The sequence below is a fragment of the Streptomyces sp. NPDC031121 genome (assembly GCF_055570615.1).
Genome location: NZ_JBVIGV010000005.1, coordinates 198,131 through 310,318, shown reverse-complemented (window position 1 = coordinate 310,318; position 112,188 = coordinate 198,131). Strand labels below are relative to the sequence as shown.

General features: G+C 73.1%; 101 protein-coding genes and 3 tRNA genes (2 of these 104 only partly in view). 44 read left to right on the top strand and 60 right to left on the bottom strand.

The window, feature by feature from the left end; translation table 11 throughout:
- Positions 1-518, bottom strand: the beginning of a protein-coding gene (gene aroA, locus ACZ462_RS11590) for a 3-phosphoshikimate 1-carboxyvinyltransferase (protein ID WP_467805880.1). 748 nt of this gene lie to the left of the window's left edge; only the first 518 of its 1,266 coding nucleotides appear in the window; it begins with the start codon at positions 516-518; its stop codon lies off the left edge, out of view.
- 233 nt (positions 519-751) lie between these two features.
- Entirely contained in the window at positions 752-1,453 is a 702-nt protein-coding gene (locus tag ACZ462_RS11585) for an SDR family oxidoreductase (RefSeq protein WP_467805881.1), read from the bottom strand.
- Between the two features lie 221 nt (positions 1,454-1,674).
- Here ACZ462_RS11585 and ACZ462_RS11580 point away from each other — a divergent pair, with 221 nt between their 5' ends.
- Positions 1,675-2,181 (top strand): AtaL-like protein, encoded by a 507-nt coding sequence (locus tag ACZ462_RS11580; protein ID WP_467805882.1) that lies wholly within the window; start codon positions 1,675-1,677, stop codon positions 2,179-2,181.
- 34 nt (positions 2,182-2,215) lie between these two features.
- Here the strand turns inward: ACZ462_RS11580 and ACZ462_RS11575 are convergent, their stop codons facing one another.
- The 5 genes from ACZ462_RS11575 to ACZ462_RS11555 form a co-directional block, all read right to left on the bottom strand.
- Positions 2,216-2,578: a hypothetical protein gene (locus ACZ462_RS11575; protein WP_467805883.1), complete on the bottom strand. Its 363-nt coding sequence runs from the start codon at positions 2,576-2,578 to the stop codon at positions 2,216-2,218.
- The gene (locus ACZ462_RS11570; RefSeq protein ID WP_467805884.1) at positions 2,575-4,458 is read right to left on the bottom strand and encodes an anthranilate synthase family protein; all 1,884 of its coding nucleotides are present in this window, start codon (positions 4,456-4,458) and stop codon (positions 2,575-2,577) included. Before ACZ462_RS11570 ends, ACZ462_RS11575 begins: the two co-directional genes overlap by 4 nt.
- Positions 4,455-5,129, bottom strand: a complete 675-nt coding sequence (locus ACZ462_RS11565; protein ID WP_467805885.1) for an isochorismatase family protein — start codon at positions 5,127-5,129, stop codon at positions 4,455-4,457. The genes ACZ462_RS11570 and ACZ462_RS11565 overlap by 4 nt, the downstream gene beginning before the upstream one ends.
- 127 nt (positions 5,130-5,256) lie before the next feature.
- On the bottom strand, positions 5,257-6,030 hold the full coding sequence (locus tag ACZ462_RS11560; protein ID WP_467805886.1) for a 2,3-dihydro-2,3-dihydroxybenzoate dehydrogenase: 774 nt from the start codon (positions 6,028-6,030) through the stop codon (positions 5,257-5,259).
- Positions 6,031-6,058: 28 nt separating this feature from the next.
- On the bottom strand, positions 6,059-7,228 hold the full coding sequence (locus tag ACZ462_RS11555) for a 3-deoxy-7-phosphoheptulonate synthase (RefSeq protein ID WP_467805887.1): 1,170 nt from the start codon (positions 7,226-7,228) through the stop codon (positions 6,059-6,061).
- 391 nt (positions 7,229-7,619) lie between these two features.
- Here ACZ462_RS11555 and ACZ462_RS11550 point away from each other — a divergent pair, with 391 nt between their 5' ends.
- On the top strand, positions 7,620-8,579 hold the full coding sequence (locus ACZ462_RS11550) for a transaldolase family protein (RefSeq protein WP_467805971.1): 960 nt from the start codon (positions 7,620-7,622) through the stop codon (positions 8,577-8,579).
- Here the strand turns inward: ACZ462_RS11550 and pabB are convergent.
- Positions 8,506-10,665, bottom strand: coding sequence for an aminodeoxychorismate synthase component I (pabB, locus tag ACZ462_RS11545; RefSeq protein ID WP_467805889.1), 2,160 nt, complete (start codon positions 10,663-10,665; stop codon positions 8,506-8,508). The two genes, ACZ462_RS11550 and pabB, sit on opposite strands and share 74 nt — an antisense overlap.
- A gap of 24 nt (positions 10,666-10,689) precedes the next feature.
- Positions 10,690-11,430, bottom strand: a complete 741-nt coding sequence (locus tag ACZ462_RS11540; protein WP_467805890.1) for a 50S ribosomal protein L11 methyltransferase — start codon at positions 11,428-11,430, stop codon at positions 10,690-10,692.
- A gap of 311 nt (positions 11,431-11,741) precedes the next feature.
- Here ACZ462_RS11540 and ACZ462_RS11535 point away from each other — a divergent pair, with 311 nt between their 5' ends.
- Positions 11,742-13,649, top strand: coding sequence for a helix-turn-helix domain-containing protein (locus tag ACZ462_RS11535; RefSeq protein ID WP_467805891.1), 1,908 nt, complete (start codon positions 11,742-11,744; stop codon positions 13,647-13,649).
- Between the two features lie 158 nt (positions 13,650-13,807).
- Here ACZ462_RS11535 and ACZ462_RS11530 read toward each other — a convergent pair whose 3' ends face one another.
- Positions 13,808-14,962 (bottom strand): IS701 family transposase, encoded by a 1,155-nt coding sequence (locus tag ACZ462_RS11530; protein ID WP_467805892.1) that lies wholly within the window; start codon positions 14,960-14,962, stop codon positions 13,808-13,810.
- Between the two features lie 368 nt (positions 14,963-15,330).
- Here ACZ462_RS11530 and ACZ462_RS11525 point away from each other — a divergent pair, with 368 nt between their 5' ends.
- The gene (locus ACZ462_RS11525; protein WP_467805894.1) at positions 15,331-16,176 is read left to right on the top strand and encodes a shikimate dehydrogenase; all 846 of its coding nucleotides are present in this window, start codon (positions 15,331-15,333) and stop codon (positions 16,174-16,176) included.
- Positions 16,177-16,184: 8 nt separating this feature from the next.
- On the opposite strand, the gene ACZ462_RS11520 is transcribed toward ACZ462_RS11525, so the two are convergent.
- The gene (locus ACZ462_RS11520) at positions 16,185-16,370 is read right to left on the bottom strand and encodes a DUF397 domain-containing protein (protein ID WP_467805895.1); all 186 of its coding nucleotides are present in this window, start codon (positions 16,368-16,370) and stop codon (positions 16,185-16,187) included.
- Positions 16,367-17,245, bottom strand: coding sequence for a helix-turn-helix domain-containing protein (locus ACZ462_RS11515; protein WP_467805972.1), 879 nt, complete (start codon positions 17,243-17,245; stop codon positions 16,367-16,369). Before ACZ462_RS11515 ends, ACZ462_RS11520 begins: the two co-directional genes overlap by 4 nt.
- 210 nt (positions 17,246-17,455) lie before the next feature.
- Here ACZ462_RS11515 and ACZ462_RS11510 point away from each other — a divergent pair, with 210 nt between their 5' ends.
- Both ACZ462_RS11510 and ACZ462_RS11505 read left to right on the top strand, forming a co-directional pair.
- Entirely contained in the window at positions 17,456-17,860 is a 405-nt protein-coding gene (locus ACZ462_RS11510) for an ATP-binding protein (protein WP_467805897.1), read from the top strand.
- Between the two features lie 10 nt (positions 17,861-17,870).
- Positions 17,871-19,091 (top strand): DUF1266 domain-containing protein, encoded by a 1,221-nt coding sequence (locus ACZ462_RS11505; protein WP_467805898.1) that lies wholly within the window; start codon positions 17,871-17,873, stop codon positions 19,089-19,091.
- 639 nt (positions 19,092-19,730) lie between these two features.
- Here ACZ462_RS11505 and ACZ462_RS11500 read toward each other — a convergent pair.
- From ACZ462_RS11500 to pdhA (ACZ462_RS11485), 4 genes are all read right to left on the bottom strand, one after another.
- Positions 19,731-20,513 (bottom strand): hypothetical protein, encoded by a 783-nt coding sequence (locus ACZ462_RS11500; protein WP_467805901.1) that lies wholly within the window; start codon positions 20,511-20,513, stop codon positions 19,731-19,733.
- Between the two features lie 108 nt (positions 20,514-20,621).
- Complete coding sequence (locus ACZ462_RS11495; RefSeq protein ID WP_467805974.1) at positions 20,622-22,049, bottom strand: dihydrolipoamide acetyltransferase family protein; 1,428 nt, start codon at positions 22,047-22,049, stop codon at positions 20,622-20,624.
- 32 nt (positions 22,050-22,081) lie between these two features.
- Complete coding sequence (locus ACZ462_RS11490; protein ID WP_467805902.1) at positions 22,082-23,062, bottom strand: alpha-ketoacid dehydrogenase subunit beta; 981 nt, start codon at positions 23,060-23,062, stop codon at positions 22,082-22,084.
- Positions 23,062-24,276 (bottom strand): pyruvate dehydrogenase (acetyl-transferring) E1 component subunit alpha, encoded by a 1,215-nt coding sequence (pdhA, locus tag ACZ462_RS11485; RefSeq protein ID WP_467805903.1) that lies wholly within the window; start codon positions 24,274-24,276, stop codon positions 23,062-23,064. The genes ACZ462_RS11490 and pdhA (ACZ462_RS11485) overlap by 1 nt, the downstream gene beginning before the upstream one ends.
- Before the next feature lie 325 nt (positions 24,277-24,601).
- Between pdhA (ACZ462_RS11485) and ACZ462_RS11480 the strand changes: the two genes are divergently transcribed.
- Positions 24,602-25,264: a response regulator gene (locus ACZ462_RS11480; protein ID WP_467805904.1), complete on the top strand. Its 663-nt coding sequence runs from the start codon at positions 24,602-24,604 to the stop codon at positions 25,262-25,264.
- A gap of 118 nt (positions 25,265-25,382) precedes the next feature.
- Here the strand turns inward: ACZ462_RS11480 and ACZ462_RS11475 are convergent, their stop codons facing one another.
- On the bottom strand, positions 25,383-26,990 hold the full coding sequence (locus tag ACZ462_RS11475) for a protein kinase domain-containing protein (RefSeq protein ID WP_467805905.1): 1,608 nt from the start codon (positions 26,988-26,990) through the stop codon (positions 25,383-25,385).
- 232 nt (positions 26,991-27,222) lie between these two features.
- Between ACZ462_RS11475 and ACZ462_RS11470 the strand changes: the two genes are divergently transcribed.
- The 10 genes from ACZ462_RS11470 (at position 27,223) to ACZ462_RS11425 (ending at position 39,593) form a co-directional block, all read left to right on the top strand.
- A complete protein-coding gene (locus ACZ462_RS11470) occupies positions 27,223-28,896 on the top strand; it encodes a protein kinase domain-containing protein (protein ID WP_467805907.1) in 1,674 nt (557 codons plus the stop codon).
- A 180-nt stretch (positions 28,897-29,076) separates the two neighbouring features.
- On the top strand, positions 29,077-30,000 hold the full coding sequence (locus tag ACZ462_RS11465; protein ID WP_467805908.1) for a hypothetical protein: 924 nt from the start codon (positions 29,077-29,079) through the stop codon (positions 29,998-30,000).
- Between the two features lie 96 nt (positions 30,001-30,096).
- Positions 30,097-30,732: a PadR family transcriptional regulator gene (locus tag ACZ462_RS11460; protein ID WP_467805909.1), complete on the top strand. Its 636-nt coding sequence runs from the start codon at positions 30,097-30,099 to the stop codon at positions 30,730-30,732.
- A gap of 25 nt (positions 30,733-30,757) precedes the next feature.
- On the top strand, positions 30,758-31,507 hold the full coding sequence (locus ACZ462_RS11455) for an ABC transporter ATP-binding protein (protein WP_467805911.1): 750 nt from the start codon (positions 30,758-30,760) through the stop codon (positions 31,505-31,507).
- A gap of 86 nt (positions 31,508-31,593) precedes the next feature.
- Positions 31,594-34,320, top strand: coding sequence for an FtsX-like permease family protein (locus ACZ462_RS11450; protein WP_467805975.1), 2,727 nt, complete (start codon positions 31,594-31,596; stop codon positions 34,318-34,320).
- 105 nt (positions 34,321-34,425) lie between these two features.
- Positions 34,426-34,965 carry a bacterial proteasome activator family protein gene (locus ACZ462_RS11445; protein ID WP_467805912.1) on the top strand — a complete coding sequence of 180 codons (540 nt, stop codon included), beginning with the start codon at positions 34,426-34,428 and terminating at the stop codon, positions 34,963-34,965.
- A gap of 307 nt (positions 34,966-35,272) precedes the next feature.
- Positions 35,273-36,148, top strand: coding sequence for an NTP transferase domain-containing protein (locus ACZ462_RS11440; protein ID WP_467805913.1), 876 nt, complete (start codon positions 35,273-35,275; stop codon positions 36,146-36,148).
- A complete protein-coding gene (locus tag ACZ462_RS11435) occupies positions 36,145-37,476 on the top strand; it encodes a molybdopterin molybdotransferase MoeA (protein WP_467805914.1) in 1,332 nt (443 codons plus the stop codon). Before ACZ462_RS11440 ends, ACZ462_RS11435 begins: the two co-directional genes overlap by 4 nt.
- Positions 37,464-38,564, top strand: a complete 1,101-nt coding sequence (locus tag ACZ462_RS11430; RefSeq protein WP_467805915.1) for a potassium channel family protein — start codon at positions 37,464-37,466, stop codon at positions 38,562-38,564. The genes ACZ462_RS11435 and ACZ462_RS11430 overlap by 13 nt, the downstream gene beginning before the upstream one ends.
- Before the next feature lie 51 nt (positions 38,565-38,615).
- On the top strand, positions 38,616-39,593 hold the full coding sequence (locus ACZ462_RS11425) for an NAD(P)H-quinone oxidoreductase (protein WP_467805916.1): 978 nt from the start codon (positions 38,616-38,618) through the stop codon (positions 39,591-39,593).
- A 103-nt stretch (positions 39,594-39,696) separates the two neighbouring features.
- Here ACZ462_RS11425 and ACZ462_RS11420 read toward each other — a convergent pair whose 3' ends face one another.
- From ACZ462_RS11420 to pdhA (ACZ462_RS11410), 3 genes are read right to left on the bottom strand one after another with little or no spacing between them, the layout of a single operon-like run.
- Complete coding sequence (locus ACZ462_RS11420; RefSeq protein WP_467805918.1) at positions 39,697-41,028, bottom strand: dihydrolipoamide acetyltransferase family protein; 1,332 nt, start codon at positions 41,026-41,028, stop codon at positions 39,697-39,699.
- Positions 41,028-42,026, bottom strand: a complete 999-nt coding sequence (locus ACZ462_RS11415) for an alpha-ketoacid dehydrogenase subunit beta (RefSeq protein WP_467805919.1) — start codon at positions 42,024-42,026, stop codon at positions 41,028-41,030. The genes ACZ462_RS11420 and ACZ462_RS11415 overlap by 1 nt, the downstream gene beginning before the upstream one ends.
- On the bottom strand, positions 42,023-43,159 hold the full coding sequence (gene pdhA / locus ACZ462_RS11410; protein WP_467805920.1) for a pyruvate dehydrogenase (acetyl-transferring) E1 component subunit alpha: 1,137 nt from the start codon (positions 43,157-43,159) through the stop codon (positions 42,023-42,025). The genes ACZ462_RS11415 and pdhA (ACZ462_RS11410) overlap by 4 nt, the downstream gene beginning before the upstream one ends.
- A 208-nt stretch (positions 43,160-43,367) precedes the next feature.
- Between pdhA (ACZ462_RS11410) and ACZ462_RS11405 the strand changes: the two genes are divergently transcribed.
- Positions 43,368-43,937, top strand: a complete 570-nt coding sequence (locus tag ACZ462_RS11405; RefSeq protein WP_467805921.1) for an Lrp/AsnC family transcriptional regulator — start codon at positions 43,368-43,370, stop codon at positions 43,935-43,937.
- 94 nt (positions 43,938-44,031) lie between these two features.
- Here the strand turns inward: ACZ462_RS11405 and ACZ462_RS11400 are convergent, their stop codons facing one another.
- The 3 genes from ACZ462_RS11400 to ACZ462_RS11390 all read right to left on the bottom strand — a co-directional run bounded on the left by ACZ462_RS11400 (position 44,032) and on the right by ACZ462_RS11390 (position 48,003).
- Complete coding sequence (locus tag ACZ462_RS11400; protein ID WP_467805922.1) at positions 44,032-45,747, bottom strand: PKD domain-containing protein; 1,716 nt, start codon at positions 45,745-45,747, stop codon at positions 44,032-44,034.
- A gap of 127 nt (positions 45,748-45,874) precedes the next feature.
- Entirely contained in the window at positions 45,875-46,465 is a 591-nt protein-coding gene (locus ACZ462_RS11395; protein ID WP_402381784.1) for a TetR/AcrR family transcriptional regulator, read from the bottom strand.
- Positions 46,462-48,003, bottom strand: coding sequence for a 3-hydroxyacyl-CoA dehydrogenase (locus tag ACZ462_RS11390; RefSeq protein ID WP_467805923.1), 1,542 nt, complete (start codon positions 48,001-48,003; stop codon positions 46,462-46,464). Before ACZ462_RS11390 ends, ACZ462_RS11395 begins: the two co-directional genes overlap by 4 nt.
- A 167-nt stretch (positions 48,004-48,170) precedes the next feature.
- Between ACZ462_RS11390 and paaN the strand changes: the two genes are divergently transcribed.
- A complete protein-coding gene (gene paaN / locus ACZ462_RS11385) occupies positions 48,171-49,871 on the top strand; it encodes a phenylacetic acid degradation protein PaaN (protein ID WP_467805925.1) in 1,701 nt (566 codons plus the stop codon).
- Positions 49,872-49,927: 56 nt separating this feature from the next.
- Here the strand turns inward: paaN and ACZ462_RS11380 are convergent, their stop codons facing one another.
- Genes ACZ462_RS11380 through ACZ462_RS11370 form a run of 3 tightly spaced genes read right to left on the bottom strand, consistent with a single transcriptional unit; the run spans position 49,928 to position 52,625 of the window.
- Entirely contained in the window at positions 49,928-50,671 is a 744-nt protein-coding gene (locus ACZ462_RS11380) for a TrmH family RNA methyltransferase (RefSeq protein ID WP_467805926.1), read from the bottom strand.
- 23 nt (positions 50,672-50,694) lie between these two features.
- Positions 50,695-51,957, bottom strand: coding sequence for an HTTM domain-containing protein (locus ACZ462_RS11375; RefSeq protein WP_467805928.1), 1,263 nt, complete (start codon positions 51,955-51,957; stop codon positions 50,695-50,697).
- Entirely contained in the window at positions 51,945-52,625 is a 681-nt protein-coding gene (locus ACZ462_RS11370; protein ID WP_467805929.1) for a DUF5819 family protein, read from the bottom strand. The genes ACZ462_RS11375 and ACZ462_RS11370 overlap by 13 nt, the downstream gene beginning before the upstream one ends.
- A gap of 136 nt (positions 52,626-52,761) precedes the next feature.
- Here ACZ462_RS11370 and paaA point away from each other — a divergent pair, with 136 nt between their 5' ends.
- The 6 genes from paaA (at position 52,762) to ACZ462_RS11340 (ending at position 57,702) form a co-directional block, all read left to right on the top strand.
- On the top strand, positions 52,762-53,775 hold the full coding sequence (gene paaA, locus ACZ462_RS11365; RefSeq protein WP_467805931.1) for a 1,2-phenylacetyl-CoA epoxidase subunit PaaA: 1,014 nt from the start codon (positions 52,762-52,764) through the stop codon (positions 53,773-53,775).
- A complete protein-coding gene (gene paaB, locus ACZ462_RS11360; RefSeq protein WP_467805932.1) occupies positions 53,772-54,056 on the top strand; it encodes a 1,2-phenylacetyl-CoA epoxidase subunit PaaB in 285 nt (94 codons plus the stop codon). The genes paaA and paaB overlap by 4 nt, the downstream gene beginning before the upstream one ends.
- A complete protein-coding gene (gene paaC / locus ACZ462_RS11355) occupies positions 54,053-54,796 on the top strand; it encodes a 1,2-phenylacetyl-CoA epoxidase subunit PaaC (RefSeq protein WP_467805934.1) in 744 nt (247 codons plus the stop codon). Before paaB ends, paaC begins: the two co-directional genes overlap by 4 nt.
- On the top strand, positions 54,793-55,317 hold the full coding sequence (gene paaD, locus ACZ462_RS11350; protein ID WP_467805936.1) for a 1,2-phenylacetyl-CoA epoxidase subunit PaaD: 525 nt from the start codon (positions 54,793-54,795) through the stop codon (positions 55,315-55,317). The genes paaC and paaD overlap by 4 nt, the downstream gene beginning before the upstream one ends.
- Positions 55,318-56,457, top strand: coding sequence for a 2Fe-2S iron-sulfur cluster-binding protein (locus ACZ462_RS11345; RefSeq protein ID WP_467805938.1), 1,140 nt, complete (start codon positions 55,318-55,320; stop codon positions 56,455-56,457).
- Between the two features lie 102 nt (positions 56,458-56,559).
- On the top strand, positions 56,560-57,702 hold the full coding sequence (locus tag ACZ462_RS11340) for an acyl-CoA dehydrogenase family protein (RefSeq protein ID WP_467805939.1): 1,143 nt from the start codon (positions 56,560-56,562) through the stop codon (positions 57,700-57,702).
- A gap of 10 nt (positions 57,703-57,712) precedes the next feature.
- Here ACZ462_RS11340 and ACZ462_RS11335 read toward each other — a convergent pair whose 3' ends face one another.
- From ACZ462_RS11335 to ACZ462_RS11310, 6 genes are all read right to left on the bottom strand, one after another.
- Entirely contained in the window at positions 57,713-58,057 is a 345-nt protein-coding gene (locus ACZ462_RS11335) for a rhodanese-like domain-containing protein (RefSeq protein WP_125540917.1), read from the bottom strand.
- 240 nt (positions 58,058-58,297) lie between these two features.
- Entirely contained in the window at positions 58,298-59,152 is an 855-nt protein-coding gene (locus ACZ462_RS11330; RefSeq protein WP_467805941.1) for a J domain-containing protein, read from the bottom strand.
- 107 nt (positions 59,153-59,259) lie between these two features.
- Positions 59,260-60,711 (bottom strand): DUF2252 domain-containing protein, encoded by a 1,452-nt coding sequence (locus tag ACZ462_RS11325; RefSeq protein WP_467805942.1) that lies wholly within the window; start codon positions 60,709-60,711, stop codon positions 59,260-59,262.
- A gap of 66 nt (positions 60,712-60,777) precedes the next feature.
- Positions 60,778-61,437, bottom strand: a complete 660-nt coding sequence (locus tag ACZ462_RS11320) for a response regulator (protein WP_114053285.1) — start codon at positions 61,435-61,437, stop codon at positions 60,778-60,780.
- 8 nt (positions 61,438-61,445) lie between these two features.
- Entirely contained in the window at positions 61,446-63,119 is a 1,674-nt protein-coding gene (locus ACZ462_RS11315; protein ID WP_467805943.1) for a sensor histidine kinase, read from the bottom strand.
- A 145-nt stretch (positions 63,120-63,264) separates the two neighbouring features.
- A tRNA-Leu gene (locus tag ACZ462_RS11310) sits at positions 63,265-63,347 on the bottom strand.
- 293 nt (positions 63,348-63,640) lie between these two features.
- On the opposite strand from ACZ462_RS11310, the gene ACZ462_RS11305 reads away from it, so the two are divergent.
- The 6 genes from ACZ462_RS11305 (at position 63,641) to pknB (ending at position 71,741) form a co-directional block, all read left to right on the top strand.
- A complete protein-coding gene (locus ACZ462_RS11305; protein WP_467805944.1) occupies positions 63,641-64,444 on the top strand; it encodes an FhaA domain-containing protein in 804 nt (267 codons plus the stop codon).
- A gap of 10 nt (positions 64,445-64,454) precedes the next feature.
- A complete protein-coding gene (locus tag ACZ462_RS11300; RefSeq protein ID WP_189807722.1) occupies positions 64,455-64,955 on the top strand; it encodes an FHA domain-containing protein FhaB/FipA in 501 nt (166 codons plus the stop codon).
- A 144-nt stretch (positions 64,956-65,099) separates the two neighbouring features.
- Entirely contained in the window at positions 65,100-66,560 is a 1,461-nt protein-coding gene (locus ACZ462_RS11295) for a PP2C family protein-serine/threonine phosphatase (RefSeq protein WP_467805946.1), read from the top strand.
- 31 nt (positions 66,561-66,591) lie between these two features.
- The gene (locus ACZ462_RS11290; protein ID WP_467805947.1) at positions 66,592-68,016 is read left to right on the top strand and encodes an FtsW/RodA/SpoVE family cell cycle protein; all 1,425 of its coding nucleotides are present in this window, start codon (positions 66,592-66,594) and stop codon (positions 68,014-68,016) included.
- Positions 68,013-69,479, top strand: a complete 1,467-nt coding sequence (locus ACZ462_RS11285) for a peptidoglycan D,D-transpeptidase FtsI family protein (protein WP_467805948.1) — start codon at positions 68,013-68,015, stop codon at positions 69,477-69,479. Before ACZ462_RS11290 ends, ACZ462_RS11285 begins: the two co-directional genes overlap by 4 nt.
- Before the next feature lie 237 nt (positions 69,480-69,716).
- Positions 69,717-71,741: a Stk1 family PASTA domain-containing Ser/Thr kinase gene (pknB, locus tag ACZ462_RS11280; protein ID WP_467805949.1), complete on the top strand. Its 2,025-nt coding sequence runs from the start codon at positions 69,717-69,719 to the stop codon at positions 71,739-71,741.
- A gap of 108 nt (positions 71,742-71,849) precedes the next feature.
- On the opposite strand, the gene ACZ462_RS11275 is transcribed toward pknB, so the two are convergent.
- From ACZ462_RS11275 to ACZ462_RS11255, 5 genes are all read right to left on the bottom strand, one after another.
- Positions 71,850-72,563 (bottom strand): class E sortase, encoded by a 714-nt coding sequence (locus tag ACZ462_RS11275; RefSeq protein WP_467805950.1) that lies wholly within the window; start codon positions 72,561-72,563, stop codon positions 71,850-71,852.
- Positions 72,564-72,600: 37 nt separating this feature from the next.
- A complete protein-coding gene (locus ACZ462_RS11270; protein ID WP_467805951.1) occupies positions 72,601-73,413 on the bottom strand; it encodes a class E sortase in 813 nt (270 codons plus the stop codon).
- Positions 73,410-74,048, bottom strand: coding sequence for an aminodeoxychorismate/anthranilate synthase component II (locus ACZ462_RS11265; protein ID WP_114053277.1), 639 nt, complete (start codon positions 74,046-74,048; stop codon positions 73,410-73,412). Before ACZ462_RS11265 ends, ACZ462_RS11270 begins: the two co-directional genes overlap by 4 nt.
- Complete coding sequence (locus ACZ462_RS11260; protein ID WP_185902496.1) at positions 74,045-74,221, bottom strand: hypothetical protein; 177 nt, start codon at positions 74,219-74,221, stop codon at positions 74,045-74,047. The genes ACZ462_RS11265 and ACZ462_RS11260 overlap by 4 nt, the downstream gene beginning before the upstream one ends.
- 127 nt (positions 74,222-74,348) lie before the next feature.
- Complete coding sequence (locus tag ACZ462_RS11255; RefSeq protein ID WP_467805952.1) at positions 74,349-75,137, bottom strand: DUF881 domain-containing protein; 789 nt, start codon at positions 75,135-75,137, stop codon at positions 74,349-74,351.
- A gap of 90 nt (positions 75,138-75,227) precedes the next feature.
- Here ACZ462_RS11255 and crgA point away from each other — a divergent pair, with 90 nt between their 5' ends.
- On the top strand, positions 75,228-75,479 hold the full coding sequence (crgA, locus tag ACZ462_RS11250) for a cell division protein CrgA (protein WP_467805953.1): 252 nt from the start codon (positions 75,228-75,230) through the stop codon (positions 75,477-75,479).
- 143 nt (positions 75,480-75,622) lie between these two features.
- Here crgA and ACZ462_RS11245 read toward each other — a convergent pair whose 3' ends face one another.
- Entirely contained in the window at positions 75,623-76,498 is an 876-nt protein-coding gene (locus ACZ462_RS11245; RefSeq protein ID WP_467805955.1) for a rhomboid family intramembrane serine protease, read from the bottom strand.
- Between the two features lie 94 nt (positions 76,499-76,592).
- Entirely contained in the window at positions 76,593-77,120 is a 528-nt protein-coding gene (locus ACZ462_RS11240) for a peptidylprolyl isomerase (protein WP_467805956.1), read from the bottom strand.
- 174 nt (positions 77,121-77,294) lie between these two features.
- Here ACZ462_RS11240 and ACZ462_RS11235 point away from each other — a divergent pair, with 174 nt between their 5' ends.
- Entirely contained in the window at positions 77,295-77,972 is a 678-nt protein-coding gene (locus ACZ462_RS11235) for a DUF5324 family protein (protein ID WP_467805957.1), read from the top strand.
- An 86-nt stretch (positions 77,973-78,058) separates the two neighbouring features.
- Here ACZ462_RS11235 and ACZ462_RS11230 read toward each other — a convergent pair whose 3' ends face one another.
- The 3 genes from ACZ462_RS11230 to ACZ462_RS11220 all read right to left on the bottom strand — a co-directional run bounded on the left by ACZ462_RS11230 (position 78,059) and on the right by ACZ462_RS11220 (position 79,568).
- A complete protein-coding gene (locus ACZ462_RS11230; protein WP_468251794.1) occupies positions 78,059-78,532 on the bottom strand; it encodes a LysM peptidoglycan-binding domain-containing protein in 474 nt (157 codons plus the stop codon).
- A gap of 122 nt (positions 78,533-78,654) precedes the next feature.
- Positions 78,655-79,377 carry a hypothetical protein gene (locus tag ACZ462_RS11225; protein WP_467805961.1) on the bottom strand — a complete coding sequence of 241 codons (723 nt, stop codon included), beginning with the start codon at positions 79,375-79,377 and terminating at the stop codon, positions 78,655-78,657.
- 118 nt (positions 79,378-79,495) lie between these two features.
- Positions 79,496-79,568 (bottom strand) — tRNA-Ala (locus tag ACZ462_RS11220).
- Positions 79,569-79,730: 162 nt separating this feature from the next.
- Here ACZ462_RS11220 and ACZ462_RS11215 point away from each other — a divergent pair.
- Entirely contained in the window at positions 79,731-80,279 is a 549-nt protein-coding gene (locus ACZ462_RS11215; protein WP_125540936.1) for a helix-turn-helix domain-containing protein, read from the top strand.
- Between the two features lie 42 nt (positions 80,280-80,321).
- Complete coding sequence (locus tag ACZ462_RS11210) at positions 80,322-81,650, top strand: serine/threonine-protein kinase (protein ID WP_467805963.1); 1,329 nt, start codon at positions 80,322-80,324, stop codon at positions 81,648-81,650.
- A 34-nt stretch (positions 81,651-81,684) separates the two neighbouring features.
- Here ACZ462_RS11210 and ACZ462_RS11205 read toward each other — a convergent pair whose 3' ends face one another.
- The 11 genes from ACZ462_RS11205 to dnaA form a co-directional block, all read right to left on the bottom strand.
- Positions 81,685-83,016 carry a hypothetical protein gene (locus tag ACZ462_RS11205; protein ID WP_467805964.1) on the bottom strand — a complete coding sequence of 444 codons (1,332 nt, stop codon included), beginning with the start codon at positions 83,014-83,016 and terminating at the stop codon, positions 81,685-81,687.
- Positions 83,017-83,115: 99 nt separating this feature from the next.
- On the bottom strand, positions 83,116-83,250 hold the full coding sequence (locus tag ACZ462_RS11200) for a DLW-39 family protein (protein WP_208809277.1): 135 nt from the start codon (positions 83,248-83,250) through the stop codon (positions 83,116-83,118).
- Between the two features lie 147 nt (positions 83,251-83,397).
- Positions 83,398-83,471 (bottom strand) — tRNA-Ile (locus tag ACZ462_RS11195).
- 70 nt (positions 83,472-83,541) lie between these two features.
- The gene (locus ACZ462_RS11190) at positions 83,542-84,234 is read right to left on the bottom strand and encodes a DUF3566 domain-containing protein (RefSeq protein ID WP_467805965.1); all 693 of its coding nucleotides are present in this window, start codon (positions 84,232-84,234) and stop codon (positions 83,542-83,544) included.
- Between the two features lie 3 nt (positions 84,235-84,237).
- A complete protein-coding gene (gyrA, locus tag ACZ462_RS11185) occupies positions 84,238-86,832 on the bottom strand; it encodes a DNA gyrase subunit A (RefSeq protein WP_467805966.1) in 2,595 nt (864 codons plus the stop codon).
- Positions 86,833-86,874: 42 nt separating this feature from the next.
- Positions 86,875-88,932, bottom strand: coding sequence for a DNA topoisomerase (ATP-hydrolyzing) subunit B (gene gyrB / locus ACZ462_RS11180; RefSeq protein ID WP_468251790.1), 2,058 nt, complete (start codon positions 88,930-88,932; stop codon positions 86,875-86,877).
- A 452-nt stretch (positions 88,933-89,384) separates the two neighbouring features.
- Positions 89,385-89,885, bottom strand: coding sequence for a DciA family protein (locus tag ACZ462_RS11175; RefSeq protein ID WP_467807434.1), 501 nt, complete (start codon positions 89,883-89,885; stop codon positions 89,385-89,387).
- Between the two features lie 65 nt (positions 89,886-89,950).
- Positions 89,951-91,087, bottom strand: a complete 1,137-nt coding sequence (gene recF, locus ACZ462_RS11170) for a DNA replication/repair protein RecF (RefSeq protein ID WP_467807435.1) — start codon at positions 91,085-91,087, stop codon at positions 89,951-89,953.
- Positions 91,088-91,155: 68 nt separating this feature from the next.
- The gene (gnd, locus tag ACZ462_RS11165) at positions 91,156-92,031 is read right to left on the bottom strand and encodes a phosphogluconate dehydrogenase (NAD(+)-dependent, decarboxylating) (RefSeq protein WP_467807436.1); all 876 of its coding nucleotides are present in this window, start codon (positions 92,029-92,031) and stop codon (positions 91,156-91,158) included.
- Positions 92,032-92,243: 212 nt separating this feature from the next.
- Positions 92,244-93,374 (bottom strand): DNA polymerase III subunit beta, encoded by a 1,131-nt coding sequence (gene dnaN / locus ACZ462_RS11160; protein ID WP_125542065.1) that lies wholly within the window; start codon positions 93,372-93,374, stop codon positions 92,244-92,246.
- Positions 93,375-94,339: 965 nt separating this feature from the next.
- Entirely contained in the window at positions 94,340-96,127 is a 1,788-nt protein-coding gene (dnaA, locus tag ACZ462_RS11155; RefSeq protein ID WP_467807437.1) for a chromosomal replication initiator protein DnaA, read from the bottom strand.
- 356 nt (positions 96,128-96,483) lie between these two features.
- Between dnaA and rpmH the strand changes: the two genes are divergently transcribed.
- From rpmH to ACZ462_RS11110, 9 genes are all read left to right on the top strand, one after another.
- Positions 96,484-96,621 (top strand): 50S ribosomal protein L34, encoded by a 138-nt coding sequence (rpmH, locus tag ACZ462_RS11150; RefSeq protein ID WP_007265229.1) that lies wholly within the window; start codon positions 96,484-96,486, stop codon positions 96,619-96,621.
- 21 nt (positions 96,622-96,642) lie between these two features.
- Positions 96,643-97,017, top strand: coding sequence for a ribonuclease P protein component (gene rnpA, locus ACZ462_RS11145; RefSeq protein WP_125542062.1), 375 nt, complete (start codon positions 96,643-96,645; stop codon positions 97,015-97,017).
- Positions 97,014-97,295 carry a membrane protein insertion efficiency factor YidD gene (yidD, locus tag ACZ462_RS11140; RefSeq protein WP_114058348.1) on the top strand — a complete coding sequence of 94 codons (282 nt, stop codon included), beginning with the start codon at positions 97,014-97,016 and terminating at the stop codon, positions 97,293-97,295. Before rnpA ends, yidD begins: the two co-directional genes overlap by 4 nt.
- A 3-nt stretch (positions 97,296-97,298) precedes the next feature.
- A complete protein-coding gene (yidC, locus tag ACZ462_RS11135; RefSeq protein WP_467807439.1) occupies positions 97,299-98,402 on the top strand; it encodes a membrane protein insertase YidC in 1,104 nt (367 codons plus the stop codon).
- 15 nt (positions 98,403-98,417) lie between these two features.
- Positions 98,418-98,930: a Jag family protein gene (locus ACZ462_RS11130; RefSeq protein WP_467807441.1), complete on the top strand. Its 513-nt coding sequence runs from the start codon at positions 98,418-98,420 to the stop codon at positions 98,928-98,930.
- Positions 98,931-99,072: 142 nt separating this feature from the next.
- Positions 99,073-99,789 carry a 16S rRNA (guanine(527)-N(7))-methyltransferase RsmG gene (gene rsmG / locus ACZ462_RS11125; RefSeq protein ID WP_467807443.1) on the top strand — a complete coding sequence of 239 codons (717 nt, stop codon included), beginning with the start codon at positions 99,073-99,075 and terminating at the stop codon, positions 99,787-99,789.
- 267 nt (positions 99,790-100,056) lie between these two features.
- Entirely contained in the window at positions 100,057-101,142 is a 1,086-nt protein-coding gene (locus ACZ462_RS11120; protein WP_467807444.1) for a ParA family protein, read from the top strand.
- Positions 101,139-102,224, top strand: coding sequence for a ParB/RepB/Spo0J family partition protein (locus ACZ462_RS11115; protein WP_467807445.1), 1,086 nt, complete (start codon positions 101,139-101,141; stop codon positions 102,222-102,224). Before ACZ462_RS11120 ends, ACZ462_RS11115 begins: the two co-directional genes overlap by 4 nt.
- Before the next feature lie 104 nt (positions 102,225-102,328).
- A complete protein-coding gene (locus ACZ462_RS11110; RefSeq protein WP_467807446.1) occupies positions 102,329-102,946 on the top strand; it encodes a GNAT family N-acetyltransferase in 618 nt (205 codons plus the stop codon).
- A 94-nt stretch (positions 102,947-103,040) separates the two neighbouring features.
- Here ACZ462_RS11110 and trxA read toward each other — a convergent pair whose 3' ends face one another.
- The 7 genes from trxA to ACZ462_RS11075 form a co-directional block, all read right to left on the bottom strand.
- Positions 103,041-103,382, bottom strand: coding sequence for a thioredoxin (gene trxA, locus ACZ462_RS11105; RefSeq protein ID WP_467807447.1), 342 nt, complete (start codon positions 103,380-103,382; stop codon positions 103,041-103,043).
- Positions 103,383-103,431: 49 nt separating this feature from the next.
- Positions 103,432-104,391, bottom strand: coding sequence for a thioredoxin-disulfide reductase (gene trxB / locus ACZ462_RS11100; RefSeq protein ID WP_467807448.1), 960 nt, complete (start codon positions 104,389-104,391; stop codon positions 103,432-103,434).
- A gap of 124 nt (positions 104,392-104,515) precedes the next feature.
- Positions 104,516-105,469: an anti-sigma factor family protein gene (locus ACZ462_RS11095; RefSeq protein WP_467807450.1), complete on the bottom strand. Its 954-nt coding sequence runs from the start codon at positions 105,467-105,469 to the stop codon at positions 104,516-104,518.
- Complete coding sequence (sigM, locus tag ACZ462_RS11090; RefSeq protein WP_467807451.1) at positions 105,466-106,167, bottom strand: RNA polymerase sigma factor SigM; 702 nt, start codon at positions 106,165-106,167, stop codon at positions 105,466-105,468. The genes ACZ462_RS11095 and sigM overlap by 4 nt, the downstream gene beginning before the upstream one ends.
- Positions 106,168-106,324: 157 nt before the next feature.
- Positions 106,325-108,046 (bottom strand): protein kinase family protein, encoded by a 1,722-nt coding sequence (locus ACZ462_RS11085; protein WP_467807453.1) that lies wholly within the window; start codon positions 108,044-108,046, stop codon positions 106,325-106,327.
- A 117-nt stretch (positions 108,047-108,163) separates the two neighbouring features.
- On the bottom strand, positions 108,164-110,338 hold the full coding sequence (murJ, locus tag ACZ462_RS11080) for a murein biosynthesis integral membrane protein MurJ (protein ID WP_467807454.1): 2,175 nt from the start codon (positions 110,336-110,338) through the stop codon (positions 108,164-108,166).
- Between the two features lie 46 nt (positions 110,339-110,384).
- A protein-coding gene (locus tag ACZ462_RS11075; RefSeq protein WP_467807455.1) for a DUF6049 family protein crosses the window boundary here: on the bottom strand, positions 110,385-112,188 show its 3' portion. It continues 518 nt past the right edge of the window; only the last 1,804 of its 2,322 coding nucleotides appear in the window; its start codon lies beyond the right edge, outside the window — the gene reads right to left on this strand; the stop codon is at positions 110,385-110,387.

Genomic DNA, 112,188 nt, shown 5'->3' with positions numbered 1-112,188 from the left:
ATCAGCGGGCCCGCCATCAGCAGGCCCGTCAGGTACTGGCTGCTCAGCGAGGCGTCGACGGCCAGGTCGCCGCCGGGCAGCCCGCCGGCGCGGACGGTCATCGGCAGCCCGCCGACCGGCTCCGACACCTCGGCGGGCGCGCCGAGCCGGCGGAGCGCCTCGGCGAGGGGGCGCAGCGGGCGGGCCCGCAGCTGGCCGGTGCCGTCGAAGGTGAAAGTGCCGCGGCCGGCGGCCGCGAAGGGCGGCAGGAAGCGGGCGGCGGTGCCGGCGTCCTCGCACCACACGGAGCCGCCGGCGGCGGGGGCGCCGCCGGTTCCGGCGACCTTCCAGGCCGCGTCGCCGCCCTCGGCCTCGATGTGCACGCCGAGCCCGGCGAGCGCCTCGCGGAAGGCGAGGGTGTCGTCGCTGACGAGCGGGGCGCGCAGCAGCGAGACCCCGTCGGCGGCGGCCGCGAGGAGCAGCGCGCGGTTGGTGATGCTCTTGGAGCCCGGAATGCGGGCGGTCAGTACGGGGTTCACTGGTGCTCCCGGTGTCGGTGTCCGGCGCCGCGGCCGGCGCGGAACGGGGTCCGGCCCCCGCGGCGGGACCAGCCCGGGTCGCCCGCCCGGCGGTGCGCGGGGTGCGGTCCGGGGGAGCCGCCGCCGGGGGCCGCGGGGGTGGTCGGGGTGGGTCGGGGTCGGGGGCTGCTCACCGCTTCCTCAGGGCTCCTCTGCTCGGCCGGGGCGGGGGTGTGCGGGTCCGGCCGGTCGCTTCACTCGCCGGTCTTGCGGTCGAGCACCAGGTCGTGCCCGACGATGTACGCGGCGGCGTCGGAGCAGAGCCAGACGACGGTGTCGGCGATCTCCTCGACGCTGGCTCCCCGGCCGAGCGGGCAGGGGCTGATGGCGTTGATGCGGACGCCGCGGGAGGCGTACTCGCGGGCTGCGGTCCGGGTGACGGCGCTGACGGCGGCGGTGGAGGCCGCGTACGCGCCGAGCCCGGGCAGCATGCCCTGGGCGCCGATGTTGCTGGCGGTGTTGACGATGACGCCGCCGCCGGCGGTCTCCATGTGGGCGATCTCGTGCTTCATCGACAGCCACACGCCGGTCAGGTTCGCGGTCAGGTTCTGCGCCCAGGCGGCCTCGTCGATGTCGGCGACCGGCTGGGCGGGGCCCAGTTCGGTGGTGTTGTTGAAGGCGACGTGCAGCCCGCCGTGGCGGCGGACCGTTTCGGCGACGGCGTGGGCCGCGCCCGCCCCGAACCCGGCGGTGGCGTCGGAGACGTCGGCGACGACGCAGTCGGCGCGGCCTCCGGCGTCGCGGATCAGCTTGACCGTTCCCTCCAGGGTCTCGGGGTGGCGGCCGGCCACCACCACGAGTCCGCCGAGCCGGGCGAAGGCGAGCGCCGCGGCACGGCCGATTCCCTCGCCCCCGCCGGTGACGAGGACGACCTTGCCGTCGAAGCGTTCAGACATCAGCGTGCTCCTGATTCTCCGCGTCGGATTCTCGGGAAGGCGCTCGGGCGAACGCCGCCGACCGACCGCCACCCTGCAAGGAACCGGGGTGTCATGGGCAGTCCGGCCGGTTCACTCCGTCAGGTTCTCGGGGCAGGTGACGTAATCCCCGGACCGTCTTTGACACCTTCGGCCGGGCGGTCGATGCTGCACGCCGGCCCACCGGCGGAAAAGGGAGACCAATGCTGACGCTTTCATGGACTCGACCGGTAGTCTGCGCAGGTCAGAGCGGGTCTCCCGGCCCCACGAGGGACAGCCTCTGGCAGGCTCTGCTGCACAAGGCGGAGTTTCCCACGGGATATGTTCCCGCCATTACGCAATGCCGGATCAACGAGCGCTACCCCGATGGATTCCTGCGGGAAATCCGGCGCGGTAACTCGACGTTCCTCCAGCGGGTCACCCCCCAGGAGAGCGCCGGCCGCATTACCTACCGGCACCTGGACGACACCGACATCGCGGAGATACGCAACGAGATCGGCGAGGACGCGGACGGCCGCCTCACCCTCACGCTGAGCATCACCCTGACCGAGCGGCCGGCGGCGGCGGTGCTCGCCCAGAACACCTACCTGCGGGACCTCGACGCCGACTTCCACGCCACGCTGGACGCCATGACGGAGGGCCTGAACCGGGCCATGATGCACGCCGACCCGGACGCGGAGGCGGCCCCCCACGGCCCGGACGGGTCGTGAGGGGCCGCCTCCGCGTGCGCCCTCCCGCGGCGGCTCAGCCCCGGCCCGCCGGAGCGGCCGCCTCCGCGGCCTGCCGGAGCAGTCCGGGGCCGGGCAGCGCGGGCAGGGTGTGCACGCCCTCGACCACCGCCTCCACGTCGAAGACGGTGTACTGCACCGGGGTGCGCCCGATCAGCTCGGCGGCCCGCGGGGCCAGCGGCCGGGCCGCCGCCTCCGCCGACTCCCAGAGCATCACGGCGCCCCAGCGCTCCGTCTCCGGGTCGGCGATCCAGAACTTCAGCCGCAGCCCCTCGACCCCGGCGAACCGGTCGACCGCCTCGTCGCGGAGGTACTCCCGCAGCGAGGCGATGCTGTGCCCGGACCCGGCCAGCTCCCACCAGGCGACGGTCGCCCTCATACGAGCTGCTCGCTGAGCAGTCCGGACAGGGCGTCGGCGACGATGCGGACGCCGTCCTCGGTGAGCACCGACTCGGCGTGGAACTGCATCGAGCGGAAGCCGGGCCCGCGCAGCGCGTGCACCTCGCCGGTCTCCTCCTCCCGGCACACCTCGACCGTGCCGATGCCGGGCACCTCGACGGTGCCGGAGGCGCTCTGCGCGGCGAAGGTGTTGTAGAAGCCGACGCGTTCGCGCCGCCCGAACAGCTCGATCTCCCGCTGCACGCCCTGGTTGGGCTGCTCGCGGCGGCGCAGCGGGAAGCCGAGGCGGGTGCTGAGCACCTGGTGGCTCAGGCAGACCGCGAGGAACGGCCGGTGCTCCGCGAGGAGCGTGTCGACCGCCGCCCGCAGGTGCGCGATCTTCGGGTGGTGCACGTCCCGCGGGTCGCCGGGCCCGGGGCCCATCACGACGAGGTCGTACGGGGCGAAGCTGTACGGCTCGTCGAAGCGGGTGACCGTGACGTCGGCCTCCATGGCGCGCAGCTGGTGCTCGATCATCGCGGTGAAGGTGTCCTCCGCGTCGACCACGAGGACCTTGCGGCCCACCAGCAGCGGCACCGGCCGGGCCCGGGCGGAGTCGTCGTCGAGCCAGAAGCCGGCGATCGTCGCGTTGCGCCGGCTCAGGGCCTCCCGGACCTCGGGGTGGTCGCCGAAGCGGCGCGGCCCCGGCTGCTCGAACATGGCGAGCAGCCCGGACGCCTTGGCGCGGGTCTCGGCGACCTCGGACAGGGGGTCCGAGTGCCGTACGAGCGTCGCGCCGACGCCGATGCCCATCCGGCCCGCCGCGTCGATGTCGGCGGTGCGGATGAGGATCGCCGAGTCCAGGGTGCGCTCGCTCCGCTCGTCCTGCCCGATGAGGGCGAGGACGCCGCTGTAGTAGCCGCGGCCCTGCGGCTCGTACCGCTTGATGACGCGGCCCGCGCTCTCCAGCGGGGAGCCGGTGACGGTCGGGGCGAACAGGGTCTCGTGCAGGATCTCGCGCGGGTCGCGGGAGGTGCGGCCCTCGATGAAGTACTCGGTGTGCGCGAGGCGGGCCATCTCCTTGAGGTAGGGGCCGACGACCCGGCCGCCGGACTCGCAGATCCGGGCCATCATCTTCAGTTCCTCGTCGACGACCATGTACAGCTCGTCGGCCTCCTTGCGGTCGGCGAGGAAGTCCATGACGCCGGGCAGCTCCGGGCCGGATGCGGGGAACCGGTAGGTGCCGCTGATGGGGTTCATCACCGCGCGGCCGCCGCTGACGCTGACGTGGCGCTCGGGGGAGGCCCCGATGAGCGTGCGGTCGCCGGTGTGGACGATGAACGTCCAGTACGCGCCGGTCTCGCGCTCCAGCAGCCGGCGGAAGATCCGCAGGGCCGCGGGGACGGAGTAGTCGCCGATGTCGGCGACGAAGGAGCGCTTCATCACGAAGTTGGCGCCCTCGCCGGTGCCGATCTCGTCCCTGATGACGCGGCGAACCGTTTCTGCGTAGGTGTCGTCGTCGATGTCGAAGTCGCCGCCCGGCACCAGCTGCACCGGGGCGTCCGGGATGCGGTCCAGGACGTCGGCGAGCGGCACCTGCGCCTGCTCGGCGACCGCCATGGCGAGCAGCGGGGTGCCGTCGTCGGGCGCCTCGAAGCCGCGCTCGGCGAGCTGGCGGTAGGGGACAAGGGCGAGGACGTCCTGGCGGGCGCCGGCGCCCTCGGCGACGTCCCCGAGGGGGATGTCCGCGAGGGCGGCGGCCTCGGTGAACTCGCCCGTGAACAGGTCGAGGGTGTCGCCGACGGTGGTCTCGGGGCGGTGGATCAGCGCGAAGGCCGGCGGCCGGGGCACCAGGATCCGGTCCAGCAGGTCCTCGGTCATGCGGTTTCCCTTCCGGCGTACGCGGCCACCCGGTCGGGGAGGGCCGTCAGGAGCTCCTTGGTGGTGGTGAGGCGGGCGCAGCGGCCGGCGGCGTACTCCAGGGCCATCCGGTGCTCCTCCCAGGAGAAGTCGGCGACGGCGTCGGCGACGAGGAAGGGCTGGATGTCGTTGGTGAACGCGTCGACCGCGGTCATCAGCACGCCGACGTGGGCGTACACACCGCAGATGATCAGCTGGTCGCGGCCGGACGCGCGCATCCGCTCCAGCAGGTCGGTCTTGAAGAAGGCGCTGTAGCGCCACTTGGTGAGCATCCAGTCGCCCGGGGCGGGCGCGACCGGGTCGACGACCCGGCGGTGCTCCTCGCTCGGCCGCATGCCCGGACCCCAGAAGTCCTTCAGCAGGCCGCGCTCCTCGGGCGTCATGCCGCCCGGCTGGGCGGTGTACGCGACGGGGATGCCGAGGTCGGCGGCGCGGGCGCGCAGCTCCCCGGCGTTCGCGGCCAGGTCCACGACGGGCTGCTCGCCCTGCGGGAACGCGGCCAGGAAGTACTTCTGGAGGTCGTGCACCAGCAGCACGGCGCGGTCGGGGTCGACCTCCCAGTCGACGGCGGAGGCCGGCAGGTCGGCCGCCGCCGGCATCGGATAGGGGCTGATCGCAGGTATCCCTGCCATGCGGGTTTCCCTCTCGTTCACGGATGGCCGGCCGGTCGCCCCGGTCGCGGGCGCCGACCTCGTCGCACTCGGTTCACTCGTCGCGCTCGGTTCGCTCGTCGGACCGGGCTCGGTCGGCCCGCCGGTCTCAGACACCGAGCGCCGCACCGCCGTCCACGGTGAGGTCGTGCATGGTGATGTGGGACGCCTTGTCGGAGAGCAGGAAGACGACCGCCTCGGCGACGTCCTCGGGGCGCGCCAGCTTCCCCAGCGGGATGCCGACGCGGTACGCGTCCGGGACCCCGTCGATGGAGGCCCGCGCGCTGCTCTCTTCCTGCCACATCGAGTTGAGCATCGGCGTGTCCGTGGAGCCGGGGGCCACGAGGTTCGCGCGGATGCCGAACTTGGCGACCTCCAGGCCCAGGCACTTGGTGAACATGGTCGCGGCCGCCTTGGAGGCGGCGTAGGCGGACATCTCGGTACGGGCGGTCCCCGCGGCGTTGGAGGCGATGGTGACGATGGCGCCCCGGCGGCGCGGCACCATCCGGTTGACGACGGCCCGGGAGACGAAGAAGACCCCCGTGGTGTTCACCGCGAACGTCGTGCTCCACTCCTGGTCGGTCAGCTTGCGCGCCTCGGCGAGCCGGAGCACGCCCGCGGCGTTGACGAGGAAGTCGAGCGGTCCCACCAGGGTCTCGACGTCGTCGACGAGGGCCTCGACGTCGGCACTGGCGGTGACGTCCGCGGGGAACGGCTCGACGCGGCCGCCGGTGTCCCCCTCTACGGCCTTCGCCACCTTGCGCAGCCGGTCGGCGTCCCGGTCGACCGCCACCACCCGCACACCCCGGGAGGCCAGGGCGCGGACGATGGCCTCGCCTATGCCGCCGGCCGCGCCGGTGACGAGAGCGATCTTTCCTTCCATGATGGAGAAACCCCCTTTTTCGTCGGCCTCAGCCGCGCCAGGCCGAGACGACCTCGACGGCCTGGTCGGAATTGAGGCGCGGGTCGCAGAACGAGGTGTACTTCTCTCCCAGCTCGTCCACGTGGTATTCGTCACTGACGCATTCGTGCACCTGGTCGGGGGTCGTCTCCAGATGGAGTCCGGCCGCCACTCCGCCGTTTTCCACCACGGCCTTCTGGAATTCCTCGACCTCGCGCACCACGGTTTCGACGAAACGGGTCTTGACACCGCCGGGCGCGCTGACGGTGTTGCCGTGCATCGGGTCGCACATCCACAGCACGGGGTGGCCCGCGGCGCGGACGGCGCGCACCAGCGCAGGCAGCCTCTCGGCGGCCTTGCCCTGGCCCATCCGGGAGATCAGCGTGAGCCGGCCCGGCTCTCGCCCCGGGTCGAGCCTCCCGCAGAGCTCCACCAGCGCCCCGGGCTCCATGCCGGGTCCGACCTTCGTCGCGACCGGGTTGGAGAGGGACGCGAAGAACGCGACGTGCGCGCCGTCCAGCTCGCGGGTCCGCTCGCCCATCCACGGCCAGTGGGTGGAGGTCAGCAGCTGCGAGCCGTCGTCCTGGGTGCGGACCATCGGGCCCTCGTAGTCGAGCAGCAGGGCCTCGTGGCTGGTCCACACCGGGGCCTCGGCCGCGGACGGGCGGCCCCCGCCGTGCCAGCCGAGGACGGCCATGGCGCCGGCCGCCGCCCGGTAGCCCGCGACCAGCCGCCGCGGGTCGGGCCGGCGCAGGTCCGGGTCGGGCTCCGGGCTGTTGACCATGTGCCCGCGGTACACCGGCAGCTCGACGCCGGCGACGGTCTCGGTGGGGTTCGAGCGGGGCTTGCCGAACTGGCCGGCGAGCCGGCCGACGCGGATGACGGGCTTGAGGGAGCGGGCCTTCATCACACCGGCCAGCACGTCCAGGAGCGCCGCCTTGCGGGCCACGTAGCCGGGGGTGCACTCGGCCGGGTCCTCGGCGCAGTCACCGCCCTGCACGATCTGCAGCTCGCCCCTGGCCGCCGCGGCGAGCAGGGCGCGCAGCGCGTCGACGTCCTCACGGCGCACCAGCGCGGGCGAGCCCGCGAGCTCGGCCCTGGCGCTCTCCAGGGCCTCTTCGTCCGGCCATACGGGCTGCTGGCCCGCGGGCAATGATTTCCAGCGTGCAACACCGTGCATGCGGCACCTCCCAGTGCTGTACCTGCCGTGACATCAGATGCAGCGAGAAGTCTCTGGAACCGTGAATCCGGTGAACCACCAGACATTCCGCACTCCGTCAAGTGGACTTGATTTCGGTCAGGTCGAAAGAGGTAATCCGAAATAAACCTGACGCATTGGCGGAGGGAATAACGCAGGGCGTCCGGAAACCACTTAAAGTCCGCGCCCGTCCTTCGCCGCGGTCCCCGAAAAAGGCCGGAAAACGACGGGAATGGAGGGGCACTTGACACACCATCACCGGATGGTTTCCGGCGGGCCGGAGCCGCGCCCTAAGGTGCTGTGCGTGGTTAGTCAAGGAGCTGGGGCACTGCTGAGGCAACTGGTGTCCGAGGGCGTCTCGCCGTGGTTGAGCGTGCAGGACCCCGCGGAGTTCGAGGCCGCCAACCGGCATCCGGTACTGGGCGGCCACTTCCACAACGCCTGCGCACCCGCGGGCACGTCGCCCGCGCAGGCCGCGCGCGCCTGTGACGCCCTGCTGCCGGTGTTCGAGGGCAGCGGCGGCACCGCCGGCCTCGTCTCCCTGCCCGTGCCGGACCGCCGGGCCGGCGGTGCGACCGCACTCGTCGGGGCCGCCCGCGCGGCGCACACGTCGGTCGGCCGCCGCAACGCGGTGGTCCGCCTGCCCGCGACCCCGCACGGGATCGCGGCGCTGGCCGACTGCCTCGCGGAGGGCATCGGCGTGCACGCCTCGCTGGTGTTCTCCGGCCGGCGGTGCGCGGAGGTGCTCGACGCCTACGTGGCCGGCCTGGAGCGGGCCCTGGCCGCGGGCCGGCCGCTCGGCGCCGCGCCGCTGGTGGTCTCGTTCCCCGTCGGCCGCTTCGACCGCGAGGTGGAGGCCCGGCTGGACGCCCTGGGCGTGCCGGCCGACTCCGAGGTGCGCGGCGCCGCCGGCCTCGCGGTCGCGCGCCGCATGTACCGGATGCGCGAGGAGCGGCTGTCGGGCGACTGGTGGCGCGTGCTGCGCGCCAACGGGGCCCTCCAGCCGCGGCTGCTGTGGGGGCCCGGAGCGGACGGCGGCGTGGGCGCGCTCGTCGGGTGGAACACGGCGCTCGCGCTGTCCGTGGAGACGCTGGAGGCCGCCGCGCTGGCGCCGGCGCTCTCCGGGGACACCCTGCTGAACGCGGACGCCGAGGCCTCGTGCGCCCTGCGCGCCCTGGAGCGGCTGGGGGTGAGCGCCCCCGAGGTGGCGGCCGTGCTGGAGGCGGCGGAGCAGCACCGCCTCCGGCACGGCCGGCCGGTCAGGAGGGGATCCGTGCCGGCCGCCTCTCCGGGAAGCGGGTCTTCGTCAGCGCCAGCAGCGGAGCAGCCTTGACCGCGGTCTCCTCGTACTCGGCGTCCGGGTCGGACAGGGCGACGACCGCGCCCCCGACCCCGTAGGACACCTTGTCGGCGGTGACGGTGGCGGTGCGGATGACGATGCTGAGGTCCGCGGCGCCGGTGAGCGAGAAGTAGCCGATGGCCCCGGAGTACACCCCGCGCGGGCCGGCCTCCAGCCGGTCGATGATCTGCATGGTGCGGATCTTCGGGGCGCCGGTCATCGACCCGCCGGGGAAGGCGGCGCGCACGCAGTCCACGGCGGTCAGCCCGGGGCGCAGCCGCGCCCGTACGGTGCTCACCAGCTGGTGGACGGTGGCGTAGCTCTCGACGCGGAACAGCTCCTCGGCCTCGACGGTGCCCGGGACGGCGCAGCGGCCCAGGTCGTTGCGGACCAGGTCGACGATCATGAGGTTCTCGGAGCGGTCCTTCTCGTCGCCCAGGAGGTCGGCGATCAGGGCGGCCTCCTCCTGCGCAGTGGTGCCGCGCGGGCGGGTGCCCTTGATCGGCGAGGACTCGATCAGGCCGTCGGGGCCGACCCGCAGGAAGCGCTCCGGCGAGGTGCTGAGGACGGACAGCCCGCCGAACTGCAGGAGCGCGGCGAAAGGCGCCGGGCTGGTGCGGCGCAGGGTGCGGTACGCCGTCCAGGGGTCGAGGGAGGTGTCCGCCTCGGCCATGTTGGTGAGGCACACCTCGTAGCTCTCGCCGGCCGCGATCTCGTCCAGGCAGCGGTCGATCAGGTGCAGGTAGGAGCCGCGGTCGTGGCGCAGCCGGATCTCGCCGCCGCCCTCCTGCGGGCGGGGCGCCGGCAGCCTGTGGCCGGCGAGCCGGGCGAGGCGCGCGGCGGTGCCGGCCAGCCAGTCGTCGGCCGCGGCGGCGGACCCGGGAACGCCGTCCTCGGCGAGGGCGAGCAGGTACGTGGTGCGCTCGGCGTGGTCGAAGACGACTGCGCGGTCGGCGAAGACCATGGTGGCGTCGGCGACGGGCGAGCGGTGCACCAGGTCGCCGCCGCACTCGGCCTTCAGCTCGTAGCCGAGGTAGCCGACCCAGCCGAGGGCGAAGTCGAAGGGCAGCTCGGGCACCTCGGTGTGCAGGGAGCGCAGGTCGCTGTCGATCCACTCCAGGAAGGGCGCGGCGACGAGCCGGCTGCCGCCGCCGGCGGAGCCGACGGTGACGGTCCTGCTCCACACGTCGGCCGAGGCGGTGCGGGCGAGCGGGCCGGTGGCGTCGCCCATGGCCGAGAACCGGCCGCGGTCGCCCCCGGGCAGGCTGCTGTCCAGCCAGTAGGCGTGGTCGTTGCCGCGGAAGAGCTGGTCGTAGACGGTCTCGGGGTCCCAGCGGGTGGGCAGGCGGCGGGCGGTGATCCGCAGCCGGCGCACCGGGGCCGGGGGGACGGCCGGAGCGGCCGGAGCGGCCGGGGCTGCCGGAGCGGCCGAGGCGGCCGGAGCTGCCGTGCCGCGGGCGGGGCGGCGGGCCGGGGAGCGGCGGGCGGGGCCCCCTGCGGCCTGGTGGGCGCGGGTCAGGTCCGCGAAGTTTGCAAGCAGCTGCATCCCGTACTGACTGCAAATCGACTCGGGGTGGAACTGCACGCCCCACTGCGGTCGGCCGCGGTGCCGCAGGCCCATCAGGATGCCGTCGGGCGTCCAGGCGGTGGCCTCCAGGACATCCGGCAGCCCGGTCACCGTGAGCGAGTGGTAGCGGACCACCTCCAGCGGGGAGGGCAGTCCGGCGAACAGGCCCGTGCCGTCGTGGAGGACGGGCGAGGTGCGGCCGTGGCGGGGCTCCGGCGCCCGGTCGACCGTCGCGCCGTGGACGTGGCCGATGCCCTGGTGGCCGAGGCAGATGCCGAGGAGCGGCAGGTGGGAGCGCTGCACCAGCTCGGTGCAGATGCCGAAGTCGGAGGCGCGGCGGGGCGTTCCGGGACCGGGTGACACGACGACGTTGTCGAACGCGTCCAGTTGTGCGATCTTCCAGTCCGGGTCGTCATTTCGGACTACTTCCGGCTCTCGGCCATTCACCTCGGCCAGATAGTGGAAGAGGTTATACGTAAACGAGTCGTAATTGTCGACAAGAAGCGTACGCACGGCGAAAAATCCCCCCAGTTCAAATCAAGCCGCGACTGGCCTGATTTCGATCAGCATGTGCTCGACCATGTCTTCTCCGTACTCCCCCTCGCGGACCCGGCGGCCGGCCACCGTGACGAGTTCCCGGCCGCAGTCGTCGGCGATGTCGTACAGCGCCGGCAGGTCCCCCCGGTCGCTGAAGTGCAGCAGCACCCGCCCCCCGGGGGCCGTCCAGTGCACCGCCTGCTCCACGAACCGGCGGTGGGCCTGGTAACCGGTGTCGACGTACGCCCGCTCGTGGACCGACTTGTACTCGTAACTCGTGGGCCCCAGAACGTAGTTGGAGCTCCAGAAGATCGTGTCGAACCGTTCCTGCTCGCGCAGACCGGAGAACAGGTCGCTGTGCACGGCACGGACCCGGCGGGTCACCCCGTGCCGGTCGGCGTTCACGGCGGCGTTCTCCACCGCCGCGGGGCTGATGTCCGCCGCGACGACCCGCTCGCAGCCGGCCAGCGCGGCCGTGACGGCTATCACCCCGGTGCCGCAGCCGATCTCCAGGAACGAGCCCGAACGGCGGCCCGTGTCAAGGTCGTTGAGGCCGAGCAGCTCCAGCGCCACACTCGTGGACGGCGAGTAGACGGGCGCGAAGACCTCGTCGAAGAGGTCCCACTCGCGGCCGCCCAGGGAGAACACCCGCGGCCGGTCCGCCCTGGTCAGGGACAGCCTGCTGCGGAGCAGCGACCGCTCGTAGCTCTGGAGTTGGGAAACCTGTACCGCCTGGGACATGCGTACTCCTCAAGGAAGCTGCGTGGCTGGCGGCCGTAGCGGTGGGGGCGCCACCGGCTCGACCGGTGATCAGCCTGCCCTCGAGTGGTCCTCGACCAGAAGGTGTCCAGATGACAGCATCACTCCGGGGGTGTGGTGGCCCGATCACCCTCCGCACCGCTGACCTGGACCGCGGCTCGAGCGATTCTTGACCGGTTCTTGCCACAAGGGATACTTTCAGGCTGGCCATGGATTGCGTTACCGCGTTGGTGCGATCCTCAACGGCTTTATGGGGGGTCGGGGGAAGCGTCGTGGTTGACCACGCTTACGAAATGCTGGAACTGCTGAACAGAGAGGCGCCCGCCGCTGCCTTCGACGACGTGGTCAGGAAAGCCCGGGAAGCCGGTCTGGCCGGGGACGCCCTCGCCCAGCTGACCAGGGCCCGGGACCAGAGCCTCGGCATCCGCGCGCTCTTCGTGCGCCGCCAGCAGCGCGAGGCCGGCCTCGCCGCCCTCGTCGACACCGCCCGCGACCTCACCCTCCCCTACGACCTCGACGAGCTGCTCAAGGTCATCACCCGTCGGGCCCGCCTGCTGCTGGGGCTCGACATGGCGTGGGTGAGCTTCGACGACCCGGAGGAGGGGGTCTCCCGGGTCCGCTCCGCCGACGGGCACGCCTCCGCCCTCACGATCGGCTTCGCGATCCCCATGAGCGAGGGCGGCGTCGGCCGCCGCGCCGCCGAGGGGTCCGCGCCGTTCTGGTCGGCCGACTACATGAACGACACCAGCTTCACGCACAGCCCCGTCATCGACGAGGTGGTCCAGGCGGAGGGGCTGCACGCCGTCATGGCCGTCCCGCTGCGGCACGCCGGAGCGAGCCTCGGCGCGCTGTACGTCGCCGACCGCCACGTCCGGCACTTCACGCCGGACGAGGTCTCCCTGATGAGTTCGCTCGCCGACCTCGCAACCGTTGCGATCGAAAAGGCGCGGCTGCTGGAGCAGACCCGGTACGAGGTCGTCGAGCTGGAGCAGGACACCTCCCGCGCCCTCGACTCCTCCTCCACCGCCCGCCAGCTCCGCGAGACCCACGGCCGGCTCCTCGACCTCGTCCTCCAGGGCGCGGGCCTGTCCACCCTGGCCGCCGAGGCCGTCAAGGGACTCGACGGCACCCTCCTCGTCCGCGACGCCGCCGGCCGCACCCTGGCCTGCCCGGTCGGCGCGGTCCCCGAACTGGACGAGGCGGAGATCCGCACCGCCCTCCTCGACGCCCACACCGACCGCCAGCCCCGCAGCACCGCCGGCGGCGTCTGGGTCGCCTCCATCGCCGCGGGCGACGAGATGCTGGGCACGCTGATCCTCGTCTCCGACGAGCCGGCCACCTACCTCCAGGTGCAGCTCCTCGCCCTCACCGCCCAGGTGACCGCCGTCGTCCTGCTGATGGAGCAGGGCATGGCCGCCGCGGAGGGCCACATGCGGGACGAGTTCTTCCAGGACCTGCTGCGCGGCACCTCCCTCTCCCCGGTGCAGATCGCCGAGCAGAGCCGGCGCCTGGCCCTCGACCTCGACGAGCCGCACGTCGTCGTCATCGCCCGGCCCGAGGGCGGCGTGCAGGGGCGCGTCGCCGCCTGGGCGGCCTCGTACGCCAACCGCCACCAGGGGCTGAAGAGCGTCGACGGCGACACGGTCGTCCTGCTCCTGCCCGGCACCGAGGCCGGCGCCATCGCCCGGACCGCCTCGAAGGAGCTCTCCGAGGTGCTCGGCAGACCCGTCACCGCCGGCTCGGCGGGCCCCGTCGAGAACCCGGCGGCCATCGTCCACGTCCACCAGGAGGCGCGGCGCTGCCTCGACGCCGTCGCCGCACTCACCGGCGCCGGCAGCACCGCCTCGCCCGACGAGCTGGGCTTCCTCGGCGTCCTCCTCTCCGAGAAGCCGAACATCGACCGGTTCATCGCCGACACCATCGGCCCCGTCCTCGACTACGACGACCAGCAGTACACCGAGCTGATCCGCACCATGGAGGCCTACTTCGCCTCCGCCAACAGCCCCTCCCGGGCCGCCGAGTCGCTGCACGTCCACCCCAACACCGTCTCCCGCCGGCTGGAGCGGATCACCGAGATCCTCGGCGAGGACTGGCAGAAGCCGACCCACGCCCTCCAGGTCCAGCTCGCCCTCCAGCTCCAGCGCACCCGCCAGGCACTCCGCCAGAACCGGCGCAGCGCACCCCGGCACACCATCGGCTGACCCGCCGGGCGGGGGAGGGGCCGGGGCGGCCGGGGAGGGCAGTCCCGGAAGTCGCCGTCGTGGGAGAGGGCCGCGAAATGACCGGGACCGGGGGACAGGAGCGCCGTCCGGACGCCGTACGCCTCGCGGAGGCCCGGGGCGGGCAGGCCGGCCCTCCCCTATCGCTCGCCGCCCCGCTCCGTCAGGACGCGGACCGCGTGCGCGGCGGACGCCAGCGTGGTGTGCCGGTGCCAGCCGCCGAAGGAGCGGCCGCCGAAGTCGGTGATGCCGACCTTCTGCGAGACCGTCGCGAAGTCGTGCTCGACGTTCTGCGCCCGCTTCGCCAGCCGCAGCAGGGCCCCGGCGGGGGCCTGCGTCATGTCGCTGACCCAGCAGCGCTCGGGCCAGCCGCGCGGGTCGGTCCACTCGCCGAACAGCACCAGCGGCTCCGCCACCTGCGGCAGCTCCACCCGCACCCCCACCACGAGCGAGGTCCGCGGCCGGAGCGTCACCGGGTCCAGCCAGGTCACCGGCCGGCGCAGGGTCCGCGCCATCAGCAGCAGCTGGTGCGCGGCGAGTTCCCGGTTGCCGCTGCCGGGGAGGACCGGGTCGGTGCACCGCACCCGCATCGAGCCGCGGGCCGTCGCCGTGAAGTGCAGCCCGGCCGGCCCGAAACGGCGGGCCACCGCGGCCGGGTCGACGTCGGGCAGGTCGAAGACGACGGGGCGGTGCGGCTGCCCGACCCAGTCGCGCAGCTCCTCGACCGCCCCGGTGGCGCACTCCAGCGGGCTCGTCGCCAGCTCCGAGCGGTGCACGTTCGGCGACAGCGGGCCGACGCTCTCGCGCCACCGCTCGGTCAGCGCCAGCCGCCAGTTCACGGGGCTGCTCTGCTCCTCCCCCACGGCCCACACGCCGAACGCGACCTGGCTGTTGACCATCTGGCCGCGCTCCGGCACGAAGCGGCGGGCCACCCCGACCGACTCCGTGCCCGCCTTGGAGATGACCACCGGCTGCACGACCCAGGCGCGCGGCCGCAGCGCACGCTCCAGGTACCGGGCGAGCGCGGCCCGGACCGGGCCCCAGTCCCAGGTGGAGGACACGACGAAGTGGTGGAGGCTCTGCTCGGCGGCCCGGTCGCCGACGTGCGCGGCGATGTTCCTTATCGACTTGCGGCCCTCGGCCTTGAGCAGGCCGCGCAGGTACACCTCGCCCTTGCGGCGCTGGTCGCTGCGCGGCAGCGAGGCGAACAACTCGGCGCAGAGCTCGTCCACGACCAGATCCGGCACGAACCGGCTGCTCAGGGTCTCCAGTCGTTCGAGACTCGGTGCGCTCATGATGGATCCATCCCTTCCCCCGGCTTCTCCTCCAGCGCTTCAACCCTGCGCTCGGGGGCGGTTCGGGAACCAGGTGGAGCCGTCACACACATTGGCCCCTCGGTGCACGGCCGGTCATCAGGCCGCGGTGGACCAGGCGCCCGAGCCGGTCGGGTGCCGGAACGCCCGCCGGCCCCCTGGCCTGCTCGGGGACCGCTCGCAGGCGCGTCGAGGCCCGCCGGACCGGCGGTGGACCACCCGCCCCGCCCGTCCCACCCACCCCCTGACGGCACGAAACGGTGGCCGCACCACCCTCGCGGAAGCCGCGGATGGTGGTGCGGCCACCATCGGACGCCTCTTGCGCAGCTCAAGAGGAAGGAGACCCTCCTGTGTCCGCGCTCCGCCCCGCGGACTGCTCGGCCGCGGTACTCGGCTCACCCCTCGCCCGCTCCCTCGCCCCCCTCCTGCACCGGGCCGCGTACCGGGAACTCGGCCTGGCGGACTGGACGTACGGCAGCGTCGACGTGGACGAGGCCGCCCTGCCGGCCTTCCCGGAGACGGCCGCGGGCAGCGCCTGGGAGGGCATGTCCCTGACCATGCCGCTGACGCGGGCGGCGGTCCCGCTGCTGGACGGGGTCGCACCGGCCGCGGCGGCCGTCGGGGCCGTGGACACGGTCGTCTTGGACGCGGACGGCCGCCGCGGCGGCGACAACACCGCCGTGCCCGGCCTCGTCGCGGCCCTGGCCGAGCGGGGCGTGCACCGGGCCGCCTCCGCGGCCGTCCTCGGCGCGGGCACCGCCGCCGCCGCGGCCCTCGCCTCCCTGGCCCGGCTCGGCGTCCGGGAGACGACGGTCTACACCCGCACCCCGTCCCGGGCCGCCGAGGCGCACCGCTGCGCGGAACGCCTGGGCGCGGTGGTCCGCACCGCGGCCTGGGACCGCGCGGCGGAATCCCTCACCGCTCCCCCGGTCATATCGACCACCCCGCCCGGCGCGACGGACCCCCTGGCCCCACAGGTCCCACCCGCCCCGGGCGTCCTGTGCGACGTCCTCCCCACCCCGCGGCCCACCCGCCTGGCCGCGGCCTGGCACTCCCGCGCGGCCCCGGTCCTGAGCGGCGAGGACCTCCTGATCCACCAGACGGCCCACCAGGTCGCCCTCATCGCACGCCGCACCGACCCCGCGGAACTGACCCGCACCGCCGCCGCGATGAGCACGGCCCTCACCCGCCGCTGACCGCCTCCCTATCGCCCGCCGAGGCCGCCGCCGCCGAGGAACACGGCCCAGGCGGCCTCCCCCACCACGACGACGGGCCCACCGTCCCGCTTGCTGTCCCGCACGGCCACCGAGCCGGGCACGTTCAACGCCACCTCGACGCACTCGCCACTGGAGGTGCTGAACGTGGATTTCGCGAATTCGAACCGGGTCATGTTCGGAGCCCTTTCCGGATGCGGTCGATCAGCTGGACGGAATCACGTGGAGCCAGGCTCATTCGCGCCGTGCGGTCGAAGCAGCGGCTGTACACGGCGCTCTGCTCCCGGCTCTCCACCCAGACAGTAGAACCCATGCCGTCGGCATGGACCACGTCGATCGCCTCGGCCTCGGCAAACGAGACCACGTTGAAGGGGCCGCTCATGGAAGGGTGGCCGCCCGCACGGAACGGCAGCACCTGTACGTGCACATTGGGTAGTTCGGCAACCTCCAGCAAGTGGCCGAGCTGGGCACACATCACCTCGGCTCCGCCCACCTCCTGCCGCAGCGCGGCTTCCCAGATCACCGCGTGCACCTGGAGTGGCGCCTCGCTGCGCAGCCGGTGCTGCCGCTTCATCCGGACGGCGACGACACGCTCGATGTCGTCCGGGTCCTCCCAGTGCTCGTCGCTCACGGCCAGGGCCCGCGTATAGTCCGCCGTTTGCAGAAGGCCGGGCACAAGCGACAGCTGCCACGTGCGCACCCTTTCCGCGGCGTCCTCCATCGCGATGTACTCCGCCATCGACCCTGCGACGGGGGAGTGGAGCCACCAGCCCTTGGCCTTGCGGCGCTCGCGGTCCAGCCGAGCCAAATCCAGCAGGCTCCCGACGAACTGTTCGTCGGTCATGTCGTAGAAATCGCACAGCACACGGATATCTGGGTCCCTCATCGGCACCCAACCGCTCTCCATCTTCACGATCTTCGTCGAAGTGGCGCTGATCGCCCGGGCCGCCTGCGCCTGTGTCCTGCCCGCCCCGGTGCGGAGCTTGTACAGCTCGCCGCCCAGTCTCCGCCCCAGCACCGTCGACACACGGTTGCCCTGGCCCTCTCGCATCCCACGGTTCACCGGGACAGTTTCGCGCCCTGGACCGCCGCCAGTCGACATCCTCACTCATCTGGGGAAGATGTTCCCCGAACCACTTGCTCCCGGAGCAGCCCGCCTTTACGTTCGGCGACGAACTCCTCACTGACAGATTCCAGTTGGCGGAAGTGCACCGTGCTGCCCGCACGGCAGAGCCACCGCCCTCACCGGAGGTGCGTGCAGATGGACGAGCCGATGCGGCGCGATGTGCGGGACTACCCGCCCCGGCAGGACTCCGTTCCGGAGGCCCGGCGGCGAGCCGCCTGGCTCGCGGTGGCCTGGGGGCGGCCCGACGCGGCGGCCGACCTCGCACTGGTCGCCAGCGAACTGACCACCAACGCCCTCCTGCACGGCTCCGTGCAGGGCCGGTTCCTGCGCGTCGAGGTCCGGCTCACCGGTCCGGTGCTCCGCATCGAGGTCACCGACCCCAGGGGCGAGCGGCGGCCGCTCGTGCGCGCGGCCGGAGCCGAGGAGCAGACCGGGCGCGGCCTCGGGATCGTCGGTGCCGTGGCCGACCGGTGGGGGTGCACCGAGCGGGTGGTCGGCAAGACCGTATGGGCCGAGTTCGGGAGTGCGGGGCGCCGTTAGGGTTCGATGCATGGGCAACTGGATCGCGCCGAGCGCCATAGAACGAGAGCTGTACGGGGCCAAGGCGGCGGGGGACTGGGGCGGCTACTTCGACGCCCTCGCCCGGGCCGAGCTGTTCGTCCCGCAGGACCGGCGCTTCCAGGACGCCAACCCCCGCGCCGTCTGGATGCAGCCGGTCTGGTTCCCGCAGGCGCGTGCCCAGTGCTTCGTCGCCTACACCGCCGGCATGCTGCCCCCGCCCACCCCCGACCAGGTGTTCTCCCGGCACAGCCTCAGCTGGTTCGCGCACCGCATCGACCCCGGCGACCCCCCGTACCTCGCCGTGAACCCCGGCACGCCCTGCGAGGCCTTCCTGCCGGCCTCGCCCGCCGACCGCGAGGTGTGGAAGGGCCACTGGGAGCGTGCCGACCGGTACGGCCTGGAGCAGGACGCGGTGCACGCCCTGCACGTCGGAGGGCCGCTGCACGGGCCCGTCGCGTTCGGGCTGGCCTGCGGGGCACATCTGTCGGTACACAACGGGCAGTTCTGGAACGCGCTCGGCTACCACGGCGCCGGCTACCTGAAGGAGCGGGAGAAGCTGCGCGAGTGGTGGGGGGTCACCACCCGCGAGGAGTGGCTGTCCACGGTGGAGCAGCTGCTGGCGGCCGACATGGTCAGCTCGGTGTGGGAGTTCGCGCTGCGCGTCCGCTCCGCGCTCGCCCGCGAGTTCGCCGGGCCCGTCGACATCGAGCACTGGCGGCACGCCACCGAGGCCACCCTGCGGGCCAACGCCGAGCGCGCCGCCGAGCCGCGCCTCACCCCGGACGGGGTGACCGTCTCCCGGCCCCGCGCCACCGCGGAGATCGAGGGCGAGATCGCGGGCGTGCAGCGGGTCATCGGCCGGATCGCCCGGTACGAGCAGCGCTTCCGCGCCGACGGGATCCTCGCCGAGGGCCGCTGGGTCCGCTCCGTCGAGGCCTGGGACTATGGGCGGGCCTCCCAGATGGCCCGCTGGGGCGTCGGCGCCCGCTTCGGCACCGTCGAGGAGGCCGAGGGGTTCGTCGTCCGGGCCGGGCGGGCGTGCCGGCTGGCGTACCGCTCGTGGGAGGACCTCTCCGCCGGCTTCGTCCTCGGCCGCTGCCTCCAGTTCGACGAGGAGGAGTACGGGCACTGGTACACCGGCATGGCAGCCACCCACCGGGCGCTCACCACCGACCCGGGCAGCCCCTGGCGGAACATCCCCTGGAGCTGAGGCGTCAGCGCCGCGAAGGAGGGGGACATGGCGGCGTCCGACCGGCTGCGGACCGTCGAGCGGTCGCCGTCCCGGCCGTGTCCGCCCTCGCCGGGTCAGCCGCCCGCCGCGGTGCAGGAGTCCACCGCCGTGTCGGAGACCGCGCCGGCCTCCTTCGTGCGGCCCGCCGCCGCCGACACCCACACGTCCGGAGCGTGCCGTCCTGCTCCCAGCAGATGTCGTACGTGTGCCGGGGCCCCTCGGCGGCGGTGAAGCCGTTCCAGGTGAACTCCCACAGCGCGGCCGGCAGGCCGTCGTGCGTGGTCGGGGTGACCGCATAGTCCCGGTGGCCCGGGTTGGCGGCCGGGCCGCGCGCGTCGGCGGCGCGCATCGAGCCGAGCGCCCCGCCGGCGGGGACGGGCCCGGTCCGGACGCCGACGCGGACGGCCCCGTCCGCCGTGGTGTGGAAGACCCGTTCGCCGTCGGCCGAGCGGCGGGCGCCCTGCGGTACGGCCAGGCTGAAGCCGCGCTCGTCCGTGACGAGGACGTACCCGCTGGGCACCGGCCGAGCCGTCGCGGGCGGCGACGGCGGCGGCGCCGCGGTGGGGGCGGCCGCACCCGCTGGGCCGCCACGCCGCGGGCGGCGCCGAGCACCGCGGCTCAGGGCAGCAGCGCCCGCACCCCCGCCCACTCCCCGACGGCCCGCACGACCGCGTCGTCCGACTCGGCCAGCTGCGGTCCCACCGCGGCCATCCGGTCCAGCAGCACCTTGATCCGCCGCAGGTGCCGGATGCGCCGCCGGGGCAGCTCCCGCCAGGCCTGCGCCTGCGCGACCGCCTCGGCGGGCGCCAAGTCGATCATGGCCAGCAGCTCCCGGCACAGCGCGGCCGGGTCCCCGCCCCGGCCGGGCCCGAACTCCCGGAGCAGGTAGACCCGTACGCCCGCCCTGTCGGCGGCGCGGTCCAGCGGGTGCAGCCCCGCCCAGTCGGCCCGGCGCTCGACCGCGGCCAGCGCCACCCGGCCCCAGCGCAGCCGCCGTGCGTCGGACAGCGCCTCGTCCTGCATCCCGGCGGCGGCCAGGCTGCTCAGCGTCATCGGGTGCGGTTCGTCGCCGAGCGGCGGCTCCGTCGCCAGCCAGGCCTCCAGCTCCTCCAGCGCGTGCCCGCCGGGCGGTACGGCGGTCAGCACCTGGCCGCCGCTCAGCAGGGCGGCCGCGGGGCCCGCCAGGTGCACGCGGGCCGCCCGGCCGGCGCCGAGCGTGGACTCGCGGCGGCCCTGACGCTCGATCCAGCGCAGGCCGAGACGGGCGTCGCCCGCGGCGTACACCTGCCCGGTGCGGGCGGCGCCGCCGATGCACCGCACCCGGCACACCCCTCCCGAGCCGTCCGCCTCCTCGACGGAGTACACCTGCAACGCGGCGATGGGCACCGGACCTCCTCTCACGGCGGGGAGGCTACCTCGTCACCCGTCCGGCCGTGCGCCCCGGCGGGAACGCGGAAGCGGCCGGCTCCCCGTGCGGGGAGCCGGCCGCAGGCCGGTGCGGGGCGTCCGCTACGACCAGGTGACCAGGCGGCGCGGGTGCTCCAGCACGGCCGCGATGTCCGCCAGGAACTTCGAGCCGAGCTCGCCGTCGATCAGGCGGTGGTCGAAGGACAGCGCCAGCGTCGTGACGTGGCGCGGCTTCACCTTGCCCTTGTGGACCCACGGCTGGAGCTTGATCGCGCCGACCGCGAGGATCGCGGACTCGCCGGGGTTCAGGATGGGCGTGCCGGTGTCGACGCCGAAGACGCCGACGTTGGTGATGGTGAGGGTGCCGCCCTGCATGTCCGCCGGGGAGGTCTTGCCGTCGCGGGCCGTGGCGACCAGCGCGGACAGGGCCTCGGACAGCTCCGGCAGCGTCTTGGCGTGCGCGTCCTTGATGTTGGGGACGATCAGGCCGCGCGGGGTGGCCGCCGCGATGCCCAGGTTGACGTAGTGCTTGAGCACGATCTCCTGGGCCGCCTCGTCCCAGGACGCGTTGACGTCCGGGTTGCGGCGGACGGCGACCAGCACCGCCTTGGCGACGAGCAGCAGCGGGTTGATCCGCAGCCCCGCCAGGTCCGGGTCGGCCTTGAGCTCCTGGACCAGCTTCATCGTGCGTGTCACGTCGAGGGTGATGAACTCGGTGACGTGCGGCGCGGTGAACGCGGAGCCGACCATGGCCTGGGCGGTGACCTTGCGGACGCCCTTGACCGGGATACGGGTCTCCCGGGCGCCCGGCTCGGCCGCCGGGGCGGCCTGGGCGGGCACGGCCGCCGGGGCGGCGGGCGCGGCGGCCGGCGCGGCCGCGGGGGCGGCGGCCTGCGGGGCGAGCGCGGCCGCGGCGGCGGCGTGCACGTCCTCGCGGGTCACGACGCCGCCCTCGCCGGTGGGCACCACGGAGGCCAGGTCGATCCCGAGGTCCTTGGCGAGCTTGCGGACGGGCGGCTTGGCCAGCGGCCGGTCGCCGCCGCCCGCGAGGGCGTGCCCGCTGCCGTTGAGCGCGGGCGCGGCGGCCGGGACGGCGGCCGGGACCGCAGCGGCGGGTGCCGCGGCCGGGGCGGCAGCGCCGTTCTGCGCGGCCGGGGCGGCCTTGCGCGGGCGGCGCTTGGTCGACGACTGGGAGACGCCGTAGCCCACGAGGACGGGCTGGCGGCCCTCCGGCGCCGGCTCCTCGGCGGCCTCCGGCGCGGCGGCCGGGGCCTCCGCGGCGGGGGCGGCGGGCTCGGGCTCGCCGCCGGGGCCCGTCTGCACGGAGATGATGACCTGGCCGACGTCGACGGTGGTGCCCTCCTCGAAGAGGAGCGCGTGCACCGTGCCGTCGAAGGGGATCGGCAGCTCCACGGCCGCCTTCGCCGTCTCGACCTCGCAGACGACCTGGCCGTCGGTGACGGTGTCACCGGGCTGGACGTACCACTTGAGGATCTCGGCCTCGGTGAGGCCCTCGCCCACGTCGGGCATCTTGAATTCGCGGATGGTCACGGGGGCTCTCCTCAGTACGCCAGCGAGCGGTCGACGGCGTCGAGCACCCTGTCCAGGCCCGGCAGGTACTCCTCCTCCAGGCGGGCCGGCGGATACGGGGCGTGGAAGCCGCCCACGCGCAGCACCGGCGCCTCCAGGTGGTAGAAGCAGCGCTCGGTGATGCGGGCGGCGATCTCCGAGCCGACGCCGAGGAACACCGGCGCCTCGTGGACGACCACGAGCCGGCGGGTCTTCTCGACGGAGGCCTGCAGCCCGTCGAAGTCGATCGGGGACATCGAGCGCAGGTCGACGACCTCTACCGACTTGCCCTCCTCGGCCGCGGCGGCGGCCGCCTCCAGGCAGAGCTTCACCATCGGGCCGTAGGCGGCCAGCGTGATGTCGGCGCCCTCGCGGGCGACGCGCGAGGTGTGCAGGGAGTCCGGGATGGCCTCGGTGTCGACCTCGCCCTTGTCCCAGTAGCGGCGCTTCGGCTCGAAGAAGATCACCGGGTCGTCGCTGAGGATGGCCTGCTGGAGCATCCAGTAGGCGTCGCTCGCGTTCGACGGGGAGACCACCTTCAGGCCCGCGACGTGCGCGAACAGGGCCTCGGGGGACTCCGAGTGGTGCTCGACGGCGCCGATCGCGCCACCGTAGGGGATGCGGACGACGACGGGCAGCTTGACCTTGCCCAGCGCGCGGGCGTGCATCTTGGCGAGCTGCGTGACGATCTGGTCGTACGCGGGGAAGACGAACCCGTCGAACTGGATCTCCACGACCGGGCGGTAGCCGCGCAGGGCCAGGCCGACCGCCGTGCCGACGATGCCGGACTCGGCGAGCGGGGTGTCGATGACCCGGTCCTCGCCGAAGTCCTTCTGGAGCCCGTCGGTGATCCGGAAGACGCCGCCCAGCTTGCCGACGTCCTCGCCCATGATCAGGACCTTCGGGTCCGTCTCCAGGGCCTTGCGCAGCGACTCGTTGAGCGCCTTCGCGACCGACATCTTCTCGACAGCCATCAGTGACCCTCCTCGAAGGACGCGAGGTAGGCGGCGAACTGGGCGCGCTCCTCGTCGACGAGCGCGTGCCCGTCCGCGTAGACGTTCTCGAAGATCGCCATGGTGTCGGGGTCGGGCATGGCGCGCACCACCTCGCGGACGCGCTTGCCGAGGGCCTCGCTCTCGGTCTCCAGCTGCTCGAAGAAGGCCTCGTCGGCGCCGCCGGAGGCGAGCAGGTGGGCCTTCAGGCGCAGGATCGGGTCCTTGGCCTCCCAGGCCTGCCGCTCCTCGTCGCGCCGGTAGCGCGTCGGGTCGTCGGAGGTGGTGTGGGCGCCCATGCGGTAGGTGTACGCCTCGACGAGCGTCGGGCCCTCGCCGCGGCGGGCGCGGTCCAGGGCCCAGCGGGTCACCGCGAGGCAGGCGAGGACGTCGTTGCCGTCGACGCGGACGCCGGGGAAGCCGAAGCCCTCGGCGCGGCGGTAGAGCGGCACGCGCATCTGGCGCTCGGTCGGCTCGGAGATCGCCCACTGGTTGTTCTGGCAGAAGAACACCACGGGGGCGTTGTAGACGGCCGAGAAGGTGAAGGCCTCGGCGACGTCGCCCTGGCTGGACGCGCCGTCGCCGAAGTAGGCGATGACCGCCGAGTCGGCGCCGTCCTTGGCCACGCCCATCGCGTACCCGGTCGCGTGGAGCGTCTGCGAGCCGATGACGATCGTGTACAGGTGGAAGTTGTTGCCGTTGGGGTCCCAGCCGCCGTGGTTCACGCCGCGGAACATGCCGAGGAGGTTCGTCGGGTCGACCCCGCGGCACCACGCCACCCCGTGCTCGCGGTAGGTCGGGAAGACGTAGTCGTCGTCGCGCAGGGCTCGGCCGGAGCCGATCTGGGCGGCCTCCTGGCCGAGCAGCGAGGCCCACAGGCCCAGCTCGCCCTGGCGCTGCAGGGCGGTGGCCTCGCCGTCGAAGCGGCGGGTGAGGACCATGTCGCGGTAGAGCCCGCGCAGGTCCTCGGTGGTGATGTCCTCGACGAAGGCCGCGAACTCCGCGTTGTCGGGGTTCTCCGCGGCGCCGATGCGCTCGCCTTCGGGCGTCAGCAGCTGCACGAGCTGCGGCTCGGCGTTCTGCGGGGTGGCGGCGGCCTTGGCTGCGGGGGCCTTGGCGGCGCTCGCGGCGCCTGCCGCCCGCTTGGTGCCGCTGCTGCGTCGCGGCTTGCGCGCGGCAGTGCTCTCCACGGTCACGTGTTGCTCCTCCGTCGGTCCGGCTCCCGGGTTCTCCGGGGTCCAGTGCGGCTCACCCGGCTCCGTGGCCGCGCACGGGGTGGGTGCGCGTCGTGTACGGGATCCGAGCGTGACAGGTGCCCCGGCGACTGCCCTGCGCAATGCACGTTACCCAGTGCGCCGCATAACTGCGAAACCCCGCTGACCTGCGTTTTTGCTTGGATTTCCAAGTAAATCCGGGGTCGCGGGAACAACCACTGGTCACAGCCTTGCAGGGGGCCGGAACAACGGCACGTTATCCCGGGTAACGACCTGGGGGAAGGGGTGAGTGTGTGAAACTGAGTTCGTGCGCGAAGACGGAAAAATCAAGGTATTCCTCCTGGACGACCACGAAGTGGTACGGCGCGGCGTCCACGAGCTCCTGTCGGGGGAGGAGGACATCGAGATCGTCGGAGAGGCCGGCAGCGCAGCCGATGCCCTCGTGCGCATCCCCGCCACCCGGCCCGACGTGGCCGTCCTCGATGTGCGCCTGCCGGACGGCAGCGGGGTGGAGGTCTGCCGGGAGGTCCGCTCGCGGGACGAGGCCGTCAAGTGCCTGATGCTGACCTCCTTCGCCGACGACGAGGCCCTCTTCGACGCGATCATGGCGGGGGCCTCGGGGTATGTCCTGAAGGCCATCCGCGGCAGTGAGCTGCTGGGCGCCGTGCGGGACGTGGCGGCGGGCCGGTCGCTGCTCGACCCGGTGGCGACGGCGCGGGTGCTGGAGCGGCTGCGGGACGGCGGGGGCGGCCGGGGCGACGACCGGCTGGCGAACCTGACCGAGCAGGAGCGCAGGATCCTCGACCTGATCGGCGAGGGCCTGACCAACCGGGCGATCGGCGAGCGGCTGCACCTCGCCGAGAAGACGATCAAAAACTACGTGTCCGGCCTGCTGGCGAAGCTCGGCATGGAGCGCCGGTCGCAGGCCGCCGCTTACGTGGCGCGGCTGAAGGCCGAGCGCCGCGCCTGAGAAGTTTCCGACCGGTAATCACCGGAACGGCGCAATGCACGGGCCCGCCGGCCGAGAAACGGAACTATTTGAACCGTTTCTTGGCCGGCGGGCCCGTGCATGCGTGCCCGGCGGGTGTTCAGCCCGCGTCCTCCTGCTGCGGCTTCGGCGATTCCACCGGCACCGACGGGCTCTTGGACGACGGCGTCACCTTCGAGGGCGACGGCGAGGACGAGGCCGACCTCGACGGGGAGGGCGACGGGCTGGACGACTCCGACTGCGAGGGGCTGGCGCTCGGGGAGTTGCGGGTGCGGCTCGGCGGCGGCGAGAAGTCCTCCGAGGGACGGGAGTTGCCCGAGGTGTCCGTCGAGGGGGCGGCCTGCGAGGACGACGGGCTGTTCTGTGCGCCGCCGGAAGAGCTCTGCACGGTCGCCGGCGAACCGCCGCCCCCGCCGCCCTTCTGGCCGACGGAGCTGACGGCGTACGCCACGCCGCCCGCGATGGCGACGACGGCGAGGACGGCGAACAGCCACAGCTTCCAGCGGCCGCCGCCGCGGTCGTCGTACCGGTCGTAGCCGTCGCGGCCGCCGCCCGCGCCCTGGCCGCCGTGGCCGCGCCCGTGGGTGTCGTAGCCGCCGGGGAAGGCCGCGCCGTCGTCCGGGTTCAGCGGCGGCACCATCGGCTGCTGGAACTGCGAGGTGGTGGCGTGCGCGGGATAGCCCTGCGCGCCGCCCTGGGCCACGGGCATCGCGGTGGTCGGCGCGGCGCCGCCCCGGCCGTGGGGCAGGGCCATGGTGACCGGGCCGGTGTTCCAGGTGCCGGAGCCGGCCCCCTGGTCCTGGAGCATCTGGAGGGCGTACTGGACGAGTCCGCGCATCTCCTCGGCGCTCTGGAACCGGTCGTCCGGGTCCTTGGCGAGGGCGCGCATGACGAGCCCGTCGAGTTCCTGCGGGATGTCGGGGCCGTCGGGCAGCTGCGAGGGCGGCACCGGCGCGTCCTGGACGTGCTGGTAGACCACCGACAGCGGGGTCTCGCCGGTGAAGGGGGGCCGCAGCGCGAGCAGTTCGTAGAGGAGGCAGCCGGTGGCGTACAGGTCGGAGCGGTGGTCGACGGCCTTGCCGAGGGCCTGCTCCGGCGACAGGTACTGCGGGGTGCCCATGACCATGCCGGTCTGCGTCATCGTCGACTGGGCGCCGTGCAGGGCGCGGGCGATGCCGAAGTCCATCACCTTGACGGCGCCGGCACCGGTGATGATGACGTTGGCGGGCTTGATGTCGCGGTGCACGATGCCGTGCTGGTGCGAGTAGGCCAGCGCCTCCAGCACCCCGGAGACGATGATGAGGGCCTGCTCGGGGCCGGGCGGCTCGGCGCTGCTGAGGAGGAGGTCGCGGATGGTGCGGCCCTCGACCAGCTCCATGACGATGTACGGCACCGTTGCGGCGCCGACCTTGTCCTCGCCGGAGTCGTACACGGCGACGACCGCGTGGTGGTTGAGCCCGGCGACCGACTGCGCCTCGCGCGTGAAGCGGGCCTTGGAGACCGGGTCCTCCGCGAGGTCGGCCCGCAGCAGCTTCACCGCGACGGTCCGGCCGAGCCGGACGTCCTCGGCGGCGAACACCTCCGCCATGCCGCCGCGGCCCAGGCGGTGCGTCAGCCGGTAGCGGCCGTCGCCGACCAGGCCGCCGGCGCCCCACTGCTCAGGACCATCTGCCATCCCGGCGCCGCGTTCCTCGGGTTCGGGTGCCATGAATCCTCGCCGTCGTCTCTCTCGGCCGCCGCGCTCAGCGGTAGGTCCTTTTTCGGGTGCTCCGATGAACGCTACAGCCTTGGAACAGGTCGCCGTCCGGACAATGGCTCGCCGTTGCACCGCGGTCACGGAACGGGCACCTGGCTTGACGTGTGCTTGCCCTCCGGCAGACTGGGCCCGACATGCGCTCAGCCAGACGCGTCAGGACACACCCCGAGGGGAAGCAACAGTCATGAGCCAGGACGGCAATCAGGCCCAGTACGCGGGCGGCTCTCTGGCCGGTGGCCGTTACCAGCTAAGGGATTTGCTCGGGGCGGGCGGCATGGCCTCCGTCTACCTGGCGTACGACTCCGCGCTGGACCGGCAGGTCGCCATCAAGACCCTGCACAGCGACCTGGGCCGCGAGCAGTCGTTCCGCGAGCGGTTCCGCCGTGAGGCGCAGGCTGTTGCCAAACTGTCGCACACCAACATCGTCTCGGTCTTCGACACGGGCGAGGGCGAGGTCGCCTTCGCCGACGGCCGGGCCGACGCGCCGGTCATGCCGTACATCGTCATGGAGTACGTGGAGGGCCGCCCGCTCGGCTCGGTGCTGGAGGAGGACGTCCGCCAGTACGGGGCGATGCCCGCCGACAAGGCGCTGAAGGTGACGGCCGACGTGCTGGCCGCGCTGGAGACCAGCCACGAGATGGGCCTGGTCCACCGCGACATCAAGCCCGGCAACGTCATGATGACCAGGCGCGGCGTGGTCAAGGTGATGGACTTCGGCATCGCCCGCGCCATGCAGTCGGGCGTCACGTCGATGACGCAGACCGGCATGGTGGTCGGCACCCCGCAGTACCTGTCTCCGGAGCAGGCGCTGGGCCGCGGCGTCGACGCCCGCTCCGACCTGTACTCGGTCGGCATCATGCTCTTCCAGCTGCTGACGGGCCGGCTGCCGTTCGACGCCGACTCGCCGCTGGCGATCGCCTACGCGCACGTCCAGGAGGAGCCGGTCGCCCCGTCCTCCGTCAACCGGTCCCTCACCCCGGCGATGGACGCCCTTGTGGCGCGGGCGCTGAAGAAGAACCCGAACGAGCGCTTCCCCACCGCCGCCGCGATGCGCGACGAGATCGCGCGGGTGCTGGCGGCCGGGCAGGCCGGCGCCCCGGCCATCGTCCCCGGCGCCCACGCGGGCGGCAGCGGCGCGGGCGTCGGCTCTGCCGTCTTCCCGCCGCTCGACTCGGGCCTCCAGGGCCCGCCGCCCGGGCACGCCGTGCAGCAGCCGTACGCGCCGACGCCGGCGCCCGCCCCGTACGCACCGACGCCGCCGCCGGCGGCGATGGGCCAGGGAGGCTACGCCTACCCGCCGCAGCCGCAGACGGCCCAGCAGTACGCGCCGCACGCCCCGCACACGCCGCCGCCGTTCGCCGGCTCCGGGCAGGCCGCGCCTGCCGCTTCCGGGGCGGGCGGCCGGAAGAACATGCCGGTCGTGGTCGGCGCGATCGCCGTGGCGCTGCTCGCCGTGGGCGGGCTGGTCTACGCGGTCTCCGGCAACGGCGAGCCGGGCAAGAAGGACGACCAGACGAACGCGCAGCCGGCGGGCGGCCAGGCCAGCCCCTCCGGCTCCGCCAAGGCCGGGCACAAGGGCCCGGACACCACGCGCACGATCGACCCGCAGAAGTGCAAGGAGCCGACGAAGCACTACAGCGACGCGACGAAGGTGATCGCGCCGGACTTCCGGTACAAGCACCTGCGCTCGGTGAAGGAGTGCATCCAGGCCGCCGGATGGAAGTACAAGATCGAGAAGCGGGACGAGGCCGTCTACGGCGAGGACACCGTCCTGCAGCAGCTGCCCGAGGCGGGCGGCAAGGTCGACAAGGAGGGGACCGAGTTCACCCTGGTCGTCTCCACCGGGGACCCGCAGTAGGCGCCCCCGGCAGCGGCTGAAGGGCCCGTACGGGGCCCTTCCGGCGACACCGGCATCCCGGGCCCCCCGTATGGGGCGCCCGGGATGCCGCTTTTGCCCCACCATGTGACTCTGGGCGGGACATCTCGGCCTCCTCCCGGGCTCCGCCCAGGGGGACCCTGCGGACGGGAGGCGCTCGCCGTGCACCGACGCCGCACACGGCACTGGGCGGCCGGGGCGGTCCTGGCCGCCGCGGCCGCCGCCTGCGCCCTCCCCGGCACCCCCGGCGCGGCGGCACCGCCCGCGGCGGCGGCCGCGGGCCCGGCGGGACCGGGCCCGGCTGCGGCGCGGCAGGAGGCCGGGCGGGAGGCGGGCGGGAGCGGCGAACCAGGCGACGGGGACGGGCGGGACGGGCAGTACGGACGGGGCGGGCGCGGGAGCCGGGAGGGGCAGGAGGGCCCGGGGGGCGGCGCGGAGGACGGCCGGGCCGGACCGGACCGCAGCCTTCCGGCGGAGCCGGACGACCGCCTGGAGCCGGACGGCCGCGGCGAGACGGACGACCGCCGGGAGCCGGACGGCCGCGGCGAGCCGGACGGCCCGGCTGCGGCGGCCGCGCACGACGAGCCGGTCGGCCGCGGTGAGCCGGCCGGGCCGGACGGGACGGTGCGACGGGACGGGCGCGAGTCCGACGGCGACCGCAACGGCGAAGAGCCCGGCATGCGCGCACAGCTGGCCGGCACCCCAGCCGGCGTGGGCCGGCCGCGGCCCGGGCGCCCCGCGGGGGAGCCGCCGAACCCGCGGGCCGCGCCTGCCTCCCGCCCCCTCCCGCCCGCCCGGCCCGTCCCGCACCACCCGGCCCGGCCGCCCGACGCACCGCAGGCACCCGACGCGCCCGTACGGCCCGAGGCGCCCGTACGGCCCGACGCACCCGTCCCGCCCGACGCACCCGACGCACCCGACGCACCCGACGCACCCGTGCCGCCGACGCCGGTCACGGCACTCGGCACCGGCCGGAACGACCGCGCCGCGGACCTGGCCGCCCATCTCCTGCCGCTCGGCACCGGTTTCGCCCTGATGGGCATCGGCCTGGGCTACCTCGGGGCGCGGCTGCGACGCGGTCTGTGAACCGCCCGCGGGCGGTTCACCGGAGTCCGCCTCCCCCTCGGGGACTACGCCGGACGATGGTTGCGGCCGACAGCATACTCGGTATACATACTCAGTATGTCGATCCGCCACGGACTACTCGCCCTGCTGGATGAGGGACCCCGCTACGGCTCCCAGCTGCGCACCGGCTTCGAATCCCGCACCGGCTCCACCTGGCCGCTCAACGTAGGCCAGGTGTACACGACCCTCGCCCGCCTGGAGCGCGACGGGCTCGTCGCCCCCGGCGGCGAGGACTCCGCCGGCCACACCCTGTACGCCATCACCGAGGCGGGCCGCGCCGAGCTGCGCCTCTGGTACGAGCGCCCCGTCGACCGCACCAGCCCGCCCCGCGACGAGCTGGCCATCAAGCTCGCCATGGCCGTCGGCTCCCCCGGCGTGGACATCCGCGCGGTCATCCAGGCCCAGCGGCACGCCACGGTCAAGGCGATGCAGGACTACACCCGCCTCAAGGCGCAGGCCCTGGCCGCCCTGGAGTCGGGCACCGCCCGCGCACGCGACGACGTGGCCTGGCTGCTCGTCCTCGAACAGCTCATCTTCCAGACCGAGGCGGAGGCCCGCTGGCTCGACCACAGCGAATCCCGGCTCGTACGGCTCTCCCTGACGGCCGACCGGAGAGCCGAGGCGGACCCGCCCCAGGCCGACGACCCCGCCACCGCCCCGAAACCCCGCGCGTCCCACGCCCCGCCGCGCTGACGCCACCACCGTCCCAGGGGGGACCATGCCCGACCCTCACCCGCACACCGCACAACCCGTACTCCAGCTCCGGGAGCTGGTCCGCACGCACGGCACCGGCGCCACCGAGGTGCACGCCCTGCGCGGCGTCGACCTCTCCGTGTACCCCGGCGAACTCGTCGCCGTCATGGGCCCGTCCGGGTCCGGCAAGTCCACGCTGCTCACCCTCGCCGGCGGCCTCGACATGCCGACCAGCGGCCGCGTCCTCGTCGAGGGCACCGACATCACCACCGCAAGCCGCAGGGAACTCGCCGCCCTGCGCCGCCGCAGCATCGGCTACGTCTTCCAGGACTACAACCTGATCCCGGCCCTCACCGCCGCCGAGAACGTCGCCCTGCCCCTCGAACTCGACGGGGTCCCGGCCCGCAGGGCCCGCGGCAGCGCCCTGGCCGCCCTGGACGAGATGGGGCTGCGCGCCACCGCCGACCGGTTCCCCGACGAGATGTCCGGCGGCCAGCAGCAGCGCGTGGCCATCGCCCGCGCCCTGGTCGGCGACCGCCGCCTGGTCCTCGCCGACGAGCCCACCGGCGCCCTCGACTCCGAGACCGGCGAATCCGTCCTCGCCCTGCTCCGGGCGCGCTGCGACGCCGGCGCGGCCGGCATCCTCGTCACCCACGAACCGCGGTTCGCCGCCTGGGCCGACCGCGTGGTCTTCCTGCGCGACGGCAACGTCGTCGACTCCACACTGCGCAGCCACGCCGAGTCGCTGCTGCCGGGGCAGGCGGGCGGCCGGTGAAGGCGTACCACTCCTGGGTCGCGGCCCTCCGCATAGCCCGGCGCGACGCCTGGCGCGCCAAGGGCCGCAGCTTCCTCGTCCTCGCGATGATCGCCCTGCCGATCATCGGTGTCAGCGCCGCGGACGTCACCCTGCGCAGCTCGCAGCTCTCACCCGCCGAGGAGGTCAGCCGCAGGGTCGGCGCCGCCGACGCCCTGCTGTCCTCCACCGGCATGGCCTCGGCCGTCTACCAGCGTCCCGACGGCAGCGGCTACGCGCCCGCCATCGACCGCATGGCCCAGAACCAGAACCCCCCGGAGGCCGGGCCGGACCACGCGAAGTCCGCGGTGCCCGCCGGCGCCGAGACCCTGAAGATCAGCACCAGCCACGCCAAGGTCCGCACCCGGTACGGGCTGCGGCAGACCGACCTGCGCGAGGTCGACCTGGCCAGCCCCCTGGTCAAGGGCCTGATCACCATCAACCGCGGGCGGGCGCCCGAGGAGGCCGGCGAGGTCGTCGCCACCGACGCTTTCCTCGAGGCCTCCGGGCTCTTCGTGGGCTCCCAGTTCACGCCCCGCGGCTCCGCCACGTGGTACCGGATCGTCGGCGCGTACGAGCTCCCCTCCGACCTGCACACGGTCGAGATCACCGCCCCGCCCGGCACCCTGCTCGCCCCGCTCGACAAGGAGCTGCGGGCTGCCGGGGTGCCCGGGGTGGTCGCGTCCGACTCCTACCTGGTGAAGACCGGGCCGGGCGGTTTCACGTGGAACATGGTCAAGGAGGCCAACGCCAAGGGCGTGCTGGTCCGCTCCCGGGCCGTCGCCCTCGACCCGCCCGCGCGCTCCGACGTGCCCTTCTTCACACAGATGGACAGCATGGGCGAGCGCGACTTCGGGTCGCTGCCGGCCAGCGAGACGGCCATCCTCGCCACGGTCGTCGGCCTCGCCATGCTGGAGATCTGCCTGCTCGCCGGGCCCGCCTTCGCGGTGGGCGCCCGCCGCTCGCGCCGCCAGCTCGGCCTCGTCGGCGCCAACGGCGGCGACCGGCGCCACATCCGCGCCATCGTCCTTTCCGGGGGCCTCGTCATCGGCGCCGCGGCCGCCGTCGTCGGCACCACCGCCGGCATCCTCCTCACCGTGGCGCTGCGGCCGCTGCTGGAGGAGCGCATCGGCGTCCGCTTCGGCAGCTTCGACCTCCGGCCGCTGGAGCTCCTCGGCATCGCCCTGCTCGCCGTCCTCACCGGCCTGCTCGCGGCCGTCGTCCCCGCGATCAGCGCCTCCCGGGAGACCGTCCTGTCCTCGCTGACGGGGCGGCGCGGCATCCGCCGGGCCAACCGCGTGCTGCCGCTCGCCGGGCTCGCGGCCGTAGCCCTCGGCGCGGCCATCGCCCTCTACGGCGCGACCGCCGACGCGGGCGCCACCGTCGTCGCCGGCGGAAGCGCCCTCGCCGAACTCGGCGTCGTCGCCCTCACCCCCGTCCTGGTGGGGCTGTTCGGCCGGATCGGGCGGTGGCTGCCGCTCTCGCCGCGGCTCGCCCTGCGCGACGCCGTGCGCAACCGGGGCCGCACCGCACCCGCCGTGGCCGCCGTGCTCGCCGCCGTCGCCGGCACCGTCGCGCTGGCCACGTACCAGCAGAGCAGCGAGGCGCAGGCCCGCGCCGCGTACGTCGCCCAACTGCCGGCCGGCTCCGGCAAGGTGGAGCTGAACGAGAACGGGCACGAGCAGTCCATGGGGGCAGTCCGCCAGGCCCTGAGCCGGGAACTCCCCATCGCCGTGCGGGCGGACGTGGACCGCGTGCAGGTCGGCGCGCCCGGCTGCGAGCGGATCACGGGCCCCGGCGAATGCGGCCGCGCCCAGCTCATCCGGCCGAAGGACCAGCGCTGCCCGCTCTGGGAGGCCTCGGACCGCGAGTTCACCGCGGCGCAGGTCAAGGAGCTGCGCCGGGACTGGCGGTGCGCCGTCTCGCGGCACGGCTCCATGTACGACCTGGTCGTCGCCGACGAGAAGCTGCTGACCGCGCTCGCCGTGACCGACCCGGGCACCGTCGCCGCACTGAAGTCCGGCAAGGCCGTCTCCTTCGAGCCGCGCGACGTCAAGGACGGCAAGGCCACCGTCCGGCTCATCACCTCCGAGGCCGAGCGCGATTTCACCGGCGAGGGCGAACCGCCCGGCGAGGAGAAGGTGTTCGCCGTGCACCGGGCGCCCGAGGGCACCCACGGCTACGGCGTCTCCCTGGTCCTGCCGCCGTCCGCCGTGAAGGCCGCCGGGCTCACCACCCAGCCGTTCGCCTCCTACTTCACGCTGGACGGGAAGCCCACCGAACGGCAGCGGCAGCAGTTCGCCGCGGAGATCGACCGGATCGGCGTGGAGGCGCCCCTCGTCATCGAGTCCGGCTTCCAGCGCGAGGACACCACGGCCGTGCTCGCGCTGACCGTCTTCGCCGGACTCGTCACCATCGGCGCCGCGGGCATCGCGACCGGCCTCGCCCAGACCGACGCCGAAGCCGACCTGAAGACGCTCTCCGCGGTCGGCGCGCCCCCGCGGGTGCGGCGCACCCTCAGCGGCTTCCAGTGCGGCGTGGTGGCGCTCATGGGCGTCGTCCTGGGCACCGCCTCCGGCATCCTCCCCGCGGTCGGGCTGCGGCTCGCCCAGCGGCGCGAGATCGCGGAGATGGCGGCGGCCTCCGGACTCGACGGCGACGTGCCGTTCGTGCCGATCGTGCTGCCGTGGGACACCTTCGCGGCGCTCCTCGTCCTGGTCCCGCTGGGCGCGGCACTGCTCGCTGCCGCCGTGACCCGGTCCGCGAGCGGGATCGCCCGGCGCGCCGCCGGCTGAGCCCCGTCCGCAGGCGCCGCACGGCCGGTGCCCCCGTACAGGGTGGATCACGCCCGTACGGGGGCACACCGTGTGCGTACGCAGGTGTGCGAGACAATGGCCGGCATGGAGATGCCGAGGAGTGAACGGTCGCAGGACAGTCCCCCGCACGTCCTGATCGTGGGACAGGACGGGATGGCGGTCGGCGGCGCCGATGACGAGTCGCGCGAGGTCCCGGTGACGGAGATGGTCGAACAGCCCGCCAAGGTCATGCGGATCGGCAGCATGATCAAGCAACTTCTGGAAGAAGTGCGCGCCGCACCTCTGGACGAGGCCAGCCGGGTCCGTCTGAAGGACATCCATGCGGCGTCGGTGAAGGAGTTGGAGGACGGACTGGCTCCGGAGCTCGTCGAGGAACTGGAGCGCCTCTCCCTGCCGTTCACCGAGGAGACGGTGCCCTCCGAGGCGGAACTGCGCATCGCGCAGGCGCAGTTGGTGGGCTGGCTGGAAGGCCTCTTCCACGGCATCCAGACCGCCCTGTTCGCGCAGCAGATGGCCGCGCGCGCCCAGTTGGAGCAGATGCGCCGCGCGCTCCCGGCCGGCGCCCCGCACGACGAGGAGGGCGACGGACCGCACGGCGCGATCCGCTCGGGCCCCTACCTCTAGTAGTGCTGTGGCCGGGAAGGTTTGCCGGGTCGCGGTGTCCGGTGCGGTGCATCGCAAGGCGGAGGAGCGCGGCGCAACTGGGCGTACGAGCGCGGTCCGACAAGGCCGCGAGGCGCTGTGCCGGGCGCCGTGGTGAACCTTTGCGGTCACAGCACTGGCACCGCGAGGGGTCGGCGGCGGCCGCCGCGCCGCCGCCCGCGCCGTGCCGGCCTGCGCGGACCCGTGACGGTGCCGGCCGGGGCGGTCCCGAGCGGGCCGGGCAAGTGCGGCTCCCGGCGCGGCACATGGTCCGCGCATACTCGTGGGCATGAGCTACGACGCGATCGTCCTCGCCGGCGGCGCCGCGCGGCGCCTCGGCGGAGCGGACAAGCCCGGTCTGCGCGTGGGCGGCCGCACGCTGCTCGACCGCGTCCTCGACGCCTGCGCCGACGCCGCGGCCACCGTGGTGGTCGGCGGCCGCCGGCCCACGGCCCGCCCCGTCTCCTGGGCCCTGGAGAGCCCGCCCGGAGGCGGCCCCGTCGCCGCACTCGACGCAGGGCTGCGGCGCACCACCGCCGACACGGTCCTCGTCCTCTCCGCCGACCTCCCCTTCCTCGACCGCGGCACGGTCCGCGCCCTCCTCGACCGCCTCGCCCCGCCCGCCGGCGCGGAGGGCGCCCTGCTGCGCGACCGCGCCGGGCGGGACCAGCCGCTCGTCGCCGCGTACCGGGCGGAGCCGCTGCGCCGCGAGATCGCCCTCCTGGCCGCCGAGCACGGCACCCTCACCGGGCTGCCGCTGCGCGCGCTGACCGCCGAACTGGAGCTGGACCACGTGGCGGATACTGGACCACTCGCCTCGTTCGACTGCGACACCTGGGACGATCTCGCATCCGCCCGCGCCACGATCAGGGAGCATGGGAACGTGCTGGACCAATGGATCACCGCCGCCAAGGCCGAGCTCGGCATCGACATCGACGTCGACACCAAGGCCCTGCTCGACCTCGCCCGGGACGCCGCCCACGGCGTCGCCCGGCCCGCCGCCCCCCTGACGACCTTCCTCGTCGGCTACGCGGCGGCGCGCGCCGAGGCCGCGGGGGCCGACCCGGCCGCCGCCCTGGCCGACGCGACCCGCAAGGCCGCCGCGCTCGCGCAGCGCTGGGCCGCCGAGGCCGGGGCCGGGGAGAACGGGACGGCCCCGCAATGACCCCCACGGGCTCCCCCGCGGACTCCGACCACGCCATGCGGGCACTCGACGAGGCGCTGGCCCTGGTCAACCCCGTCCCCGCCGGCTCCGGCAGCTCCGGGTCCGGCGGAGGCGGCGGGCACCGGGCCGCGGCCTGGCCGCAGGCCCGCGACACCGCCGCCCGCGCCGGAGCCGGCATCCGGCCGCGCACCCGCCGCGTCCCGCTCGCGGACGCACTCGGCGAGGTCCTCGCCGCTCCCCTGGACGCCCTCACGGACCTGCCGTCCTTCGACACCTCCGCCATGGACGGGTGGGCCGTCGCCGGCCCCGGCCCCTGGACCGTCCGCGCCGACGGCGGCGTGCTCGCCGGCTCCGGGCGGCCCGAGCCCCTCGCCGACGGCGAGGCCGTGCGGATCGCCACCGGCGCCCGGATCCCCGCCGACACCACCGCCGTCCTCCGCAGCGAGCACTCCCGCGAGGCCGGCGGGCAGCTCCACGCCGACCGGCCCGTCACCACCGGCCAGGACATCCGCCCCCGCGGCCAGGAGTGCCGCTCCGGCGACCTGCTGCTGCCGGCCGGCTCCCTGGTCACCCCCGCCGTCCTCGGGCTCGCCGCGGCCGCAGGGTACGACGAGCTCGTCACCCGCCCCCGCCCCCGCGTCGAGGTCCTGGTCCTCGGTGACGAACTGCTCACCGAGGGCCGCCCGCGCGACGGCCTGATCCGCGACGCCCTCGGCCCCATGCTCGGCCCCTGGCTGGACCGGCTCGGTGCCGAGGTCGCCGCCACCCGCCGGATCGGGGACGACGACGCCGGCGCCGAAGCGCTGCTGGAGGCCGTCACCGGCTCCGGGGCCGACGTCGTCATCACCACCGGCGGCACCGCCTCCGGCCCCGTCGACCACGTCCACCCCGTCCTGCGCCGGGCCGGCGCCGAGATGCTCGTCGACGGGGTCGCTGTACGCCCCGGCCACCCCATGCTGCTGGCCCGCCTCGGCGGCCCCGCCGACGGCCGGCACGTGGTCGGCCTGCCCGGCAACCCGCTCGCCGCCGTCTCCGGCCTGCTGACCCTCGCCGAGCCGCTGCTGCGCGCCCTGGCGGGCCGCCGCCCGCGGCCCCGCTACGGGGCCCCCGTCCAGGGCGACGTGCCGGGGCACCCGTACGACACCCGCCTGGTCCCGGTGCGGCTGACCGACGAGCACGCCGTGCCGCTGCGCTACAACGGGCCCGCCATGCTGCGCGGCATCGCCACGGCCGACGCGCTGGCCGTCGTACCGCCGCACGGTGCGCGGGCGGGACAGGAGCTGGAGATCCTCGACCTGCCGTGGGTCTCGGGAGGATGTTTCACGTGAAACTGCACGGCCAGGACGCCATGGCGCGGGCGGCAGACGAAAAACTCGTCTCACGCCGCATCAAACTGCCGCGGCGGGTGGTGGAGAAGCCGCTCCGTCAGGTAGCCAAGCGGCTGCTGATGGCGCTGTGCGTCCTGCTCCTGACGGTGTTGATCGTCTGGCTCGACCGGGACGGCTACCACGACAACGCCGACGAGACGGTCGACCTGCTCGACTGCTTCTACTACGCGACGGTGACCCTGTCCACGACGGGCTACGGCGACATCGTCCCGCAGAGCGACGGCGCCCGCCTGATCAACATCCTGCTGATCACACCGCTGCGCGTGCTCTTCCTGATCATCCTGGTGGGAACCACCCTGGAAGTGCTCACCGAGCGCACCAGGGAAGAGTGGCGGCTGAGCCGCTGGAGGAAAAACTTGCGCGAGCACACCGTCGTGGTCGGCTTCGGCACCAAGGGCCGCTCGGCCCTCCAGACGCTGCTGGCCACCGGCCTCCAGAAGGAGCAGGTCGTCATCGTCGACCCCAGCTCCAAGGTCATCGACACCGCCAACTCCGACGGCTTCACCGGCGTGGTGGGCGACGCGACCCGGTCCGACGTCCTGCTGCGCGCCGAACTCCAGAAGGCGCGCCAGGTCATCATCGCCACCCAGCGCGACGACACCGCGGTCCTGGTCACGCTGACGGCCCGCCAGCTGAACCGCGGCGCGAAGATCGTCGCCGCGGTCCGCGAGGAGGAGAACGCGCCGCTGCTGCGGCAGTCGGGCGCCGACGCGGTCATCACCAGCGCGAGCGCGGCCGGCCGGCTCCTCGGGCTGTCGGTCCTCAGCCCCAGCTCCGGCGAGGTGATGGAGGACCTCATCCAGCAGGGCACCGGCCTGGACCTGGTCGAGCGGCCCGTGAAGAAGTCCGAGGTCGGCAAGGGGGTGCGGGAGACCGAGGACCTGGTGGTCAGCGTCCTGCGCGGGCACCGGCTGCTGCCGTACACCGACCCGCACGCCAGCCCCCTCCAGCTGACCGACCGGCTGATCACCATCGTGCGCGCCGCCCCGCCGGCCCAGCCCCCGATCAACCGCGGCCAGGCCGACTGAGCACCGCTGCGCGGACCGCCCCCGGCGGGGGGTTGGCGTACGCTCCGGGCCATGCATGCGATCACGATCGAGCAGCCCGGCGGTCCCGAGGCCCTCGTCTGGGGCCCGGCACCCGACCCTGTGGCGGGCGAGGGAGAGGTCCTCGTCGACGTCGCCGCGAGCGCGGTGAACCGCGCCGACCTCCTCCAGCGGCAGGGCTTCTACGACCCTCCGCCCGGCGCCTCCCCGCACCCCGGCCTGGAGTGCTCGGGGCGGATCGCCGCCGTCGGGCCGGGCGTCTCCGGCTGGGCCGTGGGCGACGAGGTGTGCGCCCTGCTGAGCGGCGGGGGCTACGCCGAGCGGGTCGCCGTGCCCGCGGGTCAGCTGCTGCCCGTCCCGGCGGGCACCGGCCTGGCGACGGCCGCGGCGCTGCCCGAGGCAGCCTGCACCGTCTGGTCGAACCTCTTCATGGTCGCCCACCTGCGCCCCGGCGAGACCGTGCTCGTGCATGGCGGGGCCAGCGGCATCGGCACCATGGCCATCCAGCTGGCGAAGGCCGCCGGGGCGACGGTGGCGGTCACCGCGGGCGGGCCCGAGAAGCTCGCCCGCTGCAAGGAACTCGGCGCCGACGTCCTGATCGACTACCGGACGCAGGACTTCACGGCGGAGGTGAAGGCAGCGACCGGCGGAGCCGGGGCCGACGTGATCCTGGACATCATCGGCGCCAAGTACCTCGCACGGAACGTCGACGCGCTCGCCGTGAACGGGCGGCTCGTCGTGATCGGCCTCCAGGGCGGCGTGAAGGCCGAACTGAACCTGGGCGCGCTGCTCGCCAAGCGGGCCGCGGTCGCGGGGACGACGCTGCGGGCGCGGCCCCGGGGGGAGAAGGCCGCGATCGTCGCGGCCGTACGGGAGCACGTGTGGCCGCTGGTGGAGGCGGGCCGTGTACGGCCCGTCGTCCACACCGTGCTGCCGATGCGCGAGGCCGCCGAGGCCCACCGGCTGGTGGAGTCCGGCGCCCACGTCGGCAAGGTGCTGATGGCCGTGTGATCCCGCTGCACCCGCCGCCGGGCCCGGCGGGCCGGGCGCGGCAGCGCGCCGGCCCGGGCGGTCTGACCCCCGCCCGGACCGGCGGCCCCGCCCGCGGGCGGGCCTACAGGGTGCGCAGCAGCACCGCCGGGGACTCGACGCAGTCGGCGACGTACCGGAGGAAGCCGCCCGCCGTGCCGCCGTCGCACACCCGGTGGTCGAAGGTGAAGGACAGCTGCACGACCTGGCGGACGGCCAGCTCACCCTGGTGCACCCACGGCTTCGGGGTGATCCGGCCGACCCCGAGCATCGCGGCCTCCGGGTGGTTGATGATCGGCGTCGAGCCGTCCACCCCGAACACCCCGTAGTTGTTCAGGGTGAAGGTGCCGCCCGTCAGGTCGGACGGGGCGAGCTTCCCGGTCCGCGCCAGCTCGGTCAGCCGCGCGAACTCCGCCGTCAGCGACTCCGCGTTGCGCTCGTGGGCGTCGCGGACGACCGGGACGACCAGGCCGCGCTCGGTCTGGGCGGCGAAGCCCAGGTGCACGGAGGGCAGGCGGACGATCTCGTTCGCCGCGAGGTCCACTGTGGAGTTGAGCTCCGGGTAGCGGGCCAGCGCCGCCGTGCAGATCCGGGCCAGCAGGGCCAGCACCGAGACCTTCGGGCCGCCCGCGGCGTTCATCGCCGCGCGCGCCGCCATCAGCTCGGTCGCATCGGCGTCGACCCAGCACGTGGCGTCGGGAATCTCGCGCCGGCTGCGCGAGAGCTTGTCGGCGACCGCGCCGCGCAGCCCCTTGAGCGGGATCCGCTCGGCGCCGGCCGGCGCCGCGGCGGCCGGGACGACAGCGGGTACGGCGGGGGCGGCGGCCGGCGCCCGGAGCGCCGCCTCGACGTCCGCACGCAGGATCAGGCCGTCGGGCCCGGACCCGGTGAGGGCCCGCAGGTCGATCCCGTTGTCCCGGGCCAGCTTGCGCACCAGCGGCGAGATGACCGGCACCGGCCCGGCGGGCCGGACGGAAGGCGCGGCAGGCGCGGCCGGAGCGGCCACGGCTGCGGGAGCGGCGGGAGCGGGGGCCGGTGCCGCGGAGGCGGGTCGCACCCGCCTCCGACGCGCCGTGCGCGAGTGGTCCGTGCCGTAGCCGACCAGGACGTTGCCCGAACCGGACTCCTCCGGCTCCCGCACCGCGCCCGCGCCGGCCGCGCCATCCGCGCCCGCACCCACCGCCACCGTGATCAGCGGTGCTCCGACGGGGAGTTCCGTGCCCTCCTCCCCGAAGCGGGCGGTGACCACACCGCCGTAGGGGCACGGTACTTCCACCATCGCCTTGGCCGTCTCGACCTCGACCACCGGCTGGTCGACGGCGACGACGTCGCCGACCGCGACCAGCCAGCGGACGATCTCGGCCTCGGTCAGTCCCTCCCCGAGGTCGGGGAGCTTGAACTCCATTACCTGCGCCATCAGTTCTCCCACTGGAGGCGGGCCACGGTGTCCAGGATCCGGTCCACGCCGGGCAGGTGGTGCTTCTCCAGCATCGGCGGCGGGTACGGGATGTCGAAGCCCGTCACGCGCAGCACCGGCGCCTCCAGGTGGTGGAAGCACTTCTCCTGGATGCGGGCGGCGATCTCCGCGCCGGGTCCGCCGAAGCCGTTCGCCTCGTGGACGACCACGGCCCGCCCGGTACGGCGCACCGAGGCGACGACCGCCTCCTCGTCGAACGGCACCAGCGAGCGCAGGTCGAGGACCTCCAGGTCCCAGCCCTCCTCGCGCGCCGCCTCGGCCGCCTCCAGGCAGACCGGCAGCGACGGCCCGTACGTGATCAGGGTGGCGCCGGTGCCGGTCCGCCGGACCAGCGCCTTGCCGATGCCGGGCACGCCTGCCGGGGCCTGGGGGTTCCAGTCGGACTTCGACCAGTAGAGCCGCTTCGGCTCCATGAAGACGACCGGGTCGTCGCTGGCGATCGACGCGCGCAGCAGCCCGTAGGCGTCCTCGACGGTCGCCGGGGTCACCACGTGCAGTCCGGGGGTGGCCGTGTAGTACGCCTCGGAGGAGTCGCTGTGGTGCTCGACGCCGCCGATGCCGCCGCCGTAGGGCACGCGGATGGTGATCGGCAGGGGCATCGCGCCGCGGGTGCGGTTGCGCATCCGCGCCACGTGCGAGATGAGCTGCTCGAACGCCGGGTAGGCGAACGCGTCGAACTGCATCTCCACGACCGGCCGCAGGCCGTACATGGCCATGCCGACCGCGGTGCCGAGGATGCCGGCCTCGGCGAGCGGGGTGTCCGTGCAGCGGTCCTCGCCGAACTCCTTCGCGAGCCCGTCGGTGATGCGGAAGACACCGCCGAGGGTGCCGACGTCCTCACCCATCACGTGCACCGCGGGGTCCGCGGCCATCGCGTCGCGCATGGCCCGGTTCAGAGCCTGCGCCATCGTCGCGGGCTTCGCCGCCACCGTCGTCACGACTGCTCCTCCGCGTCGAGCTCGGCGCGCAGCGTGTCCGCCTGCTCGCGCAGCCGGCCGGTCTGCTCCGCGTAGACGTGCGCGAAAAGGTCCATCGGGTTCAGGACCGGGTCGGCGTTCATCCGCTCGCGCAGGTCCGCGGCCATCTCCTCGGCCGCGTCCTTGGCCGCCTGGACGGCCTGCTCGTCAAGGATCCCGCGGGCGGTCAGCTCGCGCTCCAGCAGTGCCACGGGGTCGTGCGCCTTCCATGCCTCGACCTCGGCGTCCCCGCGGTAGCGGGTCGCGTCGTCGGCGTTCGTGTGGGCCTCGATGCGGTAGGTGACGGCCTCGACGAGGGTCGGGCCTCCGCCGGCGCGGGCCCGCCGCACTGCCTCGGACAGCACCTCGTGGACGGCGGCGATGTCGTTGCCGTCGACCAGGCGGCCGGGCATGCCGTAGCCGACGGCCTTGTGCGCCAGGGTCGGTGCGGCCGTCTGCTTGGACAGCGGGACGGAGATCGCGAAGCCGTTGTTCTGGACGAGGAAGACCACCGGGGCCTTCCAGACGGCCGCGAAGTTCAGGGCCTCGTGGAAGTCGCCCTCGCTGGTGCCGCCGTCGCCGACCATGGCGAGCGCCACCACGTCGTCGCCGCGCAGCCGGGCCGCGTGGGCCAGGCCGACCGCGTGCGGGAGCTGGGTGGCCAGCGGGGTGCTCAGGGGGGCGATGCGGTGCTCGCGCGGGTCGTAGCCGGTGTGCCAGTCGCCGCGCAGCAGGGTCAGCGCCTGGACGGGGTCCAGGCCGCGCGCCACGGCCGCCAGGGTGTCGCGGTAGCTCGGGAAGAGCCAGTCCTGCTCCTGGAGCACCAGGGCGGCCGCGATCTCGCAGGCCTCCTGGCCGACGGTGGAGGGGTAGACGGCGAGCCGGCCCTGCCGGGTCAGCGCGGTGGCCTGCGCGTTGTAGCGGCGGCCGCGGACCAGTTCCGCGTGGCAGCGGCGCATCAGGTCGGCGTCGAGCTTCTCGGCGGCCGGCGTGCCCAGCACCCGGTAAGGCTCAGGGTCCGGGAGCAGCGGAGCGGCGTCCGTGCGGGGCCTCCAGGCGGGCGGCGGGGTCGACCGGTGGGACGCACCTGCGCCGGGCAGCTCTTGGACCGTCATGGCGGCGTACACCTCCTCATGGGAAGCGGGCTGGGGTACCGCCCAGCGGGTGGGCTGGGGGAGGGGCGGCCACGGGTGTGAGGCGCCTCACCAACCGATTGTTCGGTCGATGGCGCATTTTGGCTACAGGCGGGGGCAGGCTGTGGACAAAGTGGCGCCGGGGCCCTGGGATGGATGCAGTACGTCCAGGACAGGGAGGCAGTGGGCAATGCCGGATGAACAAATGGCCGCGGCGGGCTCCGCGGCGGGCTCCGCACCCGCCCCGGCAGGAGGTGCCGCTCCCGCCCCGCAGGCCCCTCCCCGCCCACTGGACCCCATCGACCGTTCGATCATGCGGTTGCTCCAGGCGGACGGACGGGCGTCCATACGGTCGGTCGCCGAGCAGGTGCACGTCTCACGGGCGAACGCCTACGCCCGTATCAACCGGCTCATCGACGACGGCGTGATCCGCGGGTTCACGGCGCGCGTCAACCACGAGCGGGCGGGCCAGGGCGCCTCCGCCTACATCACGCTGAAGATCGTGCAGAACTCGTGGCGGACGGTCCGCGAGAAGCTCCGCGAGCTGCCGGGCGCGGCGCACATCGCGCTGGTGAGCGGCGATTTCGACGTCCTTCTGCTGGTCCACACGCCGGACAACCGCACCCTGCGCGAACTGGTCCTCACCCGCCTCCAGGCGATCCCGGAGGTGCTCTCGACGCGCACCCTGCTCGTCTTCGAGGAGACCGACCTGCTCGACCTGGGCCCCGGGGGCGGCTCCCAGGCCCTCGCGGAGGAGTAGCCGCGCCCCGCCCGCCCCGGAACGCGGCGGCGCCCCGGAGCCGGCCTTGCGGGCCTGCCTCCGGGGCGCCGTTTCACGTCGTCACCTCACGGGGTCACTTCGTCTCGTAGTACCCGAACATGTCGACGATCAGGTCGATGTCGCCGAAGCTCTGGTTCCAGAAGTCGATGGTGCCGTTGGTGCCGCCGGAGCTCGCCTGCACCAGGTTCGGGACCGTCTTGCCCGGCGTGAAGTTCAGCGACGAGGACCGCGGCGGGTCCTGCCAGACGGCCGTGTTGTCGAAGTAGGACGCCGGCGAGTTGACGTCGGGGGCGACCGAGAGGAAGCCGCTGTCGCGGGTGTTGGTCACCGTCGTGTTCAGCACGTACCCGGCGATGCCCTCCTCCTTGTGGGAGATGGCCATCCAGATGTAGTCCTGGCCCGCGAGCGGGCCGCTGCCCCACTCGCGGGTGTCCAGGCGGCGGTGCGGGGCGACGGCCATGAAGGCGCCCGAGCTGTCCGGACTGTAGTAGCCGACCACGTCGACGATGACGTCGACGCCCGCCCAGGCGCCGTTCATGACGCTGATCCGGCCGTCCGAGCCCACCGGGACGATCACCGAGTTGGCGACGGTCTGCCCGGCCTTGAAGTTCACGTTCGAGGTGTTCGGGGCCGCCTGGCCGCTCGGGTAGACGGTCAGGTGGCCGTCCTCGCGCGGGCCGGTCGCCGTCACGTTCAGGGCCACGGCAGTGGCGTTCGACGGCACGTACAGGCCGCCGAGCTGGGTGGAGAAGCTGCCCCGGCCGGGGACCTGCCCGCGCGGCGCGCCGAGGCCGGAGCGGGTGTCGACCGTGCGGACCGGCGTCATCGGCGTGAAGCCGCTGGAGGCGCTGCGGGTGAAGTAGCCGGTGACGTCGGCTATGAGGTCCACCGCCTGCCAGCCGCCGTTGTACAGCTCGACGGTGCCGTCCTTGCCGACCGGCACGATCACCATGTTCGGGACGGTCTGGCCGGCCTCGAAGTTGAGGTTCGAGGTGGCCGGGCGCGCGCCGCCGCCGGGGAAGGCGGTGACGTGGCCGCCGGTGGTGGTGTTGGTGACGGTGACGTTCAGGGCGACCGCGGTGGCGCCGGCCGGGATCTTCGCGTTCCCGGCGATCTTCACCCGGGTGGAGGTGTAGGGCGCGACCTTGCCGCCGCCGGTGCGGGTGTCCAGCAGTCGGGTCGGCGTGTGCGGCGTGAAGTCCGAGCCGCTCGTCGAGAGCGGGACCTCGTTGACGACCTGGACGTTGTTCGCCGCGTCGGTCACGGTGACCTTGACGTTGTACTCGCCCAGCTCGGCGTAGCGGTGCTGGCGCTTGACCTCCAGGCCGGGCAGGCCGTCGGCGGTCTCGACGGCCCCGTCGCCCCAGTCGAAGGTGACCTTGAGGGTGGTGCCGGGGGCGCTCACGATCGCCGCCTGCAGCTCGACGCCGTGGGCGGTGGTGGTCCGGCCGTTCAGGACGACGGCCAGCTCCTCGTTGGCGGCCGGGGCGGGCTCCGCCTGGGCCGTGGCGTCTGACTGCGCGGTGGCGTCGGACTGGGCGGTGGCGCCGGCCTTCGCGCCCGCCTTGCCCTTCGCGCCGGGCAGGGCCCTGCGGACCGACCGCTCGGCCGGGCTGTGGAAGGTCTTCGCCTCGGGCTTGGCCAGCGGGCCCGCGTCCACGCCCTCGGCGGGCGCCCCCTTGGCCGCGGGTCGGGCGGGAGCGGCCTGGGCCGCTGCCGGCACCAGGACCGTTGCGAAGCTGGCCGCCACGGCGACGGCGGCGGAAATGACAAGACGGCGGTTGCGCACCGGCCCCCCATGTTGATTTTTGAACACGCTCAGGATCGAGTCGGGCCCAGCGTACATGCCGCCGGGGCCTCTTGATCGCACATTTTTTCGGCCAAAAACCGCAGGCCGGACGGAAGGTGCCCGTCCGCTACGGCCGGGCGGTGCGCAGCCCGTCGAAGGCCATGTGGACGACCGCGTCGGCCAGCTGGCCGGGGGTGGTGCCCGGGTGCGGCCGGTACCACTCGACCAGCGAGTTCACCATGCCGAACAGCAGGCGCGTCGCCAGCCTGATGTCCACGTCCGCGCGCAGGTCGCCGTCCGCCGCGGCGGCCTTCAGCAGCTCCGCGACCTGGTGGTCGAACTCGCGGCGCCGCTCCAGTGCCCACCGCTCGGTGCGCGTGTTGCCCCGCACCCGCAGCAGCAGCGTCACGTACGGCAGCTCGCCGACCAGCACCTCGACGGTGCGCCGGGTCACGTACTCCACGCGCTCCACCGCGCGGCCGCGTACGGCGCCCGGCTCGTCGAGGACCGAGAACAGACCGTCGAGCGCCCGGCTGACGGCGCGCTGCAGCAGCTCCTCCTTGCCCGCGACGTGGTGGTAGATCGAGGACTTCGAGATGCCCGCGGCCTTGGAGAGGTGCTCCATGGAGGTGCCGTCGTAGCCGCGCTCGTTGAAGACCTGGACCGCCACCGAGAGCAGGCTCTCCGGGGTGTACGTGTCGCGCCTGGCGGTGGTCATGCCCCGTCCCCGTCCTGCCCGCCGGCGCCGTCCCCGGCGTCCGCTGCGTCCTCGGCGTAGCCGAGCTTGAACAGCGCGAGGGAGGGCGCGTAGCGGCCGCCCGGGCAGCGCTCGTCCAGGTGGTGCAGCAGGTCGTAGGCCCAGTCGCGGCCGAGGCGCCGCTGCCATTCGGAGGGGCCGAGCGGGTAGTTCACGCCCAGCTTCATGGCGGTGTCGACGTCCTCGGCGGTGGCCACGCCGCGGGCGACGGCGTCCGCGGTCAGGTCGATCAGCATCGCGACCGTGCGGGCCACGATCATGCCGGGCACGTCGCCGATGACGGAGACCTGCTTGCCGAGCCGCTGGAAGAGGCCGACGGCCTCGGCGAGGGTGCGCTCGCTCGTGTCCGCCGAGGCGGACAGGGCGATCCGGGTGGCGCCGCGGTAGTCCGGCGAGAGGTCGAAGTAGACGACGTCGGTGAACTCGACGGAGGTCCTGCCGTCGGCGAGGACCAGCTGGCCCTCGCCGGGCAGCTGGATGTACGGGCCCCCGCTGCCGGCGGCGGTGACGGCGACGCCCGCCTCCTCCATCAGCTCCACGAGCTCCGCCGCCGGCCCGAGGTCCCCGACGACGGCCACCTTCTCCGGCGCCTCCTCGGGGCCGGCGGTGTGCGGCTGCGGGAGCTGCGCGTCCGGGCCGTACGGGAACCAGCCCTGCCCCGACTTGCGGCCGAGGCGGCCCGACTGGACCAGGCGGCGCTGAGCGAGCGACGGGGTGAACTTCGGGCTGCGGTGGAAGGACTCCCACACGGAGCGGGTGACGGCCTCGTTGACGTCCTGGCCGATCAGGTCGGTCAGCGCGAAGGGCCCCATCCGGAAGCCGCCGCACTCGCGGAGCACGGCGTCGATCGTGGCCGGGTCCGCGCCCTGCTCCTCGTACACGGCGAAGGCCTCGGCGTAGAAGGGCCGGGCGATCCGGTTGACGATGAAGCCGGGGGTGTCGGCGCAGCGCACCGGCGTCTTGCCCCAGCCGAGGACGGTGCGGTACGCGGACTCGGCGGCGGCCGGGTCGGTCGCGAAGCCGCTGACCACCTCGACGAGCGGGAGCAGCGGGGCCGGGTTGAAGAAGTGCAGGCCGAGGAATCGGCCCGGGTGGGCGAGGCCGCCCGCAAGCTCCGTGACGGAGAGGGAGGAGGTGTTCGTGGCGAGCAGGGCGTCCGGCGCGACCACCTCTTCGAGCGCGGCGAACAGCGCCCGCTTGACGGCGGTGTCCTCGACGACGGCCTCGATGACCAGGGCGGCGTCCGCGAGGTCGGCCAGGGTGGCCGCGGATCCGATCCGGCCGGCCGCGTCGGCCGCCTCGGCGCGCTCGATGCGGCCCTTGGCGGCCATCCGCTCCACGCGGTCCCGGACGGTGGCGACCGCGTCGGCGGCGAGGGCGGTGTTGACGTCGTGGACCAGGACGCGGTGGCCCGCCAGCAGGGCGACCTGGGCGATTCCCTGGCCCATGGTGCCGGCGCCGACGACCGCCACCGTGCGGGACCGCTCGATTGCTGTCATGTCCTGATCCTCCCGCACCGGGTTGTCCACAGGCCGGTCGGGCCCTCTTGTCCCGACCGATCGTTCGGTTACTCTAACTCCAGTCTGCTCGTCTTCACCCGCCCTTGCCTGATCCCAGCCCGCGATCCAGTCCGATCTTGCCCGGCTCAACGAGGAGTTGGTCCCTGATGGCCGCCGAGCCCACCCGCCCCCAGACGACCGCCCTGTCGGAGCTCTCCGCCCGGCACCGGCCCACCCTCGACCAGGCGCTGGAGGCCATCCGCACCCGCGCGTACTGGTCCCCGCACCCGGAGCACCCGAAGGCCTACGGCGAGACCGCCCCGGCCGACGGCCTGGCGGCCTTCGAGGCGCTGCGGGACACGCGCCTGGACCTGGACCAGCCGGGGACGGACGGCTGGACCGGCGGCGAGGTCTCCCCCTACGGCCCGGAGCTGGGCGTGGAGTACCCGCACGCCGACATGGACGTGCTGCTGCCCGCGATGAAGGCGGGCATGGCCGCCTGGCGGGACGCCGGCCCGGAGGCGCGCGCCCTGGTCTGCATCGAGATCCTGTCCCGGATCAGCGCCCGGACGCACGAGTTCGCGCACGCGGTGATGCACACCAGCGGCCAGGCGTTCATGATGGCGTTCCAGGCGGGCGGCCCCCACGCGCAGGACCGCGGCCTGGAGGCCGTGGCGTACGCGTACGCGGAACAGACCCGCGTGCCCGGCGAGGCCGCATGGTCCAAGCCGCAGGGCAAGAAGGACCCGCTGCGGCTGGACAAGACCTTCAAGGCCGTCCCGCGCGGCATCGCCCTGGTGATCGGCTGCAACACCTTCCCCACCTGGAACGGCTACCCGGGCCTCTTCGCCTCCCTCGCCACCGGCAACCCGGTGCTGGTCAAGCCGCACCCGCGCGCGGTGCTCCCGCTCGCCCTGACCGTGCAGGCCGCCCGCGCGGTCCTGGCGGAGGCGGGATTCGACCCGAACCTGGTGGCGCTGGCGGCCGAGCGCCCCGGCGAGGGCATCGCCAAGGCCCTCGCGGTCCGCCCCGAGATCAAGGTGATCGACTACACGGGCTCCACCGAGTTCGGCGACTGGCTGGAGGCCAACGCCCGCCAGGCCCAGGTCTACACGGAGAAGGCCGGCGTCAACACCGTCGTCGTCGACTCCACGGACGACTACAAGGGCATGCTGGCGAACCTGGCCTTCTCGCTGTCGCTGTACAGCGGCCAGATGTGCACGACCCCGCAGAACCTGCTGATCCCGCGCGACGGCATCGACACCGACGCCGGCCGCAAGTCCTACGACGAGGTCGTCGCGGACATCGCGGCCTCGGTCGGCGGCCTCCTCGGGGACGACGCCCGGGCCAACGCGCTGCTCGGCGCCCTGGTCAACCCGGACGTCAGGGCCCGGCTGGAGGCGGCCTCCGGGCTCGGCGAGGTGGCGCTACCCTCCCGCGAGGTCCCGAACCCCGACTTCCCGGACGCCGTGGTCCGGACGCCGGTGGTGGTGAAGCTGGACGCGGCCAAGCCGGACGACTCGGCGCCCTACCTCTCCGAGTGCTTCGGCCCGGTCTCCTTCGCGGTCGCCGTGGACTCCACGGCGGACGCCCTGGAGCTGCTGCGGCGCACGGTCCGCGAGAAGGGCGCCATGACGGTGGGCGCGTACACCACCTCGGCGGACACCGAGCGGGCCGTCGAGGAGGTCTGCCTGGAGGAGTCGGCGCAGCTGTCGCTGAACCTGACCGGCGGGGTGTACGTCAACCAGACCGCCGCGTTCTCCGACTTCCACGGCTCGGGCGGCAACCCCGCGGCGAACGCGGCGCTGTGCGACGGGGCGTTCGTCGCGAACCGGTTCCGCATGGTGGAGGTCCGCCGCCAGGCCTGACGGCCGCGTGCCGGCCGCGGCGGACTGCCGCGGCCGGGGGGCGGGGCGGGGCCGGCTCAGCCGGCCTTGGGCCCGCCCCAGTGGAAGAGGGACATCGCCACGCTGGTGGCCAGGTTGTAGCTGGACACCTGCGGCCTCATCGGCAGCGATACCAGGTGGTCGGCGCGGGCGCGCAGCTCCGGCGAGATGCCGTGGCGCTCGGAGCCGAAGGCCAGCAGCGCGTCGTCCGGGAGCGTGAGGCCGCGGATGTCCCCGCCCTCCGGGTCGAGCGCGTACAGCGGGCCCTCGGGCAGGGTGTCGAGGGTGACCCGGTCCACGGTCGTCGCGTAGTGCAGCCCGGCGCCGGCCCGGACCACGTTCGGGTGCCACGGGTCGAGGTCGCCGCGAGTCACCACGCCCGTGGCGCCGAAGCCGGCGGCCAGCCGCACCACGGCTCCGACGTTGCCGAGGTTGCGGGGGTTGTCCAGCACCACCACGGGCGCGCTCCGCGGGCGCCGGTCCAGCAGGGCCCGCCCCTGCGCCGGGTCCGGCCGTACGGCCAGTGCCGCGACCCCGGTGGGGTGCACGCGCGCGACCAGTCCGCGCAGGTCGGCGCGGCGGAGCAGCCGCCGGACGTCGCCGAGGACGTCCGGAGCGAGCTGCGCGGCCAGCGCGAGCGCGCCGTCGGGGTCCTGGGCCACCGCGATCCGCACGTCGGCACCGAACCGCAGGGCGTGCTTGAGGGCGTGGAACCCGTCGAGCAGCACGAGCCCGTCCTGCTCCAGCCCCGCCTGCCACTCCCGCACCGTCTCGTCGCTCATGCCCCGACCCTACGGCGCCGCGCTCACTCCGCGGCCCGCGCACCCGACGGCGCGGGACCGGGCTCCGTCCCCGATGCGCCGCCGGGGGCCCGCTGCCCCGGGAGCCCCGCGCCCGCCGCCGGGCCGCCCGGGCCGCCCTGACCCCCCGGCCGCGCCCGGCGCAGCCGCCGCGCCAGCCCGGCGCGCGCTCCTGCCGCCCGGGCCCCCGTCCACAGCAGGAACGCGGTCGGCAGGAACACCGCGTCGGCGGCGATCATCGCCATGGAGAAGAACGGCAGCCCCAGCAGCACGGCGATGCCCGCGTGCTCCAGCACCATCACGGCGAGCAGGACGTTCTTGACGCGCCGCTGGAAGACCGTGAACGGGAACGCCACCTGGACCGCGACCGTGCCGTACGACAGCAGCATCACCAGCGTGCCGCTGCCTGCCAGCAGCGAGGACAGCTCGGGCCAGGGACTGAAGTAGTCGAGGCCGAGCGGGTAGTACAGGGCGGTCCCGTCCTGCCACCGCGAGCCCTGGATCTTGTACCAGCCGGCGGTGGCGTAGATCAGGCACACCTCGGCCGCGATCACGAGCATCGCCGCGTTGTGCACCGTGTTCGCGAGGACGTCGAGGACGGCCCGGGCCTCGCTGCGCGGCTCGTACCGGTCGACCATCCACCACACGGCGCAGACGACCCACAGGGCGGCGAAGGCGGCGACCCAGCCGTGACCGAGCCGCCCGGTCACCGTCCCGAACGCGAACACCGCGCCCAGCACGCCCCACAGCACCGGCCCGGCCGCCCCGGCCGAGGCCGTGCCGTGCCGCCGCGCCCGGCGGGCGTCCAGCGACCACACCCGCGCGCACCGGGTCAGCACCAGGTACATCGCCATCAGGTGGATGACGTTGTCCCCGCCGTCGCCCATGAACACGCTGCGGTTCTGCAGCGAGAGCACCCCGGCCATGAACACGACGGACACCGCCCGGGTCCGCCAGCCCAGGGCGAGCAGGGCGCTCGCCGCCGCGGACAGCGCGTACACGGCCTCGAACCACAGGGCCGAGTCCGACCACAGCAGGACGGTGAAGGCGTGGTTGGAGGCGACGAGGCTCCGGGCCAGCTCCCAGCTCCAGGGGCCGTCGGGCCCGTACAGCTCGTGCCGGTGGGGGAACTCGCGCAGCAGGAAGCACAGCCAGGTGGTCGCGAAGCCGATGCGGACGACGGCGCTCTGGTACGGGCCGAGCGCCTCCCCCGTGGCGCGGGCCAGGGCGCGGCCGGCGGCGGCCCGGGCCCTTCTCACACCGTCCACCACGACAGCTCCCGGTGGTAGGGGCGGGTGTCGGTCTCCTCGTCGCTCCACGCGGGGGCCGCGACCGCGCGGGTGGCGGAGCGCAGCTGGACCCGGACGATCTCGCCGCCGTCGGCGGGGCGGGCGGCCCGCAGCCGGTTCAGCGCGATCCGCTTCAGGTACTGCTCCGACAGCCCGCCGCGCTCGCCGACGGGCCGGTCCTCCTCGTCGTGGGAGGCGGTGAAGAAGTCCCAGGCCCGCCGCAGCTCGTTCTGGCGGGTGTGGCTGGGGAACAGGCTGTGCCGGATGGCCGCGCCGTCCTCGGCGGAGAGGTCGCGCCACGCCTCGGTGACGAGGCCGCCGTCGCGGGTGCGGACCTGGGCGCGCGCCTCGACGGCGATGTTCTGCTGGAGGGGGTTGGGGGCGAAGAGCTTCCAGTTCTGCTCGAACTCGGGGTAGATCCAGGCGTCCACGGCCCGCGCGTGCCGTTTGCCGAGCGTGTTGGCCGGGGCGACGTGCAGGAAGACGGCCGCGAGGTGCGCGCAGGCGGTGAGGGCGACCGCGGCCAGGGCGGCCGAGGCGACGATGCGGCCGGGGGTGCCGAGGCCCGCGATGCCGGGGGGCCGGGCGGGCGGCGGGGAGCCGTGCGGAAGGGGCTCCTCCGGGGCCTCGCGCCGGTTCGCTTCCATCCCGCCCCGATCGTTTCGCCGTCCACAGGGTTGACCTCAGAGGTTGACACCCTACGGGGCGCCGTCTCACCATTGAAGAGCATGAACCGAACGATCGGTCGGTCGGGCGGTACGGAGACTCTGGCAGGGGGCCGGGATGGTGGCAGTGACCCCGGAATCGGGGCAGGACTCGGGCCTCGGGGCTGACCTCGGGGCGCAGCTCGCGGCGGCGTTCGACGCCGCGGTCGCGGCCGACGAGCGCGTCGAGCCGCGCGACTGGATGCCCGAGGAGTACCGCGCCTCGCTCGTCCGCCAGATGGCGCAGCACGCCCACTCCGAGATCATCGGCATGCAGCCCGAGGCCAACTGGATCAGCCGCGCGCCCTCGCTGCGGCGCAAGGCGATCCTGATGGCCAAGGTGCAGGACGAGGCCGGGCACGGCCTGTACCTGTACAGCGCGGCCGAGACCCTCGGCACCAGCCGGGACGAGCTGCTCGACAAGCTGCACTCCGGTCGGCAGAAGTATTCGTCGATCTTCAACTACCCGACGCTGACGTGGGCGGACGTCGGCGCGATCGGCTGGCTCGTGGACGGCGCGGCGATCACCAACCAGGTGCCGCTGTGCCGCTGCTCCTACGGCCCGTACGCCCGCGCGATGGTCCGCATCTGCAAGGAGGAGTCCTTCCACCAGCGGCAGGGCTTCGAGCTGCTCCTCGCCCTGTCCAAGGGCACCCCGGAGCAGCACGCGATGGCGCAGGACGCGGTGGACCGCTGGTGGTGGCCGTCGCTGATGATGTTCGGCCCGCCGGACGACGAGTCGGCGCACTCGGCGCAGTCCATGGCGTGGCGGATCAAGCGCCACTCCAACGACGAGCTGCGCCAGCGCTTCGTCGACATCGCCGTCCCCCAGGCCGAGACCCTCGGCCTGACCCTGCCCGACCCGGACCTGAAATGGAACGAGGAGCGCGGGCACTACGACTTCGGCCCGATCGACTGGGCGGAGTTCTGGGAGGTCCTCAAGGGCAACGGCCCCTGCAACGAGCAGCGGCTGAGCCAGCGCCGCCGGGCGCACGAGGAGGGCGCGTGGGTCCGCGAGGCCGCCGCGGCCTACGCACGCAAGCACGCGGCGGCACCGGCCGCGGCGGCACGGAACGAGGAGGCACGGGTATGACGCAGAACTGGCCGCTGTGGGAGGTGTTCGTGCGCTCGCGGCGAGGCCTGTCGCACACGCACGCCGGCAGCCTCCACGCGCCGGACGCCGAGATGGCCCTGCGCAACGCCCGCGACCTGTACACCCGGCGCAGCGAGGGCGTCTCCCTCTGGGTGGTGCCCTCCGCCGAGATCACCGCCTCCTCGCCCGACGAGCGCGACCCCTTCTTCGCGCCCGCCGCCGACAAGCCGTACCGGCACCCGACCTTCTACGACATCCCGGAGGGGGTGAGCCACCTGTGACCGCCGCCGACACCGCCGACACCGCCGACACCACGGTCTCCGCCGCCCTCGCCCTCGGCGACGACGCGCTGGTCCTCTCGCACCGCCTCGGCGAATGGGCCGGCCACGCCCCCGAGCTGGAGGAGGAGGTCGCCCTCGCCAACATCGCACTCGACCTGCTCGGGCAGGCCCGCTTCCTGCTGTCCATGGCGGGCGACGAGGACGAGATGGCCTTCCTCCGCGAGGAGCGGTCCTTCCGCAACCTCCAGCTCGTCGAGCAGCCGAACGGGGACTTCGCCCACACCATCGCCCGGCAGCTGTACTTCAGCCTGTACCAGCACGAGCTGCACACCGACCTCGCCGCCGGGGAGGGCCCCTTCGCCGGGCTCGCCGCGAAGGCCGTCAAGGAGACCGCCTACCACCGCGACCACGCCGTGCAGTGGACCCTCCGCCTCGGCGACGGCACGGAGGAGAGCCGGCGCCGGATGCGGGCCGCGCTGGACGCCCTGTGGAAGTTCACGGGGGAGATGTTCCAGCCGGTCGAGGGGCTCGACGGGATCGCCTGGGCGGCCCTGGAGGGCCGCTGGCTCGCCGCGCTGACCGACGTGCTGGAGCGGGCCGGCCTCGCCCTCCCCGAGGGACCGCGCACCGGCGCCTGGGCGGCCGGCGCCGGCCGGCAGGGCCTGCACACCGAGCCGTTCGGCAGGATGCTCGCCGAGATGCAGCACCTGCACCGCAGCCATCCGGGGGCGTCGTGGTGACCGGCCCGGCCGGCTCCGGAGCCGGCACCGCGACCGCGAGCCGCCTGGAGGAGGAGCTGGCGGCCCTCGCCGGCTCCGTCCCGGACCCGGAGCTGCCCGTGCTCACGCTCGCCGACCTCGGCGTCCTGCGCGGCGTGCGGATGCACGAGGACGGCCACGCCGAGGTCATCCTGACCCCCACCTACACCGGCTGCCCGGCGGTGGAGGCGATGTCCGCCGACATCGAGCGCGTCCTCGCCGGCCACGGCATCCCCGACGTGCGGGTGCGCACGGTGCTCTCCCCGGCCTGGTCGACCGACGACATCACGGCCGAAGGCCGCCGCAAGCTCGCCGAGTTCGGCATCGCCCCGCCCCGCCCGCACACGGCGGACGGGCCGGTGCCGGTCGCCCTGTCGGTGCGCTGCCCGCACTGCGGGTCCACCGAGACCGAGCTGCTGAGCCGCTTCTCCTCCACCGCGTGCAAGGCGCTGCGCCGCTGCACCGCCTGCCGTGAACCGTTCGACCACTTCAAGGAGCTGTAGATGGCCGCGACGACGCCGGCGCCCGCGCCGAGCCCCGCGCGACCCGCGCGCCACGGCGCCTTCCACCGGCTGACGGTGGCGGCGGTCGACCGGCTCACCGACGACTCCGTGGCGCTGACGCTGTCCGTCCCCGAGGAGCTGCGCGACGCCTACCGGCACGCCCCGGGCCAGCACCTGACGCTGCGCCGCACCACCCCCGGCGGCACGGAGGTCCGGCGCACGTACTCGGTCTGCTCCCCGGCCCCCGACCCGGCCGGTCCGGGCCCGGAGGCGCTCCGCGTCGGCGTCCGCCTGGTGGAGGGCGGCGAGTTCTCCACCTTCGCGCACAAGGAGGCCGCCGCGGGGGACGTGCTGGAGGTGATGGTCCCGGCCGGGCGCTTCGTCCTCGACCCGGCGGCCGCCCCGGCCGGCGCCCACTACGCGGCCGTCGTCGGCGGCAGCGGCATCACCCCGGTGCTGTCGATCGCGGCGACGCTGCTCGCGGCCCGGCCCGACGCCCGGTTCTGCCTGGTGCGCAGCGACCGCACGGCGGCGTCGACGATGTTCCTGGAGGAGGTCGCCGACCTCAAGGACCGCTACCCGGACCGCTTCCAGCTGGTGACGGTGCTCTCCCGCGAGGAGCAGGAGGCGGGCCTGCCCTCCGGCCGGCTCGACCAGGAGCGGCTGACCGGCCTGCTCCCGGCGCTGCTGCCCGTCGCCGACGTGACGGGCTGGTACCTGTGCGGGCCGTACGGGCTGGTCGTCGAGGCGGAGCGGGCCCTCGGCTCGCTGGGCGTGGTCCGCAGCCGGGTCCACGAGGAGGTCTTCCACGTCGAGGACGCCGCCGCGCCCGCCGCGCCCACGGCCGCAGCCCCGGCGCCGGCCCACGGCCGGGTCACCGCCCGCCTGGACGGCCGCGCCGGCACCTGGCCCGTGCAGGACGGCGAGTCCCTGCTGGACACGGTCCTGCGGAACCGGGCGGACGCGCCGTACGCCTGCAAGGGCGGCGTCTGCGGCACCTGCCGCGCGTTCGTGGTGTCGGGCCAGGTCCGGATGGACCGGAACTTCGCCCTGGAGGCGGAGGAGACGGAGGCCGGTTTCGTGCTGGCCTGCCAGTCGCACGCGCTGACCGAGGAAGTCGAGATCGACTTCGACCGCTGACACACCGCGGCCCGCCGCGGCCTGTCCAATTGCCGGAACCTGCCCTATCTTGACGCTCCGTCAGGTACAGGGCGGGTTCCGGCGCACGCGGGAGGACGGGCAGTGGACTTCACCTTCACCGAGGAGCAGCAGGCCGCCGTGGAGGCGGCCGCAGCCGTCTTCGCCGACACGGCACCGGACGGGGTGCCGAGCCCGGCGCTGGTCCCCGGCGCCGTCGCGGACGACTTCGACCGCGCGCTGTGGTCCCGCCTCGCCTCCGCGGACCTCCTCGGCCTGCTCGTGGCCGAGGAGCACGGCGGCGCCGGCCTGGACGCCACCGCCCTGTGCCTGGTGCTGCGCGAGGCGGGCAAGGTGCTCGCCCGCGTGCCGCTGCTGGAGCACTGCGCGGCCGCCGCGGCGGTCCAGGCCCATGCCGGGCCCGAACTGGCCGCGGCCCTGCTGCCCGGCGCCGGCGCCGGCCGCCTCGTCCTGACCGCCGCCGCGCACGGCCGCACCGGCCACGACCCGGCGGAACTCGCCGTCACCACCCGCCGCGACGGAGCCGACTGGGTCCTGGACGGCGTGCAGACCGCCGTGCCCTGGGCGCACGGCGCGGACTGGACCGCCGTACCGGCGCACACCGGCGGCGGGGCGGCCGTACTCGCGCTGGTACCGCGCGGCGCGCCGGGCCTCGTCCTCGCCGACCAGTTCTCCACCAGCGGGGAGAGGCTCGCGGAGCTGACCCTGACCGGGGTCCGCGTCCCCGCGGCGCACCTCCTGGAGGACCCGCAGGCCTGGGAGCGGCTGCGCCGGCTCCTCACCCTCGGGACGTGCGCGCTCGCGGCCGGCGTCGGCTCGGCCGTCCTCGGCATGACCGGCCGGTACACCTCGCAGCGGCAGCAGTTCGGCTTCCCGGTGGCCACGTTCCAGGCGGTCGCCGTCCAGGCCGCCGACCGGTACGTCGACCTGCGCGCGATGGAGGCCGTCCTCTGGCAGGCGGCCTGGCGCCTGGACGCCGGCGCCGAGGGGGCCGGCGGCCCGCTCCCCGCGGCCGGCGACCTCGCCGTCGCCAAGATCTGGGCGTCGGAGGGGGTGCGCCGCATCGTCCAGACCGCCCAGCACCTGCACGGCGGCGTCGGCGCCGACACCGCCTACCCCCTGCACCGCTACCACGCCTGGGCCAAGCAGCTGGAGCTCCAGCTCGGGCCGGCCGCCGCCCACGAGGAGGAACTGGGCGACCTGCTGGCCGCCCACCCGCTCTCCTGAGGGCGTGTGCCTACAGGACGAAGGCGTCGGCGCCGGTCTCCGTCACCATCGCGCGGCCGGCGCCCTGCCAGGCCTGCATGCCGCCGTCGACGTTGACCGCGTCGATGCCCTGGCGGACCAGGTACTGCGTCACCTGGGCGGAGCGCCCGCCGACCCGGCACACCACGTGGACCCGGCGGCCGTCCTCGACGGCCTCCGTCAGCTCGCCGAAGCGGGCCACGAAGTCGCTCATGGGGATGTGCAGCGCGCCCTCGACGTGGCCCGCGGCCCACTCGTCGTCCTCGCGGACGTCCAGGACAAACCCTTCGGCGGGCACCGCGGCGGCGTCCACCGAGGGAAGCGGCCCGAAGTTCATACGTCGCCCTCTCTCGTCACAGGTCCGGCCCCCCACCTTAGGGCCTGTCCGGCGGATCACGGCCGGGCCCGCGAGGCCCGCCAGTGCTGTGGCCGGGAAGGTTTGCCGGGTCGCGGTGTCCGGTGCGGTGCATCGCAAGGCGGAGGGCCGCGGCGTACTGGGCGTACGTGCGCGGTCCGACAACGCGGCGAGGTGCCGTGCCGGACGCCGCGGGCCCGGCCGTGATCCGCCGGACAGGCCCTAGGCCCGGTCGGCCAGCTCCGCCAGCAGGGCCTCCTTCTCGGAGACCTGCGCGAGCAGCTGCTCCGCGATCTCGTCGAGCAGCCCGTCCGGATCCTCGGGCGCCATCCGCAGCATGGCGCCGATCGCGCTGTCCTCCAGCTCCCGCGCCACCACGGACAGCAGCTCCTTGCGCTGCGCCAGCCACTCCAGGCGGGCGTACAGCTCCTCGCTCTCGCCGTACCCCTGCGCCTGGGCGGCGGCGGGGCCGGCCTCCCACTCGGCGGCCAGCTCGCGCAGCGCCTGCTCCTCGCCGCGCCCGTAAGCGGCGTTGACCCGTGCGATGAAGGCGTCGCGGCGCTCCCGCTCGGCGTCGTCCTGCGCGAGGTCCGGGTGGGCCCGGCGGACCAGGTCGCGGTAGAGCCGGCGGACCTCCTCCGTGGGCCGCACGCGCTGCGGCGGCCGCACCGGCCGGTCGGTGAGCATCGCGGCCGCGTCGTCGGAGATGCCGTCGGAGTCCATCCAGTCGTGGAAGAGCTCGTCGACGCCCGGCATCGGCATCACCAGCGACCGGGCCTCGCGGGCCAGCCGCAGGTCCTCCTCGTCGCCGGTGCGCGCCGCGCGGGCCTCCGCGATCAGCGCGTCCAGCTCGTCGAGGCGCGCGTACATCGGGCCGAGCTTCTGGTGGTGCAGCCGGGAGAAGTTCTCCACCTCCACCCGGAAGGTCTCGACCGCGATCTCGAACTCGATCAGCGCCTGCTCGGCCGCGCGCACGGCCCGCTCCAGGCGGGCCTCGGGCCGCTCGCCGCCGGCCGCACCGCCACCGGCGCCGCCGGGTGCCCCGGCGGCGGTTTCCTCAGTCTGCTGCTCGCTCACCCGGCCAGCCTAAGGCCGGTGTGCCCGGACCGATGTTTCACGTGGAACATCGGTCCGCGACCGTGACCCGGGCGGCGCCGTTCCCCGGGTCTCCGGCCGGCCGCACCTCAGACACCGGACTCCGCGGCGATCCGCCCCGCCCGCACCGCCGCCACCAGGTCGGCGTGGTCGGCCTCGCTGCGGTCCGCGTAGGCCACCGCGAACGCGGTGACGGCATCGTCCAGCTCGCCGTTCTTGCCGCAGTAGCCGGCCAGCAGCCGCGGATCCGCCGTGTGCGTGTGCGCCCGGGCCAGCAGGGCGCCGGTCATCCGGCCGTAGTCGTCGAGTTGGGCCGCGGTCAGCGCCGCCGGGTCCACGCTCCCCTTGCGATTGCGGAACTGCCGCACCTGGTACGGGCGGCCCTCCACGGTGGTCCAGCCCAGCAGGATGTCGGACACCACCTGCATCCGCTTCTGCCCGGACACCACCCGCCGGCCCTCGTGCTCCTCGGCGCGGGCGGCGAAGCCCACCTCCGGCAGGTGCGGCAGCAGCACCGACGGCCGCGCCTCCTTCACCTGGAGCACCAGCGCCTCGCCCCGGTGGTCCACCAGCAGCACCACGTACGAGCGGGTGCCGACGCTCCCGGTGCCCACGACCCGGAAGGCCACGTCGTGGATCGCGTACCGGGCGAGCAGCGGCAGCCGGTCGCCCTGCAGCGTCCGCAGGTACGGGTCCAGCGACGAGGCCACGGCGGCCGCCTCCGCGTCCCCGACCCGGCGCAGCACCGGCAGGGCGTCGACGAAGCGCCGCCCGCCGTCGGGGCCCGGCTCCGTCGACCTGGCGGCGAACCGGGCGGAGGTGTTGTTGCGGGCCTTCTCCATGACCCGCTGGAGCGTGCCCAGCAGGTCGCGGGCGTCGGTGTGGGAGACCAGCTCCTCGTCCGCGATGGCGTTCCATGCGTCCAGCGCGGGCAGCTTCGCCAGCAGCCGCAGGGTGCGCCGGTAGGCGCCGACCGCGTCGTGGGCGGCCGCCCGGCAGGCGTCCTCCCCCGCGCCGGCCACCCGGCCCGCCAGGATGAGCGAGGTCGCCAGCCGCTTCAGGTCCCACTCCCACGGGCCGAAGACGGTCTCGTCGAAGTCGTTGAGGTCCATGACGAGGCCGCCGCGTGCGTCGCCGTACAGCCCGAAGTTCGCCGCGTGCGCGTCGCCGCAGATCTGGGCGCCGATCCCGGTCACCGGCCCGCCGGACAGGTCGTGCGCCATCAGCCCGGCCGCGCCGCGCAGGAACGCGAACGGGTTCGCGGCCATCCGGCCCACCCGTATCGGCGTCAGCGCGGCCACCCGCCCGGCGTTGGACTCCTCCACGGCCTGCACCGCGTCGGGCCGTCCGGCGGGCGGCTCGAACCGGGCGTGCGCGGACCGCGGGACGCGGTCGCGCAGCGCCTTGCCGGTCTCCCTCGGCGAACCCGCCTCGTGCCGCGGCGCAAAACCGCGCACGGCCGGGATCCGGCCGCCGTCCGCCGCCCCGAGCACCGATGCGGCCAGGCCCGCGCCCGCCGCGTACTGCTCCGCCACCGTCATGCGTTCCCCCGCCCCGCCCGCGGCTGCCGCCGCGGTCCCGTTGCCTTCCGATGGCGGCGAACCTACCTACAGCCCGGCGTCCCTGGCCAGCAGCGCCGCCTGGACGCGGTTCTCGCAGCCCAGCTTGGACAGGATCCGGCTGACGTACGTCTTCACCGTCGCCTCGCTCATGTGGAGCCGCCGGCCGGCGTCCGCGTTGGACAGCCCCTCGCCGAGCAGCGCCAGCACCCCGCATTCCCGCTCGCTCAGCTCGGCGATCCGCCGCCGCGCCTCCTCGCTGCGGGCGGCGGCCCGGCCGGAGGCCAGCTGGTCCACGACGTGCCGGGTCGCCCCGGGCGAGAGGTAGGCGTCGCCCGCGGCGGCCGCCCGGACCGCGCCGATCAGCTCGCCCGGCGCCGAGTCCTTCAGCAGGAACCCGGCGCTTCCCTGGCCGAGTGCCCGCAGCACGTTCTCCTTCTCCCCGAAGGTCGTCAGGACCAGCGCCCTCACCTCGGGGGCGGCCCGGCGCAGCTCGCCGAGCGCGGTCAGGCCGTCCATCACCGGCATCTGGATGTCGAGCAGCACCACGTCCGGGGTGTGGGCGCGGGCGAGGTCCACCGCCTGCCGGCCGTCGGACGCCTCCGCCACGACCTCGATCGCCGGGTCCGAGGTCAGGATCATCCTGATCCCCGCCCGGATCAGCGGCTCGTCGTCAGCGATCACCACGCGGATCACCTTGGCTGTCACCCGTGCTCCTACTGCTCGGCCTCGTACGACTGCTTGTCGACGAGCTTGCCGTCCTTGAAGCAGAACCGGAAAACCGTATCGGTGCCGAAGTCCGAGTCGTCGACCGACATCAGGGCCAGGCACTCCGAGCCCTCGGGCCGCGGCGGCCCCTTCCGGTCAAGGCCGTCCGTCAGGAAGCTGTCCCCGTCGGGCAGCCGGTCCCGCACCGACTGCTCGGAATCGCCGACGCGCACCCGGTCGTAGTCCGCCCGGCTGATCATGGCGTTGTTCGCCGACCCGATGAACAGGGCGATCATGGCGGCGAACACGATCAGCAGCGCCACCAGGGAGGCGACCGCTATGCCGCAGCCCAGCGCGAGCCCCCCGAGCCGGCTGCGGCCCCGTACGGCGAGCTCCCGGTCGACGGCCGCCCAGTCCATCGGCGGCGCCCCGGCGAGCCCCCGCTCCTGCTGGCCGAAGTCGTCGGCGGCGTCCTCGGCCCCGGCCGGCTCGGCCCCGTACGGCAGCACGCCGGCGATCCGGAAGCCGCCGTCGGCGGTCGCCCCTGCGTGCACCATCCCGCCGACGAGCCGGGCCCGCTCCCGCAGGCCGGTGAGCCCCTGCCCGCCGGAGACCACCGCACCGGCGGCCGCCGCGGGGGCCGGCCCGTTGGCGACCTCCACGACCAGGGAGTCGTCCTCGTAGCGCAGTTCGACCGCGATCGACGCGCCCGGCGCGTGCTTGTAGGCGTTGGTCAGCGCCTCCTGCACGATCCGGTACGCGGCGTGGTCGCACGCTGCGGCCAGCGGCCGGGGCCTGCCCGCCGTGCCCAGCCGCACGTCGGTTCCCGCGCTGCGCGCCGCCTCGACGATCCCGGCGATGCCGGCGACCCCGCGGGCGGCGGGCTGCGCCTCCTCGACCGGGGCGGGCGCCTCCACGCCGTCGCGCAGGATGCCGACGGCCTCGCGCAGTTCGTGCATGGCCGACACCGAGGCCTGCCGCAGCACCCCGACGGCCTCGCGCTGGCGGTCGGTGAGCTCCGGGTCGACCTCCAGGGCGCCGGTGTGCACCGAGATCAGGGCGAGCTGGTGGCCGAGGCTGTCGTGCATGTCCTGGGCGATCCGCTGGCGTTCGCGCAGCCGGGCCTGCCCGGCGACCATCGCCCGCTCCCGCAGGAGCTGCCCGTTGCGCTCCTGGAGGGCCTGGAGCAGGGTCCGGCGCTGCGACCAGTACCGGCTGGCGAGGCCCGGCATGACGGTCGTCACCAGGAACATCAGCGTGGTGAAGACGACGACGAGCAGCGGCCGCATGCCCGCCCACTGTTCGAGGACGCCGAAGCCCACGGAGGCGAGGAAGGCCAGGACGAACGCCGCGAGCGCCCGCCCGGCACCGACGATGCGCCGGCCCGCGGACCAGCCGAGCGGCAGGGTGACGAGCACCGTGCCGGGGAGGAACGGCCCGACGGCGGCGGCGGCGACGAGGGTCGCGGCGGGCAGCCGGCGGCGCAGCAGGACCAGCGGGAACACGGCCGCGGCGCCGAGGGCCATGCGCACCGGGCCGCCGCTGTCGAGCTCCTCCACACCGAGGCCGAGCAGCGCGACGCCCGCGGCCAGTGCCAGGTCGGCCGCGAGCATCCGGCCGGTCCAGGGCTCGGGGCCCCGCAGCCACCGGAGGCCCGCACGTGTCTTCGCCGTCACATCCACGCGACGACCCTAGACACCCGCGCGGGCCCGTGGCCGCCCTCTTTCGTCGCGTTCCGGCCGACGAAAGTCGGCCGCGTCACACTGAGTTGGGGACATGACGAAAGAACCCCCGGTGCGGATTTCTCCGAACCGGGGGTCCTGTCAGTGGGCGAGGGGGGATTTGAACCCCCACGTCCCGAAGGACACTGGCACCTGAAGCCAGCGCGTCTGCCGTTCCGCCACTCGCCCGAGCGGCGTCCCAGTGGTTCTTCCCTTTCGGTCCGTCCCCCTGGCGACGTCGAAACATTAGCACGTCATCGGGGGTGGATTCACATCGCTTTCCGCGGGCACCCGGGAGCCGACCCGGAACGCCCCTCCCGCCCAGCGCTCCGGGTGCGGGACACTGTCCCTTGCGCACCCCTACGATCCCTTGTGAGGACCAACACTCGTCCGCACAGGTCCCAGGGGGAACCACCCGAATCCGCCACGCGTGGATACGATCAGTAAGCAGTACAGGGCGACAGCGACGGAGGAGGTGCCCCATGGGAGTTCTGAAGCGGTTCGAGCAGCGACTCGAAGGTCTGGTGAACGGCACCTTCGCCAAGGTCTTCAAGTCCGAGGTCCAGCCTGTCGAGATCGCCGGCGCCCTCCAGCGGGAGTGCGACAACAACGCCACGATCTGGAACCGTGAGCGGACGGTCGTCCCCAACGACTTCATCGTGGAGCTGAGCACCGGCGACTACGAGCGCCTGAGCCCCTACTCGGGCCAGCTCGGCGACGAGCTCGCGGGCCTCGTCCGCGACTACGCCAAGCAGCAGCGCTACAGCTTCATGGGCCCGATCAAGGTCCACCTGGAGAAGGCCGAGGACCTGGACACCGGCCTCTACCGGGTCCGCAGCCGGACCCTGGCCGCCAGCACGTCCCAGGCCCAGTCCCCGCAGAGCCAGCCGGGCGGCTACGGCTACCCGCCGGTCGCCGCGCCGCCCATGCCGGCCGCACCGCCGCCGGGCGCCCCCGCGCACCGGCCCGGCGCCCCGGCCGGACCCGCCGCCCCCGGCGGCGGCCCGCGGCGCCACTGGATCGAGATCAACGGCACCCGCCACCAGATTTCCCGCCCGACGCTCGTACTCGGCCGAAGCACCGAGGCCGACGTGCGGATCGACGACCCCGGCGTCTCACGCCGGCACTGCGAGATCCGGACCGGAACGCCCTCGACGATCCAGGATCTCGGGTCCACCAACGGCATCGTGGTGGACGGGCAGCACACCACCCGCGCTACGCTCCGCGACGGCTCGCGGATCGTCGTGGGCAGCACCACCATCATTTACCGGCAAGCCGAAGGGTGAAGCGGGGGCAATGTCAGAGCTGACCCTGACGGTCATGCGGTTGGGTTTCCTGGCCGTTCTGTGGCTGTTCGTCATCGTGGCCGTCCAGGTCATCCGCAGCGACCTCTTCGGTACGCGCGTCACGCAGCGCGGCTCGCGCCGCGGCAGCGGTGCCGCGGCGCCGCAAGCGGCCGGCCGCCAGGCCGCCGGGCCCCCGCAGCAGCGCCAGCGCCGGGGCGCGCCCACCAAGCTCGTCGTCTCCGAGGGCACCCTGACCGGCACCACGGTCGCCCTGGCCGGCCAGACGATCACGCTGGGCCGGGCCCACGACTCCACCATCGTGCTGGACGACGACTACGCCTCCAGCCGCCATGCCAGGATCTACCCCGACCGTGACGGCCAGTGGATCGTCGAGGATCTCGGGTCCACGAACGGCACGTACCTCGACCGGACCCGGCTGACCACCCCGACGCCCATCCCGCCGGGCGCCCCGATCCGCATCGGCAAGACCGTCATCGAGCTGCGGAAGTAGTACGAGAATGAGCGAGCGGAGCGAGCGAGCCGCGGCAGTCCGTCCCGCCCGGGGCACGGACCCGAGCGCGCTCCCGACCGGAGGGTGGGCAGTGTGGCTCGAGACCGGCTGTACCCCGACGAGGCGTCGACAGGGCAGGTGCACATGAGTCTGTCCCTGCGGTTCGCCGCCGGATCCCACAAGGGCATGATCCGGGAGGGCAACGAGGACTCCGGGTACGCCGGCCCGCGCCTCCTCGCGGTCGCCGACGGCATGGGCGGCCAGGCCGCCGGCGAGGTCGCCAGCTCCGAGGTGATCTCCTCGCTCGTGCAGCTCGACGACGACGTCCCGGGCTCCGACCTCCTCACCTCCCTCGGCTCCGCCGTGCAGCGCGCCAACGAGCAGCTGCGCATCATGGTCGAGGAGGACGCCCAGCTCGAAGGCATGGGCACCACGCTGACCGCCCTGCTGTGGACGGGCCAGCGGCTCGGCCTGGTCCACGTCGGCGACTCCCGCGCGTACCTGCTGCGCGACGGCGTCCTGACGCAGATCACACAGGACCACACCTGGGTGCAGCGCCTCGTCGACGAGGGCCGCATCACGGAAGAGGAAGCCACCACCCACCCGCAGCGCTCACTGCTCATGCGGGCCCTGGGCAGCGGCGACACCGTCGAGCCCGACCTGTCGATCCGCGAGGTCCGGCCGGGCGACCGCTACCTGATCTGCTCCGACGGCCTCTCCGGCGTCGTCTCCCACCAGACGCTGGAGGAGACCCTCGCCGACTACCACGGCCCGCACGAGACGGTGCAGTCCCTGATCCAGCTCGCCCTGCGCGGCGGCGGACCGGACAACATCACCTGCATCGTCGCCGACGTCCTCGACACCGACAGCGGCGACACGCTCGCCGCCCAGCTGAACGACACCCCGGTCGTCGTCGGCGCGGTCGCCGAGAACCAGCACCAGCTCTTCGACGGCGGCGCCATGCAGACCCCCGCGGGCCGCGCCGCCGGCCTCGGCCGGCAGGCGCCCCCGCCCGCCGGCGCCTTCGGGCCGCCCGGCAGCGGCGACGTCCCCGGCTACGGCTACCCCGACCAGAGCCAGTCCGGGGGCGCGTACGGCAGCTTCGGCGACCCCGAGCCGTACGACGACGGAGCCGCCTTCGACGACGGCTACGACAACCCCCGCAGGCGCCGCGGCAAAGGGCGCAAGTGGACCACCCGCACCCTGCTCCTGCTGCTCGTCGCCGGCGTCGTCGGCGGCGGCCTCTACGCGGCCCACCGCTGGACGCAGACCCAGTACTACATCGGCGTCAAGGGCGACCACGTGGCGCTTTTCCGCGGCATCAGCCAGAATCTGGGGCCGCTGCAGCTCTCCAAGGTGGAGACCGACCGCCCCGACATCGAACTGAAGTACCTGCCGCCCTTCAAGCGGAAGCTGGTGGAGGACACCATCGGCGAGACCAGCCTCGACGGGGCCCGCAAGAAGGTCGATGAACTCGGGACCCAGGTCGCCGCGTGCAAGAAGGAAGAGGAGCGCCGCAAGGGCGAGGCGCAGAACAGCCCGACACCCGGCCCCAGCCTGACTCCCGAGGAGCAGCAGCTGGTCGGCCAGTGCCAGAAGCAGTAGACCCACGCGGGCACAGGGGGCCTGCCACACCATGAGCGTTGTCACCAACACGACCACCATCGGTGCCATCGAGCTGCCGAGCCGGCGGAACACCGAGCTCATGCTGCTCGTGTTCGCCGTGGTCATCCCGATCTTCGCCTACGCCAACGTGGGTCTCGCGATCCACGGGGAGCTGCCCCCGGGCATGCTCGCCTACGGGGGCGGCCTCGCCGTCCTGGCGGGCCTCGCCCACTTCGTCGTACGCCGCTACGCCAAGTACGCCGACCCGCTGCTGCTGCCGATCGCCACGCTCCTCAACGGCCTCGGCTGCGTGCTGATCTGGCGGCTCGACCAGTCCGAGCGGCTGCAGAACCTGGCCAAGCGGAGCTTCGGCGCGTTCTCGGAGTCGGCCCCGCGCCAGATGATGTACACCGCGGTGGCCATCGCCCTGTTCGCCGCGGTGCTGCTGCTCCTGAAGGACCACCGCACGCTGCAGCGGTTCACGTACATCTCGATGGCGGCGGCGCTCGTCCTGCTGATCCTGCCGGTCATCCCGGGCCTCGGCGCGGACGTCTTCGGCGCGAAGATCTGGATCAGCGTCGCCGGCTTCTCCATCCAGCCGGGCGAGTTCGCCAAGATCGTCATCGCGGTCTTCTTCGCCGGCTACCTCATGGTCAAGCGCGACGCCCTCGCCCTGGCCTCGCGCCGCTTCATGGGCCTTTACCTGCCGCGCGGCCGCGACCTCGGCCCGATCCTGATGATCTGGGCGATGAGCCTGCTCATCCTCGTCTTCGAGAACGACCTCGGCACCTCGCTGCTCTTCTTCGGCATGTTCGTGATCATGCTGTACGTGGCGACCGAGCGGACCAGCTGGATCGTGATCGGCCTGCTCATGAGCGTCGGCGGCGCCGTCGTCGTCGGCACCTTCGCCAGCCACGTCCAGGCCCGCGTCAACGCCTGGCTCGACCCCTTCGGCTGCTACACCACCTCGGGCGCCTGCGAGCAGGTCGGCCAGTCGATCATGAGCTTCGGCTCCGGCGGCGTCCTCGGCACCGGCTGGGGCCAGGGCAACTCGGACCTGATCGGCTTCGCCGCGAACTCCGACTTCATCTTCTCCACGGTCGGCGAGGAGCTCGGGCTCGCCGGTGTGATGGCCTTCCTCCTGCTCTACGGCCTGATCATCGAGCGGGGTGTGCGCACCGCGCTGGCCGCCCGCGACCCGTTCGGCAAGCTCTTCGCCATCGGCCTGTCCGGAGCCTTCTCGCTCCAGATCTTCGTCGTCGCCGGCGGCGTCATGGGACTGATCCCGCTGACCGGTATGACCATGCCCTTCCTCGCGTCCGGCGGTTCGTCCGTCCTCGCCAACTGGGCCCTGATCGGCATCCTCATCCGGATCAGCGACACCGCGCGCCGCCCCGCGCCCGCCCCCGCGCCGTCCCCCGACTCCGAGATGACCCAGGTGGTCCGCCCGTCATGAACAAGCCGCTGCGCCGCATCTCGATCTTCTGCGGGCTGCTGGTCCTGGCCCTGCTCGTCCGCACGAACTGGCTGCAGTACGTGCAGGCCGAGGAGCTCAGCACCCGCAAGGAGAACCGCCGGGTCCAGATCGCCCAGTACGCGATCCAGCGCGGCAACATCATCGTCAAGGGCGGCCAGGCCATCACCGGCTCCGCGGCCACCGACGGCAGCGACTACAAGTACAAGCGGACCTACGTCGACGGCGCCCTCTGGGCGCCGGTCACCGGCTACGCCTCGCAGGCCTTCGGGGCCACGCAGCTGGAGGCCCTGGAGGACAAGATCCTCACGGGGAACGACGACCGGCTGTTCTTCGACCGCACCATCGGCATGTTCACCGGCGAGAAGAAGGCCGGCGGCAACGTCGTCACCACGCTCATGCCGGACGTGCAGAAGGCCGCGTACGACGCGCTCGGCAACAAGAAGGGCGCGGTCGCGGCCATCGACCCGCGCACCGGGGCGATCCTGGCCCTGGTCAGCACCCCGTCGTACGACCCCGGCAGCTTCGCGGGCAACTCCAAGGCGGACGAGAAGGCCTGGGTCGAGCTGAAGGACGGCGAGGACAAGAAGCTCGTCAACCGCGCCCTGCGCGAGACGTACCCGCCCGGCTCCACCTTCAAGGTCGTCACCGCGGCCGCCGCGCTGGAGCACGGCGTCGTGAAGGACATCAACGAGCCGACGGACACCCCGGAGCCGTACATCCTGCCCGGCACCCGGACCCCGATGGTCAACCACGCCAGCGGCTGCGAGAAGGCCAGCCTCCTCGCGGCGATGCGCGTCTCCTGCAACTCGGTCTTCGCCAACCTCGGCGACAAGGTCGGCCGCGACAAGATGGTCGAGACGGCCGAGAAGTTCGGCTTCAACAACGACAAGATCGACACCCCGGTCCGCGCCTTCGCGAGCGTCTACGACAAGACGATGAACCGCGACGGCAACGCCCAGAGCTCCATCGGCCAGTTCAACACCGCGGCCACCCCCCTGCAGATGGCCATGGTGACCGCCGCCATCGCCAACGACGGCAAGCTGATGAAGCCGTACATGGTCGACCAGCTGACGGCGCCCAACCTCGACGTGGTCGAGAAGCACGAGCCGCAGGAGATGAGCCGCCCGCTCTCCGCCGCGAACGCGCAGAAGATCCAGCAGACGATGGTCGACGTCGTCGAGCAGGGCACCGGCACCAAGGCGCAGATCAAGGGCGCCAAGGTCGGCGGCAAGACCGGCACCGCCCAGCACGGCGAGGGCAACAAGAAGCGCCCCTACGCCTGGTTCATCTCCTACGTCCAGAACCCGGACGGCACCTCCCCGGTCGCCGTCGCCGTCGTCATCGAGGACAGCAGCGCCGACCGCGAGGACATCAGCGGCGGCGGCCTGGCCGCCCCGGTCGCCAAGGCCGTCATGGAGGCCGTCCTGAAGAGCAGGATCTGACGGACGCGGTGGACCGGCGGACGGGACGGACAATGGAGCGACCGCCGCGGGGCGCGAGGGCCGCCGCGGGGGACCGGACCGCCGGCGGTGCCCGCAAGCGCGCGCACTGTACCGGTCCGGTATCAGGCTGTGGCCACCAACCGATCACCGACGATCGGCCGGTAGCCTTTGCGCGAACAGCACACCGCCGGACCACACACGGGTGCGGTCGGGACTGACGGAGAGGGCTGGAACGTTATGGAAGAGCCGCGTCGCCTCGGCGGCCGGTACGAGCTGAGCCACGTGCTCGGCCGCGGTGGCATGGCCGAGGTCTACCTCGCGCACGACACCCGGCTCGGCCGTACCGTCGCCGTCAAGACCCTGCGCGCCGACCTGGCCCGAGACCCGTCCTTCCAGGCCCGGTTCCGGCGCGAGGCCCAGTCGGCCGCCTCGCTCAACCACCCGGCGATCGTCGCGGTCTACGACACCGGCGAGGACTACGTCGACAACATCTCCATCCCGTACATCGTGATGGAGTACGTGGACGGCTCGACCCTGCGCGAACTCCTGCACTCCGGCCGCAAGCTGCTGCCCGAGCGCACGCTGGAGATGACCATCGGCATCCTCCAGGCGCTGGAGTACTCGCACCGCGCCGGCATCGTCCACCGCGACATCAAGCCCGCCAACGTCATGCTCACCCGGACCGGCCAGGTCAAGGTCATGGACTTCGGCATCGCCCGCGCCATGGGCGACTCGGGCATGACGATGACCCAGACCGCGGCCGTCATCGGCACCGCCCAGTACCTCTCCCCGGAGCAGGCCAAGGGCGAGCAGGTCGACGCGCGCTCCGACCTCTACTCCGCGGGCTGCCTGCTGTACGAGCTGCTGTGCGTGCGGCCCCCGTTCATCGGCGACTCCCCTGTGGCGGTCGCCTACCAGCACGTCCGCGAAGAGCCCCAGCCGCCGTCGAACTTCGACCCCGAGATCACGCCCGAGATGGACGCGATCGTGCTGAAGGCGCTCGTCAAGGACCCCGACTACCGCTACCAGTCGGCCGACGAGATGCGCGCCGACATCGAGGCCTGCCTGGAGGGCCAGCCGGTCGCCGCCACCGCGGCGATGGGCGCGGCCGGCTACGGCTACCCCGACCCGAACCACGCGTACGGGCCGCAGGGCTACGAGCAGCCGACCACCGCCATGCGCCCGGCCGACGCCGGCCAGACGTCGATGCTGCCGCCGATGCCCCCGGGCGGCGACGGCGGCTACTACCCGGAGCAGGGCCCCGGCTACGACCAGGGCCACGGCCGCGGCAGGCAGCAGAAGAAGAGCCGCGCCTCGACGATCCTGCTCGTCACGGCGGGGATACTGGTGCTGGTCGGGGCGATCCTGATCGGCCGCTCCCTCTTCAGCGGCGGGGCCGACAACCGGCCCGCCGTGCCCAGGCTGATCGGCCAGACGTTCGACGCGGCGCAGCGGAGCGCCGACAACGTCGGCCTCAAGGTGGAGAAGGCGGGCGACGAGACCTGCGCGGACCAGCCCAAGGGCAACGTCTGCAAGCAGGACCCGGCCCCGGAGGCCCGGGTCGACGAGGGCACCGTGATCAAGCTGACGATCTCCGCCGGCGCTCCGCTCCAGTCCCTTCCCGATGTCCTCAACATGCCGTTCGAGGAGGCGGAGAAGGCGCTCAGGGACAAGAAGTTCCAGGTCGAGAAGAAGGTCCAGGAGTCCGACCGGACCCCCGGCACGGTCCTGGAGCAGAACCCGAAGCCCGGCTCGCAGGCCCAGCAGGGCTCGACGGTCACGCTGACCGTGGCCAAGGAGCCGGCCAAGTCCGCGATGCCGGACCTCCTGGGCAAGACCCGTGAGGACGCGATCAAGGCGCTCAACGCCGCGAAGCTGAAGCTGGGCAGCACGACCGAGGTCGACTCGCCGGGCGCCGCGCCGAAGACGATCGTCCAGCAGCAGTACCCGGCCGGGGAGCAGCTGGCCCCGGGGACGACGGTCAACGTGCAGATCAGCAAAGGAGCGCAGCCGACCCAGGTCCCGCCCCTCCCCGGACGGACCGTCGGACAGGCCAAGCAGGAGCTCGCGGCGCGGGGACTGACCTTCGGCCAGGTGCTGTCGGGCCCGACGGACGACAACGCGGTGGTCGTGCGCTCCGACCCGAACGCCGGGACGACCGTCCAGCCCGGCACGGTGGTGAACGTCTTCACGGTGCCCGGCGGCGGCCAGCAGGGCGGCAACAACGGCGGCTTCTTCGGAAGCCTGACCGGAGGCCGCTGACCGGAGGCCGACCGGCAACCGGCAACCGGCAACCGGCACCACGAGAGGCCCGGCTCCTCCCCCGCGGGAGGAGCCGGGCCTCTTGCGTGCCGGCCGGGGCCCGCCGCCTCAGCGCAGCTCGGCCGGGGGTGTCCGCTTCGCGTCGACCTTCTCGGTGCGCACCAGCTCGCCCCACACGACGTAGCGGTACTTCGACGTGTAGACGGGGGTGCAGGTCGTCAGGGTGATGTAGCGGCCCGGGGCCGTCCTGCCCGACTCCTTGGGCACCGGGGCGATGACGTCGACGTTGTACTTGGAGGTCTGCCGCAGCTCCGCGAACACCTTGTAGACGTACCAGGTGTCCCGCGTCTCGAAGACGATCGCGTCGCCCCTGCCGATCTTGTGGATGTCGTGGAACTTGGCGCCGTGCCCGTCGCGGTGCGCCGCCAGCGCGAAGTTTCCGGAGGCCTCCCAGGGCAGCGCCGACTTCACCGGTTCCGTGTAGTAGCCGGCGACGCCGTGGTTCAGCACCTCGGGCGACGTGCCCCGCTTGACGAGCACCTCGCCGCCGCCCATCGCCGGCACGTGCAGGAAGCCGACCCCGCCCTGCGTGTCCAGCGCGCCGGGCTCGGCGGGGGCGCCCGCCCCGGGGGCGCTCAGCCACTGGCGGCGGATCTCGTCGCCGCGGGAGGATGCCTGCCGGTCGGCGAGGACGTTGGTCCACCACAGCGAGTACGCCACGAACAGGCCGAGCACCAGGCCGACCGTGATCAGGAACTCGCCCAGCAGGCTCAGGAACCCGGCGAGCAGACTGCGGTTCCGGGGCGGCGCGGTAGGGGGCACTGCGGTTCGTCCTTCGGGCGGGAGAGCCGCTGCGGGCTCAGCGGGCGGCCAGCGCGGGCGGAGCGCCCTGGCCGCGGGGGCGTTCGTCGACCATCCTGCCCCATACGATCAGGCGGTAGGTGCTGGTGAACTCGGGCGTGCAGGTCGTGAGCGTGATGTACCGGCCGGGGGCGGTGAACCCGGAGCCCTCCGGCACCGGTTTGAGCACGGCCACGTTGGTCGGCGGCGTCTGCGGCAGCACCGAGGCCATCTCGTACGTGTAGTACGCATCCCGGGTCTCGACCACGATGGGATCGCCCGGCACCAGCCGGTTGATGAAGCGGAACGGCTCCCCGTGGGTGTTGCGGTGGCCCGCCACCGCGAAGTTGCCCTCCTTGTCCGAGGGCATCGCTGTCTTCAGCCCGCCGTCCGCGTAGTGCCCGACCATGCCGCGGTCCAGCACCTTGGCCTTGCTGGTGCCTTCGGCCACGGGCACCTTCACGTCCAGTTTCGGGATGTGGAGGATCGCGAAGCCCTGGCCCGGCTCGAAGGCGGCCGGGGGCGGGGCGGCGTCCCCCTCGGGCTGCCGCTCCCAGGTCTGGAGCAGCGAGCCGGCGGCCCCGTCGGCCGTGCGCTGCGCGAGCACGTTGGTGTACCAGAGCTGGTAGGCCACAAACAGCAGCATCACCAGTCCCGTGGTGATCAGCAGTTCGCCCGCCAGGCGGCTCAGGACGACCACAGGGCCGCCCGAGGCGGGCCGCTTGCGCCTCCGCCCGCCCCCGCGCCTGCGGGCCCGTCTGGCGGCCTGCTGGGCGGCCCTGCGCCGCGCGGCCCGGCCCTCCGTGGAGGCGGACGGCGCGAGCGAGGTCACGCGACGGCCTTGCCCACCACCGGGGCCAGCCCCGCGGAGCGCTCGACGGCGCCCTCGTCGCCGCAGCGGACGAGCCAGTTGGCGAGCATCCGGTGGCCCCACTCGGTGAGCACCGACTCGGGGTGGAACTGCACGCCCTCGACGTCGTGCTCGCGGTGGCGCAGGCCCATGATGATGCCGTCCTCGGTCCGCGCCGTGACCTCCAGCACGTCCGGCAGGGTCTGCGGCTCGGCCGCGAGCGAGTGGTAGCGGGTCGCGGTGAAGGGCGAGGGGAGCCCGCGGAAGACGCCGAGACCCTCGTGGACCACCGGGGAGGTCTTGCCGTGCAGCAGCTCGGGCGCGCGGCCGACGACGCCGCCGTACGCGACGGCCATGGACTGCATGCCGAGGCAGACGCCGAAGACGGGGACGCCGGCGGCGGCGCAGTGGCGGACCATGTCGACGCAGACGCCCGCCTCCTCGGGGGTGCCCGGCCCCGGCGAGAGGAGCACGCCGTCGAAGCCGTCCTGGGCGTGGGCGGGGGCGACCTCGTCGTTGCGCAGCACCTCGCACTCGGCGCCGAGCTGGTACAGGTACTGGACCAGGTTGAAGACAAAGCTGTCGTAGTTGTCCACGACCAGAATGCGCGCGCTCACGGAGTGGCTCCCGATCCCTCGTCCACCGTTACGTCGTTGAACGGAAGGAGCGGCTCGGCCCACGGGAAGACGTACTGGAACAGCACGTAGACCACCGCGAGGACGAGTACGAGGGAGATCAGCGCGCGCACCCACGCGTTGCCCGGCAGATGCCGCCAGATCCAGCCGTACATCCCGTCCGCGTCCCTTTCGCTCTCGCACCGCGGGGGCGGTACGCACACAGGGTAAAGCCAGCAGCGCGCCGGGGAGGCCCGGCCGCCGGATCCCCTCCGGGGCCCGGCGGGGCGGGCCGCCGGCGGGTCAGGGGGTGCTCGGCGCGGAGGAGGCGTCGGCCGGCTTGGCGTGGTGGAGGTCGACGGTGCCGGCGTAGCCGGGGAGCTTCAGCTCCCTGTGCTCGTCGACCTTCCAGCCGAGCCCGTACGCGGCGACGTACATCTGGTAGTTCTGCAGCGCCGGGGAGGCGGCGAGCGCCCGGCGGAGCGCGGCGGGGTCGCCGACGGCGCTGACCTTGTAGGGCGGCGAGTAGACGCGGCCCTGGAGGATCAGGGTGTTGCCGACGCAGCGCACGGCACTGGTGGAGATCAGCCGCTGGTCCATGACCTGGATGCCCTGGGCGCCGCCCTGCCAGAGGGCGTTCACGACGGCCTGGAGGTCCTGCTGGTGGATGACCAGGTCGTTCGGCTGCGGCTCGGGGACGTTGGGGATGCGGGCGGTGGCGTTCGGCGGGGCGTCGTTGAGGGTGACGGTGAGGCCCTTGCCGGACAGCTCCTCCAGGCCGGCGGTGGCGCGCAGGGCGGCCAGCTTGGCGTCCTCGGCACGGGTGCTGTTGTCGTCGCGGTCGGCGAGGGCCTCGACGCGGCCGCGGGCGGCCGCGGTGGACTGCTCCAGCAGCGCGTTGTCCTGGCTGCGCTCGCGGATGAGGTCGGAGAGCCGCAGGAGCGAGGCGTCCGTGCGGATGTTCGTACCCTTGGAGGTGTTGAAGCTGGTGACGAAGATCAGCCCGGCCAGGGCGAAGACGGCGGCCGTGAGCAGCCGGACCGCCCGGAACCGGCGACGGGGACCCGCGGAGGAGTCGGCGGAATTGCTCAACGTACCCTTCTCCTTCGACGCCACAGGTCCACTACGCTAACGGACGCCCGGGGCGGGCAGGTCCCCAGCGCATCGACAGGAGAGCCCCTCGTGCCGAAGTCACGTATCCGCAAGAAGGACGAGTTCACCCCGCCGCCGGTGAAGGCGCAGCCGATCAAGCTGACGAACCGGAGCTGGGTGGCCCCGGTCATGCTGGCGTTCTTCCTGATCGGCCTGGCGTGGATCGTCGTCTTCTACGTGAGCGAGACCCAGCTGCCGGTCGAGTCCCTCGGCAACTGGAACATCGTGGTCGGATTCGGATTCATCGCGGCCGGATTCGGCGTCTCCACGCAGTGGAAGTAGGCGGGTCGCGGGGACCGGGCGGCTGAGCACGCCGACCGCCCGCCCCGCAAGTTCTCCCCATGAGTTATCCACAGCGTCATCCACACCTGAGGAAAAGGCAGAAGATCTGTGGATAACCTTGTGGAGTGTTGACGCCGGTGTGATCAGGTGAGTTCCGCCGTCCGGACCAGCACCACCCCCGCGACCAGCAGGAACACCGCCCCGCAGGCACCCCACTGGATGAGGGTGCGCTTTCCCCCGCCGGCGGGCCGGATCATGGCCGCCCCGAGCAGCAGGCCCGTGGCCAGGCCGCCCACATGCGCCTGCCAGGACACGTCCAGCCGACCGCCGTACGGCGCGAACGTCAGCACCAGCATCAGCACGAGCATGACCACGACCGGGCGCATGTCCTGGCGCGTACGCCGCACCAGCACCACGGTCGCCCCCAGCAGCCCGAACACCGCGCCGGAGGCGCCGAGCGTCGGCGTGTTCGGCGCGGTCAGCAGGTACACCACGGCGCTCCCGCCCAGCCCCGACAGCAGGTACAGGGCCAGGAAGCGGGCCCGGCCGAGCACGGCCTCCAGGGGGCCGCCGAGGAACCACAGGGCGAGCATGTTGCCCGCGATGTGCCACCACTCCACATGCAGGAACACCGAGGTCAGCAGCCGGTGGTACTCCCCGGTGGCCACGCCCTGCACGGGGCCGCCCCAGAACTGCACGTACAGGCCGAGCAGCTCCAGCTGCACGGCCAGCCCGGGCACGGCCATGGCCGCGAGGAAGAACGCGGCGTTCAGCCCGATGAGGACCTTGGTGACGAGGTGGGGGTCGGCCTGGACCCGGCCGCCCGCCAGCGTCCGCGGGGCGTTCGCCCCCGGGCGGTGCCCGGTGCCGGAGCCGCCCCGCACGCAGTCCGGGCACTGGAAGCCCACGGCTGCGCTGATCATGCAGTCCGGGCAGATGGGCCGCTCGCAGCGGGTGCAGCGGATGGCCGTGTCGCGGTCCGGGTGGCGGTAGCAGCCCGGCAGACGGTCGGTGTCCATCGGTCCCCTCGGTCAGCGGCGGGGCACGGCGCGCCCCGCCGGTCCGGTATGCCATCAGGACGGACGGGCGGGGCGGAAGGTTCCCGGCCCGGCGTCAGCGCCGCTCGACCACCACGGACCGGATGACGACGTCCTCCAGGGGCCGCTCGGTGCGCGGGTTGGTCGGCAGCCCGGCGATGGCGTCGACGACCTTCCGGCCGGCCGGGCCCGCCACCTCCCCGAAGATCGTGTGCTTGCGCGTGAGCCAGGCGGTGGGGGCGACGGTGATGAAGAACTGGGAGCCGTTGGTGCCCGGCCCGGCGTTCGCCATGGCCAGCAGGTACGGCTTGGTGAAGGCCAGGTCGGGGTGGAACTCGTCGGCGAACTGGTAGCCGGGGCCGCCGGTGCCGTTCCCCAGCGGGTCGCCGCCCTGGATCATGAAGCCGCTGATGACGCGGTGGAAGACGGTGCCGTCGTACAGCGGGTCCGTCGTCTTCTGGCCGTCGGTGGGGCGGGTCCACTCGCGCGCGCCCGTGGCGAGCTCCACGAAGTTCCGGACGGTCTTCGGGGCGAAGTTCTCCAGCAGCTCGACCTCGATGTCGCCGTGGCTGGTCTTCAGGGTGGCGTAGAGCTTGTCGGCCACGGGTCTGCCTTCCTAGTCGGCACTGTCGGTTCCCGATCCTCCCACGGAGGGCGGTACGAAACGGAAATCGCCCACCCGGATGCCCTGTCGTGCATGCCGCCCGACCGCAACCCAGGCATGATCCGACAAAGGGTGGAAAGGTGAACTGTGTCCGCCACCGATGAGGAGGATCACGTGACCCGCAAGGACAGCGTGCGCCTGTGCGCCGACAGCGCCAGGGACACCATGAGGCACGCAGCGGAAGTGGTGGCGCCGTACGCAGAGACCGCCAAGGAGGCGGCGGTCCACTACGCGCACGAGGCGAACGACCGGCTCGCGCCGCTGGTGGCCCACACGGCCCACCAGGCCTCGCGGCAGGCGCGCACGGCGTACGAGTGCCATCTGCACCCGCGGCTGAAGGCCGCCCGCACGCATGTGCCGCCGAACGTCGACCGGGCCGCCGTGCAGGCCGTGCACGAGACGCGCCGCATGGCCCGGCAGGCCGCCGACTACGCGGGGCCCCGGCTGGAGCACGCCATCGCGGCGGGCCGCCCGGTGGCCGAGGAGGCCGCGTCGCGGTCCGTGGCGACGCTGGCGGCGCTGCGCGGCCAGGTGTCGGCGCAGGAGGTGCAGCGGCTGATCCGGCGCCACGAGCGGCGGGCCCGCACGGGCCGCGCGCTCAAGGGCCTGGCGGTGGCCGCGGCCGTGGCCGGCGCCGCGTACGCCGCCTGGCGCTGGTGGGACCGGCAGTCGAGCCCCGACTGGCTGGTCGAGCCGCCCGCGGCGACCGAGCTGTCCTCCCGCCAGGACGCCCCGGCCAGCTTCGACGACGAACTCGCCGACAAGGAGCGCGAGGCCTCCGAGGAGGAGTAGCCGCCGCAGCGGCACATGCGTGCGCGGGGCCCGGATCCGGTGGATCCGGGCCCCGCGCACGCTCCCCGCGGACGCGTGCCGCCGGCTCAGCCCGGCAGGGTGAGCACCTGGCCGGGGTGGACCAGGTGCGGGTCGGCGCCGACGACCCCGCGGTTCATCGCGTACAGCTCCCGCCAGCGGGCCTCGTTGCCGAGCTCCCGGCGGGCGATCAGCATCAGCGTGTCGCCCTTGCGGACGGTGTACGTGCGCCTGGCGGCGCCGGCGGGCGCGGGCTTCGGCGCGGGGGCCGCCGGGACGGCCTTGTGCGCGGCCGAGGACGGCGTCGGCGTGTGCGGCGGCGGGCCCGCCGCCGCGGGGCGCTGCGGCGCCGCGGCCTCCGGCGGGCCCGGAGCGGCCTTCGGCGGGGCCGCAGCGGCCATCCGCTCGGCGGCGGCGCGCGTCGCGTTGACCGCGTCGGTGTACGTCGCCGCGTAGTCGGCGGCCGGGGCCCCGGCGGCCTTCCGTGCAGCGGCCTGCTTCTTCTTCTCGGACTTCAGGAAGTCGAAGAGTCCCATGTCCATGCGCCTCCGGCGTGGTCTCGCCCCCCCCGGGCTCGGTGCCTGCTCCCCACTGTCGGCCAGGTGCCTCCCCGGGGCCCCCGTGGCCGACCCGTCCGGGGGACGCCCGGCGCCCGGACCGGCGGCTACCCCAGGTCGGCGATGTCCACCGACTGCTCCGGCGGCGGGGTCCGGGCCGGCACGGGGACGCCGTAGTCGCGGAAGTCGGCCCGCGCGCTCCGCCCGTCCTCGCGCCCTTCGAGGCGCAGCAGGCGGGGCTCGCCCTCGGTGGCGACGTAGAAGGTGGCCGTGTCGCCGCCGCGGGTCCCGGTGACCGTGGCCGCCGGGGTGCCGTCGACGGTCGCGGGGCCGCCCTTCCGCAGGTTCCCCGCGGCCATCCGCGAGGCGTACGCGCGCTGGAAGTCCTTCAGGTCGCAGACGTCGGTGAGCCTGCGCAGCAGGACGTCGTCGGACGTGCCGTGCAGCCAGCGGCCGTCGATCAGGGCGGCGGCGCCGTCCGCCGCGGGGGCCGGCACCTGGGACCGGAGGAAGGCGCCGTCCGGCTTCACCCAGATGTCCCGGCCGCGTTTGACGATCTCGGCGCGGCCGCCGCCGCGCGGCAGGGACACCGATCCGGCGCAGTTGCCGTCCACGTCGAAGCGGAGGTCGAGGGTGGTCGCCCCCCTCTCCCCGTCGGCGTGCGCCACCATGTGCACGGAGCGGGCCTCCGCCAGCTCCGCCCGGGCCCTGTCGACGATCGCGCGGGCGCTGTCGTCCTCGATGCCGTTGCCCGCGGGGGCCAGGCCCGTGAGCAGCGCGGCCGAGCAGCCGGCGGCCAGTGCGGCGGCCGCCTTGGGGAACCGGGTCATCCCTTCACCTCCGCAGGGGAGCGCCCCCCGCCCAGCGTAGGCCCGCCGACAGGACCGCGCACATGCGAAAGAGGCCCCCTGGCCTGCGTGTTCGCAGGTCAGGGGGCCTCTCTTCCGGTGGAGCTTAGGAGATTCGAACTCCTGACATCTGCCTTGCAAAGGCAGCGCTCTACCAACTGAGCTAAAGCCCCGGAACGCGGACGCGACCATCCCTCGGCAGAGGAGTGGCCGTTCCGCACAACAGAGTACCGGGTTCTCGGCCGCATCCCGCAAAATAACGGGGACTCCCCACGTGCGACCACTCTCCGTAAGATGCTCGGCGAGGTTCGCACCAGCGAAGGGGAGTAGGACGAGTGGACGCAGTTCAGCAAGAGGCCACGGCCAGAGCCAGGGAGCTCCAGCGCAGCTGGTACGGCGAGCCCCTCGGTGCCCTCTTCCGCCGGCTCATAGACGACCTCGGCTTGAACCAGGCCCGCCTCGCTGCCGTCCTCGGCCTGTCGGCGCCCATGCTGTCCCAGCTGATGAGCGGACAGCGCGCCAAGATCGGCAACCCTGCGGTGGTGCAGCGGGTGCAGGCCCTCCAGGACCTCGCGAGCCAGGTGGCGGACGGCAGCGTCAGCGCCGCCGAGGCCACCGACCGCATGGACGAGATCAAGCGGACCCAGGGCGGCTCCGTCCTGAGCAGCAGCACCCAGAACAGCACCGGCTCGGGCGCCCCGACGGTCAAGCGCGTCGTCCGCGAGATCCAGTCCCTGCTGCGGTCGGTCTCCGCCGCCGGCGACATACTCGACGCCGCGAACAGCCTCGCGCCGAGCCACCCGGAGCTCGCCGAGTTCCTCCGGGTGTACGGCGCCGGCCGCACGGCGGACGCCGTCGCGCACTACGAGGCGCACCAGAACTGACGCGTCCGGGCGCGGACGGAGGGCAACGGGGGATGCACAGTCATGGGTGAGGTCTTCGCCGGCCGGTACGAGCTGGCCGACCCGATCGGCCGGGGCGGCATGGGCGCCGTCTGGCGGGCCTGGGACCACCGGCGGCGCCGGTACGTCGCCGCCAAGGTCCTCCAGCAGGGCGACGCCCACACCCTGCTGCGTTTCGTGCGCGAGCAGGCCCTGCGGATCGACCACCCGAACGTGCTGGCCCCGGCCAGCTGGGCGGCGGACGACGACAAGGTCCTCTTCACGATGGACCTCGTCGGCGGCGGCTCGCTCGCCCACCTGATCGGCGACTACGGCCCGCTGCCGCCCCGCTTCGTCTGCACGCTCCTCGACCAGCTCCTCGCGGGGCTGGCCGCGGTGCACGCGGAGGGCGTCGTCCACCGCGACATCAAGCCCGCCAACATCCTGCTGGAGGCGACCGGGACCGGCCGGCCGCACCTGCGGCTGTCCGACTTCGGCATCTCGATGCGCAAGGGCGAGCCCCGGCTCACCGAGACCGACTACGTGGTGGGCACCCCCGGCTACTTCGCACCCGAGCAACTCCTCGGCGCCGAGCCCGACTTCCCCGCGGACCTGTTCGCCGTCGGACTGGTCGCGCTGTACCTGCTCCAGGGCAGCAGGCCCGACTCCCGCGCCCTCGTGGAGCACTTCCGCGCCCACGGCACCCCGGACGCCCCCGGGGGCGTGCCCGCGCCGCTGTGGGACGTCGTCGCGAACCTCCTCCAGCCCGACCCGCAGAGCCGTTTCAAGACCGCCACCGGAGTCCGCCGGGCCCTCGCCGAGGCAGTGGAGCTGCTGCCGCCGGACCCGCCGGAAGCGGCCGACGTGGAGGTCTTCGACCAGCTGGGCCCGCTGCCGCCGGGCTTCGGCCCGCAGGGACCCCTGAGGGCGGCGGGCGGCGGCCCGGACCCCCGGAGCGCGGCGGCGGTGGCCCCGCCTGCGGCCCCTTCACCCCCGGCCGGCGTGCCGACGGCCGGGGCGGGGGCCGGCGAGCCGACCCGTACGGACCCCAGGGCGGCCGCGCCCGCACCGGCATGGACGCCCGCGGCCGCACCGGCTGCCGTGCCCGCCCGGGCGGCCGTGCCCGCCTCGGCTGCCGCGGCCGCCGCGGCCGTCCCCCGGGACTCCTCCACGACGGACAGCTTCCGCCTGGCCCCGCCGGTCCACGCCGCACCGCAGCCCGCCCCGTCGGCGCCGGGCCCGGCCGCTGCCGCCCTGCCCGAGCCGGCCGGCCGCGGCCGCGTCGCCCCGCCGTCGAAGGCGGCCGCCGCGGCGCTCCTCGCGGCCGCGCTGCTGTGCTTCGCCGTCGGCGTCTGGGCGCTGGCCCAGGCCTGAGGCCGGCCGCGGGCCGCTCCGCGGCCCGGGCCCGTCAGCCGGTGCGCCCGCGCCGGGCCAGCAGCAGCCAGCCGCCCAGGACGAGCAGGAGCAGCGTCCCGGTGCCGAAGCCGCCCGCCGCGACGGCGCCCATGGTCGCCCGCCGGTCCGCGGCCCGGACCGCCTCCGGCTCCGTCAGGCCCTCCCGGGCCGCCGCGAGGTCCGCGTCGTCGACGCCGAACCCGGACGGCGCCAGGCCCTCCGCGTACGGGGGCGGGGCCGCCGCCTTGCCCTGCACGGTCAGCCGCAGCGTCAGCGGCACGGGGACGGCGTCCTCGGTGAACTCGCCGACCTTCTCCCCGAGCGTGACCGCCAGGTAGTACCAGCCGGCGACCCGGGCCCCGGCCGCCTCCGCCTTGTTCGCGAACCGGTTCTCGTAGGCGACCGGCGCCGCGGGCGGGAGGGTGAGGGCCGCCTGCTTGCCGTCGTAGCCGGTGTCCTTGTCCGCGAGCACGCTGCGGTACGGCGTGTACAGGGTGACGCCGAGCCCCGTCGAGGCGGAGGCGTAGTCCTTCGTCAGCCTGGCCCCGGCGAGTTCGGCGCCGACCGACAGCTGCTGGCCCCAGTCCAGCGGCACCCGGTAGAAGCGCGTCTGGCCGGGCCTCAGGCCGTCCCGCCATACGCCGGTGCGCAGCGCGCGGGCGTCGTTGAAGCCGGTGCCGCCCTCGCGGGGCACCGGCTCGGACGCCGGCGGCTGCGGCGGGTCGGACGGCCATCCGCTGGGGGCGGCCGCGGGGGCGCTGCCGGTCTTCAGGCCGGGTTCGCGGGTGACGCTGAGCTCGACGGGCCAGGGTGACCGGTCGGAGTTCTTCGAGGCCTCCCGGGTGACCTTCACGTAGTAGACGCCGGCCTGCTGGCAGTCGCCGTCCTCCTGGAGCCGGCGCACCGCCGCGGCGCCGATGGGCCGGGCACCGAGGCCGTAGCCGAAGGTGGTCCGGCCGGGGCTGCCCGGGCAGGAGCGCCCGCCGGTGGTCATCACCGTGACCTCCAGGCCGTCGCTGCCGGAGTCGATCCTGGCGCCCGGGCTCGGCACCAGGACGGCGGAGACGTACACGTGGGACGTGTCGTCGAGGTTCAGCCGGTAGAAGCGGCTGCCGGGGGCGAGGCTGTCGCCGTACACGGCGCCCGGCTCCAGGGCGGGGGCGTCGGCCGAGGACTCCGCGCCCCGCACCTGGCGCGCCCCGTCGGCCGTCCGGTACGCCGGCAGCGGCTCCGCGGCCGCGTACGCGGTGCCCGGCGGTACCGCCGCGGCCAGGCCCAGGGCCGCGGCCGCCGCCGACAGCGTCCTGCGCAGCCGGTCCATCACACCCACCCCCGACTTTGCCAAAGCAAGCCAAATCTTTGCATAGCGGAATAATTCGTCACAGAACAGCACGAAGCCCCGGCCGCAAGGGCAGCCGGGGCTTCGTGGATCGGCCTTCGGGTCTCACACGCCGGAACCGGAGGGCACGGAGTCGGTTGCCTCCGTCCACAGGTCCTGCTCGGCGCGGTCCGCCTGGATCTGGCGGTACACGAGGAGACCGCCGATGGCGGCCAGTGCGACCAGGAGCAGCTTCTTCACCGCGCGACCTCGTCTTTCGTCGTCGTTGGGGGTACCTCTGGCCGCCCACAATACACACCGATCGATACCGTTCGGTGACCTGGGAGGCCCCGTACGGCCGAACGACGAAGACCCCCGGGCCTTCCGGCCTGGGGGTCTTCGACACTGTGGGGCTAACAGGATTTGAACCTGTGGCCTCATCCTTATCAGGGATGCGCTCTAACCAACTGAGCTATAGCCCCTCCGCGCTGCGCGCTGACTCCTGAAGATTAGCGCACAGACGCTGGAGTTCCCAAATCGCTGATCAGGGCCCTACTCGTCCTCGGCGAGCGTGAGCTCCACACCGCCGACGAAGCCCGCCGACAGGTTGTAGATGAACGCGCCCAGCGTCGCGAGCGCCGTCGCGAGCACGACGTCGATCACGGCGATGACCGAGGTGAAGACCAGCACCCGCGGCAGCGACATGAACGCCTGGAGGTCGAAGCCGTTGCTCTCGCTGGAGCCGGTCGCCTCGCTGATGGTGCTGCCCACGGTCGAGAAGACGCCCATGGCGTCCATGACCATCCACAGCACCGCCGCCGCGACGACCGTGCACACGCCGAGCGCGATCGACAGCAGGAAGCTGACCTTCATCACCGACCACGGGTCGGCCTTGGCCACCCGCAGCCGCGCCTTGCGCGTCCTGGGCGTCGTACGCACCCCCGGGCGCGGCGCGCGCTGCGAGGCCCCGCCGCGGGCCGCGCCGGGGCCCGAGGGGGCCTCGTACGCCTGCGGCGGGTGGTACGGCTGGGGCTTCTGCTGCTGGGGCTTCTGCTGCGCCCGGGGCTGCTTGCCGGCCTTCTCCTGCTTCGGCTGCTGCTTGGACCCGGACTTCGCACCGCGCTCGTCCGTCACGGTCGTCGCCCCGCCCTCGGCGTCCGCGGCCCCGGCCCGGGAGTCCGCGGCGGGGCCACGGGCACCGTCCTCCCCAGTCTTGGCCGGTCCGGCGCCCGTGGCTCCACTCACGACTTACTCCTCGTGCTCCCCGGCCGGAGGCTGTGCGCCCCCGGCTGCCTCGGCGGCCTGTGATTCGGCGGCCTCGGTCTCCTCGACCTCGTCAGCATCCTGACCCGCCTCGGCGTTCCGCGCGATACCTACCACGGCATCCCGCTTGCCCAGATTGATCAGCTGGACGCCCATGGTGTCACGGCCCGTCTCCCTGACTTCGCTGACTCGCGTACGGATCACACCACCGCCGAGCGTGATGGCGAGGATCTCGTCCGTCTCGTCGACCACGAGCGCCCCGACGAGCGAACCGCGGTCTTCCACGATCTTCGCAGCCTTGATGCCGAGACCGCCACGCCCCTGCACGCGGTATTCGTCCACCGGGGTCCGCTTCGCGTAGCCGCCGTCGGTCGCGGTGAAGACGTACGTACCGGGCCGGACCACGCTCATCGAGAGCAGCTCGTCGCCCTCGCGGAAGCTCATGCCCTTCACGCCGGAGGTGGCGCGGCCCATCGGGCGCAGCGCGTCGTCGGTCGCCGTGAAGCGGATCGACTGCGCCTTCTTGCTGATCAGCAGCAGGTCGTCCTCGGCGGAGACCAGCTCGGCGCCGATCAGCTCGTCGCCGCTGCCGTCCTCGCGGTCGCGCAGGTTGATGGCGATGACGCCGCCCGAGCGCGGGGAGTCGTAGTCCTTGAGCGGGGTCTTCTTCACCAGGCCGGCCTTGGTGGCCAGGATCAGGTAGGGCGCGGCCTCGTAGTCGCGGATCGCGAGGATCTGCGCGATCTGCTCGTCCGGCTGGAACGCCAGCAGGTTGGCCACGTGCTGGCCGCGGGCGTCGCGCCCGGCGTCCGGCAGCTCGTAGGCCTTGGCGCGGTAGACGCGGCCCTTGTTGGTGAAGAACAGCAGCCAGTGGTGGGTGGTGGACACGAAGAAGTGGTCGACGATGTCGTCCTGCTTCAGCTTCGTGCCGCGCACGCCCTTGCCGCCGCGCTTCTGCGAGCGGTAGTCCTCGGTCTTGGTCCGCTTGACGTAGCCGCCGTTGGTGATGGTGACGACGATGTCCTCTTCGGCGATCAGGTCCTCGATGGACATGTCGCCGTCGAACGGCACCAGCTTCGAGCGGCGGTCGTCGCCGAACTTGTCGACGATCGCGGCCAGCTCCTCGCTGACGATCGCGCGCTGCTTCTCGGGGGAGGCCAGGATCGCGTTGTACTCGTTGATCTTCGCCTGGAGCTCGTCGTGCTCGGCGACGATCTTCTGGCGCTCCAGGGCGGCCAGGCGGCGCAGCTGCATCTCGAGGATGGCGTTGGCCTGGATCTCGTCGATCGAGAGGAGGCCCATCAGGCCCTCGCGGGCGACCTCGACCGTGTCGCTGCGCCGGATGAGGGCGATGACCTCGTCGATGGCGTCGAGCGCGGCCAGCAGGCCGCGCAGGATGTGCGCCCGCTCCTCCGCCTTGCGCAGGCGGAAGCGGGTCCGCCGGACGATGACCTCGACCTGGTGGTGCACCCAGTGGCGGATGAACGCGTCCAGCGACAGGGTCCGCGGCACGCCGTCGACCAGCGCCAGCATGTTCGCGCCGAAGTTGGTCTGCAGGTCGGTGTGCTTGTACAGGTTGTTCAGGACGACCTTGGCGACGGCGTCGCGCTTGAGCACGATCACCAGGCGCTGGCCGGTCCGGGAGGACGTCTCGTCGCGGACGTCGGCGATGCCGCCGATCCTGCCGTCCTTGACGAGGTCGGCGATCTTCTGCGCCAGGTTGTCCGGGTTGACCTGGTACGGGAGCTCGGTGACCACCAGGCACTGGCGGTTCTGGATCTCCTCGACCGCGACGACGGCCCGCATGGTGATGGAGCCGCGGCCGGTGCGGTACGCCTCCTCGATGCCCTTGCGGCCCACGACGAGCGCGCCGGTCGGGAAGTCGGGGCCCTTGATGCGCTCCATGAGCGCGTCGAGCAGCTCCTCGTGCGGGGCCTCCGGGTTGGCCAGGTACCACTGGGCGCCCTCGGCGACCTCGCGCAGGTTGTGCGGCGGGATGTTGGTCGCCATGCCGACCGCGATGCCGGCGGAGCCGTTGACCAGGAGGTTCGGGAAGCGCGCCGGCAGGACCGTCGGCTCCTGGTTGCGGCCGTCGTAGTTGTCCGTGAAGTCGACGGTCTCCTCGTCGATGTCGCGGACCATCTCCATCGACAGCGGCGCCATCTTGCACTCGGTGTAGCGCATGGCGGCGGCCGGGTCGTTGCCCGGAGAGCCGAAGTTGCCGTTCGAGTCGACGAGCGGCATGCGCATCGACCACGGCTGGGCCAGGCGGACCAGGGCGTCGTAGATCGAGGAGTCGCCGTGCGGGTGGTAGGTGCCCATGACGTCGCCGACGACGCGGGCGCACTTGTAGAAGCCCTTCTCGGGCCGGTAGCCGCCGTCGTACATCGCGTACAGCACGCGGCGGTGCACCGGCTTGAGGCCGTCGCGCACGTCCGGCAGGGCGCGCGAGACGATGACGGACATCGCGTAGTCGAGGTAGGAGCGCTGCATCTCCGTCTCGAGCCCGACGGGCTCGATGCGCAGCTGCGGCTCGTCCTCCGCGGGGTTCTCGGCGGTGGGGGTGGTTTCGTCGGCCATTGCTGGTCAGAAATCCTTTCGGGCGGCCGTTTGAGAGCCGACTCAGATGTCGAGGAAGCGGACGTCCTTGGCATTGCGCTGGATGAAGGAGCGCCGGGCCTCGACGTCCTCGCCCATCAGCACGGAGAACAGGTCGTCGGCCTGGGCGGCGTCGTCCAGGGTGACCTGGCCGAGCACGCGGTGGTCGACGTCCATGGTGGTGACGCGCAGCTCCTCGGCGTTCATCTCGCCCAGACCCTTGAAGCGCTGGATCGAGTCCTCCCTGATCCGCTTGCCGTTCTGCTTGCCCAGCTCGACGAGCGCGTCGCGCTCCTTGTCGGAGTACGCGTACTCGAAGTCGTCCCGACCCCACTTGATCTTGTAGAGCGGCGGGCGGGAGAGGTACACGTGGCCGGCCTCGACCAGCGGGCGCATGAAGCGGAAGAGGAAGGTCAGCAGCAGGGTGTTGATGTGCTGGCCGTCGACGTCGGCGTCCGCCATCAGAATGATCTTGTGGTAGCGGAGCTTCTCGATGTCGAAGTCCTCGTGGACGCCGGTGCCGAAGGCGCTGATGAGGGCCTGGACCTCGGTGTTCTGGAGGATCTTGTCGATACGGGCCTTCTCGACGTTCAGGATCTTGCCGCGGATCGGCAGGATGGCCTGGTACATCGGGTTGCGGCCGGACTTGGCCGAGCCGCCCGCGGAGTCGCCCTCGACGATGAAGATCTCGCACTTCGTCGGGTCGTTGGACTGGCAGTCGGAGAGCTTGCCGGGCAGCGAGGCGCTCTCCAGCAGGCCTTTGCGGCGCGTCAGGTCGCGGGCCTTGCGGGCCGCGACGCGGGCCGTGGCGGCCTGGATCGCCTTGCGGACGATGTCCGCGGCCTCGTTGGGGTTGCGGTCGAACCAGTCGCTGAGGTGCTCGTGGACGACCTTCTGCACGAAGGTCTTCGCCTCCGTGTTGCCCAGCTTGGTCTTCGTCTGGCCCTCGAACTGCGGCTCGCCCAGCTTGACCGAGATGATCGCGGTCAGGCCCTCGCGGATGTCCTCGCCGGCGAGGTTGTCGTCCTTCTCGCGCAGCAGCTTCTTGTCGCGCGCGTAGCGGTTGACCAGGCCGGTGAGGGCCGCGCGGAAGCCCTCCTCGTGGGTTCCGCCCTCGTGCGTGTGGATCGTGTTCGCGAAGGAGTACACGCCCTCGGTGTACTGCGAGTTCCACTGCATCGCGATCTCGACCGAGAGCATCCGCTCCCTGTCCTCCGACTCGACGGAGATGACCGTCGGGTGGATGAGCTCGCCCTTGCGCGAGTTCAGGTACTTCACGAAGTCGACGATACCGCCCTCGTAGTAGTACCGGACCGTGCGGGCCTGCGGCTCCTCGGTCTCCTCGGCCGTCTCGGCGCCGACGGTGGCCTTGGCCGACTCCCGCTCGTCGGTCAGGCTGATGGTCAGGCCCTTGTTGAGGAAGGCCATCTCCTGGAAGCGGCGCGAGAGCGTCTCGAAGGAGTACTCGGTCGTCTCGAAGATGTCGCCGTCGGCCCAGAACGTGACCGAGGTGCCGTGCTCGCCGGTCTCCTCGTTCTTCGCGAGGGGGGCCGTGGGGACGCCCAGCTTGTAGTCCTGGGTGAAGCGGTGGCCGTCCCGCTTGACCTCGACCGCGACCTTCGTCGACAGCGCGTTGACGACGGACACGCCGACGCCGTGCAGACCGCCGGAGACGGCGTAGCCCCCGCCGCCGAACTTGCCGCCCGCGTGCAGGACGGTCAGCACGACCTCGACGGCCGGCTTGCCCTCCGACGGGACGATGTCGACGGGGATGCCGCGGCCGTTGTCGACCACGCGCACGCCGCCGTCGGCGAGGATCGTCACGTCGATGGTGTCCGCGTGGCCCGCGAGGGCCTCGTCGACGGAGTTGTCGACGACCTCGTACACGAGGTGGTGCAGACCGCGCTCGCCGGTCGAGCCGATGTACATGCCGGGCCGCTTGCGCACTGCGTCCAGGCCCTCCAGGACCTGGATCGCGGAGGCGTCGTACGAGGAGGTGACCTCCCCGTTCTCGCCGGCTGTGGACTGGTTGTCGTTGAGGTTGCCGGAATCGGCCACGAAGCGCCCTTTCTGGCACAGCACAGGCCGGACTCCGGGCCGGCGTGCGTGCCGGCGTGGAGCGGCTGCGTCGATCTGCGTTGTCAGCGTTTGTCAGCGTGTTCCCGCAACCGGGCGGGATTTGCTCCAGTCTACCGGTACCACGGACATCGATGGGGGTTTGCCGGTACCTGAGTACGCATGTGCCGCCCTGAACCTCCTCTCTCCGACTCCCCATATCCGGACCGGGGCTCAAAGAGGCTCACGCGGGCGTCCAGCGCTTCGGGCTGTCAAGCTCTCATCACCGTGAGGGACGCCACGGGGGCGGGCGGGTCCGACGGCCGTGCGGAGGCGCCTGCGGACCCGTGGGAAAGGCGCCGCGGAAGGGGCCACCGGGGCCGCGGGTGCAGGTGGGAGGGGGAGGGAGAAGGGGAGCGGACGCGGCGGAGCCGCGGTGGGGCGCGGGCGGCCCGGGGCCCCGCCGCACGGGCGGGCCGTCAGCCGTAGGTGTCGCCCGGGCCCGAGCTGCCGGGAGCCCGCCAGGGCCCGTACGGCTTGGGGCGGCCGCCCGGCCCCCGGACCTTGATCAGCCGGACCGTGCCCTGCCCGAGGTCGGCGTTCAGCCGCGCCACCAGCTGCGGGGCGAGCAGCTTCAGCTGGGCCGCCCAGGCCGAGGAGTCGCACCGTACGAAGAGCTCGCGCTCCTCATACCGTTCCGGTTCGCAGTGCGCGGCGATCTCCGGCCCGACGATCTCCGGCCAGCGCTCCATCACGCCGGCCACCGCCATCGGCATCTCCCAGCCGCGCTCCGTGCGCAGCCGCTCCAACGCCGCCATCAGCGGCAGGGGGTCCCGGCCGTCGGCCCGGGCACCCGAACGCAGGCCCGGCTGGTGCCTGCGGGCGCCGCGGCCGCCGGCGGCCGCGCCCCGGGCGCGCGCCTGCTCGCGGGCCGCCGCCAGGGCCTGCCGCGCCAGGTCGATCCCGGAGGGCTCCGGCATCCTGGGCCGCTCCCCCGGGCCGTTGCTTCCGCTTCCCGTTCCGGTCCCGCCCTGTCCGTGGTCGTTCACAGCCGGGTCACCTCACCGCCGGACACCCCGAACCTCGCCCCCGCGAGGACCCCGGGGACGTCGTCGTCCACCGCGGCCGTCACCAGCACCTGCTCGCCGGGCGCGACCAGCTCGGCCAGCCGCTCCCGGCGCCGGGCGTCCAGCTCCGCGAAGACGTCGTCGAGGATCAGCACCGGCTCGGAGCCCTCCGCGCGGAGCAGCTCGTACGAGGCCAGCCGCAGCGCCAGCGCGTACGACCAGGACTCGCCGTGGCTGGCGTACCCCTTGGCCGGCAGCTCGCCGAGCCGCAGCAGCACGTCGTCCCGGTGCGGCCCGACGAGCGTGACGCCCCGCTCGATCTCCTGCTTGCGCACCTGGGCCAGCGCCTGGAGCAGCACCTCGTACAGCTCCTCGCGGGAGCGGGCCGCGCCGCTGTCGACGGGATCGCCCGCGGAGCTGCGGTAGGCCAGGCCGAGCGGGCCGCCGCCGGGTGCGAGCTGCTCGTACGCCTTGTCCGCCAGCGGCAGCAGCGTCGCGATCAGGTCGAGCCGCTGCGCCAGCAGCTCGGCGCCGGCCCGGGCCAGGTGCTGGTCCCACACGTCCAGGGTGGACAGGTCCATCGAGCGGCCGCCGTGCCGGCGTGCCATCGCCGCGGACTTCAGCAGGGTGTTGCGCTGCTTGAGGACCCGCTCGTAGTCGGAGCGGACCCCGGCCATCCGCGGGGAGCGCGCGGTCACCAGCTCGTCGAGGAAGCGGCGGCGCTCGCCCGGGTCGCCCTTGACCAGGGCGAGGTCCTCCGGCGCGAAGAGCACCGTCCGGACGATGCCGAGCACGTCCCGGGGCCTGACCTGGGAGGACCTGTTGATCCGGGCGCGGTTCGCGCGGCCCGGGTTGAGTTCCAGTTCGACCAGCTGCTGCCGGTCGCCCTGCCGGACGGCGGCGCGGACCACGGCCCGCTCGGCGCCCATCCGGACGAGGGGGGCGTCCGAGGACACCCGGTGGCTGCCCAGCGTGGCCAGGTAGCCGACGGCCTCGACGAGGTTCGTCTTGCCCTGGCCGTTGGGGCCCACGAAGGCGGTGACGCCCGGGTCGAGGGGGACCTCGGCCCGGGCGTACGAGCGGAAGTCGGCCAGGGAGAGGTGCGAGACGTGCATGCGGCGCCGACCTCCCCCGGCTCTGCTCTGCTCTGCTGTGTGGTGCGGTGTGCCGCGGGTGCGGCGGGCTACTTCTTCTCCACCGCGTGGCCGCCGAACTGGTTGCGCAGCGCGGCGATCATCTTCATCTGCGGCGAGTCGTCCTGGCGCGAGGCGAAGCGCGCGAAGAGCGAGGCGGTGATCGCCGGCAGCGGGACGGCGTTGTCGATCGCCGCCTCCACGGTCCAGCGGCCCTCGCCGGAGTCCTGCGCGTAGCCGCGCAGCTGCTCCAGGTGCTCGTCCTCGTCGAGGGCGTTGACGGCCAGGTCGAGCAGCCAGGAGCGGATGACCGTGCCCTCCTGCCAGGAGCGGAACACCTCGCGGACGTCGGTGACGGAGTCGACCTTCTCCAGCAGCTCCCAGCCCTCGGCGTAGGCCTGCATCATGGCGTACTCGATGCCGTTGTGGACCATTTTCGCGAAGTGGCCGGCGCCGACCTTGCCGGCGTGGACGGAGCCGAAGTCGCCCTCGGGCTTCAGCGCGTCGAAGACGGGCTGGACGGCGGCCACGTGCTCCTTGTCGCCGCCGTACATGAGCGCGTAGCCGTTCTCCAGGCCCCACACGCCGCCGGAGACGCCGCAGTCGACGAAGCCGATGCCCTTGGCGGCGAGCTCCTCGGCGTGCTTCTCGTCGTCGGTCCACCGCGAGTTGCCGCCGTCGACGACGACGTCGCCGGGGGAGAGCAGCTCCCCGAGCTCGTCGATGGTGGACTGGGTCGCGGCGCCGGCCGGGACCATCACCCACACCACGCGGGGGGCCTGGAGGCCGTCCACAAGCTCCGACAGGCTGTGGACGTCGGCGAGGTCAGGGTTGCGGTCGTATCCGATGACGGTGTGGCCTGCGCGGCGGATGCGCTCGCGCATGTTGCCGCCCATCTTGCCGAGACCGACGAGACCGAGCTCCATCAGGTGGTTCCTTTTGCGTTGTGGCCGGGTGTACCGGATGCCCCCGGTGCCCGGGAGTACCCGGCTCCGAGCCTACGCCCGGCCGCGGCGCACGGCGCCACGGGCGCTCCGGGCTCCGCCGTACGGGGCCCGGGGGCTTGGCGGGGCGGGGCGGCAGCCGTCGGGGCCCGGCCCCGCGGGCTGCGGGAGCGGGCCCCGGTGACCGGCGGGCGTCAGCCGGAGAGGCGCACCGGCATGATCAGGTACTTGTAGGCCTCGTCCGCCTCGGCGTCCACGGCGGGGCGGCCGCTGAGCAGGGCCGGCTTGGTGGACGTGGTGAAGCTGAGCTGGGCGGCGGGCGAGTCGATCGCGCTGAGGCCGTCGAGCAGGAAGGTCGGGTTGAAGGCGATCGAGATGTCGTCGCCCTCCAGGACCGCGTCGACCCTTTCCACAGCCTGTGCGTCGTCGGAGGAGCCGGCCTCCAGGATCAGCACGCCCTGCTCGAAGCTCAGGCGGACCGGGGTGTTGCGCTCGGCGACCAGCGCGACGCGCTTGACGGCCTCCACGAAGGGGGCGGTCTCGATCACGGCGACGGAGTTGAACTCGGTCGGGAAGAGGGTGCGGTACTTGGGCAGGTCGCCTTCGAGGAGGCGGGTGGTGGTGCGGCGGCCGGCGCCCTCGAAGCCGATGAGGCCCTCGCCGGCACCGGAGCCGGACAGCGCCAGGGTGACGGTGTCGCCGCTGGTCAGGGACTTCGCGGTGTCGAGGAGCGTCTTGGCCGGGACGAGGGCGACGGCGGAGGCGTCCGGGTTCTCCGGCTTCCACAGGAACTCGCGGACCGCGAAGCGGTAGCGGTCGGTGGAGGCCAGGGTGACGCGGTCGCCCTCGATCTCGATGCGGACGCCGGTCAGGACGGGCAGCGTGTCGTCGCGGCCGGCGGCGATGGCGACCTGGGCGGCGGCGGCGGCGAAGACCTCGCCCGAGACGGTGCCGGTGGCGGTCGGCATCTGCGGCAGCGCCGGGTACTCCTCCACCGGCAGGGTGTGGAGGGTGAAGCGGGAGGAGCCGCAGACCACGGTCGCCCGTACACCGTCTGTGGAGATCTCCACCGGCCGGTTGGGGAGGGCGCGGCAGATGTCGGCGAGGAGCCGGCCGGAGACGAGGACGGTGCCGTCCTCCTCGACGTCCGCCTCGACGGAGACGCGGGCCGAGACCTCGTAGTCGAAGCCGGAGAGGGACAGCGTCCCGTCCTCGGCCTTCAGCAGCAGGCCCGCGAGGACGGGCACCGGCGGCCGGGCCGGGAGGCTGCGGGCAGCCCAGGCCACCGCCTCCGCGAGTACGTCGCGCTCCACCCGGATCTTCACCGGAACCGCCTCCTGCTGTTGCTCGCTCGTCCGTCTGCCGGCCTTCGTCGTCGGCCCGCCGCTGCCGTGCCCCGGGGGCTGCGGCCCGTCGGTGCCGGGAACCAGTCTGACGTACGGCACCGACAGCGCGTGCTGCTGGCCGTCAAATCGGGAGCGAGGTGTCGGGGAGGCCTTCGGGCCGGGTTGTGCACAGGAGCTGCTTGAAAACCGATTCCGAGCTAACTGTCCATGGGGGTAGTAGTAGGGGTTGTGGAAACCGTGGATAAGCCCGTTTCCGCAGGTCAAGCCCCGGTTTTTATCCCCATGCCCTGTGGGTGGCGCCGTGGACAACACGGTGTTGCTGTGGAGAACGAAAAGTTCTGCACAGGTCGTCCCCAGGTGACCCGGAGTAGTCCACAGCTGCGTCCCCAGTTTTCCCCCAGTACTCCACAGCCCAAACGTCGACTTTGGTGTGACGGCTTTCACTCCGGCCGGTGAGCGGGGTCACTCGGTTGCCGAACAGTGGACAGCGGTGTGGGTAACCCATCGGAACCTGTGCACAGGATGCGGCAACCTGTGGGTGAGCGGTGGACAACGCTATGGAGGGGTCTGTGGACGGATTGGATGTCCACAGACTGTGGATATCTTCGGTGCACAATTCCACAGGCCGCTGACCTGCCCTGATGCTCCCTCACCAGCCAGCCCTGTGGACAGATTGTGGGTGACGAAACCCGTCCCCACCCTGTGGACCCAAGAAAGTCCCGCAATCTGTGGACAAGTTGCTCCGCAGGGGGCGTATTCGAACAGACCAGGAGCGCACGCATGAAGAAGGGCGCCCCCGGAGTGATCCGGAAGCGCCCTGTGGATGCGTTTGGCCGCGCATCGGAAGTCCGTGGAAAGCCCGCTGACGGGCCGTCGGGGGTCGTCGGAGCAGCCGGCCCGGGCAGCCGCGGCCGACCTGTGGATGCTGTGGACGAAGCGCCGTCTCAGGCGTTCTTGATGCGGTTGGTGAGCTCGGTGACCTGGTTGTAGATGGACCGCCGCTCCGCCATCAGGGCGCGGATCTTGCGGTCCGCGTGCATGACGGTCGTGTGGTCGCGGCCGCCGAAGTGCGCGCCGATCTTCGGCAGGGAGAGGTCCGTCAGCTCCCGGCAGAGGTACATCGCGATCTGCCGCGCCGTGACCAGCACCCGGCTGCGCGAGGAGCCGCACAGGTCGTCCACCGTCAGGCCGAAGTAGCCGGCGGTCGCCGCCATGATGTCCCCGGCCGTGATCTCGGGCGCAGAGTCCTCGCCGCCGGGGATCAGGTTCTTCAGGACGTCCTCGGTCAGGCCCAGGTCGACCGGCTGCCGGTTCAGGCTCGCGAAGGCGGTGACCCGGATCAGGGCGCCCTCCAGCTCGCGGATGTTGCGCGAGATGCGGGAGGCGATGAACTCCAGTACCTCCGGCGGCGCGTTGAGCTGCTCCTGCACCGCCTTCTTGCGCAGGATCGCGATCCGCGTCTCCAGCTCGGGCGGCTGGACGTCCGTGATCAGACCCCACTCGAAGCGGTTGCGGAGCCGGTCCTCCAGGGTGACGAGCTGCTTCGGCGGCCGGTCGGAGGACAACACGATCTGCTTGTTCGCGTTGTGCAGCGTGTTGAAGGTGTGGAAGAACTCCTCCTGCGTCGACTCCTTGCTCGCGAGGAACTGGATGTCGTCGACCAGCAGGATGTCCATCTCGCGGTAGCGCTTGCGGAACGCGTCGCCCTTGCCGTCGCGGATGGAGTTGATGAACTCGTTGGTGAACTCCTCCGAGCTCACGTAGCGCACCCGCGTCCCCGGGTACAGGCTGCGCGCGTAGTGCCCGATGGCGTGCAGCAGGTGCGTCTTGCCCAGGCCGGACTCGCCGTAGATGAAGAGCGGGTTGTACGCCTTGGCGGGCGCCTCTGCCACGGCCACGGCGGCCGCGTGTGCGAAGCGGTTGGACGCACCGATGACGAAGGTGTCGAAGAGGTACTTCGGGTTCAGCCGGGCCGTCGGCTCCAGCGGGCCCGACGTGGAGCCGGAGGACGGCGCCGGCGGCGCGGGCCGGCCGGGCGCCGGGCGCGGCGCGGCCTGCTCGTACTGCTGCTTCTCGTAGGGGAGCGGCGGCTGCGGGTCGTAGGACTCGTACGGCTTCTGCTCGTAGGAGCCCTGCTCGTAGCCGTTCTGGTCGTACGGGCCCTGCTCGTAGCCGCCGGAGTCGGGCTGCTGGAGGTAGCCGGGCTGCGGGGAGGCATAGGGGTCGCGCTCCGGGAAGCCGCCGAGGCGGGGCTGCTGCCAGCCGTAGTCGTCCTGCTGGCCGCCGCGGGGCCAGGCGCCCGGCTCCGGGCGCGGCTGCTGGTAGTCCGGGTAGGCGGGCCTGGCCGTCGGCAGCTGGTCGTCGCCGGGGCCGGCGTGCCCGACGGGGCGCTGGCCGCCGTACGGCTCGTACGCCTCACCGCGCTGCGGGGCCGGAGGCGCCATGGGCGCGGGCTCGCCGGCCGAGTCGTCGACGGTGATGGCGATGCGGATGGGGCGGCCGCACTCGCGGCTCAGCGCATCGCTGATCAGCGGGGCGAGGCGGCCCTCCAGGACGCGCTTGCCGTACTCGTTGGGAACGGCGAGCAGCGCGGTGTCGGCGACCAGGGCCAGGGGCTGGCAGCGCTCGATCCACTGCTGGTCCTTGGGCTCGATCGCCTGCTGGCCCTCCCCCAGGAGCTTGTCGAGCACCCGTGGCCACACTGCGGCAAGATCGGCAGGTACGTCAGCCACAGGGCACGCTCTCTCACAGGGGTCCCACGAATGTGTGGTTCTTTGGGACGGTCGGGACAAAAAATCCAGGGTCAGACAACGGTAGTCAGCGCAACCGGTACGGTTCAAGTCGTTGTCCACAGCCTGTGCACAGCGCGGGGTGGCATCGCCTCGGTTTGACCGGATGGCGTAGCCGCGCGTACCGTAACGAGGTCGAGTTGTCGATGGCTGCTGCCGCCTGCCTACCGATGGGCGAGGATCACTAGTTCGTGATCGTTGAGCGGTGCCACTCGGGCGAACACGCGAGCTTCCTCGTGGGCGCACGGTGACAGCCAGGCGATGTCCCGCCACAACGATTCATTCTCTGGAGCCCCCGAGTGAGCAAGCGCACCTTCCAGCCGAACAACCGCCGCCGCGCCAAGACCCACGGCTTCCGCCTGCGGATGCGTACGCGCGCCGGCCGCGCCATCCTGGCGAACCGCCGCAGCAAGGGCCGCTCTGCCCTCTCCGCGTAACCACACGCAGGTAGTGACGTCGTGCTGTCTCCCGACAATCGGCTGAGGCGGCGCGAGGACTTCGCGAGCGCGGTACGACGGGGCCGCAGGGCCGGTCGCCCGCTCCTCGTCGTCCACCTACGTACAAGCGGTGCAACGGACCCGCACGAGCCGGGGGAGACTGATCCCCCGACGCGTGCGGGTTTCGTCGTCAGCAAGGCCGTGGGCGGTGCCGTGGTCCGGAACCGGGTCAAGCGCCGGCTGCGCCATCTGGTGCGCGAACGGCTGACCCGGCTCCCCGCCGGTAGCCTGGTGGTGGTGCGGGCACTGCCCGGATCGGGCGATGCCGGCCCCGAGGATCTGGCCCGGGACCTGGATGCCGCCCTGCTGCGGCTCCTGGGAGGCGCAGCTCGATGAAGTACCCGCTGCTCGCTCTGATCAAGCTGTACCAGTGGACGATCAGTCCGCTGCTCGGCCCGGTGTGCCGTTATTACCCCTCGTGCTCGCGCTACGGGTTCACGGCCATCGACCGGCATGGTGCGGTGAAGGGGACGGTTCTGACCGTCTGGCGGATCCTGCGGTGCAACCCGTGGACCGCAGGCGGCGTGGACCATGTCCCACCTCGTAAACGCCCGCGTTGGCACGAGCAGCTGCGCAGTGCGTTGCGTAGATCTCGCAATGCTCAAGGAGCCTGATTAGTGGACACGATTGCCAGTCTGTTCAGCTTTATCACCACGCCCGTCTCGTGGATCATCGTGCAGTTCCACTCGCTGTACGGTGCGATCTTCGGTGCGGACAGTGGGTGGGCCTGGGGCCTGTCCATCGTGTCCCTCGTGGTCCTGATCCGCATCTGCCTGATCCCGCTCTTCGTGAAGCAGATCAAGGCGACGCGCGGCATGCAGGCGCTCCAGCCGAAGATGAAGGCGATCCAGGAGCGCTACAAGAACGACAAGCAGCGCCAGTCCGAAGAGATGATGAAGCTGTACAAGGAGACGGGCACCAACCCGCTCTCCTCGTGCCTCCCCATCCTGGCGCAGTCCCCGTTCTTCTTCGCCCTCTACCACGTGCTCGCGACCATCGCCGACGGCAAGACCATCGGCGTCCTGGACGAGCAGCTCGTCGACAGCGCCCGGTCCGCCCGCATCTTCGGCGCCCCGATCGCGGCGAAGTTCATGGACAGCGAGGAGAAGGTCGCCGCGCTCGGCGCCTCCCTGACCGATGTCCGCATCGTGACCGCAGTCATGATCATCATGATGTCGCTGTCGCAGTTCTACACGCAGCGCCAGCTGATGCAGAAGAACGTCGACCTCACGGTCAAGACGCCGTTCATGCAGCAGCAGAAGATGCTCATGTACATCTTCCCGGTGATCTTCGCGGTCATGGGCGTCAACTTCCCCGTCGGTGTCCTCGTCTACTGGCTGACCACCAACGTCTGGACCATGGGCCAGCAGATGTACGTGATCAACCAGAACCCGACGCCGGGCAGCAAGGCCCAGGACCAGTACCTGACGCGCCTCCTCAAGCACGTCTCCTCGCACGAGGGCGTCAAGGGCCGGGGCCGGAAGAAGATCGTCGCGTCGATCGTGGCCAAGGGCCCGGACCGCAACGAGATCGAGCGCAAGTTCATCACGTCGCTGACGAAGCAGGGCCTGGCCGCCCAGGCCGACGGCTCCGTCGTCAAGAGCGCCGTGGTCACGGCGGACGCCGATGCGGCGAGCGGCGGCGCCCCCAAGCGCCAGCAGCCCAAGCGCCAGACGAAGTCGCAGCGCCAGACGCCCTCCAAGCCCTCTCCCAAGAAGTAAGAAGGAGTCCCTCCCGTGACGGAAGGCACCACCACCGCCGCCGCCCAGAGTGGCGACACCCTCACCCGCCTCGAGCAGGAGGGTGAGATCGCGGCCGACTACCTCGAGGGTCTGCTGGACATCGCCGACCTCGACGGCGACATCGACATGGACGTCGAGGCCGACCGCGCCTCGGTGTCGATCGTCAGCGACTCGGGCAGCCGCGACCTGCAGAAGCTCGTCGGCCGCGACGGCGAGGTCCTGGAGGCCCTGCAGGAGCTCACCCGCCTCGCCGTCCACCGCGAGACCGGCGACCGCAGCCGCCTGATGCTGGACATCGGCGGCTTCCGGGCCAAGAAGCGCGAGGAGCTGGCGGCCGTCGGCGCCAAGGCCGCGGCCGACGTCAAGGCGTCCGGTGAGCCGGTGAAGCTCGCCCCCATGACGCCGTTCGAGCGCAAGGTCGTCCACGACGCCGTGGCGGCCGCCGGGCTGAAGAGCGAGTCGGAGGGCGAGGAGCCGCAGCGCTTCGTCGTCGTGCTCCCGGCCTGACCCCGAGCCCGAGTCCTCGGCCCCGTCTGTCTCGCAGACGGGGCCGATGTTTGTCAGCCTGGCATTGCCGGGCGGGCCTGCCCCGCCCGAGCGGTGCATCCCCTCGATCCACGCGGTACGCGATACGGAAGGACGGTCCCCCGTGACGGAGGCAGCGGAGCTTCCCCCGGCACCCGAGCAGGCGCGCGCGGTGTTCGGCGAGTTTTTCCCGGAAGCTGTGCGGTATGCGGAGCTGCTGGCCGACGCGGGCGTCAAGCGCGGCCTGATCGGCCCGCGCGAGGTCCCGCGCCTGTGGGAGCGGCACCTGCTGAACTGCGCCGTCCTGTCGGAGGTCGTCCCCGAGGGCGTCACCGTGTGCGACGTGGGCTCCGGCGCCGGCCTCCCCGGCATCCCGCTGGCCCTCGTACGGCGGGACCTCAAGATCACGCTGCTGGAGCCCCTGCTGCGGCGCACCACCTTCCTCCAGGAAGCCGTGGAGCTGCTGGGGCTGGACCACGTCACGGTGGTCCGCGGCCGCGCCGAGGAGATGCTCGGCAAGGTGCCGCCGGTGCACGTGGTGACCGCGCGTGCGGTGGCCCCGCTGGACCGGCTCGCGGGCTGGGGCGTGCCGCTGCTGCGCCCGTACGGCGAGATGCTGGCCCTCAAGGGCGACACCGCGGAGGAGGAGCTGGTGGCGGCGAAGACCGCGCTCGCCAAGCTCGGTGTGGTGAAGACCTCGGTGCTGCACGTCGGCGAGGGTGTGGTGGATCCCATGTCGACGGTGGTCCGGGTGGAGGTCGGCGAGAGCCCCGGCGGGGTGAGGTTCGCCGCCAAGCGGGCGAAGGCGGCCCGGGTCGGGCGCGTCCGCCGGCGCCGCTGACCGAGGCGCCCACTCGGGTGCGGCGGGTCCGCCATCGGCCCCGTTGTGCCCGATAGGTGTGGATTTCGGAGTGTCGGAGGGGCCTGAAGGCTGCGTTTCGGCATCGTGTTTCACGTGAAACGTCGCTCTCTGCTGCACGGAATCATCAGTCGCGGCCGTGCGGCCGCGGCCCCCCGCTCCCGCAAGGAGGCAGGGGGGACAGAGTTGTCCACAGGTGTGGATTCATCCACAGGTACACGGGCCCCGCTGGTTCGCGACCCCGGTGCCATGGCAGGCTCTCTTCAGCCCGAGCCTGATGTCGAGGAGAGTGACACCGTGCGGTCCGACGCCAACCTCGCGGGGCCGATGGCCGATCCGGTCCCCGGTCCCCGCTCCGAATCGGCGGGCGGCGATGTTTCACGTGAAACACCGCCCCCGCCTCCTGTCGACAACGACGCCTCCCTGGGCGGCGCGTCCTTCGCGGTCGAGCCGCTGGCCCGTTCGGGTGAGGGGCTGCCGAGGCCGGCGCAGACCAGGGTGATCGTGGTCGCCAACCAGAAGGGCGGCGTGGGCAAGACCACGACGACGGTGAACCTCGCGGCCTCCCTGGCCCTGCACGGTGCACGCGTCCTGGTCATCGACCTCGACCCGCAGGGCAACGCCTCCACCGCGCTCGGCATCGACCACCACGCCGAGGTCCCCTCCATCTACGACGTCCTGGTGGACAGCCGCCCGCTGCTCGAAGTCGTCCAGCCCGTCGTGGACGTGGAAGGCCTCTTCTGCGCCCCGGCCACCATCGACCTCGCAGGCGCGGAGATCGAGCTCGTCTCGCTCGTGGCGCGCGAAAGCCGCCTCCAGCGGGCCATCCAGGCGTACGAGCAGCCGCTGGACTACATCCTCATCGACTGCCCGCCTTCCCTGGGCCTGCTGACGGTCAACGCGATGGTCGCTGGAGCCGAGGTCCTGATTCCGATCCAGTGCGAGTACTACGCCCTGGAGGGGCTCGGCCAGCTGCTGCGCAACGTCGACCTGGTGCGGGCACACCTGAACCCGGCGCTGCACGTGTCCACGATCCTGCTGACGATGTACGACGGCAGGACGCGGCTGGCCTCCCAGGTGGCGGAGGAGGTCCGCACCCACTTCGGGAGCGAGGTGCTGCGGACGAGCATCCCCCGGTCGGTGCGCATCTCCGAGGCGCCGAGCTACGGGCAGACGGTTCTCACCTACGACCCGGGCTCCAGCGGCGCCCTCTCCTACATGGAAGCGGCGCGGGAGATGGCGCTGCGGGGGGCCGGACTCCATTACGACGGCCGCAACGCCCACGTGGGCGCGGGCATGAACAGCACGCAGAGCATGGCGGAGGGGATCCAATGAGTGAGCGACGTAGGGGTCTGGGGCGGGGGCTCGGCGCGCTGATCCCCGCGGCTCCCCAGGAGCGCACGCCCGCGGCGGGCACGGGGCCGGTGGCAGCCGCCCTGCCGGGGCCTGCTTCCGAGCGGGGGATCGCCGCGGCGAAGCTGACCTCCCTCGCGCAGGCCGATGTTTCACGTGAAACATCGATCGCGGTCGCCGAGCCGAGCGGCACGATCACGGCGGAACCCGCGGCCGGCGAGGTGGCGGGAGCCACCTTCGCGGAAATCGCCGTGGACGAGATCGAGGCGAACCCGTGGCAGCCCCGTGAGGTCTTCGACGGTGGCGCCCTGGCCGAGCTGGTCACTTCCATCCGGGAGGTGGGACTGCTCCAGCCGATCGTCGTACGGCGGGCTTCGGCCGGCGGCTACGAGCTGATCATGGGCGAGCGGCGCCTGCGCGCCTGCAGGGAGGCCGGCCTCCAGCGCATCCCGGCGATCATCCGGGCCACCGAAGACGACAAGATGCTGCTGGACGCCCTGCTGGAGAACCTCCACCGGGCGCAGCTGAACCCGCTGGAAGAGGCCGCAGCCTACGACCAGCTGCTGCGGGACTTCAACTGCACCCACGACGAGCTCGCGGACCGCATCGGCCGTTCTCGTCCACAGGTGACGAACACCCTCCGGCTCCTGAAGCTGTCGCCGAAGGTGCAGCGCCGGGTGGCTGCCGGTGTCCTGCTGGCCGGCCACGCCCGTGCTCTGCTCGGTGTCGAAGACCCGGAGGCCCAGGACCAGCTCGCGGCCCGCATCGTCGCGGAAGGCCTGTCCGTGCGTTCGGTCGAGGAGATCGTCTCGCTCATGAGCTCGGAGCCGGCGGCCGCGGTGAAGCCGAAGGGCCCCCGTGCGGGCGGCCGGGTGTCCCCGGCCCTCAGCGAGCTGGCGACGCGGCTGTCGGACCGTTTCGAGACGCGGGTGAAGGTCGACCTGGGACAGAAGAAGGGCAAGATCACCGTCGAGTTCGCCTCGATGGAGGATCTGGAGCGGATCCTGGCGACCCTGGCCCCCGGCGAGGGCCGGGTGCTGGAGCAGGGGCAGTCCGCGGAGTGACCTCCCGCCCGCCAAGGGGCGGAGCGCGCCGGTGCTGCCGGGGCGGTCCGCCCCTTTGGCTTGTAGCGGTTTCTCCTGATTCGGGCTCTGGATACGATGCGCTCATGGGGCGTCGGTTGGTACCACTCACACTGGACAACCTGCGGGACCTGCCTCGGCGTTGCCGGTCCTGCGTGTTCTGGGAGCTGGATCCGGTCAGCGGCGAGGCCGCCGTGAAGGCAGGGACGTCCGAACTCGAAAAAGAGGGGTGGATCTCCGCCGTCCTGCTGGAGTGGGGTTCGTGCGGCCGCGTCGTCTACGTCGACGAGGTCCCGGTCGGCTTCGTGATGTACGCGCCACCTGCCTATGTCCCCCGCTCGACGGCCTTCCCGACGAGCCCGGTCTCACCTGACGCGGTGCAGCTGATCACCGCGTGGATCAGCCCGGGGTACCAGGGGCAGGGGCTGGGGCGGGTGATGGTGCAGACGGTGGCCAAGGACCTGCTGCGGCGCGGGTTCCGCGCCATCGAGGCGTTCGGCGACGCCCGCTGGGAGGGGCCGGCCTGCCTGCTCCCCGCCGACCACCTCCTGGCGGTGGGCTTCAAGACGGTCCGGCCGCACGCCCTGCACCCGCGGCTGCGGTTGGAGCTGCGCTCCACGCTGTCCTGGAAGGAGGACGTGGAGCTGGCGCTGGACCGCCTCCTCGGAGGGGCCCGCAAGGAGCCGGCGCTGCGCCCCCTGTGAACGCCGCGGCTCCGGACGGGGCCGCACATGTGAAACGGGGCCGCCCCTCAGGGGCAGCCCCGTTTCACGTGAAACATCGCGGAGATGACTGCTGTCAGGCGGTCGGGCCCCCGACGAAGTCGCTCAGGTCGCGCAGGATGGCCGCCTTGGGCTTGGCACCGACGATGGTCTTGACGACCTCACCGCCCTGGTAGACGTTCAGGGTCGGGATGGACATGACGCCGTACTTGGCCGCCGTGCTCGGGTTCTGGTCGATGTTGAGCTTGACGACCTCGATCTGGTCGCCGTACTCGGCGGCGATGGCCTCCAGGGACGGCGCGATCTGGCGGCAGGGGCCGCACCACTCGGCCCAGAAGTCCACCAGGACGGGCTTGGTGCTCTTGAGGACCTCGGTCTCGAAGTCGGCGTCGGTCACGTTCTTGAGGGTGCCGGCCACAGCGGCCTCCTATTTCTTCCTGCGGGGTGTTGAGTGGGGGGAGTCTGGGTCAGACCGTCGCGTGGGCCTTCTCGGCGTGCGAGATGGCGGCGAGGAAGCGCTCGGCGTCGAGGGCGGCCGAGCAGCCGGTGCCCGCGGCGGTGATGGCCTGACGGTACGTGTGGTCGACGACGTCGCCGGCGCCGAACACGCCGGTGACGTTGGTGCGCGTCGAGGGGGCTTCCACCTTCAGGTAGCCCTCGTCGTCGAGCTCCAGCTGGTCCTTGAAGAGCTCGGTCCGGGGGTCGTGGCCGACGGCGATGAACAGGCCGGTCACGGGCAGCGCGGAGGTCTCGCCGGTCTTGGTGTTGCGCAGCGTCAGACCGGAGAGCTTCTGCTCGCCGTGGATCTCGGCGACCTCGCTGTCCCAGGCGAACCGGATCTTCGGGTCGGCGAAGGCGCGGTCCTGCATGGCCTTGGAGGCGCGCAGAGCGTCGCGGCGGTGGACGACGGTGACGGACTTGGCGAACCGGGAGAGGAACGTGGCCTCTTCGATCGCGGTGTCGCCGCCGCCGACGACGGCGATGTCCTGGTCCTTGAAGAAGAAACCGTCGCAGGTGGCGCACCAGGAGACGCCGCGGCCGGAGAGGGCGTCCTCGTTGGGCAGGCCGAGCTTGCGGTGCTGCGAGCCGGTGGCGACGATAACGGCCTTGGCGCGGTGGACGGTGCCGGCCGTGTCGGTGACGGTCTTGATCTCGCCGGCCAGGTCCACGGACACGATGTCGTCCGCGACGAGTTCGGCGCCGAAGCGCTCGGCCTGGCCGCGCATGTTGTCCATCAGGTCCGGGCCCATGATGCCGTCGCGGAAGCCCGGGAAGTTCTCGACCTCGGTCGTGTTCATCAGCGCACCGCCGGCGGTGACGGCGCCCTCGAAGACGAGCGGCTTGAGCGAAGCGCGTGCGGTGTAGAGGGCGGCCGTGTATCCGGCCGGCCCGGAACCGATGATGATCACGTTTCGGACGTCGCTCACGGGTCTCTTCCTCGTCTCTGTGGACTGCGCGCTGCTGGCCGGGGGCCGGTGTGGAGTCTCACCCCACCCAACGGATCCTAAGGCGCGTCCATTCCCGGGCCGTCCCCGTCCGGGTGCCAAGCTGTCAGCTCCGCGGGTAGGTCCTGGTCAGCAGGGGCCCTCCGGCACCGCCCGAAGGGGTGGCGGTGCACCCGGCCCCGACGACGTACGCATCGACGCGGCCGGCGTCGCCGGGGTGCGGAAGGACGATGAGGAAGGCCTCCGTGCCCTCGTAGCTGCCGCGTTCGGCGGCGAGCGGGGCCTCGGTGCGGCCGGTGGCGCCGAGGACGCAGGCGGGGACACCGGACGCGTCCGTGCCGGCGGCCCGGTCGCCGGGGGCGACGCCCTGGCTCTGCGGGGCGTTCTCCGCTCCGAAGGTGGTGTTCTCCTCTGGAGGAGTGGCCTTCTTCGCGCCGCCGGCCGGGCCGAGGAGCCGCCGGACGCTGTCCTGGAGGCCCTGGGCCGTGTAGGTGCCGCCGGCCGGTGCCTGAGCCGTCGTGGGCGAATGGGAGGTACGGGCGGCGGTGTCGGGTGAGCCCGATCCGAACAGGCCCCCGGCGAGGAGGATGCCGAAGGCGCACGCCGCGGCGCCCGCCAGTCCGGCGACGACCGCGATCCGGCGCCTGGCGCGGCGCCGGCCGGGGCCGGTTGCTCCTTCCGGGTGGCCCGGCGGCCGCCGCGCGCCCGGACGGGGCGGCGGGGCGGCGGAGACGCCGGAGGCGGCCGGCTCCGCCGGGCGGCCCGCTTCGGCGCCGGCGGCAGCGTCCGCGGTCATCGGCGCGGTGGAGTCCAGCAGCGCCTCGGCGGCGAGGGCCGCGTCGATGCGTCCGGCGACGTCCGCGGGCATGCGCGGCGGCCCGGGCAGCGTGCCGAGCAGGGAGCGGATCTCCTCCAGGGACGCGAGTACGTCGGCGCACAGGGGGCACTCGGCCAGATGGCGGCGCACCTGGGCCGTCCGGGCCGGGGGGAGCAGCCCCTCGGTCAGGTCGGAGATCTCCGAGACGTCCGGGTGCCGGATCGTGTCGGCTGCGGGAGTCACGTTCGTCCACCTCCGCCCTTCACCGTGTCTGCGCCCGGCGCTGGATGACCGGGGTCTGCCGCTGGTGGGACGGGTGTCCCCGGCGTCCGGTTCCTTCCCCGCTCCGCGGCGGTGTTATCCACGGCATTCGAGCGCAGATGAGTGAGCATCGGTACGAGCTTGGCCCGGCCGCGTGCGCACCGGCTCTTCACGGTGCCGGCGGGGACGCCGAGCACGTCGGCGGCCTCCGCCACGGAGTACCCCTGCATGTCGACGAGCACGAGCGCGGCGCGCTGGTCGGCCGGCAGGGTCCCCAGGGCGGCGAGGAGCTGGCGGTGCAGGTCCTCCCGTTCGGCAGGGCCCTCGGCCGACTCGTGGGGCTCCAGGAGGCGCTCCAGGCGCTCCGTGTCGTCGAGCGGGGCGGTCTTGCGGACGGCGGCCTTGCGGGCCCGGTCGAGGCAGGCGTTCACGGTGATCCGGTGCAGCCAGGTGGTGACGGCGGACTCGCCCCGGAAGGTGTGGGCGGCCCGGTAGGCGGAGACAAGCGCGTCCTGCACGGCGTCGGCGGCCTCCTCGCGGTCCCCCAGGGTGCGCAGGGCCACGGCCCAGAGCCGGTCGCGGTGGCGGCGCACGATCTCCGCGAAGGCGTCGCGGTCGCCGGCGGCGTGTGACGCGAGCAGCTCCCGGTCGCTGCGGCCGTCCGCCGTTGCTTCGTGCATCACACCTCGCTTCCTCCGGCATGGAGACTAGGGCCTGTGCGGCCCGAGCACGAGGGGGCGGCCGCCGGGTGGAGCCGCAGACACCGCGGGCCGCTGTGCACGGGACGAGCGCCCCCGTGCACAGCGGCCCCCCAGCCGTGCGGTCCGGCCGTGTCGCTCAGTCGACCAGGCCCATGACCTTGATCTCGTCGATGCCGCCCCGGTAGACGCCGCCCTCGGCAGGCAGCTCGGTGATGTGCACCAGCAGGAAGCGGGTCTTCACCGGACCGTCGAGCTTGGTCTTCAGCGTCTTCCCCGTGTTCTGCAGCTTCGTGAGCTCCTGGGGGAAGTCGGAAAGGGTGGTCGGCGAGGAGGCGTCGGCTGCGGCGGCACGCACCTGGGCCTTGTGTCCCGAGGCGTACATGTCCGCTTCGAGGCCGGTCACCTCCTGCACGCTGCCCAGGTCGACGATGACGCCGCTTCCGTCCTCGTAGGAGGGGAGGTTGCCGAAGTTCGCGTGCGACTTGAAGTGGTTGGTGACCCACCCGGTGGAGCGGTCGCCGTCCACGGCTTTGTCGACATCTTCCTTCTTGATCTGCTCCTTGCCGAAGACGCTCGCGGAGCCCACCTTCAGCTGCTTGGGCACCCGCACCTTCGGGGGCTCGCCGGAGGGGGCGGACTGCTGTGAGCCGCTGCTGCCGCTGTCGCCCTTGCCGTGGTCGAGGAGGGTGTCGGCCAGCTGCCAGCTGCCCAGGCCCAGCGCGGTGATGAGCAGCGCGGCCACAGCCCACTTCAGGACGCGGCCCGTACGGCTCTGCAGCGGGGGCGGCGGGGGCATCGGGACGGCCTGGGCGACGGGCGTCCCGGGGTGCGCCGGCGGGCGGCCGTAGCTGCCCTGCTGGTAGGTGGTGTGCTGGTACTCGGGCGGTGCCGTGAAGGCGGGCTCCGGCGGTCTGATCCGCGGCATGGCGGCGACGGCCTTGGCCAGCTCCTCCGGCGTGGTGCAGGGGGGTTCCTGCCGCGATGCGGTGGCCCCGTCGTTGACGAGGGCGCGCATGGCGAGCTGGCCCAGTCCGCGGTGCACGCCGGCGCGCACCTGGTCCGGAGGGATCAGGCCGACGTCCTTGGGGAGGCCGGAAAGCCCGTAGGCGTCGTTCTCGTAGGGCCAGCGCTGCGTGAGGGAGGCGTACAACAGCGCACCGATCGCTTCGGTGTCGGTGCGCTGGGGGGTGTCGCTGGTGATGCCGCGCAGGGCCGCGTTCACGGCGAGGCCGCGGATGCGGTACTGCCCGGTGGAGGTCCGCAGTATCGCGCCGGGCGTGAGCCGGAGGTGGGAGAGGCCCTCGCGGTGGGCGGCGGCCATGGCCTGGGAGACCTGGCTGACGAGCTGGTAGGCCTCGTGGGGCTCCAGCGGTCCGGCGGCGAGGACGGAGGTCAGCTCGGTGGCGTCGGGCAGCCACTCGTGGACGACGTAGACGAGGTCGTTCTCCTCCACCGCGTCGAGGACCTGGACGAACCGGGGGTCGCCGAGCAGGGCGGAGGAGCGGGCCGCTGCCAGGACGGAGCGGGCGCGTGGGTGGTCGGCGGGCAGCAGGTGGACGCCGACGGCACGGCGCAGCTTCTCGTCCACCGCACGCCAGCTGCTGAATCCGTCCAGACGGGTGACGCACTCCTCCAGGCGGTAGCGCCTGGCGAGCTTGTGGCCGCTGTGGAGTTCGGGGGCTGCGGCAGGTGCCGCGGTCCTGCGTTCGCCGTCCTTTTCCTCGGGGACGGGTTTGTCCGCGGCTCGTCCGTTCTGGGTCTCCACCCCGTCGGCCGTGGCCTTGGCCGCACCAGCGGCAGGCGGCTGGTCGCCGCCGTTGTCGGCCACGTCGACGGCAGCCGTGCTACGTTCCGCCACCGTCGTTCCTGCCTCCCCATCCGTTACGCGCTGTCGGCCAGTCTGCGAAGCCATGCCAATTGTGCCCACAGTCCGGCGCTATGCACGACACGCGAAGGAGTGCGACGGTTGTGCGCATCAGCGCCCCATGCGTCCGCGAACCATCCCGACCATGGCGTTGAGCTCCTCGATGCGCATGCGCTTCGCGGCCAGGAGGAAGACGGCGGCCAGCGCGATGAGACCCGCGGTCAGCGACGTGAGGGAGCCGGCGACTCCGCTGCCCAGCCACTGGGTGACCGCGTACGCGACACCGCCCGCCACGGCGGCCGCGGGGATGCAGGCGCCGGTGAGGCGCGCGTAGGTGCGCCGCACGTGGGCCCCGTCGAGGTCGCCGCCGAGCCGCTTGCGCAGCCGCTTCCAGGCGACGCCGACGCCGACGGTGTAGCCGAGCCCGTAGGCGGCGGCCATGCCGACGACGGCCCAGCGGGCCGGGAGCACGAAGAACGCGGCGGTGGAGACGGCCGCGTTGACGGCGGCCACGATGACCGTGTTGTAGAAGGGCGTGCGGGTGTCCTCGTAGGCGTAGAAGCCGCGCAGCACCACGTACTGGACCGAGTAGGGGATGAGGCCGAGGCCGAACGCCATCAGCACGTAGCCGATGTTGCGGGCGCCGTCGCCTGAACCCGCGTACAGCAGCGTGGCCATCGGGACGCCGAGGGCGAGGAAGGCGAAGGCACAGGGCACGATCGCGACGGCCGAGGTGCGCAGGCCGTAGGAGATGTCGTCGCGGACGGCGGCCGCGTCACCGTCGTGGGCGGAGCGGGAGATGCGGGGCAGGACGGCCGTCATGACGGAGACGGTGATGATGGCCTGCGGCATCTGCCACAGCAGCAGCGCGTAGTTGTAGGCGGTGATACCGGTGCCGGAGTGGCCCTGCTTCTCGGCGACCGAGCCGGCCCAGGTGGCGAGCTGGGTCACGACGACGAGGCCGACCTGGTTGGCGAGGACGAAGAAGAACGTCCACTTGGCGAGGCGGGCGGCCTTGCCGAGGCCGTGGCCCTTCCAGTCGAAGCGAAGGCGCGGGGAGAACCCGGCGTCGCGCAGGTACGGCAGCATCGCCAGCGCCTGCACGACGAGGCCGAGCAGGGTACCGAGGCCGAGCAGGCGCACGCCCTCGGGGGTGACGGTGGAGGCGTTGACACCGGAGGTGGTGAAACCGCCGAAGGCCCAGATGAACGCCCCGAACGTGGCGATGACGACGATGTTGTTGAGGACCGGGGTCCACATCATCGCGCCGAACCTGCCGCGCGCGTTGAGGATCTGACCGAGCACCACGTGCACGCCCATGAAGAACATGGTGGGCAGGCAGTAGCGGGCGAACGCGACCGCGACGTCCATCTGGTGGGGGTCGGAGGCGATCTTCGGCGACATCATCGTGATGAACACCGGTGCGGCGAGCACGCAGATCGTGGTGATGGCGGCCAGCAGGACGACGACCAGGGTCAGCAGCCGGTTGGCGTAGGCCTCGCCGCCGTCGCTGTCGTTCTTCATGGCCCGTACGAGCTGCGGGATGAAGACGGCGTTCAGCGCGCCTCCGCCCACCAGCACGTAGATCATCGTCGGCAGCGTGTTGGCGATCTGGTACGTGTCGTTGAACGTGCCGACGCCGATCGCCGCGGCGATGACGAGGGTCCGCAGGAAGCCGGTGATGCGGGAGACGATCGTTCCGGCGGCCATCAGCGCGCTGGACTTCAGCAGCCCGGAGGCCCGGCCGGCGGGCTTGCTCGGCGCCGGGGCCGCGACGGGGGCGTCCTCGACGGCGGTGCCGGGCGTGGCCTGCTGGTCCCGGTACAGGTGGGCGAAGGCGTCGGTCTCCGGCTCGTCCTCCCCGGCCGTGGTGACCAGCGCGTCGACGCCGACGAACTCGGTGGTGCCCGCGCGGTCGCCGTACGGGAGGTGGCGCGAGGGGCCGTCCGGCTCGGGCGGCGGCGTCTGCGCCCACACGCGCGGGTCGGGGGAGGGCGCGGCCGTCTGCGGCGCCGCGTACAGCGGCCCCGGCTCCTGGTAGGTGCCGGGCGGCGGCGGAGGGTGGGAGGCCCGGTCGTAGAGCACCTCGGCCACGGGGTCCTGGGCCGACAGGTCGTGCGACCGGTACGGGTCGCGGTCGTAGGCGTCCTGGACGTAAGGGTCCCGGTCCGGCCCGGGGGCGGGCGCGGGGACCTGCCCGGGCGGCGCGGCGCCCGGGTCGGCGCCCGGGTAGGGCGCGGGCGCGCCAGTGCCCTGCGCGCGGTCACCGTCGTACGGCGCGTTCATCGAAACCCCACCTCATCGTCCCCAGGCCGGCCGGCCACGGCATCGCTCAACGGTCCACTGTCTCACCCGCGCCGGACCGGCCGGTGCTTTGCGCTCCGGTGTCCGGGGTGCCGTCACTCGCCTGCATGCCGCCGGCCGGCTGCCCGCCGTCCTCGGCGGGCTCCGCGCCGTCGCAGGCCGGCTGTGCGGCCTCCTCCGCGGCGGCCCGGGCGGCCACGCGCTTGCGGCTGGCGTACATCTTGACGCCCGCCAGCACCAGGAGGAGCACACCGCCCGCGATGACGAGCATCACGGTGGGGGTGATCTCGGTCGCCTCCACCGTGAACCTGCGCTCCTTGCCGTACGGGACGCCGTTCTCGGTGAAGAGCTGGGCGGTGACCTCGACGGGGCCGCTCGCCGTCGCGTTCGCGGTGAACTTCACCGTCTGGCTGTGCCCGCCCTGGACGGTGACCTGCTGCTCCGCCTCCCCGCTCCTGCCGAAGACCAGGCGGGTCGGGTTCGCCGACTTCACCCGCAGGACGAGGCCGTGCACGTCCTGGACGAGGCTGTTCTGGACGCTCACCGGGATCGTCGCGCTGTGGCCGGACAGGGTGGCGTCGGACTTGGGGACGACCTTGACCTTCTCGGTCAGGCCGAGCAGGTAGTGCTGGACCTGGTTGCGGTAGTGCCCGGCGTCCTGGGGGCGGCCGCGCCACGAGGCGGACATCTCGCGGTTCGTGGTGTTCCCGAACGGGATCTCGACGCGGTCGGGGGCCGTCAGGATGGCCTTGAAGTGGTCGAGCGTGTTCAGGGTGGTGCGGATCTTCTCGAAGGCGGCGACGGGAAGCTCCGTCTTGCGCAGCGCGTCCGGGTACTGGCCGGCGCCCGGCACCTGCGTGTTCACGCCGGCGTCGGGCTTGGCTGCGGCCGCGGCCTCCAGGTCCGCGGGCTGCGTCCAGCGGCCCGCCTGGAGGGCGCGCAGGGCCTCGGCCATGGACTGGGCCTGGCTGGCGGTCGGCATCCGCTGCGGGGTGACGACGAAGCTCCGCTGGCTGTCGGTCTTCTGCAGGTTCAGGGCCAGGCTGTGGGCGAGGAAGCGCTGCACGGCGAGCGTGGAGTTCGCGGCGTTCAGCATGTCGCCCTCGAAGGCCGTCGACAGGTCGGCGTCGGCCACGACGGCCGTGGCGCCCGCGCCGATGGGGCGGGCCGCCGACGGGGTGTAGCCGAGGGCGCCGGTCTCCTGGAGGCTGTCGCTGCGGGCGAGCACGTGGTGGGCGCCGGCCGAGGTGGCCACGTTCACGATCGACGGGTCGATCGCGCCGTCGACGGGCCAGGAGAAGTCGGTGGACGGGGTGACGTGGAGGACGGTCTCGACCGCCTGCTTCGCCTTGTCCGTGGCCGGCCGGAGCTGCCCGAGGGTGCCGGAGACGTCCTTGCCCTGGTGGGCGAGGGAGGCGATGTCGGGGTCGGCGAACGGCAGGGCCACGACCTTCTTGCCCTGGACCGCCGCCTCCAGCGAGCTGAGCCACTGCTCGGCGACGGCCTTGTTCCTGCCCTGGACGACCCGGCCGTCCGGGGTGCGGTAGCGGTAGCCCTTGGTCATCGCGTCGACCGTGTAGAGCAGGTCGGGGTCGATGACCCAGGTGATCGGCAGCTCCTTGCCGAGGGAGACCATCCGCTCCAGCCGGCCGCCGGTCCGGAGCTCGTCCGCGAGGGAGTCGTCGAGGAAGACCGGGGTCTGCACCTCGTCCGAGCCGGTCTCCGCGGTCAGGCGGGTCGTGGAGATCAGCGGCCACAGGTACGTCAGTTGGGAGCGCTTGGCGGCCGGCTCCGGCTGCCACGGCAGGAAGGTCCGCTTGATGCCGAGGACC

What these genes read in the sequence shown, in the direction of transcription:
- ACZ462_RS11585 (WP_467805881.1), bottom strand. Translation starts at nt 1,453, where the DNA reads ATGTCTGAACGCTTCGACGGCAAGGTCGTCCTCGTCACCGGCGGGGGC.
- ACZ462_RS11580 (WP_467805882.1), top strand. Translation starts at nt 1,675, where the DNA reads ATGCTGACGCTTTCATGGACTCGACCGGTAGTCTGCGCAGGTCAGAGC.
- ACZ462_RS11575 (WP_467805883.1), bottom strand. Translation starts at nt 2,578, where the DNA reads ATGAGGGCGACCGTCGCCTGGTGGGAGCTGGCCGGGTCCGGGCACAGC.
- ACZ462_RS11570 (WP_467805884.1), bottom strand. Translation starts at nt 4,458, where the DNA reads ATGACCGAGGACCTGCTGGACCGGATCCTGGTGCCCCGGCCGCCGGCC.
- ACZ462_RS11565 (WP_467805885.1), bottom strand. Translation starts at nt 5,129, where the DNA reads ATGGCAGGGATACCTGCGATCAGCCCCTATCCGATGCCGGCGGCGGCC.
- ACZ462_RS11560 (WP_467805886.1), bottom strand. Translation starts at nt 6,030, where the DNA reads ATGGAAGGAAAGATCGCTCTCGTCACCGGCGCGGCCGGCGGCATAGGC.
- ACZ462_RS11555 (WP_467805887.1), bottom strand. Translation starts at nt 7,228, where the DNA reads ATGCACGGTGTTGCACGCTGGAAATCATTGCCCGCGGGCCAGCAGCCC.
- ACZ462_RS11540 (WP_467805890.1), bottom strand. Translation starts at nt 11,430, where the DNA reads ATGTCCCAGGCGGTACAGGTTTCCCAACTCCAGAGCTACGAGCGGTCG.
- ACZ462_RS11535 (WP_467805891.1), top strand. Translation starts at nt 11,742, where the DNA reads ATGCTGGAACTGCTGAACAGAGAGGCGCCCGCCGCTGCCTTCGACGAC.
- ACZ462_RS11530 (WP_467805892.1), bottom strand. Translation starts at nt 14,962, where the DNA reads ATGAGCGCACCGAGTCTCGAACGACTGGAGACCCTGAGCAGCCGGTTC.
- ACZ462_RS11520 (WP_467805895.1), bottom strand. Translation starts at nt 16,370, where the DNA reads ATGACCCGGTTCGAATTCGCGAAATCCACGTTCAGCACCTCCAGTGGC.
- ACZ462_RS11515 (WP_467805972.1), bottom strand. Translation starts at nt 17,245, where the DNA reads ATGCGAGAGGGCCAGGGCAACCGTGTGTCGACGGTGCTGGGGCGGAGA.
- ACZ462_RS11510 (WP_467805897.1), top strand. Translation starts at nt 17,456, where the DNA reads ATGGACGAGCCGATGCGGCGCGATGTGCGGGACTACCCGCCCCGGCAG.
- ACZ462_RS11505 (WP_467805898.1), top strand. Translation starts at nt 17,871, where the DNA reads ATGGGCAACTGGATCGCGCCGAGCGCCATAGAACGAGAGCTGTACGGG.
- ACZ462_RS11495 (WP_467805974.1), bottom strand. Translation starts at nt 22,049, where the DNA reads ATGCCCGACGTGGGCGAGGGCCTCACCGAGGCCGAGATCCTCAAGTGG.
- ACZ462_RS11490 (WP_467805902.1), bottom strand. Translation starts at nt 23,062, where the DNA reads ATGGCTGTCGAGAAGATGTCGGTCGCGAAGGCGCTCAACGAGTCGCTG.
- ACZ462_RS11475 (WP_467805905.1), bottom strand. Translation starts at nt 26,990, where the DNA reads ATGGCACCCGAACCCGAGGAACGCGGCGCCGGGATGGCAGATGGTCCT.
- ACZ462_RS11470 (WP_467805907.1), top strand. Translation starts at nt 27,223, where the DNA reads ATGAGCCAGGACGGCAATCAGGCCCAGTACGCGGGCGGCTCTCTGGCC.
- ACZ462_RS11460 (WP_467805909.1), top strand. Translation starts at nt 30,097, where the DNA reads ATGTCGATCCGCCACGGACTACTCGCCCTGCTGGATGAGGGACCCCGC.
- ACZ462_RS11455 (WP_467805911.1), top strand. Translation starts at nt 30,758, where the DNA reads ATGCCCGACCCTCACCCGCACACCGCACAACCCGTACTCCAGCTCCGG.
- ACZ462_RS11450 (WP_467805975.1), top strand. Translation starts at nt 31,594, where the DNA reads ATGATCGCCCTGCCGATCATCGGTGTCAGCGCCGCGGACGTCACCCTG.
- ACZ462_RS11445 (WP_467805912.1), top strand. Translation starts at nt 34,426, where the DNA reads ATGGAGATGCCGAGGAGTGAACGGTCGCAGGACAGTCCCCCGCACGTC.
- ACZ462_RS11440 (WP_467805913.1), top strand. Translation starts at nt 35,273, where the DNA reads ATGAGCTACGACGCGATCGTCCTCGCCGGCGGCGCCGCGCGGCGCCTC.
- ACZ462_RS11435 (WP_467805914.1), top strand. Translation starts at nt 36,145, where the DNA reads ATGACCCCCACGGGCTCCCCCGCGGACTCCGACCACGCCATGCGGGCA.
- ACZ462_RS11430 (WP_467805915.1), top strand. Translation starts at nt 37,464, where the DNA reads ATGTTTCACGTGAAACTGCACGGCCAGGACGCCATGGCGCGGGCGGCA.
- ACZ462_RS11425 (WP_467805916.1), top strand. Translation starts at nt 38,616, where the DNA reads ATGCATGCGATCACGATCGAGCAGCCCGGCGGTCCCGAGGCCCTCGTC.
- ACZ462_RS11420 (WP_467805918.1), bottom strand. Translation starts at nt 41,028, where the DNA reads ATGGCGCAGGTAATGGAGTTCAAGCTCCCCGACCTCGGGGAGGGACTG.
- pdhA (WP_467805920.1), bottom strand. Translation starts at nt 43,159, where the DNA reads ATGACGGTCCAAGAGCTGCCCGGCGCAGGTGCGTCCCACCGGTCGACC.
- ACZ462_RS11405 (WP_467805921.1), top strand. Translation starts at nt 43,368, where the DNA reads ATGCCGGATGAACAAATGGCCGCGGCGGGCTCCGCGGCGGGCTCCGCA.
- ACZ462_RS11395 (WP_402381784.1), bottom strand. Translation starts at nt 46,465, where the DNA reads ATGACCACCGCCAGGCGCGACACGTACACCCCGGAGAGCCTGCTCTCG.
- ACZ462_RS11390 (WP_467805923.1), bottom strand. Translation starts at nt 48,003, where the DNA reads ATGACAGCAATCGAGCGGTCCCGCACGGTGGCGGTCGTCGGCGCCGGC.
- paaN (WP_467805925.1), top strand. Translation starts at nt 48,171, where the DNA reads ATGGCCGCCGAGCCCACCCGCCCCCAGACGACCGCCCTGTCGGAGCTC.
- ACZ462_RS11380 (WP_467805926.1), bottom strand. Translation starts at nt 50,671, where the DNA reads ATGAGCGACGAGACGGTGCGGGAGTGGCAGGCGGGGCTGGAGCAGGAC.
- ACZ462_RS11370 (WP_467805929.1), bottom strand. Translation starts at nt 52,625, where the DNA reads ATGGAAGCGAACCGGCGCGAGGCCCCGGAGGAGCCCCTTCCGCACGGC.
- paaA (WP_467805931.1), top strand. Translation starts at nt 52,762, where the DNA reads ATGGTGGCAGTGACCCCGGAATCGGGGCAGGACTCGGGCCTCGGGGCT.
- paaB (WP_467805932.1), top strand. Translation starts at nt 53,772, where the DNA reads ATGACGCAGAACTGGCCGCTGTGGGAGGTGTTCGTGCGCTCGCGGCGA.
- ACZ462_RS11345 (WP_467805938.1), top strand. Translation starts at nt 55,318, where the DNA reads ATGGCCGCGACGACGCCGGCGCCCGCGCCGAGCCCCGCGCGACCCGCG.
- ACZ462_RS11335 (WP_125540917.1), bottom strand. Translation starts at nt 58,057, where the DNA reads ATGAACTTCGGGCCGCTTCCCTCGGTGGACGCCGCCGCGGTGCCCGCC.
- ACZ462_RS11325 (WP_467805942.1), bottom strand. Translation starts at nt 60,711, where the DNA reads ATGACGGTGGCGGAGCAGTACGCGGCGGGCGCGGGCCTGGCCGCATCG.
- ACZ462_RS11305 (WP_467805944.1), top strand. Translation starts at nt 63,641, where the DNA reads ATGGGAGTTCTGAAGCGGTTCGAGCAGCGACTCGAAGGTCTGGTGAAC.
- ACZ462_RS11300 (WP_189807722.1), top strand. Translation starts at nt 64,455, where the DNA reads ATGTCAGAGCTGACCCTGACGGTCATGCGGTTGGGTTTCCTGGCCGTT.
- ACZ462_RS11295 (WP_467805946.1), top strand. Translation starts at nt 65,100, where the DNA reads ATGAGTCTGTCCCTGCGGTTCGCCGCCGGATCCCACAAGGGCATGATC.
- ACZ462_RS11290 (WP_467805947.1), top strand. Translation starts at nt 66,592, where the DNA reads ATGAGCGTTGTCACCAACACGACCACCATCGGTGCCATCGAGCTGCCG.
- ACZ462_RS11285 (WP_467805948.1), top strand. Translation starts at nt 68,013, where the DNA reads ATGAACAAGCCGCTGCGCCGCATCTCGATCTTCTGCGGGCTGCTGGTC.
- pknB (WP_467805949.1), top strand. Translation starts at nt 69,717, where the DNA reads ATGGAAGAGCCGCGTCGCCTCGGCGGCCGGTACGAGCTGAGCCACGTG.
- ACZ462_RS11260 (WP_185902496.1), bottom strand. Translation starts at nt 74,221, where the DNA reads ATGTACGGCTGGATCTGGCGGCATCTGCCGGGCAACGCGTGGGTGCGC.
- ACZ462_RS11245 (WP_467805955.1), bottom strand. Translation starts at nt 76,498, where the DNA reads ATGGACACCGACCGTCTGCCGGGCTGCTACCGCCACCCGGACCGCGAC.
- ACZ462_RS11230 (WP_468251794.1), bottom strand. Translation starts at nt 78,532, where the DNA reads ATGGACATGGGACTCTTCGACTTCCTGAAGTCCGAGAAGAAGAAGCAG.
- ACZ462_RS11225 (WP_467805961.1), bottom strand. Translation starts at nt 79,377, where the DNA reads ATGACCCGGTTCCCCAAGGCGGCCGCCGCACTGGCCGCCGGCTGCTCG.
- ACZ462_RS11210 (WP_467805963.1), top strand. Translation starts at nt 80,322, where the DNA reads ATGGGTGAGGTCTTCGCCGGCCGGTACGAGCTGGCCGACCCGATCGGC.
- gyrA (WP_467805966.1), bottom strand. Translation starts at nt 86,832, where the DNA reads ATGGCCGACGAAACCACCCCCACCGCCGAGAACCCCGCGGAGGACGAG.
- ACZ462_RS11175 (WP_467807434.1), bottom strand. Translation starts at nt 89,885, where the DNA reads ATGCCGGAGCCCTCCGGGATCGACCTGGCGCGGCAGGCCCTGGCGGCG.
- recF (WP_467807435.1), bottom strand. Translation starts at nt 91,087, where the DNA reads ATGCACGTCTCGCACCTCTCCCTGGCCGACTTCCGCTCGTACGCCCGG.
- gnd (WP_467807436.1), bottom strand. Translation starts at nt 92,031, where the DNA reads ATGGAGCTCGGTCTCGTCGGTCTCGGCAAGATGGGCGGCAACATGCGC.
- yidD (WP_114058348.1), top strand. Translation starts at nt 97,014, where the DNA reads ATGAAGTACCCGCTGCTCGCTCTGATCAAGCTGTACCAGTGGACGATC.
- ACZ462_RS11120 (WP_467807444.1), top strand. Translation starts at nt 100,057, where the DNA reads ATGGCAGGCTCTCTTCAGCCCGAGCCTGATGTCGAGGAGAGTGACACC.
- ACZ462_RS11115 (WP_467807445.1), top strand. Translation starts at nt 101,139, where the DNA reads ATGAGTGAGCGACGTAGGGGTCTGGGGCGGGGGCTCGGCGCGCTGATC.
- ACZ462_RS11110 (WP_467807446.1), top strand. Translation starts at nt 102,329, where the DNA reads ATGGGGCGTCGGTTGGTACCACTCACACTGGACAACCTGCGGGACCTG.
- sigM (WP_467807451.1), bottom strand. Translation starts at nt 106,167, where the DNA reads ATGCACGAAGCAACGGCGGACGGCCGCAGCGACCGGGAGCTGCTCGCG.
- murJ (WP_467807454.1), bottom strand. Translation starts at nt 110,338, where the DNA reads ATGAACGCGCCGTACGACGGTGACCGCGCGCAGGGCACTGGCGCGCCC.